The organism is Helicobacter sp. 219-2, assembly GCF_030053225.1.
Taxonomy (GTDB): domain Bacteria; phylum Campylobacterota; class Campylobacteria; order Campylobacterales; family Helicobacteraceae; genus Helicobacter; species Helicobacter pylori_C.
Genome location: NZ_JASGBS010000001.1, coordinates 1,151,107 through 1,266,449, shown reverse-complemented (window position 1 = coordinate 1,266,449; position 115,343 = coordinate 1,151,107). Strand labels below are relative to the sequence as shown.

At 39.1% G+C, this 115,343-nt stretch carries 108 protein-coding genes, 3 tRNA genes and 3 pseudogenes (2 of these 114 only partly in view); 71 read left to right on the top strand and 43 right to left on the bottom strand.

The genetic code is table 11. The annotated features are described in order from the left end of the window. The 8 genes from alpB to P6280_RS06125 all read right to left on the bottom strand — a co-directional run. Positions 1 to 1,270, bottom strand: partial view of a Hop family adhesin AlpB gene (gene alpB, locus P6280_RS06160; RefSeq protein ID WP_283237287.1) — the 5' portion only. Its footprint begins 326 nt before the window's first position; the window shows 1,270 of its 1,596 coding nt (coding positions 1-1,270); the start codon lies at positions 1,268 to 1,270; the stop codon falls past the left edge of the window. 21 nt (positions 1,271 to 1,291) lie between these two features. Next, positions 1,292 to 2,845 carry a Hop family adhesin AlpA gene (gene alpA / locus P6280_RS06155; RefSeq protein ID WP_283237286.1) on the bottom strand — a complete coding sequence of 518 codons (1,554 nt, stop codon included), beginning with the start codon at positions 2,843 to 2,845 and terminating at the stop codon, positions 1,292 to 1,294. Positions 2,846 to 3,392: 547 nt separating this feature from the next. Continuing rightward, positions 3,393 to 5,420, bottom strand: coding sequence for an ATP-dependent helicase (locus tag P6280_RS06150; protein WP_283237285.1), 2,028 nt, complete (start codon positions 5,418 to 5,420; stop codon positions 3,393 to 3,395). Next, the gene (locus tag P6280_RS06145) at positions 5,414 to 6,562 is read right to left on the bottom strand and encodes an Eco57I restriction-modification methylase domain-containing protein (RefSeq protein WP_283237284.1); all 1,149 of its coding nucleotides are present in this window, start codon (positions 6,560 to 6,562) and stop codon (positions 5,414 to 5,416) included. The genes P6280_RS06150 and P6280_RS06145 overlap by 7 nt, the downstream gene beginning before the upstream one ends. Continuing rightward, positions 6,550 to 7,173, bottom strand: a complete 624-nt coding sequence (locus P6280_RS06140) for a restriction endonuclease (protein WP_283237283.1) — start codon at positions 7,171 to 7,173, stop codon at positions 6,550 to 6,552. The genes P6280_RS06145 and P6280_RS06140 overlap by 13 nt, the downstream gene beginning before the upstream one ends. A gap of 52 nt (positions 7,174 to 7,225) precedes the next feature. Then, positions 7,226 to 9,043 (bottom strand): flagellar hook protein FlgE, encoded by a 1,818-nt coding sequence (locus P6280_RS06135; RefSeq protein ID WP_283237282.1) that lies wholly within the window; start codon positions 9,041 to 9,043, stop codon positions 7,226 to 7,228. After that, positions 9,040 to 10,044, bottom strand: coding sequence for a flagellar hook assembly protein FlgD (gene flgD, locus P6280_RS06130; protein WP_283237281.1), 1,005 nt, complete (start codon positions 10,042 to 10,044; stop codon positions 9,040 to 9,042). The genes P6280_RS06135 and flgD overlap by 4 nt, the downstream gene beginning before the upstream one ends. Positions 10,045 to 10,094: 50 nt before the next feature. Beyond that, entirely contained in the window at positions 10,095 to 11,660 is a 1,566-nt protein-coding gene (locus P6280_RS06125) for a flagellar hook-length control protein FliK (RefSeq protein ID WP_283237280.1), read from the bottom strand. 237 nt (positions 11,661 to 11,897) lie between these two features. On the opposite strand from P6280_RS06125, the gene pta reads away from it, so the two are divergent. The 6 genes from pta to hypD all read left to right on the top strand — a co-directional run bounded on the left by pta (position 11,898) and on the right by hypD (position 17,362). After that, positions 11,898 to 13,463: a phosphate acetyltransferase gene (gene pta, locus P6280_RS06120; protein ID WP_283237470.1), complete on the top strand. Its 1,566-nt coding sequence runs from the start codon at positions 11,898 to 11,900 to the stop codon at positions 13,461 to 13,463. Between the two features lie 17 nt (positions 13,464 to 13,480). Then, positions 13,481 to 14,686: an acetate kinase gene (locus tag P6280_RS06115; protein WP_283237279.1), complete on the top strand. Its 1,206-nt coding sequence runs from the start codon at positions 13,481 to 13,483 to the stop codon at positions 14,684 to 14,686. 10 nt (positions 14,687 to 14,696) lie between these two features. Beyond that, the gene (locus P6280_RS06110) at positions 14,697 to 14,996 is read left to right on the top strand and encodes a cupin domain-containing protein (RefSeq protein WP_100954728.1); all 300 of its coding nucleotides are present in this window, start codon (positions 14,697 to 14,699) and stop codon (positions 14,994 to 14,996) included. Positions 14,997 to 15,257: 261 nt separating this feature from the next. Next, positions 15,258 to 15,986, top strand: coding sequence for a hydrogenase nickel incorporation protein HypB (hypB, locus tag P6280_RS06105; protein WP_029649858.1), 729 nt, complete (start codon positions 15,258 to 15,260; stop codon positions 15,984 to 15,986). Next, positions 15,986 to 16,222, top strand: a complete 237-nt coding sequence (locus tag P6280_RS06100; protein WP_025366493.1) for a HypC/HybG/HupF family hydrogenase formation chaperone — start codon at positions 15,986 to 15,988, stop codon at positions 16,220 to 16,222. The genes hypB and P6280_RS06100 overlap by 1 nt, the downstream gene beginning before the upstream one ends. Before the next feature lie 27 nt (positions 16,223 to 16,249). Further along, on the top strand, positions 16,250 to 17,362 hold the full coding sequence (gene hypD, locus P6280_RS06095; protein ID WP_283237278.1) for a hydrogenase formation protein HypD: 1,113 nt from the start codon (positions 16,250 to 16,252) through the stop codon (positions 17,360 to 17,362). Here hypD and P6280_RS06090 read toward each other — a convergent pair. Beyond that, positions 17,313 to 17,930 (bottom strand): helicase DnaB modulator, encoded by a 618-nt coding sequence (locus P6280_RS06090; protein WP_283237277.1) that lies wholly within the window; start codon positions 17,928 to 17,930, stop codon positions 17,313 to 17,315. The genes hypD and P6280_RS06090 overlap by 50 nt on opposite strands. Between P6280_RS06090 and P6280_RS06085 the strand changes: the two genes are divergently transcribed. The 5 genes from P6280_RS06085 (at position 17,905) to P6280_RS06065 (ending at position 22,150) form a co-directional block, all read left to right on the top strand. Then, positions 17,905 to 17,979: transfer RNA gene (locus P6280_RS06085), tRNA-Gln, on the top strand. The two genes, P6280_RS06090 and P6280_RS06085, sit on opposite strands and share 26 nt — an antisense overlap. A 17-nt stretch (positions 17,980 to 17,996) precedes the next feature. Beyond that, positions 17,997 to 18,073 (top strand) — tRNA-Met (locus tag P6280_RS06080). A gap of 250 nt (positions 18,074 to 18,323) precedes the next feature. Next, positions 18,324 to 20,549 carry a Hop family adhesin BabA gene (gene babA / locus P6280_RS06075; protein WP_283237276.1) on the top strand — a complete coding sequence of 742 codons (2,226 nt, stop codon included), beginning with the start codon at positions 18,324 to 18,326 and terminating at the stop codon, positions 20,547 to 20,549. Positions 20,550 to 21,528: 979 nt separating this feature from the next. Then, complete coding sequence (locus P6280_RS06070; protein WP_283237275.1) at positions 21,529 to 21,903, top strand: type II toxin-antitoxin system HP0895 family antitoxin; 375 nt, start codon at positions 21,529 to 21,531, stop codon at positions 21,901 to 21,903. After that, the gene (locus P6280_RS06065; RefSeq protein ID WP_000916167.1) at positions 21,884 to 22,150 is read left to right on the top strand and encodes an HP0894 family type II toxin-antitoxin system mRNA interferase toxin; all 267 of its coding nucleotides are present in this window, start codon (positions 21,884 to 21,886) and stop codon (positions 22,148 to 22,150) included. The genes P6280_RS06070 and P6280_RS06065 overlap by 20 nt, the downstream gene beginning before the upstream one ends. Before the next feature lie 105 nt (positions 22,151 to 22,255). On the opposite strand, the gene P6280_RS06060 is transcribed toward P6280_RS06065, so the two are convergent. Further along, entirely contained in the window at positions 22,256 to 22,780 is a 525-nt protein-coding gene (locus P6280_RS06060; protein WP_050832822.1) for an acyl-CoA thioesterase, read from the bottom strand. 141 nt (positions 22,781 to 22,921) lie between these two features. On the opposite strand from P6280_RS06060, the gene P6280_RS06055 reads away from it, so the two are divergent. The 4 genes from P6280_RS06055 to P6280_RS06040 all read left to right on the top strand — a co-directional run bounded on the left by P6280_RS06055 (position 22,922) and on the right by P6280_RS06040 (position 26,705). Beyond that, a complete protein-coding gene (locus P6280_RS06055) occupies positions 22,922 to 23,764 on the top strand; it encodes an SDR family oxidoreductase (RefSeq protein ID WP_283237274.1) in 843 nt (280 codons plus the stop codon). Next, entirely contained in the window at positions 23,757 to 24,737 is a 981-nt protein-coding gene (locus P6280_RS06050; protein WP_283237273.1) for a FecCD family ABC transporter permease, read from the top strand. The genes P6280_RS06055 and P6280_RS06050 overlap by 8 nt, the downstream gene beginning before the upstream one ends. Continuing rightward, the gene (locus P6280_RS06045) at positions 24,737 to 25,504 is read left to right on the top strand and encodes an ABC transporter ATP-binding protein (RefSeq protein WP_096529152.1); all 768 of its coding nucleotides are present in this window, start codon (positions 24,737 to 24,739) and stop codon (positions 25,502 to 25,504) included. Before P6280_RS06050 ends, P6280_RS06045 begins: the two co-directional genes overlap by 1 nt. 172 nt (positions 25,505 to 25,676) lie before the next feature. Continuing rightward, complete coding sequence (locus P6280_RS06040) at positions 25,677 to 26,705, top strand: glycosyltransferase family 8 protein (protein ID WP_349306382.1); 1,029 nt, start codon at positions 25,677 to 25,679, stop codon at positions 26,703 to 26,705. A 161-nt stretch (positions 26,706 to 26,866) separates the two neighbouring features. On the opposite strand, the pseudogene P6280_RS06035 reads toward P6280_RS06040, so the two are convergent. The 3 genes and pseudogenes from P6280_RS06035 to murJ all read right to left on the bottom strand — a co-directional run bounded on the left by P6280_RS06035 (position 26,867) and on the right by murJ (position 33,821). Then, a pseudogene (locus P6280_RS06035) lies at positions 26,867 to 30,740 on the bottom strand (vacuolating cyotoxin family protein). A 222-nt stretch (positions 30,741 to 30,962) separates the two neighbouring features. Beyond that, positions 30,963 to 32,360: a cysteine--tRNA ligase gene (gene cysS, locus P6280_RS06030; RefSeq protein ID WP_283237272.1), complete on the bottom strand. Its 1,398-nt coding sequence runs from the start codon at positions 32,358 to 32,360 to the stop codon at positions 30,963 to 30,965. Further along, complete coding sequence (gene murJ / locus P6280_RS06025; protein WP_283237271.1) at positions 32,361 to 33,821, bottom strand: murein biosynthesis integral membrane protein MurJ; 1,461 nt, start codon at positions 33,819 to 33,821, stop codon at positions 32,361 to 32,363. It abuts the gene before it with no gap. A 92-nt stretch (positions 33,822 to 33,913) separates the two neighbouring features. Here murJ and P6280_RS06020 point away from each other — a divergent pair, with 92 nt between their 5' ends. From P6280_RS06020 to P6280_RS06005, 4 genes are read left to right on the top strand one after another with little or no spacing between them, the layout of a single operon-like run. Next, positions 33,914 to 35,758 (top strand): FapA family protein, encoded by a 1,845-nt coding sequence (locus tag P6280_RS06020; RefSeq protein ID WP_283237270.1) that lies wholly within the window; start codon positions 33,914 to 33,916, stop codon positions 35,756 to 35,758. 24 nt (positions 35,759 to 35,782) lie between these two features. Further along, positions 35,783 to 36,334, top strand: a complete 552-nt coding sequence (gene ruvA, locus P6280_RS06015) for a Holliday junction branch migration protein RuvA (RefSeq protein ID WP_283237269.1) — start codon at positions 35,783 to 35,785, stop codon at positions 36,332 to 36,334. 56 nt (positions 36,335 to 36,390) lie between these two features. Next, on the top strand, positions 36,391 to 36,633 hold the full coding sequence (locus P6280_RS06010) for a hypothetical protein (protein ID WP_283237268.1): 243 nt from the start codon (positions 36,391 to 36,393) through the stop codon (positions 36,631 to 36,633). 9 nt (positions 36,634 to 36,642) lie between these two features. Further along, complete coding sequence (locus tag P6280_RS06005; protein ID WP_283237267.1) at positions 36,643 to 38,994, top strand: DUF3519 domain-containing protein; 2,352 nt, start codon at positions 36,643 to 36,645, stop codon at positions 38,992 to 38,994. A 455-nt stretch (positions 38,995 to 39,449) separates the two neighbouring features. On the opposite strand, the gene P6280_RS06000 is transcribed toward P6280_RS06005, so the two are convergent. Continuing rightward, the gene (locus P6280_RS06000) at positions 39,450 to 40,175 is read right to left on the bottom strand and encodes an NYN domain-containing protein (RefSeq protein ID WP_000646759.1); all 726 of its coding nucleotides are present in this window, start codon (positions 40,173 to 40,175) and stop codon (positions 39,450 to 39,452) included. 129 nt (positions 40,176 to 40,304) lie between these two features. On the opposite strand from P6280_RS06000, the gene ruvC reads away from it, so the two are divergent. Beyond that, on the top strand, positions 40,305 to 40,778 hold the full coding sequence (gene ruvC, locus P6280_RS05995) for a crossover junction endodeoxyribonuclease RuvC (RefSeq protein ID WP_001221177.1): 474 nt from the start codon (positions 40,305 to 40,307) through the stop codon (positions 40,776 to 40,778). Here the strand turns inward: ruvC and P6280_RS05990 are convergent, their stop codons facing one another. Continuing rightward, positions 40,779 to 43,154 carry a TonB-dependent receptor gene (locus P6280_RS05990; protein ID WP_283237468.1) on the bottom strand — a complete coding sequence of 792 codons (2,376 nt, stop codon included), beginning with the start codon at positions 43,152 to 43,154 and terminating at the stop codon, positions 40,779 to 40,781. Between the two features lie 318 nt (positions 43,155 to 43,472). On the opposite strand from P6280_RS05990, the pseudogene P6280_RS05985 reads away from it, so the two are divergent. From P6280_RS05985 to P6280_RS05975, 3 genes and pseudogenes are all read left to right on the top strand, one after another. Continuing rightward, positions 43,473 to 44,989, top strand: a pseudogene (locus P6280_RS05985) (catalase). Between the two features lie 151 nt (positions 44,990 to 45,140). After that, complete coding sequence (locus P6280_RS05980) at positions 45,141 to 46,016, top strand: twin-arginine translocation signal domain-containing protein (protein WP_000828945.1); 876 nt, start codon at positions 45,141 to 45,143, stop codon at positions 46,014 to 46,016. A gap of 85 nt (positions 46,017 to 46,101) precedes the next feature. Next, positions 46,102 to 46,317, top strand: coding sequence for a hypothetical protein (locus tag P6280_RS05975; RefSeq protein ID WP_001206517.1), 216 nt, complete (start codon positions 46,102 to 46,104; stop codon positions 46,315 to 46,317). Positions 46,318 to 46,374: 57 nt separating this feature from the next. Here the strand turns inward: P6280_RS05975 and P6280_RS05970 are convergent, their stop codons facing one another. Further along, complete coding sequence (locus tag P6280_RS05970; protein WP_017283601.1) at positions 46,375 to 46,704, bottom strand: zinc ribbon domain-containing protein YjdM; 330 nt, start codon at positions 46,702 to 46,704, stop codon at positions 46,375 to 46,377. 289 nt (positions 46,705 to 46,993) lie between these two features. Between P6280_RS05970 and cdh the strand changes: the two genes are divergently transcribed. From cdh to gmhA, 15 genes are all read left to right on the top strand, one after another. After that, on the top strand, positions 46,994 to 47,728 hold the full coding sequence (cdh, locus tag P6280_RS05965) for a CDP-diacylglycerol diphosphatase (RefSeq protein WP_502868308.1): 735 nt from the start codon (positions 46,994 to 46,996) through the stop codon (positions 47,726 to 47,728). A gap of 212 nt (positions 47,729 to 47,940) precedes the next feature. After that, a complete protein-coding gene (gene flgE / locus P6280_RS05960; protein WP_000946422.1) occupies positions 47,941 to 50,097 on the top strand; it encodes a flagellar hook protein FlgE in 2,157 nt (718 codons plus the stop codon). Positions 50,098 to 50,155: 58 nt separating this feature from the next. Continuing rightward, positions 50,156 to 50,509: a hydrogenase/urease nickel incorporation protein HypA gene (hypA, locus tag P6280_RS05955; RefSeq protein ID WP_000545280.1), complete on the top strand. Its 354-nt coding sequence runs from the start codon at positions 50,156 to 50,158 to the stop codon at positions 50,507 to 50,509. A gap of 6 nt (positions 50,510 to 50,515) precedes the next feature. Beyond that, the gene (gene mua / locus P6280_RS05950; protein ID WP_283237266.1) at positions 50,516 to 50,977 is read left to right on the top strand and encodes a nickel-binding protein Mua; all 462 of its coding nucleotides are present in this window, start codon (positions 50,516 to 50,518) and stop codon (positions 50,975 to 50,977) included. Continuing rightward, positions 50,977 to 52,059 carry a lipid-A-disaccharide synthase gene (gene lpxB / locus P6280_RS05945; RefSeq protein WP_283237265.1) on the top strand — a complete coding sequence of 361 codons (1,083 nt, stop codon included), beginning with the start codon at positions 50,977 to 50,979 and terminating at the stop codon, positions 52,057 to 52,059. The genes mua and lpxB overlap by 1 nt, the downstream gene beginning before the upstream one ends. A gap of 40 nt (positions 52,060 to 52,099) precedes the next feature. Continuing rightward, positions 52,100 to 52,594, top strand: coding sequence for a transcription elongation factor GreA (greA, locus tag P6280_RS05940; protein ID WP_001031323.1), 495 nt, complete (start codon positions 52,100 to 52,102; stop codon positions 52,592 to 52,594). Beyond that, positions 52,584 to 53,021 carry a dUTP diphosphatase gene (gene dut / locus P6280_RS05935; RefSeq protein WP_000694155.1) on the top strand — a complete coding sequence of 146 codons (438 nt, stop codon included), beginning with the start codon at positions 52,584 to 52,586 and terminating at the stop codon, positions 53,019 to 53,021. Before greA ends, dut begins: the two co-directional genes overlap by 11 nt. Beyond that, positions 53,018 to 53,674 (top strand): hypothetical protein, encoded by a 657-nt coding sequence (locus P6280_RS05930; protein WP_180611643.1) that lies wholly within the window; start codon positions 53,018 to 53,020, stop codon positions 53,672 to 53,674. Before dut ends, P6280_RS05930 begins: the two co-directional genes overlap by 4 nt. 4 nt (positions 53,675 to 53,678) lie before the next feature. Then, positions 53,679 to 55,316, top strand: a complete 1,638-nt coding sequence (gene pgbB / locus P6280_RS05925; protein ID WP_283237264.1) for a plasminogen-binding protein PgbB — start codon at positions 53,679 to 53,681, stop codon at positions 55,314 to 55,316. A 4-nt stretch (positions 55,317 to 55,320) separates the two neighbouring features. Beyond that, positions 55,321 to 55,992, top strand: coding sequence for a type III pantothenate kinase (locus tag P6280_RS05920; RefSeq protein ID WP_126131266.1), 672 nt, complete (start codon positions 55,321 to 55,323; stop codon positions 55,990 to 55,992). Then, entirely contained in the window at positions 55,983 to 56,723 is a 741-nt protein-coding gene (locus P6280_RS05915) for a sulfite exporter TauE/SafE family protein (protein ID WP_283237263.1), read from the top strand. The genes P6280_RS05920 and P6280_RS05915 overlap by 10 nt, the downstream gene beginning before the upstream one ends. Further along, the gene (gene gmhB / locus P6280_RS05910) at positions 56,713 to 57,234 is read left to right on the top strand and encodes a D-glycero-beta-D-manno-heptose 1,7-bisphosphate 7-phosphatase (RefSeq protein ID WP_245044961.1); all 522 of its coding nucleotides are present in this window, start codon (positions 56,713 to 56,715) and stop codon (positions 57,232 to 57,234) included. The genes P6280_RS05915 and gmhB overlap by 11 nt, the downstream gene beginning before the upstream one ends. A gap of 8 nt (positions 57,235 to 57,242) precedes the next feature. After that, positions 57,243 to 58,235: an ADP-glyceromanno-heptose 6-epimerase gene (rfaD, locus tag P6280_RS05905; RefSeq protein ID WP_283237262.1), complete on the top strand. Its 993-nt coding sequence runs from the start codon at positions 57,243 to 57,245 to the stop codon at positions 58,233 to 58,235. Beyond that, a complete protein-coding gene (gene rfaE1, locus P6280_RS05900; RefSeq protein ID WP_283237261.1) occupies positions 58,232 to 59,617 on the top strand; it encodes a D-glycero-beta-D-manno-heptose-7-phosphate kinase in 1,386 nt (461 codons plus the stop codon). Before rfaD ends, rfaE1 begins: the two co-directional genes overlap by 4 nt. Further along, positions 59,610 to 60,188 carry a D-sedoheptulose 7-phosphate isomerase gene (gene gmhA / locus P6280_RS05895; protein WP_220848609.1) on the top strand — a complete coding sequence of 193 codons (579 nt, stop codon included), beginning with the start codon at positions 59,610 to 59,612 and terminating at the stop codon, positions 60,186 to 60,188. Before rfaE1 ends, gmhA begins: the two co-directional genes overlap by 8 nt. 163 nt (positions 60,189 to 60,351) lie before the next feature. Here gmhA and guaC read toward each other — a convergent pair whose 3' ends face one another. After that, positions 60,352 to 61,329, bottom strand: coding sequence for a GMP reductase (gene guaC, locus P6280_RS05890; protein WP_283237260.1), 978 nt, complete (start codon positions 61,327 to 61,329; stop codon positions 60,352 to 60,354). Between the two features lie 246 nt (positions 61,330 to 61,575). Between guaC and P6280_RS05885 the strand changes: the two genes are divergently transcribed. Then, positions 61,576 to 63,177 (top strand): ABC-F family ATP-binding cassette domain-containing protein, encoded by a 1,602-nt coding sequence (locus P6280_RS05885; protein WP_212790342.1) that lies wholly within the window; start codon positions 61,576 to 61,578, stop codon positions 63,175 to 63,177. After that, the gene (locus tag P6280_RS05880) at positions 63,174 to 64,106 is read left to right on the top strand and encodes a COG2958 family protein (protein ID WP_283237259.1); all 933 of its coding nucleotides are present in this window, start codon (positions 63,174 to 63,176) and stop codon (positions 64,104 to 64,106) included. The genes P6280_RS05885 and P6280_RS05880 overlap by 4 nt, the downstream gene beginning before the upstream one ends. A gap of 19 nt (positions 64,107 to 64,125) precedes the next feature. On the opposite strand, the gene P6280_RS05875 is transcribed toward P6280_RS05880, so the two are convergent. Beyond that, positions 64,126 to 64,812 (bottom strand): phosphatase PAP2 family protein, encoded by a 687-nt coding sequence (locus P6280_RS05875; protein WP_283237258.1) that lies wholly within the window; start codon positions 64,810 to 64,812, stop codon positions 64,126 to 64,128. A 162-nt stretch (positions 64,813 to 64,974) separates the two neighbouring features. Between P6280_RS05875 and P6280_RS05870 the strand changes: the two genes are divergently transcribed. From P6280_RS05870 to thiE, 6 genes are all read left to right on the top strand, one after another. Then, a complete protein-coding gene (locus P6280_RS05870) occupies positions 64,975 to 66,564 on the top strand; it encodes a type I restriction-modification system subunit M (RefSeq protein WP_283237257.1) in 1,590 nt (529 codons plus the stop codon). After that, a complete protein-coding gene (locus P6280_RS05865; protein ID WP_283237256.1) occupies positions 66,557 to 67,897 on the top strand; it encodes a restriction endonuclease subunit S in 1,341 nt (446 codons plus the stop codon). Before P6280_RS05870 ends, P6280_RS05865 begins: the two co-directional genes overlap by 8 nt. Before the next feature lie 71 nt (positions 67,898 to 67,968). After that, a complete protein-coding gene (locus P6280_RS05860; RefSeq protein ID WP_283237255.1) occupies positions 67,969 to 70,965 on the top strand; it encodes an HsdR family type I site-specific deoxyribonuclease in 2,997 nt (998 codons plus the stop codon). Between the two features lie 93 nt (positions 70,966 to 71,058). After that, positions 71,059 to 71,838 carry a hydroxyethylthiazole kinase gene (thiM, locus tag P6280_RS05855; protein WP_283237254.1) on the top strand — a complete coding sequence of 260 codons (780 nt, stop codon included), beginning with the start codon at positions 71,059 to 71,061 and terminating at the stop codon, positions 71,836 to 71,838. Beyond that, a complete protein-coding gene (gene thiD / locus P6280_RS05850; protein WP_283237253.1) occupies positions 71,835 to 72,644 on the top strand; it encodes a bifunctional hydroxymethylpyrimidine kinase/phosphomethylpyrimidine kinase in 810 nt (269 codons plus the stop codon). The genes thiM and thiD overlap by 4 nt, the downstream gene beginning before the upstream one ends. Continuing rightward, the gene (gene thiE / locus P6280_RS05845) at positions 72,637 to 73,296 is read left to right on the top strand and encodes a thiamine phosphate synthase (protein WP_283237252.1); all 660 of its coding nucleotides are present in this window, start codon (positions 72,637 to 72,639) and stop codon (positions 73,294 to 73,296) included. The genes thiD and thiE overlap by 8 nt, the downstream gene beginning before the upstream one ends. Positions 73,297 to 73,320: 24 nt before the next feature. Here thiE and P6280_RS05840 read toward each other — a convergent pair whose 3' ends face one another. The 9 genes from P6280_RS05840 to der all read right to left on the bottom strand — a co-directional run bounded on the left by P6280_RS05840 (position 73,321) and on the right by der (position 81,706). Beyond that, positions 73,321 to 74,058 carry a hypothetical protein gene (locus tag P6280_RS05840; protein WP_283237251.1) on the bottom strand — a complete coding sequence of 246 codons (738 nt, stop codon included), beginning with the start codon at positions 74,056 to 74,058 and terminating at the stop codon, positions 73,321 to 73,323. Continuing rightward, entirely contained in the window at positions 74,058 to 75,335 is a 1,278-nt protein-coding gene (gene coaBC, locus P6280_RS05835) for a bifunctional phosphopantothenoylcysteine decarboxylase/phosphopantothenate--cysteine ligase CoaBC (protein WP_283237250.1), read from the bottom strand. Before coaBC ends, P6280_RS05840 begins: the two co-directional genes overlap by 1 nt. Beyond that, positions 75,332 to 76,315 carry a UDP-N-acetylglucosamine 4,6-dehydratase (inverting) gene (pseB, locus tag P6280_RS05830; RefSeq protein WP_140597904.1) on the bottom strand — a complete coding sequence of 328 codons (984 nt, stop codon included), beginning with the start codon at positions 76,313 to 76,315 and terminating at the stop codon, positions 75,332 to 75,334. The genes coaBC and pseB overlap by 4 nt, the downstream gene beginning before the upstream one ends. A gap of 14 nt (positions 76,316 to 76,329) precedes the next feature. Continuing rightward, positions 76,330 to 78,093 (bottom strand): OmpP1/FadL family transporter, encoded by a 1,764-nt coding sequence (locus P6280_RS05825; protein ID WP_283237249.1) that lies wholly within the window; start codon positions 78,091 to 78,093, stop codon positions 76,330 to 76,332. Beyond that, positions 78,090 to 78,707 carry an HP0838 family lipoprotein gene (locus P6280_RS05820; RefSeq protein ID WP_001268719.1) on the bottom strand — a complete coding sequence of 206 codons (618 nt, stop codon included), beginning with the start codon at positions 78,705 to 78,707 and terminating at the stop codon, positions 78,090 to 78,092. The genes P6280_RS05825 and P6280_RS05820 overlap by 4 nt, the downstream gene beginning before the upstream one ends. Positions 78,708 to 78,726: 19 nt before the next feature. Further along, positions 78,727 to 79,332, bottom strand: a complete 606-nt coding sequence (locus P6280_RS05815) for an LPP20 family lipoprotein (protein ID WP_001236600.1) — start codon at positions 79,330 to 79,332, stop codon at positions 78,727 to 78,729. Between the two features lie 430 nt (positions 79,333 to 79,762). Further along, positions 79,763 to 79,839: transfer RNA gene (locus tag P6280_RS05810), tRNA-Arg, on the bottom strand. A gap of 57 nt (positions 79,840 to 79,896) precedes the next feature. Beyond that, positions 79,897 to 80,181, bottom strand: coding sequence for an HU family DNA-binding protein (locus P6280_RS05805; RefSeq protein WP_001029072.1), 285 nt, complete (start codon positions 80,179 to 80,181; stop codon positions 79,897 to 79,899). A 139-nt stretch (positions 80,182 to 80,320) separates the two neighbouring features. Beyond that, positions 80,321 to 81,706 (bottom strand): ribosome biogenesis GTPase Der, encoded by a 1,386-nt coding sequence (gene der, locus P6280_RS05800; protein WP_231215056.1) that lies wholly within the window; start codon positions 81,704 to 81,706, stop codon positions 80,321 to 80,323. 76 nt (positions 81,707 to 81,782) lie between these two features. Here der and P6280_RS05795 point away from each other — a divergent pair, with 76 nt between their 5' ends. From P6280_RS05795 to P6280_RS05765, 7 genes are all read left to right on the top strand, one after another. Continuing rightward, the gene (locus P6280_RS05795) at positions 81,783 to 82,661 is read left to right on the top strand and encodes a hypothetical protein (RefSeq protein ID WP_283237248.1); all 879 of its coding nucleotides are present in this window, start codon (positions 81,783 to 81,785) and stop codon (positions 82,659 to 82,661) included. Positions 82,662 to 82,750: 89 nt separating this feature from the next. Then, complete coding sequence (locus P6280_RS05790; RefSeq protein ID WP_283237247.1) at positions 82,751 to 83,539, top strand: spermidine synthase; 789 nt, start codon at positions 82,751 to 82,753, stop codon at positions 83,537 to 83,539. 1 nt (position 83,540) lies between these two features. After that, a complete protein-coding gene (gene coaE, locus P6280_RS05785; protein ID WP_283237246.1) occupies positions 83,541 to 84,131 on the top strand; it encodes a dephospho-CoA kinase in 591 nt (196 codons plus the stop codon). 58 nt (positions 84,132 to 84,189) lie between these two features. Further along, positions 84,190 to 85,551 carry an Asp-tRNA(Asn)/Glu-tRNA(Gln) amidotransferase subunit GatA gene (gatA, locus tag P6280_RS05780; RefSeq protein WP_283237245.1) on the top strand — a complete coding sequence of 454 codons (1,362 nt, stop codon included), beginning with the start codon at positions 84,190 to 84,192 and terminating at the stop codon, positions 85,549 to 85,551. 9 nt (positions 85,552 to 85,560) lie between these two features. Beyond that, entirely contained in the window at positions 85,561 to 87,006 is a 1,446-nt protein-coding gene (gene guaB, locus P6280_RS05775; RefSeq protein ID WP_180391522.1) for an IMP dehydrogenase, read from the top strand. 121 nt (positions 87,007 to 87,127) lie between these two features. Continuing rightward, entirely contained in the window at positions 87,128 to 87,808 is a 681-nt protein-coding gene (locus tag P6280_RS05770; protein WP_033582616.1) for a F0F1 ATP synthase subunit A, read from the top strand. Positions 87,809 to 88,126: 318 nt separating this feature from the next. Continuing rightward, positions 88,127 to 88,375 (top strand): RNA-binding protein, encoded by a 249-nt coding sequence (locus P6280_RS05765; RefSeq protein WP_000790557.1) that lies wholly within the window; start codon positions 88,127 to 88,129, stop codon positions 88,373 to 88,375. A gap of 206 nt (positions 88,376 to 88,581) precedes the next feature. Here the strand turns inward: P6280_RS05765 and P6280_RS05760 are convergent, their stop codons facing one another. The 7 genes from P6280_RS05760 to P6280_RS05730 all read right to left on the bottom strand — a co-directional run bounded on the left by P6280_RS05760 (position 88,582) and on the right by P6280_RS05730 (position 94,793). Beyond that, positions 88,582 to 89,403, bottom strand: coding sequence for a glycosyltransferase family 25 protein (locus P6280_RS05760; protein ID WP_283237244.1), 822 nt, complete (start codon positions 89,401 to 89,403; stop codon positions 88,582 to 88,584). Positions 89,404 to 89,575: 172 nt separating this feature from the next. After that, entirely contained in the window at positions 89,576 to 90,511 is a 936-nt protein-coding gene (gene trxB, locus P6280_RS05755) for a thioredoxin-disulfide reductase (RefSeq protein ID WP_283237243.1), read from the bottom strand. 5 nt (positions 90,512 to 90,516) lie between these two features. After that, positions 90,517 to 90,837 (bottom strand): thioredoxin, encoded by a 321-nt coding sequence (gene trxA / locus P6280_RS05750; RefSeq protein WP_000020200.1) that lies wholly within the window; start codon positions 90,835 to 90,837, stop codon positions 90,517 to 90,519. Positions 90,838 to 90,925: 88 nt separating this feature from the next. Next, on the bottom strand, positions 90,926 to 91,270 hold the full coding sequence (locus P6280_RS05745) for a YraN family protein (protein ID WP_283237242.1): 345 nt from the start codon (positions 91,268 to 91,270) through the stop codon (positions 90,926 to 90,928). Continuing rightward, positions 91,271 to 92,536, bottom strand: coding sequence for a homoserine dehydrogenase (locus P6280_RS05740; protein ID WP_220860403.1), 1,266 nt, complete (start codon positions 92,534 to 92,536; stop codon positions 91,271 to 91,273). A 10-nt stretch (positions 92,537 to 92,546) separates the two neighbouring features. After that, the gene (uvrC, locus tag P6280_RS05735) at positions 92,547 to 94,331 is read right to left on the bottom strand and encodes an excinuclease ABC subunit UvrC (RefSeq protein ID WP_283237241.1); all 1,785 of its coding nucleotides are present in this window, start codon (positions 94,329 to 94,331) and stop codon (positions 92,547 to 92,549) included. After that, the gene (locus P6280_RS05730; protein WP_000437188.1) at positions 94,332 to 94,793 is read right to left on the bottom strand and encodes a hypothetical protein; all 462 of its coding nucleotides are present in this window, start codon (positions 94,791 to 94,793) and stop codon (positions 94,332 to 94,334) included. Here P6280_RS05730 and P6280_RS05725 point away from each other — a divergent pair. Next, complete coding sequence (locus tag P6280_RS05725; RefSeq protein ID WP_000468796.1) at positions 94,785 to 94,964, top strand: hypothetical protein; 180 nt, start codon at positions 94,785 to 94,787, stop codon at positions 94,962 to 94,964. The two genes, P6280_RS05730 and P6280_RS05725, sit on opposite strands and share 9 nt — an antisense overlap. Positions 94,965 to 94,975: 11 nt before the next feature. On the opposite strand, the gene egtV is transcribed toward P6280_RS05725, so the two are convergent. The 7 genes from egtV to P6280_RS05690 form a co-directional block, all read right to left on the bottom strand. Continuing rightward, positions 94,976 to 95,617 (bottom strand): ergothioneine transport ATP-binding protein EgtV, encoded by a 642-nt coding sequence (gene egtV / locus P6280_RS05720; protein ID WP_283237240.1) that lies wholly within the window; start codon positions 95,615 to 95,617, stop codon positions 94,976 to 94,978. A 1-nt stretch (position 95,618) separates the two neighbouring features. Further along, positions 95,619 to 97,280: an ergothioneine transport permease/ergothioneine binding protein EgtU gene (gene egtU, locus P6280_RS05715; RefSeq protein ID WP_283237239.1), complete on the bottom strand. Its 1,662-nt coding sequence runs from the start codon at positions 97,278 to 97,280 to the stop codon at positions 95,619 to 95,621. A 68-nt stretch (positions 97,281 to 97,348) separates the two neighbouring features. Further along, positions 97,349 to 97,786, bottom strand: coding sequence for a hypothetical protein (locus P6280_RS05710; RefSeq protein ID WP_162980752.1), 438 nt, complete (start codon positions 97,784 to 97,786; stop codon positions 97,349 to 97,351). 5 nt (positions 97,787 to 97,791) lie between these two features. Continuing rightward, the gene (motB, locus tag P6280_RS05705) at positions 97,792 to 98,565 is read right to left on the bottom strand and encodes a flagellar motor protein MotB (protein ID WP_128050643.1); all 774 of its coding nucleotides are present in this window, start codon (positions 98,563 to 98,565) and stop codon (positions 97,792 to 97,794) included. A 2-nt stretch (positions 98,566 to 98,567) separates the two neighbouring features. Next, positions 98,568 to 99,341: a flagellar motor stator protein MotA gene (motA, locus tag P6280_RS05700; RefSeq protein ID WP_000366185.1), complete on the bottom strand. Its 774-nt coding sequence runs from the start codon at positions 99,339 to 99,341 to the stop codon at positions 98,568 to 98,570. 15 nt (positions 99,342 to 99,356) lie between these two features. Next, positions 99,357 to 100,124: a HesA/MoeB/ThiF family protein gene (locus P6280_RS05695; protein WP_283237238.1), complete on the bottom strand. Its 768-nt coding sequence runs from the start codon at positions 100,122 to 100,124 to the stop codon at positions 99,357 to 99,359. Next, positions 100,125 to 100,742 (bottom strand): MBL fold metallo-hydrolase, encoded by a 618-nt coding sequence (locus tag P6280_RS05690; protein WP_283237237.1) that lies wholly within the window; start codon positions 100,740 to 100,742, stop codon positions 100,125 to 100,127. It lies immediately after the preceding gene. Between the two features lie 132 nt (positions 100,743 to 100,874). Here P6280_RS05690 and P6280_RS05685 point away from each other — a divergent pair, with 132 nt between their 5' ends. The 6 genes from P6280_RS05685 (at position 100,875) to P6280_RS05660 (ending at position 106,726) form a co-directional block, all read left to right on the top strand. After that, the gene (locus P6280_RS05685; RefSeq protein WP_283237236.1) at positions 100,875 to 101,882 is read left to right on the top strand and encodes an SAM-dependent methyltransferase; all 1,008 of its coding nucleotides are present in this window, start codon (positions 100,875 to 100,877) and stop codon (positions 101,880 to 101,882) included. 443 nt (positions 101,883 to 102,325) lie between these two features. After that, on the top strand, positions 102,326 to 102,652 hold the full coding sequence (locus P6280_RS05680; RefSeq protein ID WP_180433001.1) for a dihydroneopterin aldolase: 327 nt from the start codon (positions 102,326 to 102,328) through the stop codon (positions 102,650 to 102,652). Beyond that, on the top strand, positions 102,631 to 103,233 hold the full coding sequence (gene rsmD / locus P6280_RS05675) for a 16S rRNA (guanine(966)-N(2))-methyltransferase RsmD (protein WP_283237235.1): 603 nt from the start codon (positions 102,631 to 102,633) through the stop codon (positions 103,231 to 103,233). The genes P6280_RS05680 and rsmD overlap by 22 nt, the downstream gene beginning before the upstream one ends. An 8-nt stretch (positions 103,234 to 103,241) precedes the next feature. Continuing rightward, positions 103,242 to 103,793, top strand: coding sequence for a flagellar basal body-associated protein FliL (gene fliL, locus P6280_RS05670; protein ID WP_000797032.1), 552 nt, complete (start codon positions 103,242 to 103,244; stop codon positions 103,791 to 103,793). A gap of 6 nt (positions 103,794 to 103,799) precedes the next feature. Continuing rightward, entirely contained in the window at positions 103,800 to 104,156 is a 357-nt protein-coding gene (gene acpS / locus P6280_RS05665) for a holo-ACP synthase (RefSeq protein WP_283237234.1), read from the top strand. 191 nt (positions 104,157 to 104,347) lie between these two features. After that, positions 104,348 to 106,726 carry a TonB-dependent receptor family protein gene (locus P6280_RS05660; RefSeq protein ID WP_283237233.1) on the top strand — a complete coding sequence of 793 codons (2,379 nt, stop codon included), beginning with the start codon at positions 104,348 to 104,350 and terminating at the stop codon, positions 106,724 to 106,726. Positions 106,727 to 106,736: 10 nt separating this feature from the next. Here the strand turns inward: P6280_RS05660 and P6280_RS05655 are convergent, their stop codons facing one another. Then, positions 106,737 to 107,351, bottom strand: a complete 615-nt coding sequence (locus P6280_RS05655) for a M48 family metallopeptidase (RefSeq protein WP_283237232.1) — start codon at positions 107,349 to 107,351, stop codon at positions 106,737 to 106,739. Between the two features lie 81 nt (positions 107,352 to 107,432). Here P6280_RS05655 and P6280_RS05650 point away from each other — a divergent pair, with 81 nt between their 5' ends. Beyond that, positions 107,433 to 108,275 (top strand): glycosyltransferase family 25 protein, encoded by an 843-nt coding sequence (locus P6280_RS05650; RefSeq protein ID WP_283237231.1) that lies wholly within the window; start codon positions 107,433 to 107,435, stop codon positions 108,273 to 108,275. Positions 108,276 to 108,407: 132 nt separating this feature from the next. Here the strand turns inward: P6280_RS05650 and P6280_RS05645 are convergent, their stop codons facing one another. Continuing rightward, on the bottom strand, positions 108,408 to 108,755 hold the full coding sequence (locus tag P6280_RS05645; protein WP_283237230.1) for a methyltransferase type 11: 348 nt from the start codon (positions 108,753 to 108,755) through the stop codon (positions 108,408 to 108,410). A gap of 219 nt (positions 108,756 to 108,974) precedes the next feature. On the opposite strand from P6280_RS05645, the gene P6280_RS05640 reads away from it, so the two are divergent. From P6280_RS05640 to tig, 10 genes and pseudogenes are all read left to right on the top strand, one after another. After that, positions 108,975 to 110,009 carry a bifunctional 3,4-dihydroxy-2-butanone 4-phosphate synthase/GTP cyclohydrolase II gene (locus tag P6280_RS05640; RefSeq protein WP_120881943.1) on the top strand — a complete coding sequence of 345 codons (1,035 nt, stop codon included), beginning with the start codon at positions 108,975 to 108,977 and terminating at the stop codon, positions 110,007 to 110,009. Between the two features lie 180 nt (positions 110,010 to 110,189). After that, positions 110,190 to 110,936 (top strand): DUF3943 domain-containing protein, encoded by a 747-nt coding sequence (locus P6280_RS05635; protein WP_283237229.1) that lies wholly within the window; start codon positions 110,190 to 110,192, stop codon positions 110,934 to 110,936. A 159-nt stretch (positions 110,937 to 111,095) separates the two neighbouring features. Further along, positions 111,096 to 111,674 carry a GTP cyclohydrolase II gene (ribA, locus tag P6280_RS05630; protein WP_000825060.1) on the top strand — a complete coding sequence of 193 codons (579 nt, stop codon included), beginning with the start codon at positions 111,096 to 111,098 and terminating at the stop codon, positions 111,672 to 111,674. Positions 111,675 to 111,747: 73 nt separating this feature from the next. Further along, positions 111,748 to 111,969, top strand: coding sequence for a MoaD/ThiS family protein (locus tag P6280_RS05625; RefSeq protein ID WP_000230595.1), 222 nt, complete (start codon positions 111,748 to 111,750; stop codon positions 111,967 to 111,969). Then, complete coding sequence (locus tag P6280_RS05620; RefSeq protein ID WP_015428890.1) at positions 111,970 to 112,407, top strand: molybdopterin synthase catalytic subunit; 438 nt, start codon at positions 111,970 to 111,972, stop codon at positions 112,405 to 112,407. It begins immediately after the preceding gene. Positions 112,408 to 112,419: 12 nt separating this feature from the next. After that, positions 112,420 to 112,950 (top strand): annotated as a pseudogene (mog, locus tag P6280_RS05615) (molybdopterin adenylyltransferase). A gap of 8 nt (positions 112,951 to 112,958) precedes the next feature. Beyond that, a complete protein-coding gene (gene moaC / locus P6280_RS05610) occupies positions 112,959 to 113,435 on the top strand; it encodes a cyclic pyranopterin monophosphate synthase MoaC (protein ID WP_096464660.1) in 477 nt (158 codons plus the stop codon). Positions 113,436 to 113,553: 118 nt separating this feature from the next. Further along, positions 113,554 to 114,336 carry a flagellar sheath lipoprotein HpaA gene (gene hpaA / locus P6280_RS05605; RefSeq protein WP_283237228.1) on the top strand — a complete coding sequence of 261 codons (783 nt, stop codon included), beginning with the start codon at positions 113,554 to 113,556 and terminating at the stop codon, positions 114,334 to 114,336. 25 nt (positions 114,337 to 114,361) lie between these two features. After that, on the top strand, positions 114,362 to 115,198 hold the full coding sequence (locus P6280_RS05600) for an outer membrane protein (protein WP_283237227.1): 837 nt from the start codon (positions 114,362 to 114,364) through the stop codon (positions 115,196 to 115,198). Between the two features lie 112 nt (positions 115,199 to 115,310). Beyond that, positions 115,311 to 115,343: the 5' end (the start) of a trigger factor gene (gene tig / locus P6280_RS05595; protein WP_283237226.1), read on the top strand. 1,323 nt of this gene lie beyond the right edge of the window; 33 of the gene's 1,356 nt are visible here — the first part of the coding sequence; its start codon is at positions 115,311 to 115,313; its stop codon lies beyond the right edge, outside the window.

Sequence of the window (115,343 nt, the reverse complement as noted above, 5' to 3'; positions counted from 1 at the left end):
ACACATTGTAAAGCACATCAGTCCCTACCCCATAAGTGAGCAAATTGACTTGATTGTAAGTAGGGCCATTACCCACGCCCGCACCGTTATAGCTGAAGAAGCCGTAGTAGCGTAAGCCCACATTCTTGTTTTCTCCAAAGAATTGCTTATAACCGATTTTAGTGATAAACCCGTTAAACGCATTCACTTGAGAGCTGTTACCGGCAGCGAAATTCCCAAGCCATGGGTTAGCTTTAAGCTCGTTATTCAAAGCGGTAACTTTAGCCAAAGTGTTCGTGGTGTTGTTTAATAGTTGGGTAGAGCGCGCTTGATCAATATTCCCGCCATAGCCCACTTGATAGCCTGTTGAATTGCTGATGTTAGCGTTGTTGGCCAGCGTTAAAGCGTTTTGAGAAGTATTGACGATATTTTGCACCAAGCTAGTAAATTCCTTAGCGCTCAAATCATTCCCGGCGTTAGCGGAGTTGAAAACATGCTGCGCTAAAGCGGCGTCCAAAAACGCACCGGCAGCCCCGCCATTACCGCTTGGCCCCATAGTGATTGAAGCTTGCCTTAGGACATAAGCGATTTGTTGAGCGGTAACACCATTTCCATAAGCTTGATTAGTGTTGTTTTGAAAAATCCCACCCGCTTGGTTATTGGCGTTTAAGAATGAGTTCATGTAAGTCAAATAAACGCTAGCGGTGTTAAGCTCGCTGAGCTGATTGGAGAGATTTTGGCTCGTGGTGTTGTTGTTGCCTTGAAAGATATTGTTTTTGAGATTTTGACTCAAAGTTTTGATAGAGCTAACCATTTCGTTATAAAGACTCAGGTTACCTTGGAAACAAGGAGAATTATTAGTAGAACCAGTGGTAGCAGCAGTAGTCGCACCAGCACTACCACTATTAGTAGCACCACATTGATGGATACTACTAGTGTTCAAAGTGGGATACAAATCAATCAAATTGCCTAATTGGTTCATAAAGAGGTTGCCTAAAGTCCCGGCGACATTGCCTCCTGTGCCTGCAATATTGATATTGGTGTTGTTTGTCGTGGTAGAGTTTAACAAGCCGGCTAATTCTTCGGCTTTGATTTTACCCGGGTTTTTCACTTGTTGGACTACCTGACCTAATTCATACCCAAAGGTCATAAAGCCCCCATCTTCTTCAGCGCCCACTTGATTGAAGCTCAAGCTTAACGCTAGGCTTAAAGGGGCTAAGAATCTTACTTTTTGAGATTGTGTCATTAAATTTTCCTTAATCATTTTGAATGGCTTTAAATTTTGTTTCATATTTGTCTCTTCCCCCCTTTCTTAGAATGAATACCCATAAGACCAATAAACGCTATAAGGACGGAAATACTTCACGGTAGTCCCTGCTGATTTGTAATAAGTGTTATAAATCGTAGGCACCACTACGCCAAATTCCACCGTGTGCTGGTTGTGGCGGTTGGATTTCCCGTCCAACTTACCGAAGTTCATCCGCATACCGAAGTCAAAGAGGAACTGGAAGTGCGTGTTATTGACTTTCCCATGCAATTTCACATTGGGATCATCTCTGAGCGTGGATTGGAAGGTCTCACCGGCTAATTGGATACCGCTAAAAAAGCCCATATCCACAGAGCGGTTTTGATAGGAGCGGCTAAAGATGTTATACAACACATCAGTCCCCACCCCATAAGTGTATAACCCTACATTATTTTGAGTGGATCTAAAGCCCACGCTCGCTCCGTTATAAGAAAAGAAACCATAATAGCGCAAACCGATATTCCTTTTCTTCCCGAAGAATTGCTTATAGCCCACTTTAGTGTAAAACCCGTTTAAAATATTCGTCGCGCGGCTGTTCCCGGCCCTGAATTGGGGCAAGTAAGGCATGCTTCTAACCTGATTGTTGAGCGCATTGATTTTATCCAAAGTTACTTGCGCGTTATAAAGAGCGTTAGAGAGCTGATTAGCACGCCCTTGCACAGCGTTAGCTTGGTTAGTTAGTTGGCCACTTGTAGCGCTATTAAATGCGCTCCCGCTAATAGGGTTTTTATTGAGTTCGTTATAAACCGATTGGGATTGATCAATAATGCCTTGCACCAAACCTGTAAAAACGGCTGAATTGAATTCCTTATTCCCAATGTTGGCGGCTACGGCAGAGTTGAAAGCTTCTAGGAGCAATTCATCTTGCTTGAGCAAGTTGGCTGCGTTATTGAGAATATTTTGTTGGTCTTGAAGGTATTGGATAGCTTGTTGGGAGTAAGCTTGACCATTTTGACCAGTCGCACCACTAGTTCCACTAGCTCCATTTTTGGCCTCTAAAGCCTTATTCATCGCATTAAAAAACACATTCGCCGCATTCAAGTAGGTGAGCTGTTGTTGCATGTTGGGGAAATTGGTGTTCGTGCCGTAGTTAGTCTGGCTGCCGATCGTGCTTAAAACCCTGTCAGAAAGGCTTGGGAGCCAGTAATAGCCCGCAGCGGTGCAAGCGCTTTGAGTGGTAAGAGAGCTGCCGCCAGCCGTCCCTGCAGCCGCGCAAGTCCCACTGCCTACCGCGCCCCCTAAAAGAGCGTTCGCAGACACATCGTTACCATTGAGTTTCTCTGGATACGCCCCTAAAAGCGAATAAAGGTATTGGGAGAAAGCGTTACTCAACGCCCCTGCGACATTGCCTCCGGTGTTGTTGTTTAAAATGTTGTTCGTTACATCAGCGTTAAGCTCTCTTGCGAGTTCATCTCTTTTAGTGCCGCCTGGGTTTTGGACATCTTGCATGACTTGTCCGAGCTGATAACCGACGGTGAAAAACCCTCCATCATCTTCGGCATAACTTATGCTAGCGCAAAGGGCTAGACTAAGAAACAGCGTTCTATTTTTCTTTATCATGATTTTCCTTATCAATGGGATGCTCCTTGATTGAGTTTAAATTTGGGATTTAAGTTACATCAGGGCTTATAATATGGTATTACCATACAAATTGTTAGATGTAATTGATAGTATTTTCACATAATGAAAATTAAACTAACCTTAAAAATCCCCTTAAAGACCCCTTATAAAGGAATAAAGTTACAATAATTGGAGTGCTTTTTACAAAAAAAAAAAAAAACGGGATTTCATGGGGGGATTAGCCTTAAATTTTTGGGGGTTTTAAAAACGCTTTTTGACATTTCTAAGTTTTTTAAACTATAATCACGCCAACGCAAATAGTCATTTCAAGTTATCTCTTTTGTTGTGAAAATTTGGAGCATGTTAGGGTTTGGGGTAATAGTGGGTGGTTACCCCGAAAGGAGATAACCAACTATGAAATTACTATTAGCAATCATAGTTTTAATGGTTGCCACAACGCCATTATACTAAAATTTTGGCTCTAGCGCAAGCTAGAGCTAAAGTCTATGGTTGCTAGCGTTTTAAACAAACAATACAAAAACCAATTTTATTTTAAATCAGGTTTCAAAAGCCCCGCTTCATACAAAAACACCGAGGGCTTATGCTCTTTGGGTTTGGCGTTTTCTCTCAATTCGTTTTTCGCATAAGAAAGCCATAAATTTTCCTTAGCCCTTGTGATAGCGACATAAAAAAGCCGCCGCTCTTCTTCAATGCCCCCACCGGTATTCATGAGCTTGTGGTTAGGGAAACGGCCCTCCATTAAATCTATAATATAAACATCTTTAAATTCTAATCCTTTAGAAGCATGCACGCTCAATAGATTCACGCCCTCGCCTTGCGTGGCTTCACTGGAGCCTATTAAAGTGCCGTTTAAAAAACGCCCTAAATTTTGGTAATTTTTCGCCAAAGAACTCAGCAAGTCCATTTTTTCATTGAAGCGTTTTTGCACTTGGAGTTTTTTAAATTCGTTATAAGAGCCGTCCTTATTTTTGGAACGCTCTTTTAAAAGGCGTGTTTTAAAGGTTTGAAAAAACGCACTTTCCAGGATGTGTTTGATTAAAGCGCTAGGGGAATGGGTGGGGGCTTTGGTATAAAGAATGAAAAAATCGCTAAGCATTTTAGCCCCATTGAGTGAGATTTTAGGGTGCATCAACACCGGGTGCGAATGAAACGCTTTATCTATCACGCTATTAAACCTTGAGCTGTTTTCTAGGGCAAAAATTTCTTCAAAAAGCCCCATAGAGGTGATTTCTTTTTTCTTCGTGTAAATTTTGGCTTCTTTATCAGGCTGGATTAAAGCCAATTTGAGATCGCCATTGCCTAAAAGCATTAAGGCCTCATGAATGTCTTTAGCGGTGTTAGAGCCAATATCGCTGATATGGCTTAAAACATGGATTGCTGCCATAATATCTTTAGGGTTAAAGATGAGCGCGCAAATGTCTAACGCTAACGCTACTTCTTTGGATTCAAAAAAGCTCGCGCTCCCTTTTCTTTTGCTTGGCACATTGTAAGATCTTAAAGCGGCTTCTAATTGATCCGCGCTCGCGTTATTCCTAAAAATCACTGCCACTTCTTTAAAATTCTTTCGCATGACAATGCGTTTAGCGATGTCTTGGCATTGCGCGATATTGTCGTTGTAATTTAAAAGCGCAGGCTTATTGAAATGCCCTGATTTCACCACTTCTAAATTTTTAGGGTAAATGCGCTTGTTGCGCTGTATCACTTGATTAGCGAGATCTAAAATCTCTTTAGAAGAGCGGTAGTTTTTGGTGAGCGTGAAAACCTGGGCGTTTTTGTATTTTTGAGTGAAATTAGAAATGATAGAAATATCCGCTCCATTAAAAGCGTAAATGCTCTGATCGTAATCACCCACGCAAAACAAACTGGGAGGGTTGATAGCGTCTAAAATGGATTCTTGTAAGGGGTTAGTGTCTTGAAATTCATCGCAAAGCACTTCTTTATAGGGGCTAGGTCTTTCTAGCATCGCTTGTTTAAATAACAGCAGTAAGTCGTTATAGTCAATATAATTATGCTTTTTTTTGGTGTTTTCAAATTCGTCTAAAATGTTTTCATAAAAGGCGGCGTATGGCGTGTGTTCAGGGTTTTTATTAGAAAGCCATGCGCTAAAATCTTCTTGTTTTAGAGCGTTGGTGTAAAGAGAATAGAGGGCGTAGAGGTGCTGCGAAGTGTAGGGCTTTTTATCGTCATCTATGGCGTTTTTGGTATCCACAATGCTTTCTAAAAGTTTTTTCAATTCTTTAGGTTGCTTTAGGCTTAAATTGGGGTAATGCTCTTTTAAATAGCGATACGCCACCGCATGGAAAGTGCCCGCTTCAATTTTGGAGCTTGATTTGGAATATTTAGCCACCCTTGCAATCATTTCATTACTCGCTTTATTAGTGAAAGTCAAAAGCAAGATTTCTTCAGGCTTGATGCCGTTATCAAGCAGGTATAAAATACGCCCCACAATCGTAGAAGTCTTTCCTGTGCCAGCGCTTGCAATCACTAAATTATGCCCTTTCAAAGCCTTGGCCGCTTTGAGTTGCTCAGGGTTTAATTGCAAAGTTTCTAACAAGTTTTATCCTCATTTAAAAAATCTTTAGGCAAAAGCGCGTTTTCTAAAGAGCGCTGCGAAAACAAAAAACGCCCATCGCACACAAAGCCTAATTCTTGCCAGTTGATAGCGTTGAGTTTATCGCAGAGGTTTTGTAAATCCAGGTTTTGGTTATAAGGGAATAGCACTAAAATAGAGCCGTCATAATTAGGGCATTGGTGGATAAAAAAGGGGTTTTTTTGGCGCGTTTTAGTGTTGACATAAATGCGTTTTTTAGGGGATATGTGATGCATTCTACCCCATTCAAACCAATTTGCTTCATTGAATTTTTTGATCTTTCTTTGCATCAAGCTATCTTTATGCTGGAGTAAATAATCATTGGGCTTATTGACAAAAACCATTTTTTCTAAAACATTGGTTCTTTTCGTGATTGAGGTGACAAATTCTAAATTCCCGTATTTTTCATTTTTAAAAATCTTATCGCACCCACTCACTGCCCCCACTTTAACCTTAAAAACCTCGCTTAATTTTTGCGTGTAAGATTGGTTGAGGAAATATAAAATGCCTTTTTTGCACAAAAATTGCAAACAATCGTTGGTGATTCTACTGAAATTGCCCTTACAAAAACGAAAAATCACGCAATTGGGCATGGCGTTTGGGAAAACCTTTTGATCGCCTAATTCAAAAAAATGCGTTATCGTGCCTTCTTTGTAAATCAATTCGTTTAATTTCACGCTGGAAGTGGATTTTAAAAAATCCCTTGGGGTGATGAAAATCAATTCACCTTTAGGCTTTAAATGCTTGATCGCTTTTTCTATGAAAAACAAGTATAGATTACTCCTTTCATCAAAAAGGCTGTAATTGAGTTTTTCTTTAGTGCTTGGTGCAATATCCTTGTGCTTGACATAGGGCGGGTTACCAATAATGGTGTCAAATTGATTTTCTAAAGGGTAGTCAAAAAAGTCCATGCAAAGGGCATTTTTAGGGCAGATTTTAGGATCGATTTCAATCCCTACAGCCTTTTTTAAGCGCTTTAAAAAACTCCCATCGCCCGCGCTTGGCTCTAAAACACTCCCATGATTTTGCTTTAGAGTGAGCATGAAATCCACTATATTTTTAGGGGTGAAAACCTGCCCTAAAGTTTTAATATCTAATTGATACAAAAAAACCCTCCAAAAAATTCCTTGAATGTTAAATAAACTCGTAACTTAACACTTTCAGCTAAAGCGCTTAAGATGGAGTTTTTGCTTCCATCAAAGTCTCTTTGAATGATTTCTCTGTTGTTATCCCACTTGCATTGAAAGGGCAAGTTATTGCCATTTGGCTGAAGAGTTTGAATGCCTTTTAAGGAATTGATAAAAATATCTTTAGGATCGTTTTTGTTGATAATCAAAAAATAATAGTCTCTATCGGTGTTTTTGCCTAAGTCTTTATGAAGTTTTTGAAAGTATTTTTCCCATGCAATTTCGTTATTGAAAGTCGGCAATAAGCCACACAACGCATCATAAATCCCTAATTTACAATTAAGATTGTCAGCGGTTTTTGTGGTGGTGGTTTTAATATTAACAGGATAAAAAATATCGTTTTCTTCAAAACTAAAATCCCACCACTCTCTAGCTTTTGGTAGTTGGATAGGAAAAGAATGTTTGATGGTGTTTAAAATTTCTTCTTCATTGACAGATGGATTTAAGCGTCCATCCTGTAAGGGTTGGGACAAATTATAAGGGTTTGTTTTTAAAAATTCTGCAATTTCATTAAGCTGTGTGGGTATCATTAAATATCCTTATTAGAAAGGGGTGTTTTACCACACTCCTTATTTTAGTCCTTTATTTTTTCAAGCTAATAGCTTCTTTAATCATGTCATCGCCCGCGCCAAAGGCTCTAGCGTTCATAGAATAGCCTCTTTGCATTAAAATGAGATTGGTTAGGGCGTTCCCGGCATTCACATTGCTCGTTTCTAAATACTTATGCCTGATTTTCCCAAACTTGAGCTTGCCCTCTTCGTCCCACCCTAAAATGGGGTTACCGCTTAGGGGTCTGTTTTCGCCATTAATGGTGCCTTCTTGCATTTCATAGAGGTTACCGCCGATTTTTCTCAAGCCTTGATCGTTAGTGAAAGCTAAAATACCGATTCGAGCGACCGGCTCTACCACCCCGTTACTAAAGGCTAGAGAAATCACGCCATTTTCTTCAATGCGCATGTCTCTAAAAATGCCCCTAGGCTTGCCGTCTTGACTCGCTTCTAGGAGTTTAGAGTCTTGGTAAGACAAATCGCTAGAATCATGGTTTTCGCTTTTATCTAAAGAATAGGTAAGCTTATTGCCTTTAAAATCCAAAATCATGGGGGCGGATTTCATCTTGTGCGTGGCTGAATCAAAACCGACAATTTCCCAAGTAGGATCATTGATAGGGGTTTTGTTTTTGGGATCTACGATGTAGCTTTTCACTTCCCAGGTTTGGTTTTTCCTTTTACTCGTGGGGCTTGATGTGGGATCGTTGGAATTGGTCATGTAATATTCGCTCTGGAGCAAGTATTTATCCCCGGCTTTATCATAAATATCCACTTCTGTGCTGTAATAAGGGATTTTAATCGCTACTGAATCCCTGCTAATGCCCTTTTTTAGTTCCATTTGGTTCGCATTCAAGCCCAATTTATCCGCAATGCCCCCGCTCAAGCTAAAGGTGATAGGCGTTTGGCTAGGATTAGCGATCTCTAATAAAAGGGGTGGGCTTTTGGCGTCTTTTTCGCTTTTGATGAGGTTTAAGTCTAGCCCGGTTTTTTCTTTAAAGAGTTTTTGCAAATCGCCTAAAGTTTTGAATTGGTTTTCGCCTTTTTCAGCGTCCCCATAAGTGAAAACCAAATCCTCTTTTTTGCCATCTTCTTTTTGGATACTGATGTTTAATTTACGATTGGTGATCGCATCTATTGGCTCGTTATCGTCATTCGCTAAAGCGTTAATATCCTGATTTAAAAAACGCTCTTTAATAATTTCGCCCTTGTCGTTTAAGAAAAAATCTTGCGCGCCTTTTAAATGGTCTTTAGGGTTTAGATTCACGCTAATACCCACTTTCGTGCTAAGCACGGGCTGGTAAGTCAAATCTTGGGGGATTTGTAAGGGCGAAAGGGTGTTGCCATGCAATTTTTCAATGTCTTCATCTCTAGCGGTGGAATTGAGCGTGCCGTCTTTGATTTTTTTCAAATCAATGCCATAGACATAATAGCCCTCAGGGGTTACTAAATAGCCATCAGCGTCCCTGGCGAAATTACCGGCACGCGTGAGGAAATTATCCTGTTTCTTGCTAAAGCCGTCTTTATTAATGGTCATTTCCCCATTTTTATTGGGCCCTATCACAAACCAGCCCTTGCCTTGATACGCCATGTGGAATTCCCCCTCGCTTGGCATGTATTCCCCGTCTTTATTAGAAAGGACATTGCCTGAGCCTGTAACGCCGTAATTTCGGTCATTAGCCACAACGGATTTGGCATTCAAAGCGTCTAAATGCGAAGAAAATAGGGTTTTAAACTCCGGATCATTGGAGCGATAGCCTAAAGTATTGACATTGGCGATATTGTTTGAAAGGCTGTCAATGCCAAACTGGTGGGTCTTAATCCCGCTGTAAGCGTTTAATAAGGTGTCGTTCATGCTGTCTCTTTAGGGGGGGTTTGAGGTTTTTGTTCAGAGAGCTTTTGATCAAGCGGTTTTTGATCAGAGAGCTTTTGTTCAAGGGGCTTTTGATCAGAGGGCTTTTGATCAAGCGACTTTTGTTCAGAGAGTTTTTGGGGTTTTTGATCAGAGAGCTTCTGATCAGAGAGTTTTTGATCAAGCGGTTTTTGATCCGGTTTATAAAACTCTATCGCGCTGTCTATGGGTAAGATCATTTCGCCCATTCTCAGCATGGGCTTGCCTTTATCAAAAATCACGCTTTCCACTTCGCCCCTACCGATGCGTGTTTGCAAATACTGCTTGCTTTGGGAGTCTAAATTGTATTCAGCCTTGATCTTATAATTGCCTTTAGGGACTTTTTCGCCCTTTTCGTTCAAGCCGTCCCATTCAAAATTGATATACCCCTTTTGCCCGTTATAATCTTTTAAGGAAATCGTTTTGACTAATTCATTGTTTTCATTCAGGATTTGAATCGCTGGCACTCCTTTAGAAGCGTCAATTTTTTCATCAAAAAAGAGCGAAAAAGAAAGCTTATTGTTGCCATCAAAATTCGCCCCGCTCACATCGGTTTCAGCGATTTTGCCTATCATGCTCACCGAATTGAGTGCGCTCACTTCCCTTAAAGCGTTATTAGCCTTTAGGCTATCGTCCATGCCTTTATTAAGGTTTTCCATGGTGTCTTTTAAAGTGCCTTGAAAGTCTTTTAAAGATTCGTTAGTTTCTTTATTGGATTTCATGGCACTGGCGACTTCTTGCATGGTTTTTTTGTTTTCTTCTTGCATTTCCACTTGCGTGAGCTGTGCGGTTTGGGTGATGATTTTATCCGTTTCCATAGGAGCGGTGGGGTCTTGATTTTTCAATTGCTCTAAAAAGAGTTTCATGAAAGCGTTTTTATCCAGCCCGTTAGCGATGGTGGGCTGCTCTTTTTTCCTTTCTTGCGCGGCTTTAGCTCCTGTAACTTCTGCTAAATCAATGGCCATGATCTCTTCCTTATTAAAGATGTCCTATTATAGAGCAAACTTGCTTAAAATCACGCATAAAGAGTGATTTGCATGCTCGTTTCTTTGTTTTCATTATCCGTATTCTCTTGGTAGCTTTTTAGGGCGTTTTCTTTTAAGGGGGTTGATTCCTGCTCTTTGAATGGCTCTCTTAGTTGCTCTTTGGGTTGCTCTTTAGAAGAATCTTGCGAAAAGCTCAAATCCACCCCTTCAAAGCCTAAAGCGTTCAGGCTGTTTTTGAGATCTTGTTGGTTGTCTAAAAAGGTTTGTAAGCTGTTGTTATGAGAAATCACGCTCACTTTAAGGTTTTTACCCACTTTTTGAATAGTTACTTCAACCTTGCCCAATTCCTTAGGGAATAAATCCATAGAGATCCGGCTCATGGGGGGTTTGTATTCTTGGATTTCTTGCTTTAATTGTTGGGTGAAATGCTTGATCGTTTCTTTAGGGGCAGCGCTTTTATTCTCGCTTGCCTTATCGCTAGATTGGGTGTTTTGCACGCTTTGAGCGCTGTTAGTGGATTCTTTAGTTTTTTCTTTATTCTCGCTCACTTCTTTAGCTTTTTCTTCTTTTTCTAGGGGCGTTGGAGCGTTATCATTAGGAGGGTTAGCTCCTATTAAAGGCATTAAAGGGGGCGTTTTAAGAGGGATTTTAGGGGCATTTTCTGGCGTTGCGCTTGGGGCTGTAGTTTGCGTTTTAGCGTGAATAGGGGTTTTTTCTGGCTTTTTTTTAGAAAGCGTTTTATCCCTTTTAATGGCGTTCATTTGTAAAGCTTCCCTTAAAGGGGGCGTTTTTTTTTCATTACTAGGGGGGGTTGTGCGCTCTTTATTGTGCGGTTCTTTTTTTTCTAAGGATTGCAAAACGCTAGAAAGGTTGGCGGTGTTTTTAGCGTCGTTCTTTGCAAGGGTGTGGTTAATACTCGTTTGCGTTGTTTTTAAAGCAAGCTGATCGCTTGCATTTAAGGGGGTTTCTTTTTTTTCTAACGGAGTGGTTGCTTGAATGTTGCTGGCGTTCAAGTCATGTTTTTGGCTGAGTGCATGGATGTCTTTAAGGGTTTTTGGCTCTTTAGCGTTATGAGTTGGGGCTGTGGGGTTTTTGATAGCGTTATTAGCGTGGTTAGTGGGGGTTGGTGGGTTTTTATTGGTTAAGCTTGTTTGATGAGCGTTAGAAATAACTCCATTAGGCTTTTTTTCATTCTTGTTTAAAGTTTCGTTAGGGGTTTTTGGGTTAGTTTCATGGTTTTTGTGAATCTCATGTTGAGCTTCATGCGAGGCGGTGGTTTTTTTGTGGCTGAGCAAATCTTTTAAGGTAGGGGCTTGTTGGTCTTTAGCAAGATTTTGAGCGTGTTGGGGGTGTGGGGTAGGGGTTTTTTCAAGCTCTTTAGCGTCCTCTTTAGCGTCTTTGGGCGAGGCTTTTAAAGCGTTAGGATTTTCTTTAGGGGCGGTTTTGTCTTTAGAGATCTTTTGGTTTAAGATCTTATTGAAATCCTTTGATGCGCTTTTAGGGGCGTTTTTGGTGTCTTTAACTTCGTTTTTCGCTCCGCTATTCAAAGCGTTTGCGTTGGCGTTGGTGTGAATGGGATTAATAGGAGATGGCATGATTATCCTTTAAAACAACTCTTTTATTTTACATGGTGTTACATGGTGGGAGTTAAGCAAAAAGAGTTCCTTAACTCTGTTTTTTAATCAGTTACCGCTTGACTAGCGTCAAGCTCTTTTATCATTGTGTGGTAAAAAATGCTAAAAGCATTTTACAAAATCTCGTTTAGGTTTAATTAAATTTTGCTACAATTAAATAAAAACGATAATTTACGGAGTTTTGGCATGCAAGGTTTCATGCGAAGTTTATGGATTTACCCAGAGGATACAGAAGCTTTGGGGGTTGCTTGTAAGAGCCTTTTAAAAGTGCTACAGCCGCGCTATCAAAAAATCGCATTGTTTTCGCCCATTCGCCCATATGATGGGGGGTGTGAGGGCTTTTTGGGGTGCGATGGCTTGAATCCTTTAGAATTTCATAGTGCCATAGACAAACAAAAGGCTTTAGAGCTTGTGAGCGCTGCTCAAGAAGAGTTACTATTTGAAACAATTCTCAAACGCTATGATGGATTACAAACCACGCATGACTTTGTCATTAATTTAGGGTATGCACCGAAGTTTTTCTTAAACGCTCTTTTAGATTTAAACACCACTTTAGCCAAGCATTTAAACGCTCCTATTGTGGCTGTCGCTCAAACGAGTTTAGAGCGTTTGAAAGCCATGCATTCTCACATTCTCAACAAAGAAGCCCCTTTCGCTGTGGGGTTATTGGCGGGCGAAATGCTTGAAAAACCCAATTTTTTAAGCGCGTCTCTTTGCAAGCAACGATGCGAATTAGAAGCGGATCTGATAGAAAGCGTGTTGCAAACAAAAAGCAAGATCACCACCCCCTTAGCCTTTCAAATGAGTTTGGAAAAAAAGGCTAAAAAACAGATCAAAAAAGTGGTTTTACCCGAGAGCGAAGATGAAAGGATTTTAAAAGCCGCGCATCGTTTGAACGCTATGGGTGCGGTAGGATTGATTTTACTAGGCGATAAAGAGGTTATTAATTCCCAAGCGAAAAATTTGAACTTGAATTTAGAAAATGTAGAAATCATTGATCCTAACACTTCTCATTATAGAGAAGAGTTCGCTAACAATTTGTATGAATTGCGAAAATCAAAGGGCTTGAGTGAGCAAGAAGCTAAGCAATTAGTGTTGGATAAGACTTATTTTGCGACCATGCTCGTGCATTCAGGCTATGCGCATGCCATGGTTTCTGGGGTGAATCACACCACGGCTGACACCATTAGACCCGCTTTACAAATCATTAAAACTAAGCCTGGCGTGAGTTTGGTTTCAAGCGTGTTTTTAATGTGTTTAGACACTCAAGTGCTAGTCTTTGGGGATTGCGCGATTATCCCTAACCCTAGCCCTAAAGAATTAGCTGAAATCGCTATCACTTCCGCACAAAGCGCTAAGCAATTCAATATCGTGCCTAAAGTGGCCCTACTCTCTTATGCGACAGGAAATTCCGCGCAAGGCGAAATGATAGACAAAATCAACGAAGCTAGAGAGATCGCTCAGCGTTTAGATCCACAATTAGAAATTGATGGCCCTTTACAATTTGACGCTTCCATTGATAAAAGCGTAGCGAAGAAAAAAATGCCTAACAGCCAAGTGGCTGGGCAAGCTAGCGTTTTTATTTTCCCAGATTTAAACGCTGGGAATATCGCTTATAAAGCGGTGCAACGAAGCGCTAAAGCCGTGGCGATAGGGCCCATCTTACAAGGTTTGAACAAGCCCATTAATGATTTGAGTAGGGGCGCTTTAGTGGAAGATATTATCAACACCGTTTTGATTAGTGCCCTTCAAGCGCAAGATTAATTCACTAGGAGAAATTGATGGAAATTTTAGTTTTGAATCTGGGCAGTTCGTCTATTAAATTTAAATTGTTTGACATGCAAGAAAACAAGCCCTTAGCGAGCGGTTTAGCCGAAAAAATCGGCGAAGAAATAGGGCAGTTGAAAATCAAATCGCATTTACACCATAACGATCAAGAGCTTAAAGAAAAGCTTGTGATTAAAGATCATGCGAGCGGGCTTTTAATGATTCGTGAGAGTTTAACGAAAATGGGAATCATCAAAGATTTTAATCAAATTGACGCTATAGGGCATCGTGTGGTTCAAGGGGGGGATAAATTCCATGCCCCAGTCTTAGTTAATGAAAAAGTCATGCAAGAAATTGGCAAGCTTTCTATTTTGGCCCCCTTACACAACCCGGCGAATTTAGCCGGTATTGAGTTTGTTCAAAAAGCGCACCCCCATATCCCTCAAATCGCTGTTTTTGACACCGCATTCCATGCCACTATGCCCAGTTACGCTTACATGTATGCGTTGCCTTATGAATTGTATGAAAAATATCAAATCCGCCGTTATGGTTTCCATGGGACTTCACACCATTATGTGGCTAAAGAAGCGGCGAAGTTTTTGAATACCGCTTATGAGGAATTTAACGCTATCAGTTTGCATTTAGGGAACGGCTCAAGCGCAGCAGCCATTCAAAAGGGTAAAAGCGTGGACACTTCTATGGGGCTAACCCCTTTAGAAGGCTTGATCATGGGCACAAGGTGTGGGGATATTGATCCTACCGTGGTGGAATATATCGCGCAATGCGCGAATAAAAGTTTAGAAGAAGTGATGAAAATTTTAAACCATGAAAGCGGCTTGAAAGGCATTTGTGGGGATAATGACGCCAGAAACATAGAAGCCAGAAAAGAAAAAGGCGATAAGCAGGCCAAGCTCGCTTTTGAAATGTGCGCTTATTGCATTAAAAAGCATGTTGGGGCTTACATGGTGGCTTTAGGGAGGGTAGATGCGATTATCTTTACAGGGGGATTAGGGGAAAACTACTCGGCTTTAAGAGAGAGCGTGTGCGAAGGCTTAGAAAATTTAGGGATCGCTTTGCACAAGCCCACCAACGACAATCCGGGCAACGGATTAGTGGATTTGAGTCAGCCTGATTCTAAAGTTAAGGTTTTACGAATCCCTACTGATGAAGAGCTAGAAATCGCTTTACAAGCGAAAGAAATAGCAAAAAAATTAAAATAAAGGTTGTTTGATGAAAATGGTTCATTTTTTAGAGGGCGTTCATTTTGAAAAGCTCCACATTGAAGCGTTGAGTGAAAATTCTTCCAATAAGGAAATGCGCATTTGCATGCCTAAAGGAGCGATCCTAGACAAACACAAGGCCCCGGGAGCTATCAGCGTGCAGGTTTTAGAGGGCAAAATCATTTTTGAAGCCGAAAATGAAAAAATAGAAATGCCTAAGGGAGCGTTAATCAGCCTAGAAGCCCAAGTTTTGCATCGTTTGGACGCTTTAGAAAATAGCGTTATAAGGCTATCTTTAAGTAAAAAATAAGGAAAATAAAATGATGAAATGATGAAATGATGAAAGTTGTTTTATGAATACTTGGTATTTGCTTTTAACCATAATTTTATTAATCATCATCTGGAGGATTATTAGGTTGGTTTTAAAAAATAAAGACGACAGCAACGAAAGGGATTAAATTAGGCGCATTTTTTGATTTAAAAAATAGCCAAGAAGATAAAAAAAGCCGCTAGATCATAGCCGTTTAATTAAGCGCGCTACGATACGAAAATTTTAAAAGAAAGGACAAGCATGAGCGAACAACGAAAAGAATCTTTACAAAATAACCCTAATTTGAGTAAAAAAGATGTCAAAATCGTGGAAAAGATTTTGAGCAAGAACGATATTAAAGCCACTGAAATGAAAGAGCGCTATTTAAAAGAAGGGCTGTATGTGTTGAATTTCATGAGTTCTCCAGGCAGCGGTAAAACCACGATGCTAGAAAATCTAGCGGATTTTAAAGACTTTAAGTTTTGCGTGGTAGAGGGCGATTTGCAAACCAACAGAGATGCGGACAGATTGCGTAAAAAAGGCGTGAGCGCGCATCAGATCACCACCGGCGAAGCGTGCCATTTGGAAGCGAGCATGATTGAAGGGGCGTTTGATTTGCTCAAAAGTGAGGGAGCGTTAGAAAAAAGCGATTTTTTAATCATTGAAAACGTGGGGAATTTGGTTTGCCCTTCAAGCTATAATCTAGGAGCGGCGATGAATATCGTTTTACTCTCCGTCCCAGAGGGCGATGATAAGGTGCTAAAATACCCCACGATGTTCATGTGCGCGGATGCGGTCATTATCAGTAAAGCGGATATGATTGAGGTGTTTAATTTCAGGGTTTCTCAAGTCAAAGAAGACATGCAAAAATTAAAGCCTGAAGCGCCTATTTTTTTAATGAGCTCTAAAGACCCTAAAAGTTTGGAAGATTTTAAAAATTTCCTTTTAGAAAAAAAGCGTGAAAATTACCAGTCCACGCATTCGTTTTAATGTGTTTAGCGATCCCCTCTAAAGTCATAGCCATTAACGATAATGTGGCGCTTTTGGAAACTTTAGGCGTTCAAAGAGAGGCGAGCTTGGATTTAATGGGCGAGTGTGTTAAAGTGGGCGATTATGTGTTGTTACACATCGGCTATGTGATGAGCAAGATTGATGAAAAAGAAGCCCTAGAATCCATTGAGCTTTATCAAGAAATGATCGCCAAAATGAACGAAACGCATGAATAATAAAACTAATAAAACGCATGAGCAATAATGAGCGTTAATCATCTCATCGCCCCTTTTAGAGACAAGCAAACCCTTTTAGCGCTCTCTAATGCAATCAAAAAACTCGCTTTCAAACTTGAAAAAAAATTAGTCATCATGGAAGTGTGCGGAGGGCATACGCATTCCATCATGAAATACGGGCTTTTAGATTTGATGCCTGATCGTTTAGAGTTTGTGCATGGGCCAGGGTGTCCGGTATGCGTGATGCCAAGAGCGCGCCTTGATGAAGCTTATGAACTCGCCGCAATGAAAGACAGCATCATCTTAAGCTTAGGGGATATGATGAAAGTCCCAGGGAGCTATGGGAGCTTGATACAAGCCAGAGAAAAGGGGCTAGATGCGCGCTTTTTGTATTCGCCCATGCAAGCTTTAGAAATCGCTAAAGAAAACCCGCATAAAAAAGTCATTTATATTGCGATCGGTTTTGAAACCACAACGCCCATGAGCGCTAGCGTTTTATTGAACGCCAAAAAAGAAAAAATCCACAATCTTTTTTTTCATATTAACCACCTTTTAGTGCCTCCCAGCGTGAGCGCGATTTTAAAAGATCCAGCATGCCAGATCAACGCTCTTTTAGCCCCTAGCCATGTGAGCGTGATCAGCGGCGCTTCAATCTACGCTCCTTTAGTGGATCGCTTTAAAATCCCCATTATCGTGAGCGGTTTTGAGCCGGTGGATATATTAGAAAGCGTGCTGATGCTTATCAAACAAGCCTTAAAAAAAGAAGCCAAGCTAGAAATCCAGTATAAAAGAGCGGTGAGCTATGAGGGGAATGTGAAAGCGCAAGAGTTAGTCAATGCATGCATGGAAGTGAGAGAAAATTTTGAATGGAGAGGTTTGGGGAATATCAAACACTCCGCCCTAAAACTCAAAGAAACATTCGCCTCTTATGACGCTGAAAAAGTCTTTAAAGAACACTTAAGCCACAAAACCTCTAAAGAAAACAAGGCATGCAAGTGCGGGGAAATTTTAAAAGGCATCGCTAAGCCCCTAGATTGCGCGCTATTTGCCAAAACTTGCACCCCACAAAACCCGATCGGCAGTTGCATGGTCAGCTCTGAGGGGGCGTGCGCGGCGTATTATCGTTACAAGCGTGTTTGAGCTTTAGAAATTGCTTTTTAGTGAAATCGCTCAAACCCTCGCAATTGACATTCACGCTTTTAGGGGGGTTTTCTTTTTTTACAACCGGTTTTTCATAAGCTCTTTTTTTCACGCTCGCCTGGATTGTTTTAAAATCAAAAGGGTGATTCAAGGCTTTTAGGGTTTTTTGCGTTTCTTTAAAACGGGCTTTCAGGTTGTTGGTGTAATGATCTTCTTCTATCTTAAAGGCTTTCAAATAGCTAGGGTGCGTGAAATAGATTTTTAGGATTTGATTTTCTATTTTAGCGTATCTAAACCCTTTTTTTAAATCCCCTAAAGCTTGAGAAACATAGCAATCAATCGCTCCTCTTCGCTTGAGCTGGAGTTTTAAATTTTTAAACGCAGAGGTTTGCGCGATTTTTTTAAAAAGCAAAAAGGTTTCTTTCTTTTTCAAATAGCGTTTGTAAATGAGAGGGTCAAATCCGTTTTCCATGATGAAATTATAGCGTTTTAGCTTGACTTTTTTAAAAAGCTTTTGTATAATGCTTCTTTTATTTTGTTGTTGGGGTGTCGCCAAGCGGTAAGGCACCAGGTTTTGGTCCTGGCATTCCGAGGTTCGAATCCTTGCACCCCAGCCATTATTAGCGTATTTTGGCGCGGAGTAGAGCAGTCCGGTAGCTCGTTGGGCTCATAACCCAAAGGTCAGTGGTTCAAATCCATTCTCCGCAACCAATCTTTTTTAAAAAATCCCCCTATCTTTTTAAACTATCTTTTTAAGAAAATGCTTTTTAACAAAATTCCAACACCCAACGAACAATACCAAACGAAACAAAACGCATTAAAATCAAAAAATGACAACATTTTTAAGAAAATGACAAAAAAAAAAAAAACGCTTTTATGCTATAATGCTTCAAATACATTCCAAATATCCAATGAATGTATGAAATCCCTAATATCCAATTCAATCTAAAAAGGAGAAAACATGAAAAAACACATCCTTTCATTTGCTTTAGGTTCGCTTTTAGTTTCCACTTTGAGCGCTGAAGACGACGGCTTTTACATGAGTGCGGGCTATCAAATCGGTGAAGCCTCTCAAGTGGTGAAAAACACCAAAGGCGTCCAACAGCTTTCAGACAATTATGAAAACTTGAGCAAGCTTTTAACCCGATACAGCACCCTAAACTCCCTCATCAAATTGTCCTCTGATCCGAGCGCGATCAATGCGGCGCGTGAAAATCTGGGCGCGAGCGCAAAAAACTTGATCGGCGATAAAGCCAACTCTCCGGCGTATCAAGCCGTGCTTTTAGCGATCAATGCGGCGGTGGGGTTTTGGAATGTCTTAGGCTATGCTACGCAATGCGGGGGTAATGCCAATGGTCAAAAAAGCACTTCTTCAACAACCATCTTCAACAACGAGCCAGGGTATCGATCCACTTCCATCACTTGTTCTTTGAACGGGTATGTGCCTGGATACTATGGCCCTATGAGTATTGAGAACATGAAAAAGCTTAACGAAGCCTATCAAATCCTCCAAACGGCTTTAAAGAAAGGCTTACCCGCACTCAAAGAAAACAACGGAACAGTGAATGTAACCTACACCTACACATGCTCAGGGGAAGGGAATGACAACTGCTCGCCAGAAACCACAGGTGTAAATAAACAAAATGGCAGAAGCAAGACTGAAACCCAAACCATAGATGGCAAACAAGTAACCACCACGATCAGTTCAAAAGTCGTTGATTCTCGTGCATCAGGTAATACATCAGGTGTTTCTTACACCGAAATCACTAACGTATTGAACGGGGTGCCTGATAGCGCTCAAGCGCTCTTGGCGCAAGCGAGCACGCTCATCAACACCATCAACACGGCATGCCCGTATTTTAGCGTAATCAATAAAAGTGGTGGTCCACAGATGGAACCGACTAAGGGGAAGTTGTGCGATTTTACAGCTGAAATCAGCGCGATCCAAAAGATGATCACAGACGCGCAAGAGCTTGTTAATCAAGCGAGCGCGATTAACAGCAACGAACAAACAGCTCAAGTGGGAGGCAGTAATGGCAAGCCTTTCAACCCTTTCACAGACGCTAGCTTCGCTCAAGGCATGCTCGCTAACGCTAGCGCGCAAGCTAAAATGCTCAGTTTGAGCGAACAAGTGGGGCAAACCCTTAACCCTGACAGGCTTAGCGGGAATTTTCACAATTTTGTTAAAAACTTTTTAGCCACATGCAACAACGCCTCAACAGCTGGCACTGGTGGCACACAAGGTTCAGCTCCTGGCACGGTTACCACTCAAACTTTCGCTTCCGGTTGCGCGTATGTGGAACAAACCATAACGAATCTAAACAACAGCATCTCTCATTTTGGCACTCAAGAACAGCAGATAGAGCAAGCAGAAAATATCGCTGACACTCTGGTGCATTTCAAATCCCGATACAGCGAATTGGGCAACACTTATAACAGCATCACCACCGCGCTTTCTAAAGTCCCTAACGCGCAAAGCTTGCAAAATGTGGTGAGCCAAAAGAATAACCCCTATAGCCCGCAAGGCATAGAAACCAATTACTACCTCAATCAAAATTCTTATAACCAAATCCAAACCATCAACCAAGAACTAGGGCGTAACCCCTTTAGGAAAGTGGGCATCGTGAGCTCTCAAACCAACAACGGCGCGATGAATGGGATCGGTATTCAAGTGGGTTACAAACAATTCTTTGGCCAAAAAAGAAGGTGGGGCGCTAGGTATTACGGCTTTTTTGATTACAACCATGCGTTCATCAAATCCAGCTTCTTCAACTCGGCTTCTGATGTATGGACTTATGGTTTTGGAGCGGACGCTCTCTATAACTTCATCAACGATAAAGCCACCAATTTCTTAGGCAAGAACAACAAGCTTTCTGTGGGGCTTTTTGGCGGGATTGCGTTAGCGGGCACTTCATGGCTCAATTCTGAGTATGTGAATTTAGCCACCGTGAATAATGTCTATAACGCTAAAATGAATGTGGCGAACTTCCAATTCTTATTCAATTTAGGTTTGAGGATGAATTTAGCCAGGGCTAAGAAAAAAGGCAGCGATCATGCGGCTCAGCATGGGATTGAGTTAGGCGTGAAAATCCCTACTATCAACACGAACTACTATTCCTTTATGGGGGCTGAACTCAAATACCGCAGGCTCTATAGCGTGTATTTGAATTATGTGTTTGCGTATTAAGCTTTTTATGAAACTCCCTTTTTAAGGGATTTCTTTAAAGCTTTTTTTTGAAGTCTCTTTTTTTTTGAAGCCTTTGTTTTTTAATGGGTTTCTTTTTTAAGGGGTTTCTTTTTTAAACCCTTTGTTCTTGAACTCTCTTTCTTTTTTGGGGGATTTTAATGAAAAATCCTTTTTCTTTTGAACCCTCTCTCTTAAATTCTCTCTTTTTAGGGGGTTTCTTGTTTTGAACCCTTTGTTTTAGGGAGCTTCTTATTGAGAGATTTCTTTTCTTAAACCCTCTTTTTTTTAAACCCTTTGTTTTTTGGGGTTTTTTTTGAACTCTCTTTATTTTGAACCCTTTGTTTTTAAATTCTTTGTTTTTAAATTCTTTGTTTTTAAATTCTTTGTTTTTAAATTCTTTGTTTTTAAATTCTTTGTTTTTAAATTCTTTGTTTTTAAATTCTTTGTTTTTAAATTCTTTGTTTTTAAATTCTTTGTTTTTTTTGGGGGGGGTTTAATGAAAAATCCTTTTTAGTATTTTTTATAACCAATGATAAAAGAGCTTGCCAAAAGCAAGCGATAATTTTAAAAATGAAAAAATCTTTTTTAGCGTTTTTGGTATTATTTAGTAGAAAACTTGATGCTACTTTAAACGATAGTTTTTAAAAAAGCGCTTTTTTTATAGGGGGATTTAGTGGGATAAAAAGGAGAGAATGGTTTCAAATACTTCCTATCTCTTTAAGAGAATAAAATAAAACTTTAAGAAAATGAGTTTTATTATAAAATCAAATCTAAAACGATTATTTTTCACTCACAAAACTTTTATTTTTTTAAACTTTTTTAAAATTTTTTACTAAAAGATCTTTTGATCTTTTCACTGATTTTTCATCTGTTTTTTAAATTTTTTCACAAAACAAAGTTTTTAATTTTCTAACCTTTTTAATCCCACTCTATCGCTTGCGCTATAATGAACTGATATTATATTTTAAAAGGAATAAGCATGCCAAACACCACCAACAAAGATTACACAAAATACAGCCAAAGACAGCTTTTTAATTTAATCCATCAATTAGAGCGAAAAATCAAAAAGATGCAAAATGATAGAGCTTCTTTTAAAGAAAAAATGGCTAAAGAATTGGAAAAAAGGGATCAAAACTTTAAGGATAAAATAGACGCATTAAATGAACTCTTGCAAAAAATCAGCCAAGCTTTTGATGATAAAAGAGATTGTTGTTTGGGGTATGAGATCCCAAACATTCAAACGCAACAAGCCATGAGAGATGCGCTTAACAAAGAAACCGATTTGATTGTTGAGGATTTTTCTAGTTATAGCGATGAAAGAAAAAGGGCGTTAGGTGTTGAAACTCAACCTTAAAAAATCTTTTCAAAAAGATTTTGATAAATTACTTTTGAATGGGTTTGATGATAGCGTTTTGAATGAAGTCATTCTAACCTTAAGAAAGAAAGAACCACTAGACCCACAATTTAAAGATCATGCTTTAAAAGGCAATTGGAAACCTTTTAGGGAATGCCACATCAAAGCTGATATTTTGCTTGTGTATTTAGTGAGAGGTGATGAGCTTATTTTAGTAAGGTTAGGCAGTCATAGCGAACTGTTTTAAAACACCCGCACAACTTAAACGCTTAAACTAACCGCTTACCAACTACCCCCCTTTTTAGGGGTAAAATTCAGGGTTAAAACACCGCCTACACGCTTTTTGCTTTTTTTAAATGCCCTCGTGTTTCCCGCTTTTTAAATACCCTCGTGTGCGCATTTCCTTACGCTTCAAAGCCCCTTCATAACGGCGGATTTCAACCTCTGTTTTAGGCTCGTATTTGGGCATGGGGGTGGGTTTGCCATTTTCCACAGCCACCATGGTGAAATAGCATGAATTAGTGTGCATGATTTCACGAGTTTTAATATCTTCGCTCAAAACCTTAATCCCCACTTCACACGAGGTGTTTCCTACATAATTGATGCTGGCTAAAAAAGTGAGCAAATTCCCTACAGGAATGGGGTATTTAAAAGTAACCCCATCCACGCTTAAAGTGACCGTTCCTTTTTTGCAATAACGAGCCGAGCACACATAAGCCACTTTATCCAATAAATTCAATAATTCCCCCCCATGCATGACATTGTTGAAATTAGCCGTAGTAGGCACGACCAGATAGCTCATCAATAATTTAGTGCAATCGGCTGTGTCTAGGGTAAAATCAAAATGATTGGAATGCGATGATTGTATTTGAGGCATTGTTTCTCCTTAATTAAAATTGGTGTTAAAAATGTCTTTTGTAAAAAACATTCCAAGAACTATATATTAGTAAAAATTAAGTAATATTAAGTGAATATTAGAGGAATTAATAAAAAATAATAAGAGAGTTGGCGTTAGATAATGGGCGAGAAAAAAGAAAGCCAAAAGGTGGCAATTATCACCGGGGCGAGTTCTGGGATTGGGTTGGAGTGTGCGTTAATGCTGTTAGATCAAGGGTATAAAGTCTATGCGCTCTCTAGGCATGCGACTTTGTGCTTAGCGTTAAACCATGCGTTATGCGAGAGTATTGATGTTGATGTGAGCGATTCTAACGCTTTAAAAGAAGTGTTTTTAAACATCAGCGCTAAAGAAGATCATTGCGATGTTTTGATCAATTCCGCCGGTTATGGGGTGTTTGGGAGCGTAGAAGACACGCCTATTGACGAGGTTAAAAAGCAATTTAGCGTGAATTTTTTCGCCCTTTGTGAAGTGGTGCAGTTTTGTTTGCCCCTATTAAAAAACAAGCTCAACTCTAAAATTTTTAACCTTTCTTCCATAGCGGGGCGTGTGAGCATGCTCTTTTTAGGCCATTACAGCGCAAGTAAGCATGCCTTAGAGGCTTATAGCGATGCCTTGCGTTTAGAGCTTAAACCCTTTAACGTTCAAGTGTGTTTAATTGAGCCAGGCCCAGTGAAAAGCAACTGGGAAAAAACCGCTTTTGAAAATGATGAGCGAAAAGATAGCCTTTATGCATTAGAGGTGAATGCGGCTAAAAGCTTTTATTCTGGCGTGTATCAAAAAGCCCTAAGCCCTAAAGCCGTGGCGCAAAAAATCGTTTTTCTTACCATGAGTCAAAAAATCAAGGCCCGCTATTTGATCGGCTTAAAAACCCAATTGTTGTTAGCGTTGTATAGAATCCTCCCGAGCAGTTGGTATGATTCTTTGTTCAGATTAATCGTTCTTAAAAGGAAGCGTGATGCTTAAAACCTATCATATTGCCTTAGCTTGCGTGATTTTAGCGGTGGTGGTGCTTTTGTTTGGAGGGGAGTCCTTGAGCTTTGAAGAGTGGAAAGAAGTGTGCCTTAACGTGAAAAACCACTTTTTGCACAATGAAGAACTGAGCTCTTTAAGTATTATTATTTTAGAAATACGACTACCACGAGTGATTTTAGCGCTCCTGGTGGGAGCGAGTTTGTCCGGGAGTGGGGTGGTGATGCAAACGATTTTTAGAAACCCCTTAGTGGATCCCTTTTTACTAGGGATTTCTAGCGGGGCGATGCTAGGCGTGGCGATGGCGATAGCGGTAGTGGAGTCTAACATTGCGATTTTAGCGTTCTTTGGGGCGATTTTAGCTAGCCTTGCTGTCTTAGCGATGAATAGGGTTTTAGGCAATTCCGTCCTTTCGTTGGTGCTTTCAGGGGTGGTGTTGAGCGCGTTTTTAAGCGCCTTAGCCGGAGCGATAAAATTCTTTGTGATCCCTCAAAAAGCGCAAGCGATTGTCGTGTGGCTTTTAGGGAGCTTGTCTTTGAGCAGTTATAAGGATTGCTTGATCGCTTTCATAGGGCTATCTTTAGGCTTTATCCCGCTTTTTTTGTTAAGGTGGCGCATCAATTTATTGAGCTTGAGCGATGCGCAAAGTTTGAGTTTGGGTATTAATCCGGTGTTGTTGCGATCGCTTTGTTTGGTGTGCGTGAGCGTTGCGAGCGCTTTAGAGGTGAGCGTGTCTGGCACGATTGGCTGGATTGGGTTAGTCATTCCGCATGTAGCGAGATTGTTTTTTGGGGCGAATTTACAAAAACTGCTTTTAAGCTCTTTGTTAATGGGAGCGTTTTTCTTGCTTTTAGCGGATGTGGTGGCTAAAACCATTACCCCCTATGATTTACCGGTAGGCATTGCCACAAGCGTTTTAGGAGCGCCTTTCTTCTTGTGGCTTTTATTCAGGACTAGGGGGGTGTGATGGTCTTAGAAGTTAAAAACCTGTCCTTTAAATATTCTCAAAAACTCATTTTGGATAAATTGAGTTTTAGCGTGCCAAAAAACAGCATCACCAGCATTCTAGCGCCTAATGGATCGGGTAAAACCACGCTTTTAAAATGCCTTTTAGGGCTTTTAAAGCCTTTAGAAGAAACCGAAATTAAAGCGTGTAACAAAGATATTTTACCCTTAAAGCCTTATGAAAAAGCCAAATTGATCGCTTATATCCCCCAAGTGGAATATTATGCGTTTAATTTCAGCGTGTTGGATTTTGTCTTAATGGGGAAAGCGACGCATTTGAATCTGTTCGCTACGCCTAAAGCCAAGCACATTAAAGAAGCGACTAGCGTTTTAGAGCGCTTGGATTTAGAGTCCTTAAAAGATCAAGGCATCAACGATTTGTCCGGTGGTCAAAGGCAAATGGTGCTTTTAGCCAGAAGTTTGTTGCAAAGAACGCCCTTATTGTTACTAGATGAGCCTACGAGCGCTTTAGATTTAAAAAACCAAGCCCTTTTTTTTGATGCGATTAAAGATGAGATGAAAAAACGAGAATTGAGCGTTTTAGTCAATATCCATGACCCGAATTTGGTTGCCAGGCACTCCACGCATGTGGTCATGCTCAAAGATAAAAAACTTTTTTTGCAAGCTTCCACGCAAATCGCTATGACTTCGCACAATTTAAGCACGCTCTATGACACGCCCCTAGAAGCGATCTGGCATGATAACAAGCTTGTCGTGTATGCGTTGTAGAGTTTGAAAATAGGGGATTTTGAGTTATAATGTTTCGTTTATTTTATTTTTAAGGAGTTTATGTGAAAAATAGCACATCTGTACCCCCCCCCCCCCCATTTCTCAGACTATCCCTATAGTAGTAGCCTTTGACAATAGTTATTGCATCCCTGCTGGTGTGAGCTTATACTCCATGCTTTCTTGCGCGAAGCAAGAAAGAGATGGGGTAAAACTTTTTTATCAAATCCATTGTTTAGTGGATAGTTTGAGTGCTGAAAATACAGAAAAATTAAAGCAAACTATAGCCCCCTTTAGCGCGTTTTCTAGCATTGAATTTTGTGATATTTCAAAGAATGACGATGCTTACCCTTTTAAATTGGTTTCTAAACTTTTCTTAAGACTCAATTCTTTTGCTCAAAAGCGTTTTTCTAAAATGATTTTATGCCGTTTATTGTTAGCGAGTATTTTTCCTCAATATGAAAAAATTATCATGTTTGATGTGGATACTTTGTTTGTGGGCGATATTAGCGAGAGTTTTTTTATCCCTATGGGTGGAGAGTATTTTGGAATGGTTAAAGAAGACCTTTCTCTCTTTAATCTGAATAGTTTGGATGCGTTTCTTAAGAATCGGACTATTGATTGTATTAAGTTTTTTGAACTTGATGAAGAGAATGTATTGCCTACTGAAGAGCTTATAACTCTCTATCGCAATCATTTTAATGTGGGATTTATGGTAGCTAATCTTAAACTTTGGAGAGATGATAATTTAGAAGAAAAGCTTTGTGAGTTTTTGGTTGCAAGAAATCATTCTTTGGTGTGTCCAGAGCAAGACACAATAAACATTGTATGTGTCAACAAGATTTTACCCATCTCTGATTCGTATAATTTTTCTCACCGACTCTTCTATAGAAAAAAGATTAATGAAAAATCTGATGTTTGCATGGTTCACTTTTTTAGCGGTGAAAAGCCTTGGAAAGATTCTTATTTCTATTTACCTTATGCTACAAAGTGGCGTGAAACACTTTTTAAAACCTCTTTTGCATTGGATTTTTTTGAAAATTACAAGAACCAATTTGAAAATTACAAGAACCAAGTAGAGAATCTTAGTAATAATAAGAGAGGTTTTTTTGAATTTTTAAACACTAGACTGAATAAAAAACTTCTTATACAATACTTTTTGTTTAAGATTTTTAAAAAGCTAGAGTCTTTTTGTTTGCGTTAGTGGAGTTTGTTTTAAAGGCTAATCCCTTAGGGGTTGGTTTGCTAATAACACTCAAGCATGACTTGTGTCAATATACCAACCATCCCAAAGAGATCTACACTTCTTAAATCCACCCCATGCCAAAGCATGGGTTGGTTTAATAGCGGTATTTAGATCAATATTTAGAAACTATACCTCATTCCTAAATTGGAAGCGAAATGGCCTATATTGGAAATCAAATTGTGCAAATAAACAAAGCCCAAATTCAAAAACACTTCTTTAGCCAATTTCAATTCCCCACCCATCATCACTCTAGCATGGGTATTTAAAGGATTGCGAGCAGCATTCACTTTAAAGGTGTTTAAAGACACCGCATTGCTAGAACCAAAATTAGCAAATTCTTGTAACACTCCAGCATTCATATAGAAGTATGAAGTGTCCCCATAATAATAACGCGCTTCCACATTAGCGCTAGCGTTGAATAAATGCTGACTGCTTGCACCATTTTTTAAAGCCACTTTATTGGTGCTGTTGCTTTCAAAGTTGGTTGAACCTAAATGGTTATAGCTCACGCCCACGCTTGGTTTTAACACTAAAGCGTTCCTAAAAAACGCGAAGTCATAACCATAGCTCGCTCTTGCTGCAGCGCCATAGGCTAAGTAATTGTAGCTTTGATTCAAATCTCTTAATAGAGCGCTTTTGAAATTCAAGCTTGATTGATCACTCCCTACAGCTCCTTGAGCTTCAAAATCAAATTCATGCCGGTTAGCAAAGATACGGCTATACACGCCAAAATTAGCGTTATTAGCCCCAGAGTTAAGAGAGTTCGCTTGATTATTAAAAGAGCTATAACCATAGCTTCCAAATCCGCCCACAATGGCTTCCACTTTCTCATTAAGGTAAGCATCTACGCCGGCGCTTGTGCCATATAATGAAGTGTTGCCTCCGCTATTTAGGCTCGCTCCTCCAATAGCGTTAGCCCAAACATTGGTGGGTTTTTCATATTTAGGGGCAAATTGATACAACACTTCTGCTGCGCTTTCTAAAGAAGCGAATCTTTGGTCTTTTAAAGCTTGCAAGCGTCTGGCAAACGAGTCAATATTGTTGGTGTGTCTCCTAGAGAGATTGACTAAACGAGAATTTAAAATCATCGCATTGCTCAAGCTCAAAGTTTGTAAACCGCTTGTCTTATGCTCCAAACTGGCTATGTTGTTTAAAGCGTCAGTGGCCGTATTCAATTGCTTGGTGATTTCATTAGCGCTTGTAGCATCAATCATTGTTCTGGCATAACCTGCATTATGGCTATCAATCAATAAGGTTTGTAAGAGATCCCTGCCTTGCGCACCTGAGTTAGCATAAAGCGTGTCAATATCCTTAGAGCGGTTAGCCAATTCAAATACGCTTTCAATGGTGCCAAAATCATGCTTATTGATAGCGACTAAATTAGGCGTGGCGCTAGTTTGAGCGAAAGGAGCGTTCTTTATGAGAGCGTAGCTAGCGAAACGCGCATTGTTAGTGGTGTTTGTGGGTAAGTTTGTGGTATTGCCACCATTCTCAGCAGGTGTAGCATTACCTAAATAACGCACAGAGATTTTAGAGCCATTAGCCGTTTTGCTGATACCTATATTTTTCCATGCCTTACCGATAAGATACTTGTAATTGTCAGGGTTATTCACCATGGCTTGATCGCCGATAGCCATCCCGCATGCTTTAATGTCATCGGTATTTCGCACCACACAAGTATCCATGCGGTTATTGTTGTTATAAAGGGCTAGGCGCTCGTTGAATTGTTCTATTAGATTAGCATTACTAATGCTGTTAGTGCCTAAAGAAGCATTTTCATAACCGATGATTTTCGCTTTCAATAAGACATGTTCTTTATTTTTAATGAGATCTTGAGCGCTGTTAATCTTAACAAGTGGTTTGTAAAATCCAGTTGCGCTATCTATATCATTATTAAAACTCATGACTGCTGCATTGCCTACACTTAAGGTTTCTATGTTCCCGCCTCGAACCAAATAATTGATAGTGCCTTGATTGTTGACAAAATTCCCCTGAATGGTTACATTTGAAAATTGGCTATAATCCATGACTGCATTGGGGCCTAGGGTTAGATTATTAAACATAAGTTTTGATGTGCCCCAAGGACTCCCTTGAGGTCCAAAAGCAAGTTTGTTGGTGATTTCAACATTTTTAATATTCCTAGCGTCAAAATAATTCCAAGGGGCGTAGTAAAAATCATTGATAACCAGTTTTTCACCGCCTTTAAACTTAACACCTCCAGAATAGATTGACCTAGTGCCAGTTTCTAAACGCACGGTGTTGATGCGCGATTGATTGCCTATATCTTCGCTAAAATTAGTGTATTCCCCCACACTTATCCCATTGGTTTTAACCAACAATTCATTAATGTTGAAGTTTTTAATGGCCACATTAGTGGAAGCTGTAATGAGCTTGTTGATATTGACCTTGTTTGTAACACCACTAAAATCTAAGGTGTTGAAACCACCATTACCAGTATCAATATCTTTAAAATTGACCGTATGAGCGCTCGCTTTTAAATTCACAAATCTTCCCAGACTGATATTGTTATTAAAAGCGATTGTGCCGTTTTTGGTATCCACACCAGCCTTAAACTCAAAATTCGCGCTTGATCCTGCCAAAGCATAACCGCCCACTTGATTATTCACCATTAAAGCCCCATCAACGGTGATATTCCCGGTTAGATTTTCCACTAAAAGAGAGCGCCCGCTCGCTTGATTGGACAGATTGACACCGCCTTTGCCGATATTCAAATTAGCCGCATTGGTGGTAAGAGAAGCTGTATACCCTCCCACTTTAATCGTGCCATCAGCGTTAGTGTTGATGCGGTTGATATTGACCACCGTGTCTTTGGCGCCAGCAAAAGGCCCATCAATGACTTGCGTGGGTTGAATTTCTGTTTTTTGTCCGCTATTGGGTGGGTTAATGACCTGAGTGTTACTATCTTGTTTGTCGTTTTTAGCGCTTTCATCTTTGTCGTTTTTAGCACCACTTTGAGAATTGGTATTATTAGGTTTATCCTTATAACCACCTTCTGGAGGGGCGATGATATTTAACCCCGCGCTTTGCCACAAATCCAGTGTGCCAATATAAGTCTTTTTACTGGCGATAATGCCTGCTTGAGCGGCGTTTCGATCGCCCACAGTGAGATGGTTAAAATTCACTTCCCCTGTCACTTTTGAAGTGTTTATCGTGCTGTATGAAGGGGCCAAATACGCTCCCACATATTGCAAACGGCCCATCCACACGTTACCCATTAATTTAACGCTGTTTGAAGCCAAATTAAGCGTGGCGCCATCATAAAGAGAAATTTCCGCGTTTTTATCGCTAGTGATCCCTTCTGAAGCTTGCAAAGTTAAAACCGTAGAGCTGGCTTTTCTGCCGGCTCCAGAACCCACACGATTATTGATTTCTAAAAAATTATCAATTAAGATATTTTTAGCGTTGAAATCCACTCTCGTGGTGCGATCAGCGCTATCTTTAAAGCTTGTGAAAGAATTGCCATTGAATTGACCCAAACGCAAAGTGGCTTTTTGCATATTGACATCTAAATCCCCACCGGTGTAGTTTCTTAGCCCTGAAAGCTTATAAGTCCCTACAGCATCTTTCATATCCACTTCAAGCTTGTTCCATTGCCCGCCTTTGACCCAATAATGCCTAGCGGCATTCCCCCAATCCCAACCTCCATCAATCTTACTGGATAAAAGGGATTTGTATAAGTCGTATTCCTTGTTAGGGAATTCATTAAAACCTCTTCCTGCTTGAATGCGCCACTTTATCGGGTTTATCCGGAGTTTTATTCGCTTCTTCGGCTTGTTTGAGCCCCCAACCAAGAAGCCCTGAGACCGTTCCTACAGCAGCGCCTGAAGCGATACCCCCAACAATGGCTGGAATGATCACGGTTGTAAAGAAGGCGGCATGACTTTGTTGCGGTGTGATGCTGACCAACGCTCCTACTAAAGCAAGAGAAACCAAAGGGCGATTGATTTTGCGGTGTGTTTGTTGTATTTCCATTTTCTTCCTTTCTTTTTGTGAAACGATTTTTGCACAAAGGGTGCGACTTTAGACTAGAAAATTTCTGTTGTATTTACGATTAAGGTTATAAATATATAGTATTTACAACCGATGTCCAATTTTATCAAGTATTAGGTAAATGAATATAAAATTTACAAGATTAAAAAGCAAAAATATTGAAATTTGTGGCTAGAATGTGTAAAAAGGTAAAATTGGAGGCGTTTAAAAAAACTTCTCCCAAATCGTGCCTTGTGGGGTGTCCATCAAAGCGATTTTGTGGTTTAAAAGCTCTTCTCTGATGCGATCGGCTTTTAAAAAATCTTTTTGTTCTTTGGCGCGTTTTCTTTCTTCTATCTTGTTTTCAATTTCTTGTTTTTCGCTCCCACTCACGCCTAATTGGAAATATTCTACAGGGTTTTTAAACCCGATGCCAAGCAGTTCTTCTATGAATTTCAAATTCGCTAAAATTTCGCCCTTTAAAGCTTTGTTTTTAGGGTTTTGATCCAGTTTTTCATTAGTGGAAGAAAGCATGCTTTCTAAAACGCTCAACGCTTTAGAAATGTTTAAATCATCTTGCATGCATTCTAAAATTTCTTTTTTAAAGTTTGGATTTATTCCTCCAAGAGTCCCTAAAACGCGCTGTTTTAAACGATAGATTTTATCCAAGCGTTTTTTACTCACCAGTAAGTCTTCTTCATTGAAATTCAAAACAGAGCGATAATGCACCCCCAGTAAGTAATTGCGCAAAATTTCGCCATCATAGTTTTTGAGAGCGTCTTTAATGAAAAAGCTATTCCCTAAACTTTTAGACATTTTTTCGTTATTGATATTCACAAAGCCATTATGCATCCAGTATTTGGCAAGCTCCACGCCAAAGGCGCAACGGGTTTGGCACGCTTCATTTTCATGGTGGGGGAATAACAAATCCGCTCCGCCTGCATGGATGTCAATTTGATAAGGGGTGTCAGTGAGCGCTAAAGTTTTAAAGATCATGCTAGAGCATTCTATATGCCAGCCAGGACGCCCTTTGCCTAAAGGGCTATCAAAGCCCACATCATTATCCCCCTTATAGCTTTTCCATAACACAAAATCCTGCTCAAGCCGTTTTTCTTGCACCAAACCAATACGGCTAAATTCAATGCTGCTATTATGCACGCTCAAAGAGCCGTAATCTTTATCCTTGCTCGTGTCTAAATAAATATCCCCATTAGAGATCTGATAAGCGATATTTTTTTCTAAAAGCGTTTCAATCATGCCCACCATAGCGTCTAAATACTCGCTCGCTTTAGGCTCTAGGCTGGGTTTTTTCACATTCAAAGCGTTTAAATCCCTCGTGTAAGATTCAATATAAATACTGCTTAATTCTTGAATGCTTTTGTTTTCTTTTAGGGCTTTGTTGATGATTTTATCGTCAATATCCGTGAAATTCCTTACTAGCACCACTTCATAGCCGCTCAATTCAAGCGTGCGCCTTAACAAATCAAAAGCAATCGCGCTCCTGGCATGCCCTAAATGAGCGTCATCATACACCGTAGGCCCGCACACATAAATATTCGCCTTTTTTTCAACTAAAGGCTCAAAAGGGACTTTTTGTTTTAATTTGGTGTCATAAATAAACATTTAAAAACCTTGAAAATAATAAAATAAATATAAATGTGTAACCCACGATTTGAACGCTAAGAGTAATAAGATTTCCACGCAAGCGAGAAAAAGAATTACAAGCCATAATTTTAAATTTTTAATTATACCCAAGAATGGTTGAAAGCCAAACGCTTTTATCGTTAAAACCAATAAAAATAACCCGCTCAAACTATTCGCTAAAGCCAAACCTAAAACCCCCAACAAAGGCATTAAACTCAAAGAAGCCACTAAACCTAAAAAAAGCGAAATTAAAGAGATTTTAGCCGCTTTTTTTTGCTCTAATTTCGCATAAAGCCATAAAGAAAAGAGTTTGGTTAGCCCAAAAGGGAGCAAGCCTAAAAGATAGAGCGAAAAGACTTGCGAAGTGATTAGGGTGTCTTTAGGGCTAAATTGCCCCCTTTCAAATAAAAGCTCTGTGATTTCTTTGCTTAACATTATTCCCCCAATGCTGCAAAGAAGCAAAACCCCCACCAAAAAAAACCACGCCTTTTGCAAGCGTTTTAAGATTAAATCCTGCTGATTGTTTTTAATAGCGATCGCAATGCTAGGGAAAAGGGCTGTGGATATGGCTATGGCAAATAAAGCTAAAGGGAGCTGGAAGACTCTATTAGCGTAATACAAATAAGACACGCTCCCGCTCGCTAGAAAAGAGGCTATCGTGGTGTCTAAAAAAGAAGCGATCTGAGCGCTAGAATTGCCTAAAACGCTGGGGAGGAATTGCTTGAAAAACGCTTTCAAATCCTTTTTAACTCTTTGAGAGCGGTATTTTTTTTTGAGCGCGTTTTTAGTCTTAAAGCTCAAAAATCCTTTCCATAATAAAGCCCATAAGCCTAATTTTACTAAAGGATAAAAGTGTAATAAAATTTGAGCCACGCCCCCTAAAAGCACGCCATAGCTCAAATAATACAACGCTTCTAAATGCGTTTTTTCTTTAGAAATGAAAAGGGCTAAAATCATGCATAAATTGAGTAAGCTTGCGCTATAAGCGCTGGCAAAAAAGCTGTGTTTGTATTGCAAAAGCGCGCCTAAAAAGGTGGTGATAAACACCAATAAAAGATACCAAAAATTGATCGCTACAATAGGGGCGCATAGTTTGATTTTTTCTTCATCAAAGCCGTAAGCTAGGAGTTTGGTTAGCCACAAGGGATTTAATGCCACCAATAAGCACCATATCAATAAAACGCTACAAAAAATAATCCCCACCAAACTCGCAAAGCTCCCTTTAATGGAACTTCGTATGAAGCTTGGTAAAAAGCTTTGAGAAAAAGAGCCTTCTGCAAAAATACGCCTGAATAAATTAGGCAATTTGAAAGCCACAAAGAAAATATCGCTATACACCCCAGCCCCTAGAATATTAGCCATCATCAAATCCCGTAAAAAGCCAAAAATCCTAGAGCATAAAATCCCTAAGCTATTGGTTAAAAATATTTTTTTTAGCATACTAGTTGTATTTATTACCTAATTTTCAGCGTTTTTTTGTTAGCATATTCCTTTTTTCAAATTCTTATATTATACCATTTAAGGATTAAAAAATGAGCTTGGAGCATTTTGCCCCTATAAAAGTTGAGCGGTGCAAAGACATTCAAAAAGAGTTAAAAAAAGCGGCCGCTGAAAATAAATTACAAATAGAAGATCTATGGTTTGAGATTTTAAAAACTTCTATTTTTATCAAAAACAGTGCTAAAGACGATTTTAGCGAGGCTTTTGGTGGGGAATTGCAACAATTAGAAGAAGATGAATACTATGAAAAAAAAGAGCTAACCCTTTATCAAACCCACGACATTAAAATCAAATCAAACGCTTATAAGCGCTTTTTTGAAGTAAAAGTGGATGAACATTTGAGTAAAATAGAAATCGTTTTAGACGAGTGTTTTATTGTCCTAGACACTGAAGAGCATTACCAAGAAATGTTTGCGTATATTAAAGAGTGTTTAGCCTTTCAAGGCGTGGTGTTTCGCCACCTTTCACAAATGTATGAAAATCTAAAAACAGAGTTAAGAAAATATAAAAAAGAAGCCCAAAACAAGCGTTTTATTTTATACGCTTCTTTAACCTTTATCCCTAATACAGAAGAACAATCCCATTTTTTATTAGAAGAAGAATACCTTCCAACGCACATTGTTCCCTTAAGCGATCAAGAAGAATCGTTGGTTAAAGAAAATGATTATATCGCTAAAGAAAATCAAAAAGTCGCTTGCGTGAATTACCCCAAACAAGGCAAAGACGGCCGTAACCTTAAAGGCCTTTATATTGAATTATCTAAAGTTGCCAATTCGCCCACCCCTATAGGGCATGACAAAAACGCTTTTGAAGAAAGAGAAGAAAATAACGCTTTAGTGTATTACTCCAAAGCCTTACAAGGGGTTAAAATGGAAAAAGGGCGTTTGATTTCTAATCAAAATTTTGTTTTTAAAAACGGGATCAAATCCATTGAAACGCCCAATCTTTTAGGGGGAGTGGAGAGCGGGTTGGTTTTAGAGATTCAAGCTAAAGATGAATTGAGCGATGCGATTGATTCTAACCTCATTTTAGAAGCGAGCGCGATTAACATTAAGGGCAATGTGGGCAAGAATGTGATCTTAGTGGCTAAAGAAATTACTATAGAAGGGCAAATCCACCCTGAAAGCTATGTCTATGCCAATAAAGCGCGTATCACTAACCATAAGGGCGTGTGCTACGCTAAAGAGTTTGAGTGCAAGTATTTAGAGCGCGCTAAGGTGTATGCCAATAGCGTTAAAGTGGAAGCGAGCGCGGGGAGCATGGTCTATGCGAAAGAAATCGCTTTAGAAAAGCTCAAAAGCGATAACAAGCTGTATTTTTCCAAGCAATGTTTGATTGATGAAGTGGATGGTAATGGCAACCGCTTTATTTTTTACGCTTTTGGGGGGCGAGAAAACCAAGAAGAATTGAAAGCCGCTAAACAAAAACTCAATGCATTAGGGTTAAAATCTAAAAAAATCATCGCTCAGCACCAGTTTTTAAACCATTTAGTCAAAAACCATCAAGCCATCATGGAAAAGCTTAAAAACGCCACCGAAGAAATCAAACGCTCTTTAATGCAACAAGAAAGCGTGAAAGACGCTTATAGCGAGTTTATGTTTGCTTTAAAGCGTTTGAAAATCTTAAAAGCCCAAATGCTAGAATTGCAAAAAATCAATAACGAATGTTACGCTAAACTCATTAGCATAGAAAACAGCTTCCAACATGCAAGCGTTATGACTAAAAACCCTTTCAAGCAAGAAAATATCGTGATCTACCATCGCAATTACCCTAAAGTGAGCAACTTGAGCGCTATGTTAAGCCATAATGAAAGCGTGAATGTGATCTATGAAGATCATAAAATCAAAAAAGTTCCTAAAAGCGCTATAAAAGGCTAGAGCGAGAAATAAAAAAGGGATAAAATGATAGTGGGTTTGATAGGGGTTGTGGAAAAAATTTCTGCTTTAGAAGTGCATATAGAAGTGCAAGGGGTTGTTTATGGGGTGCAAGTTTCTATGCGGACTTCTGCTTTGCTCCAAGCGGGCCAAAAAGCGCGTTTGAAAATCTTACAAGTCATTAAAGAAGATGCGCATCCTTTATACGGGTTTTTAGAAGAGAGCGAAAAAATCCTCTTTGAAAGGCTTTTAAAAATCAATGGGGTAGGGGGGCGTATCGCTTTAGCCATTCTTTCAAGCTTTTCGCCAAATGAATTTGAAAACATTATCGCTACTAAAGAAGTCAAAAGACTCCAGCAAGTCCCAGGCATAGGCAAAAAGCTCGCTGATAAGATCATGGTGGATTTGATTGGTTTTTTCATTCAAGATGAAACTAGCCCTGTGTGCAATGAAGTCTTTTTAGCCCTAGAGAGTTTGGGCTTTAAAAGCGCTGAAATCAATAAAGTTTTAAAAACCCTAAAACCCCATCTCAGCACCGAAGCAGCGATTAAAGAAGCCTTACAACAACTGCGCTCTTAAAAAAAGTTTTTAGTTTAGCGTTTATGTGTTAGAACGAAGCCACCGCAGGCGCAGCCTTGAAGTATCACATTAAACGAGCGCTTGAACGAAGCCACACCATAAGCGATTTTAGTAAGCAATTAGAATTAAGCGCTAAAAATTCTCAATTCACCAACAACACGCTTAAAATCATTGAAGAGCTTAATAACGGCGTTAAACAAGCGAGCGAAGAAATTAAAGAGAAAGCGACTAAATACGAAAAAGCCTTAAAAGAATTACAAAAGATTGATGAAAGCAAGCTCACTAAAGAACAGCAATAAGTTTTAAAGGTGTTTAAGGGCGAGTTAGATCAAACAGAAATCAAAGGGATAGACTTAAACGATCTTTACATTTTAGAGCAAGGATCAAGGAATGCAGGAGCTAGAAAAATACTAAGAAAGCAGAACGGAGAAGAGAACGGACTAACTAATGAAGAACTACTTAACATGAGCGAAGTTATCAAAAACGGAAGTGTGTTATTAGAGAGTTTTGAAAGGATTAAAAACGGATTTAGATACGCTTACGAATGGGATAACAACGGCGTAAAGCTTATGTTAGTAGTAGATGATTTAAACAATGGAAATAAGATTTTTGATTTTTATACAAGTCAAGAGGAATTACTAAAAACACAAGAAAACCCACTTAAAACAACAGAAAACCCGCTAAAAACGCAAAATTTAAGCCCATTAGAACAAGCTAACGCCGAAAAGCTTGCCAAGTTAGAAAGCGAGAAGCTAGAAAGCGAAAAAGAATTTACACGCTTAAAAGAGCAAGAGATAAAACGCAAAGAAGCTTTAAAAAAGAAATTAGAACACGAGCGAGGCAATGCAGGAAACATTGAAAGTCAGACTAAAATAGAAGTAGGAGAGGATATACCCACACACACACAAACGCAAATCCCTAAAAGCCGAGTTCGGTTGAATGAAAGAGAGATTTACGATCTAGATTATGCGATCGTGAAAGCAAAAGATTTAAAACCAAGCTTTACCACAGGCGGGACGCAAAAACGCACGGACATGAACGAAGAACAGATTAAAAGCATTGCTGAGAATTTTGATCCTAAAAAGATATTTGGGAGTGGAGGTTTTGAAGATTTACCGATCGTTTTACACGACGGCCAAGTGATCGCAGGGAACCACCGAGTCCAAGGCATGCTAAATTTCACGCCTAAAAGCCGTTTTGCTTACGAAAGAGCGATCAAGGAATATTATCACATAGATTTAAAGCCGGACGAGCTATTAGTGCGCTTGCCTTCTAAACGCTTAAACAACACCGAGATCAACAATTTAGCGGCTTCATCTAATCAAGGCCGCTTCAATAGCGAGAGCGATCATGCGATAGCGGTTTTAATCCACTACGAGCCTAAATTAAAAGAATTAGAAACCCAATTAAACGCTGATAGCATTTACTCATTAAAAAATATCGTTGCTAAAAATCTTAATTTTGATAAGGCTACTCATCCTAATGTAACCGATAGCAACCTAGCCCTTTTAATGTTTAACATGCCACGCACTAAAACGCAAGGGATAGAGTTATTAAACCGCTGGCAGAAAGAATTTACAAACGATATTAAAAGCTATGAAAAAGTGAAAAAAATGTTTGTAGATAATGCGGGCAGTTTTCACAATTTAATCCATGATATGAGTTTTCCTAATGTGAGCTTAAACGCTTATCTAAGCAATATTATGGATCGCAGTTTTGCGAATTTAAAGAATTATCAAAGCACAAGCGAAAGCCTGAAAGATTTGAGCGAAAAATTCTATAAAACGAGTTCGTTAGACATGTTTGAAAAGAGCGATCAAAGCGTGAGCGATATAAGCGAGATTTTAGGAGCAAGCGTAGCACGATTTGCGAGGTTTGATGATCCGAGCAAAGCGTTATTTGAAGCCTTAAGAAGCGATAACATTAAAAAAGGTTTGAAAGAATTCAAGATCGCAGATGTTACAAAAGACATGTTCGATCCTAATAGTAAGGAATTTAAAGACATTGATATTTACGATTTCACGCATTACCTTTTAATGGCCAATAGAGAGCCTAATGAAAATAACCCTACCTTAAAGCGCTTAATACAAGCCGTTAAGGACAGGCAAAAAGAAAACGAGAAAACGATTAAACCAAAACTTGAAACGCCTAGCGAATGGGGACATAATTATAGCGAGTTTAAAAATGATGGTTTAGGAGCGATCAACAAGCTTTTAGAAACTAAAAAAGGTTTTGTAGCGGGAGCGTTTCATAAGGAAGGTTTAGGGGATATTGATTTAGTTTGGGGAACGCCAAAGACTAAAGATAGCGACGGTTATGGATTAGCGCATATATTAGAGCGTAGAATATCTAACGAGATGAAGAAAGGCTTAAGTGAAGCAGAAGCTAAAGAATACGCCCTAAATATAGCTAAAACGATACCTGAAGCTATTGACAAAGGCGTTAAGGTTGATAATAACGGCAGAATAGCTATTGAATACGAAAATATAAGAGTAGGTTTAAAGGATAATCGGAAAGGAGAAAAATTACCTAATCATTGGGTCATAACAAGTTATGAAAAGTTAGAGGATAGTGAAAGTTTATATACATCTCCACTAATTACAAAGAGTGAGATTCTACCCTTAAACTCCAATGAACCTAATTCTAACACAAAAAAGTGAATATAAGGAATAACATTAGCAAAATCTCAGAATAGCAATTGACCATCAGTTATGAGCTGAGTGCTAGACATATTTGATAAAGCTAATGTATTTTGAAAGTATAAAACAAAAACTTCAATAAGTCAAGGAGTAAGAGAATATGAAAATAAAGCCTCACCCACCCAGTCAAAAAAACCGCTATGTTCACGCTTAAATTTGGAGAATCTCTGACAATAGAACACGATTGCAAAAATCTCATGGAGATTAAAGTCCAAACCAATAAGGGCAGTAAAACCCTTCATTTTAAACTCCCACAACCTAAGGAATGAGAATCGTTAATGGGTTGGTTCTTTGGTTAAAGCCTTTTTAAATCAATCGGGTTGGATTGACTCCTTGTTTTATTTCTTTAATCTTTAAAAAAAGAAATTGTGGTTACTCTGTTTGCATCGTTACCAGAACTTCGTTGGTTTTTTAGTTTAAGCCCAGTTGGTTTTAGTGAGATTTTCTCTGATTGAAAAAAGCTTGTCTTTGACTTCGTTACTACTCAATTTCCTCACTTTATCCGAATTGTATTTCAAATCCTGGCTAAGGAGAGACAATCGGTTAGACAAATCGGCAATATCCACCCGTAGCCCCTCATCTCTGGCTAATTTGAGCGCAGGGATTAAATCCGTATCTTTTGAAAAGATAAGAATCCTATCGGCTATTTTTTTAAAGGCTATTCTTTGAATGTCAAGACCCATGAGCATATCCACCTGCTTTTGTTCTAATAACGCCCTATAACTCCCATCAAACTCCACTCTTATTGCGTTTAACTTAGTCCTCCCTAACCTTAATTCCACTTGATCCAATGAAGCTAGATCGTGTTGGAAATTTTCCACATCGCTATAAATCTTCTCCCATTTGGTCGCTTCACTGCTTTGCAAGATCTCTTCAATGTCGTTGCTTGTGAAGATTTTCATTTCTGTTCCCGGATTTTTTTCATTTTGGAGGGTGTCATTCCTCTTATCCCATAACGCATGTTCAAAATCAAAGGGTGGGGTGGTATAAAAGTAAATACGACTGATCCTCTCATCATCTAGTAAAAAAGCCCTAATAGTAACGATCACATCTAAAGCGATATTATAATTAACGCATTTTGTTTGTTTAATATCGCGCCTGAAATTCTCCCAATCCACTAGTATGATTGTGTTTGCTTTCATTTATTGCTCCCTTATTTATATGCTAAATTTTTTAAAAGTTTTAATGCAATCTTGTATTTTGCACTAACAAGAAACATGGATATAATAATAGCGTTTTTTAAACCTTGCGATAAATAACAGGAATGGTTGATGCGTATTTTAGGGATAGATCCGGGCAGTAGGAAATGCGGGTATGCTATCATCTCTCACACTTCTAACAAGCTTTCTTTAATCACGGCCGGGTTCATTAACATCACCACGACACGCTTGCAAGAACAGATTTTAGATTTGATAGAAGCCTTAGATTGCTTATTGGATCGTTATGAAGTCAATGAAGTAGCGATTGAAGATATTTTCTTTGGGTATAACCCTAAAAGCGTGATCAAGCTCGCGCAATTCAGGGGGGCGTTGTCCTTAAAGATTTTAGAAAGGATCGGTAATTTTAGCGAATACACGCCCTTACAAGTCAAAAAAGCCCTAACCGGTAACGGGAAAGCCGCTAAAGAGCAAGTGGCCTTTATGGTCAAACGCTTGCTTAACATCGCAAGCGAAATCAAGCCTTTGGATATTAGCGATGCGATAGCCGTTGCTATCACGCATGCGCAACGATTGAAGCTCCATTAACTACCATTTGTAAGCCACTTCAAAGCGCGCGTTAAACCCGGGCTCTGCGATCGCTCTTTTAATAGCGTCAGTTCCTGGCATATCCGGGCTCATGACATAAGGGCTTGTTTGATCCACATAGAATTTGTTGAAAACATTATTAAACACGGCTGAAAGCAACAAACCTTTCCAATGGCTTTTGGTTTTAGGACTCCAATTGATATAAAAATTACTCACACCATAGCCCGGTTTATGCATATGCACTAACCCTAATTGGGATCCGCATTTGGCTAAATCGGTAGGGGTTTTGGGTTTTTCAGCCGTCCCGTAATCAGGCAAGTAAATATCAAACCCACAATAATCTAAACCGGTAACAAAACGGCTAAGCCAAGCAAGATTGATCCCTGTTTTGGGGATGGTGTAATCCAATTTAATGATAAAAACATTACCGGTGCTTGCGGCAAGCTCATAGCTGTCTGCCATTAAATACCCCCTAGTGGTGGGCCAAGTGCGCGAGATCCCTACATTCAAACTCACACCCTTGTATTTGAAAGTCCCGCCCACTTCATAGCCATAAATCCTAATCGCTTGACTCAAATTGGTTACAATCAAATTTTGCGCGTATTGTGAGATGAAATTATCCAAAGCTTGATAAAACGCCGCAGCCCTCCCGCTAAAATACTGGCCTGAATAATCAATATTAAATTCAGCGTTAGAGCCCACTTCAGGCTTGATATTTTTAGCGTATCGTAAATCGTTTTGGCGCATATACACGCCATCTCCTGGCATAACCCCCCTTGTAACTTGAGAATAAGTGATTTTTAAAGATAAAGGCTCAATGGGGCTGATCACAAGAGCCGCACTAGGGCTAAAGCCTTGAGTGTAGCGGTGGTTCCAGTCTTTATCATAAAGCGTGTATGCGTCCCACCTTACCCCGGCTCCAAAAGTGATGATTTTATGGGGCGAGTAATTCGCTTGCACATAGCCTCCATAAATATTCCCGTTCGCTTTCCCTCTTTGGCATAAAGTAGGGTCATTGGGGTTATTATCCACAAGAGAGCAAGCGATTTGTTTTTGTCCTTTATCATCAGTATAGACTTGATTAGGCCTGTATAATTCTGATTTAGGGATGCGAGCGTCAAAAACGCTTAAATTTTGGTAATTGAATCCGTATTCAAAAAGGCTGTCTGTGGCTTCATCAATCACATGCGCGACTTTAAGGTTTAAGCCGGTGTTGTTTAAAAACAAATTTCTAGGCTGTGAGCTTGGTTTATCCACATCTGAAAAGCTTGGGGTGCAATACCCGCCTTCAACGCATGGGTAATTTTCTTTTTCCCATGCACTCGCTTGAGAAGTGGGGAATCTAGCATAAACGCCATTAGGATCAAATAGGGGATCAAATTGAGCGTTTCTAATGCTTGTATAAAGGGTAAAATCCAATCGTGGGTCGCCAAAAGAATTTCCCGCTTCCCTTTTGTATTGTAAGGAAAGATTGTTGGCAGTATTGACGGAGTGATACATGTATCTTGTGAAACTATCCAACACATTAGGACACCCTTGGTCGCTATCTGGGCTAAAAGGGGCTTCACAAGGATAGGCTAACCCTATAGCGTTACTCCTTAAGGGGCGTGTAGCGTTATCTCGTGTCATGTTCCAGCTGAAAGTGAGCGTGTCTCTGTCGCTCAAATAGCCATTCATTTTAACTAAAGCGTTGTTTTGCTCGCTGGGAGTTCCTGGCTCTTTATCGGCTTGTGTGGGTTTGAAAAGGTTTTTCATCGCTGTAGCGCCGCTTCTATAATAGAAGATGTTTTGGTGCGTGTAATAAGCGATAATATCAAAATGCGCGCTTTGGTAAGCCGATCTGAAAGTTTCTCTGTCCCCAAAATTGGTATAAAAACTCACCGCCCCACTGGCTGCATAATTTTTCCCCCTAGGGATAAAATCAGCCGCTCCTTTAGTCTCCATTTTAATCACTCCTGCAATCGCTCCTGGCCCTGCGCTCGCATTCGCTGCACCTTTGGTAACTTCCACGCTTTTGAGCATGCCAGGGTCAATCACGGTGTTGCCTTGGTGGTGGTAGATATTGCCATTTTGTGCAGCCCCATCCACCGTAACCCTTAAAAGCCTGTCTTCAATGCCTCTCACATAGATTTTCTGCCCCATCACGCTCCCTCCGCCCACATTCACATCAGGGTTAGTCCTAAACAAGTCCTTGACTTCATTGCTTTGGCGTTGATCTAATTCTTTAGAAGTTACTTTAAACTCATTGTTGTAAGTGAAAATCCTTTTAGCTTGGGTGGTAACCTTGCCTAGAGTGTGATCCGCACTATAGCAAGTATCAGCGAGTAGGGGGAAACATAAAGCGTATCTAAGCTTTGGGTATGATCTTAAAAATATCAAACAACTCTCCTTAATCTAAAAATCAAAAAATAAAAATCAAAAAAAAAAAACAAAATCCGTCAATGCATTGAGATAGAATAGTATGATAATTATTATTAAAACTAGATTAAAAATAAAATTTTGTTTTTAATCTTTCTTATTTTCATTAATTGTTACAAATAGAAATACTTAAGGGGTTTTTTTATTCTTAAAAAAAGGATTTTTTAAAGAAATTGAATCTTGTTAGTCTTTATATAACAAATTATGTGATAATCACCACAAGTAATCGGCTTGGTGTCAGATTACGAAGATTTAAAATCGAATAAAGGAAAAAAGATGGTTAATAAAGATGTGAAACAAACCACTGCTTTTGGTGCTCCCGTTTGGGATGACAACAATGTGATTACGGCTGGTCCTAGAGGTCCTGTTTTATTACAAAGCACTTGGTTTTTGGAAAAATTAGCGGCGTTTGACAGAGAAAGAATCCCTGAAAGGGTGGTGCATGCTAAAGGAAGCGGAGCTTATGGCACTTTCACCGTGACTAAAGACATCACTAAATACACTAAGGCGAAAATTTTCTCTAAAGTGGGCAAAAAAACCGAATGCTTTTTCAGATTCTCTACTGTGGCTGGTGAAAGAGCAGTGCGGATGCAGTGAGAGACCCTAGAGGTTTTGCGATGAAGTATTACACTGAAGAAGGTAACTGGGATTTAGTAGGGAATAACACGCCTGTTTTCTTTATCCGTGATGCGATCAAATTCCCTGATTTCATCCACACTCAAAAACGAGATCCTCAAACCAATTTGCCTAACCCCGACATGGTATGGGATTTTTGGAGCAATGTTCCTGAAAGTTTGTATCAAGTAACATGGGTTATGAGCGATAGGGGTATTCCTAAATCTTTCCGCCACATGGATGGTTTTGGCAGCCACACTTTCAGCCTTATCAACGCAAAAGGCGAACGCTTTTGGGTGAAATTCCACTTTGAAACCATGCAAGGCGTTAAGCACTTGACTAATGAAGAAGCCGCAGAAATCAGAAAGCATGATCCTGATTCCAATCAAAGGGATTTATTCAATGCGATCGCTAGAGGGGATTTCCCAAAATGGAAATTAAGCATTCAAGTGATGCCAGAAGAAGATGCTAAGAAGTATCGATTCCATCCGTTTGATGTGACTAAAATTTGGTATCTCAAAGATTATCCATTGATGGAAGTGGGCATTGTAGAGTTGAATAAAAATCCTGAAAACTATTTCGCAGAAGTGGAACAAGCGGCATTCTCTCCGGCTAATGTCGTTCCTGGAATTGGCTATAGCCCTGATAGGATGTTACAAGGGCGCTTGTTCTCTTATGGGGACACACACCGCTACCGCTTAGGGGTTAATTATCCTCAGATACCGGTCAATAAACCAAGGTGCCCGTTCCACTCTTCTAGCAGAGATGGCTACATGCAAAACGGATACTATGGCTCTTTACAAAACTATACGCCTAGCTCATTGCCAGGTTATAAAGAAGATAAGAGCGCGAGAGATCCTAAGTTCAACTTAGCTCATATTGAGAAAGAGTTTGAAGTGTGGAATTGGGATTACAGAGCTGATGATAGCGATTACTACACCCAACCAGGTGATTACTACCGCTCATTGCCAGCTGATGAAAAAGAAAGGTTGCATGACACTATTGGAGAGTCTTTAGCTCATGTTACCCATAAGGAAATTGTGGATAAACAATTGGAGCATTTCAAGAAAGCTGATCCCAAATACGCTGAGGGAGTTAAAAAAGCTCTTGAAAAACACCAAAAAATGATGAAAGACATGCATGGAAAAGACATGCACCACACAAAAAAGAAAAAGTAACCCTTTTCTTTAAGCGTTCTTAATTTTTTAGGAACGCTTTGTCTTTCAAAATTTAGGTTTTTGGATACTTATCAATCCTTTAGGGTTGGTGGTGTGTCCTATTTTTTCATTCATTCAACGAATTTAAAAATTACAATAAAGAGTTATAGTTATGAAACGAAGGGATTTTATTAAAACGACTGCTTTAGGCGCTACAGGTGCTGTTTTAGGAGCACAGATTTTGCAAGCAGAAGAAAGCAAAGGGAGTGTTGCAAAATATAAAATAGAAGCTCAATACAGCATTGATTTTGATTCTGCAGAACACACTTCACTTTTCATTCCCATGCCGAGTGTTGTAGCGAGCAATGTGCATTTACAGGGCAATCATGCTAGCTATAAAAGCATGCTCAATTTTGGAGTGCCTTATTTGCAAGTGGATTTTTTAAAAAGCGCTCAAAAAAAGCAAGTCCATTTGTCTTATGAGATCGCTAGCTATCAATTGAACGAGCGTTTGTTTGAAACGAGCGATTTTGTAGCAATGGGGCGTTATGAAAGAGATGATGCGAGCGTGGCTAACATTGCCAACCAGCTCAAGGGAACAACCCCTAAAGAAAGCGTTCGTAATTTTTATGCGTTCATCAAGCATGAGATGCCTAAAAGACAGAAGGCTTTAGAGGGTAAAGAAAATTTGCCTAAACGCGAGAGTTTGCCTTGGTTTGCAACCATTTCCAAAGAGAGCATGTTTGTGTCCTTATGCCATGCGTGTGGGATTAAAAGCGCTGAAGTGCAAGGTTTGAAACTGGGTCAAAACAGCGTGGTGAAAAACGCTCCTAGAGTGGAAGTGTATTTGAAAGATTCATTTCTAGCGTTTGATTTTCAAAATAATCACAAGGAAGTTTTTATCCCGTTGAATCGTCATAAAGACATGCAGTTAGATTCTGCTTTATTGGCGACTTTTGGCGATGCTTTTGCCCTTGTAGATGGTAGGGATTTAGGCAATTACGAGAGCAAACTTTTTGAAAAAAGAGTGTCCTATACGATTGTCTAAAGGCATGAAATTTAGGAATATTCCTTGATAGTGAGCTTTCCTTTGTTAAGGAGAGTTTGCAAAAAGGGTTTAAAGGGTTGTCTTTATGCGAGAATTTTTTAAGAAACTTGGCACAGAATACGCTTCTAAGCTGTTTTTGATTTATTGGCTTAGGTGGATGTTGAGTGCGTTGGTGATGCTGCCTTTTATGGAGATTTTTTATTATTTCAATTTTCCGTTGTGGCTCAATCTTTTCTTGGGGCAAACCATTGGAGCGGTGATTTTTTTCAAGCTGGATAAGTTGATTTTTTCTAAAAAATGATTTTTACAAGCTTAAAAAGCCACTAAGCTTTTCTCACTCTTAAGTTTTTGTATTTTCCTAAGCTTTTTTGAGGAATTCAGATTTTAAAGACAGACTCTGCCCTTCTATTTTACAATCCACATTGTGATCGCCATTGACAAGCTTGATATTTTTGATTTTGGTGCCTTTTTTAAGCACTAAAGATGAACCTTTAACCTTTAAATCCTTAATGAGAATGACTGAGTCCCCATTTTGTAAAAGATTATTGTGGCAATCTTTAACGATCAATTCTTCATCATTAGCTTCATTTTCATTCCATTCATACAAACAGCTAGAGCAAACCAATTGCACGCCATCATGGTAGGTGTAGGCGTCGTTGCATTTAGGGCATGGGGGTAAATCTTGCATGGTAGTTGTCCTTATTGTGGTATTAGAATGATGATATTACCTAAATCAAGGTTATAAAACGCTTTATTGTGATAAGTATCAACCCAACAAGATCGCATGACGAAAAATTATCAATTTAAGTTTTTTCTGGTTAGTATTCAAAAACTCTTTTTAGAAATAGGTTACTAAATGTTACTAATAAGTTAAAATTCATTAAAATAATCATAATGATTAAAGCTTTTAACCACTATTGTAGAAAAATAACAAAAGGGTTTGTAAAAACTCTCATTAAAAACAAGGAGCAAAAAAGATGAAAAAAGCGGGCTTTCTTTTTTTAGTGATGATAACTATCGTTGTTATGGGTTTAAACGCTAAAGATCCGAATGTGTTGCGTAAGATTGTTTTTGAGAAATGTTTGCCTAATTATGAGAAAAATCAGAATCCTTCGCCATGCATAGAAGTCAAACCCGATGCCGGCTATGTGGTTTTAAAAGATATTAACGGCCCGTTGCAGTATTTGTTGATGCCAACAACTCACATTAGCGGTATTGAAAGCCCTTTGTTGCTTGACATTTTTACGCCTAACTTTTTTTATTTATCCTGGCAAGCGCGGGATTTTATGAGTAAAAAATACGGCAAACCCATTCCTGATAGCGCGATTTCTTTGACGATTAACTCTCATAAGGGGCGATCGCAAAACCATTTCCATATCCACATCTCTTGCATTAGCCTTGAAGCACGCAAACAGCTGGATAATAATCTAAAAAAAATCAACAGCCGTTGGTCGCCATTATCAGGCGGCTTGAGTGGGCATAAATATCTGGCGCGTCGGGTAACAGAAAGCGAGTTGGCGCAAAAAAGCCCCTTTATCATGCTTGCCAAAGAAGTTCCTAACGCGCATAAACGCATGGGAGACTATGGCTTGGCGGTGGTGCAACAAAGCGATAACTCCTTTGTCTTATTAGCGACACGATTTAACCCATTAACTTCCAATCGCGCTTCAGCCGAAGAGATTCAAGATCATGAATGCGCGATTTTGCGTTAAGGCAAGTTTTAAGGTAAATTGGATTCTTAAATTTGAGCGACAACCTTTAAGAAGCGTTATGGGGGTAGTGTTACAAAACCCCCTATTTGAATTTGACTGATCTTTTTACTAACAAAACTTAAAATCTGCAATCAATCATTCTAAAAAGCTATTTAGGAACAACTTTTGCTTTATTTTGCATAGATTGAATTTCTTTAAATTAAAGGATAACCATGCTTAGGTCTTTATGGTCTGGTGTCAATGGGATGCAAGCCCACCAAATCGCTTTGGATATTGAGAGTAATAATATTGCGAATGTGAATACCACTGGTTTTAAATATTCTAGGGCTTCTTTTGTGGATATGCTCTCTCAAGTCAAACTCATCGCTACCGCACCCTATAAAAACGGGTTAGCAGGGCAGAATGACTTTTCTGTGGGGCTTGGGGTAGGCGTGGATGCGACGACTAAAATCTTTTCACAAGGCAATATCCAAAACACAGATGTCAAAACCGATCTAGCGATTCAAGGCGATGGCTTTTTTATCATTAGCCCTGATAGGGGGATTACGCGCAATTTCACTAGAGATGGGGAGTTCCTTTTTGACTCGCAAGGGAGTTTGGTTACCACCGGCGGGCTTGTGGTGCAAGGGTGGGTGCGAAACGGGAGCGATACCGGCAATAAAGGGAGCGATACGGACGCTTTAAAAGTGGATAACACCGGCCCTTTAGAAAACATTAGAATTGATCCGGGGATGGTGATGCCAGCCAGAGCGAGTAACCGCATTTCTATGAGGGCGAATTTAAACGCTGGAAGGCATGCCGATCAAACAGCGGCGATATTTGCTTTGGATTCTTCAGCCAAAACCCCTTCAGATGGCATTAATCCGGTGTATGATTCAAGCACGAATCTAACTCAAGTCGCCGAAGACATGGGATCTTTATACAATGAAGATGGCGACGCTCTTTTATTGAATGAAAATCAAGGGATTTGGGTGAGCTATAAGAGCGCAAAAATGGTCAAAGACATCCTCCCTTCTGCAGAAAACAGCACGCTTGAATTGAATGGGGTTAAGATTTCTTTCACCAACGATTCAGCGGTGAGCAGGACTTCAAGCCTAGTAGCGGCCAAAAATGCGATCAACGCAGTCAAAAGCCAAACAGGCATTGAAGCTTATTTGGACGGCAAGCAATTGCGTTTGGAAAACACCAATGAATTAGACGGCGATGAAAAGCTTAAAAACATTGTGGTTACTCAAGCCGGAACCGGGGCGTTCGCTAACTTTTTAGATGGCGATAAAGATGTAACGGCTTTCAAATACAGCTACACGCATTCTATCAGCCCTAATGCGGATATTGGGCAGTTTAGGACCACTGAAGACTTGCGCGCCTTAATCCAGCATGACGCTAATATCGTTAAAGATCCTAGCTTGGCGGACAATTACCAGGACTCAGCCGCTTCTATAGGGGTTAGCGTCAATCAATACGGCATGTTTGAAATCAATAATAAAGACAATAAAAATGTCATTAAAGAAAATCTCAATATCTTTGTGAGCGGGTATTCTTCAGACAGCGTAACGAACAATGTTTTGTTTAAAAACGCGATGAAAGGGCTTAATACCGCTTCTTTGATTGAAGGGGGAGCGTCAGCGAGCAGTTCTAAATTCACCCACGCAACGCATGCCACTAGCATTGATGTGATAGACAGCTTAGGCACTAAACACGCCATGCGCATTGAATTTTATAGGAGTGGGGGAGCGGAATGGAATTTCAGGGTGATCGTGCCTGAGCCTGGGGAATTAGTAGGGGGGTCAGCGGCTAGGCCTAATGTGTTTGAAGGAGGCCGTTTGCGCTTCAATAACGATGGATCGCTTGCGGGCATGAACCCGCCTCTTTTGCAATTTGACCCTAAAAATGGCGCTGATGCCCCCCAACGCATCAATTTAGCCTTTGGTTCTTCAGGGAGCTTTGACGGGCTAACGAGCGTGGATAAGATTTCTGAGACTTATGCGATTGAGCAAAATGGCTATCAAGCGGGCGATTTGATGGATGTCCGCTTTGATTCAGATGGGGTGCTTTTAGGGGCGTTCAGTAATGGCAGGACTTTAGCACTCGCGCAAGTGGCTTTAGCGAATTTCGCTAACGATGCGGGCTTACAGGCTTTAGGCGGGAATGTCTTTTCTCAAACCGGAAACTCAGGGCAAGCCTTAATCGGTGCGGCTAATACGGGGCGTAGGGGTTCGATTTCAGGATCTAAACTAGAGTCTAGTAATGTGGATTTGAGCCGGAGTTTAACGAATTTGATTGTGGTTCAAAGGGGGTTTCAAGCGAACTCTAAAGCGGTAACCACATCCGATCAAATCCTTAATACTCTATTGAATCTTAAGCAATAAACTGAAAGATTACTCTATTACAATATAATAGGGGCTAATTTAAAGATTAAGGTTTAGTATGCATGAATACTCGGTCGTTTCTTCTTTAATCGCTCTTTGCGAAGAGCATGCGAAGAAAAATCAAGCCCATAAGATTGAAAGAGTCGTGGTCGGTATTGGTGAAAGAAGCGCTATGGATAAGAGCTTGTTTGTGAGTGCGTTTGAGACTTTTAGAGAAGAATCTTTGGTGTGTAAAGACGCTATTTTAGACATTGTGGATGAAAAGGTTGAATTAGAATGCAAGGATTGTTCGCATGTTTTTAAGCCTAACGCGCTAGATTATGGGGTGTGTGAGAAATGCCATAGCAAGAATGTTATTATCACTCAAGGCAATGAAATGCGTTTGTTGTCTTTAGAAATGTTAGCGGAATAAAAACCGATGCAAGAAGAATTGAACGCTTACCAGCAAGAAATTAAAGACACTAGAGAAGTTTTAAAAAAAATCCGTTTGGAATTGAAGCAAGTCCAAGAAATTTTGCGTAAGAAAAAGAGCGCTTTAAAAGGTCTGAAGCAAAAAATCTATCAAAAAAAATTAGAAAAAGAAAACTCCCGCTTAAACAAAGAAACACAAAATACAGAAGTGGATGTAATTTTCCCTAAAGCCCTTGAAGAAGTGGAGGTTTACACTAAGGACAATCAGGTTATAATGGCAAAACCAAGCAAGCGTGTGTTTGATGAAGGGCTTTATTTGCAATACCGCAGCGTTTTGCGCGAAAACAGGCTTTTAAAAAACCATCTCTCTAAAAAAGATTTTGAAAATTCGTTACTCAAAATTGAATTAAGGGATTTGCATAAAGAAATCAAGCTCTATCAAGTCCAAAACCTTTTGAAAGACAAATAATGCCCACGATTTTAGTGAGCGCTTTAGAAGCGAGCTCTAATGCGCATTTAGAGGAATTACGCCAAAATTTGCCTGAAGATTATCGTTTTATTGGGGTGTTTGAAAACAAAGATGCGCTCTATAGCCCTAGGGAATTTTCTATCATGGGTTTTAGAGATGTGATAGGTCGTTTAGGGTTTTTACTCAAAGCCCATAAAGAAATGGTCCAATTAGCCAAACAAGCGGATATGGTGCTTTTAATGGATTCTTCTTCTTTCAATATCCCCCTAGCCAAAAAAATCAAAAAACAAGATCCGCATAAAAAAATCATGTATTATATTTTACCGCAAGTTTGGGCATGGAAAAAATGGCGCGCTAAAAGTCTTGAAAAATACTGCGATTTTTTGGGAGCGATTTTGCCTTTTGAAGTGAGTTATTACCAAAAAAAAGCCCAATATGTAGGACACCCTTTATTAGATGAAATTAAATACTATAAAAAAGATATTAAGGGCGAAACTTTAGTGTTCATGCCAGGAAGCCGAAAAAGTGAAATCGCTAAAATATTCCCTTTATTTGTCAAAACGGCTCAAATTTTAGAACAAAACGAAGGGTTTAAAAGGCGTGTGTTGGTCGTGCCGAGTTTCTTTAAGGGGTTGGATTTGAAAGCCCTTTATGGGGAAGGCATTAAATTATTTGAAATTTCTTATGATGCGCATAAGAGTTTGTTTGAAGCGGAATTTGCGTTCATTTGCAGCGGCACAGCGACTTTAGAAGCCGCTCTGATTGGCACGCCTTTTGTGTTAGCGTATAGGGCTAAAACGATGGATTTTTTGATCGCTAGAATGTTTGTCAATTTGCATTATATAGGTTTAGCGAACATCTTTTATAACGCCTTAAATAATGAAACTCCAGGGCTTGGGGAGAGCCAATTACACCCGGAATTGATCCAGCATTTTTTGAGCGTAGAGAATTTGTTAAAAGCGTATGAAGAAATGGATAGAGAGCGCTATTTTAAAGAAAGTTTGAGATTAAGGGAATATTTAGCCAGTGGGAGCGCGAGAAAAATCGCTAATGAAATGGCTTTTTTGCTGAATTTAACTTAATTTTTACTATAATCTCTACTGAATAAGCTTAGGAGATTAAATGAACAAAGAACCTATGAGTATGCATGGATACAATAAAATTTGCGCGGAATTGAAGCAATTAAAAGAGGTGGAACGGCCTAATATTGTGAAAGAAATTGATATTGCTAGAGGGCATGGGGACTTGAAAGAAAACGCTGAATACCATGCCGCTAAAGAAAAACAACGCTTCATTGAAGCGAGGATCGTGGATTTAAGCGAAATTATCGCTAACGCTCAAGTGATTGATCCGAGCGCTTTAGCCCATAATAAAGTGAGTTTTGGCAGCACGATTAAAATCCTTAATTTAGACAACGATAAAGAGTTTTCTTATACGATAGTAGGGAGCGTGGAGAGCGATCCGGCTAAAGGGTTAATCTCTTTTGGTTCGCCAATCGCTAAGAGCTTGATAGGTAAGAGCAAGGGCGATTCGGTGAGTATTCAATTGCCTAATGGCGAGAGCGATTTTGAAATTTTAGACATTTATTATAAAGAGATTTGTTTTGATGAAAATTAAAATCCAAAAAATCCACCCAAACGCCCTTATCCCTAAATACCAAACCGAGGGTTCTTCAGGCTTTGATTTGCATGCCGTAGAAGAAGTAATGATCAAACCTCATAGCGTGGGGTTGGTGAAAATAGGGATTTGTTTGTCTTTAGAAGTGGGGTATGAATTGCAAGTGCGCACCCGTAGCGGTTTGGCTTTGAATCATCAGGTGATGGTGTTAAATTCTCCTGGCACGGTGGATAATGATTATAGGGGCGAAATTAAGGTCATTTTAGCGAATTTGAGCGATAAAGATTTTAAAGTTCAAGTAGGGGATAGGATCGCTCAAGGGGTGGTTCAAAAAACTTATAAAGCCGAATTTATAGAATGCGAGCAATTAGATGAAACTTCAAGGGGTAGCGGGGGCTTTGGCAGCACAGGAGTGAGTAAGGCATGAGCATTAAGGAAAATTTAGAGCAGGTTAAAAACGAATTTAAAAGCGATGAAAAGCTTTTAGAAGGAGCGTTTAGATTAGAAAAGTTTTTCAAACGCTACAAGTGGGTGTTGTTGTTTATCGTGGTGGCTTTTATTGCTTATTTAGGGGATACAAAATTACAAGATTATAAACATGAGCAAACCAGAGAGCGGATCACTCAAATTTATAATGAAGTGCTAGAGAGCCCTAATAATATAGCCTTGCAAAAAAGATTGAAAGAAGTCGCTCCAGAGTTGTATGACTTGTATCAGTTCGCTAGAGCGAGTGAGAGAAACGATGCAAACGAGTTTAAAAGGCTTTCACAATCTTCTAATGGAATCGTTAAGACATTTGCCAAATATTCTTACGCATCGCTCTCTAGAGATAAAAACTTGCTTGAAAAAAGCCCCATTCTTAAAGAAATGAGCGCTTTACAAGAAGTGAATTTGTTGTATGAAGAAAATTCTAAAGACGCAATCATAAAAGCACATCAAAGTTTATCAGCTATCCCTCTAAGTTCTTCACTCTATGCTATAATCTCTGTTTTAAAACATTATGGAATGTTAGAAGATATTCAACAAAACCCTTCCAAACCAACTAATCTAAAGAAAGAAACCATTCAAGGAACGCATTGATTTGATGAACAAACCATTTTTAATCTTACTCATAGCCCTAATTGTCTTTAGTGGCTGTAACATGAGAAAATACTTCAAACCCGCTAAACACCAAATTAAAGGCGAAGCGTATTTCCCTAACCATTTGCAAGAAAGCATCGTTTCGTCTAATCGTTATGGAGCCATTTTGAAAAATGGAGCGGTTATAGGCGATAAAGGTTTAACGCAGCTAAGAATCGGTAAGAATTTCAATTATGAAAGCAGTTTTTTAAATGAGAGTCAAGGGTTTTTCATCCTTGCGCAAGATTGTTTGAACAAGATTGATAAAAAAACAAGCAAAAGCAAGGTGGCTAAGACTGAAGAAACGGAATTGAAATTAAAGGGCGTTGAAGCAGAAGTCCAAGATAAAGTCTGCCATCAAGTGGAATTGATTAGCAATAACCCTAACGCCAGCCAGAAATCCATCATTATTCCTTTGGAAACTTTTGCCTTGAGTGCGAGCGTTAAAGGGAATCTTTTGGCGGTGGTGTTAGCGGACAATTCAGCGAATTTATACGACATCACTTCTCAAAAATTGCTTTTTAGTGAGAAAGGTTCCCCAAGCACCACGATCAATTCTTTAATGGCGATGCCTATTTTTATGGATACGGTCGTGGTATTCCCCATGCTAGATGGGCGTTTGTTAGTCGTGGATTATGTGCATGGAAACCCTACGCCTATTAGAAACATTGTTATCAGCAGCGATAAGTTTTTTAACAATATCACTTACCTTATCGTAGATGGCAACAACATGATCGCTTCTACAGGCAAAAGAATACTCTCAGTAGTGAGCGGTCAAGAGTTCAACTATGATGGGGATATTGTGGATTTGCTTTATGATAAGGGGACTTTATACGTGCTCACGCTAGATGGGCAGATCTTACAAATGGATAAGAGTTTGAGAGAATTAAACAGCGTGAAACTGCCCTTTGCTTCGCTCAATACCATTGTATTAAACCATAATAAATTGTATTCTTTAGAAAAACGAGGGTATGTGATAGAGGTGGATTTGAATGATTTTAATTCGTATAATGTCTATAAAACGCCAACTATAGGCAGTTTTAAGTTTTTTTCATCCAATCGTTTGGATAAAGGGGTGTTTTATGATAAAAATCGGGTGTATTATGATCGCTACTATTTAGATTATAATAATTTTAAACCCAAGCTTTATCCCGTTGTGGAAAAACCTGCATCTAAAAAATCTCAAAAAGGCGAAAAAGGGAACGCTCCTATTTATTTGCAAGAAAGGCATAAGGTCAAAGAAAACAAACAGCCTTTAGAAGAAAACAAAGTTAAGCCAAGAAATAGTGGGTTTGAAGAAGATGAAGTTAAAGCCAACCAACGCGGTATGGAGCCTATTAACAATCAAAATAACGCTATCCAACAAGGCGTAAAAGAAAATCAAGAAAACAAAAACGCTCCTGTTTCAAAAGAGGGTAACGCTTTTAAAGAAGCGCCAAAACTCAGCCCTAAAGAAGAAAAACGCCGCTTGAAAGAAGAAAAGAAAAAAGCTAAAGCCGAACAAAGAGCGAGAGAATTTGAACAAAGAGCGAGAGAGCAACAAGAAAGAGATGAAAAAGAGCTTGAAGAAAGAAAAAAAGCTTTAGAAATGAATAAGAAGTAAGCCTATGCCAGCTAGGCAATCTTTTACGGATTTGAAAAACCTGGTTTTATGCGATATAGGCAATACGCGTATCCATTTCGCGCAAAACTATCAGCTCTTTTCAAGCGCTAAAGAAGATTTAAAGCGTTTGGGTATTCAAAAGGAAATTTTTTACATTAGCGTGAATGAAGAAAATGAAAAAGCCCTTTTGAATTGTTACCCTAACGCTAAAAATATTGCAGGATTTTTTCATTTAGAAACCGACTATATAGGGCTTGGGATAGACCGGCAAATGGCGTGTCTAGCGGTAAATAATGGCGTGATCGTGGATGCGGGGAGCGCGATTACGATTGATTTAATCCAAGAGGGCAAGCATTTAGGAGGGTGTATTTTACCTGGTTTAGCCCAATATATCCATGCGTATCAAAAAAGCGCTAAAATCTTAGAGCAACCTTTCAAAGCATTAGATTCTTTAGAAGTTTTGCCTAAAAACACTAGGGACGCTGTGAATTACGGCATGATTTTAAGCGTCATCTCTTGTATCCAACATTTAGCCAAAAATCAAAAAATCTATCTTTGTGGGGGCGATGCGAAGTATTTGAGTGCGTTTTTACCCCATTCTGTTTGCAAGGAGCGCTTGGTTTTTGACGGGATGGAAATCGCTCTTAAAAAAGCAGGGGTATTAGAATGCAAATGATGCACAATTTGAGTTTTTTGGGCATGTTTTTAGCCGCTTTGAGCATGTCTTTAGGGCATTGTGTGGGCATGTGTGGGGGGATTGTGAGCGCATTTAGTCAAATAAAATTTTCTAAAGTTACAAGCTTTTCTTACCAGCTCGCTTGCCATGCCCTTTATAATTTAGGGAGAATCAGCACCTACATGCTTTTAGGGGCTATAGCAGCAGGTTTAGGGCATAGTCTTAGCGTGAGCATGGGTTTTAGGGGTGTTTTATTCATCAGCATGGGGATTATTTTGATTGGTTTAGCGCTCTTGGGGGCAAGAATGGAAAAATTAAGCTTTCAAATCCCTTTCATCTCTTTTTTGATGAAAAAAACCTTGCAATCTCAAAACATTCTAGGGCTGTATTTTTTGGGCGTGTTGAATGGGTTTTTACCTTGCATGATGGTGTATTCGTTTTTAGCGAGCGTGATTCTTAGTCATAGCGCGTTTATGGGAGCGATGCTAGGCCTTTCTTTTGGGCTTGGCACTAGCGTGCCGTTGTTTTTAATGGGGGTTTTTTTAAGCAAAATTTCCATTTCTTACAGGAAATTTTTCAATCTTTTGTCTAAAGGTTTAATGGGGGTTTTTGGGCTTTATATTCTTTATATGGGGATCATGCTCATTAACCACCAAAACCCCCATGCGATGCATCATCAAAACAGCACCACTCAGCATGATCATAAAGGAGCGCATTCGCATGAACACTAACAAAGCCCTTTTTTTGGACAGAGACGGCATTATCAATATTGATAAAGGCTATGTGAGTCAAAAAGAAGATTTTGAGTTTCAAAAAGGGATTTTTGAATTACTAAACCATGCGAAATCTTTAGGTTACAAACTGCTTTTAATCACCAACCAATCCGGGATCAACCGGGGCTATTACACCCTTAAAGATTTTGAAAATCTCACCGAATACCTTCAAGAAAGCTTGCTTAAAGAATTAGGTTTTAATTTGGATGGCATCTATTTTTGCAGGCACGCCCCAGAAGAAAATTGCGCTTGCAGAAAGCCAAAGCCCTCTTTGATTTTGCAAGCCGCTAAAGAGCATCAAATTTGCTTGGAGCAATCTTTTATGATAGGCGATAAAGAGAGCGACATGTTAGCCGGCTTGAACGCTAAAGTTAAAAACAACCTTTTATTGGCCACAAATTTTTTAAAAACTCCTCATTCTTGGATACAATGCAAAGATCTTAAAGAGATGATCCATTGGATTAAATAAGGATAATAATGCGTTATATTGATGATGAATTAGAAAATCAAACGATTTTAATCACCGGTGGGGCTGGCTTTGTGGGCAGTAATCTGGCCTTTTATTTTCAAGAGAACCACCCTAAAGCTAAAGTGGTAATTTTGGATAAGTTTCGCAGTAACACGCTCTTCAATAATAACCGCCCCAGTTCCTTAGGGCATTTTAAGAATTTAATCGGTTTTAAGGGTGAGGTGGTTGTAGCTGATATTAACAACCCCTTAGATTTAAGGCGTTTAGAAAAATTGCATTTTGATTATTTGTTCCACCAAGCCGCTGTCTCTGATACGACCATGCTGGATCAAGAATTAGTGATGAAAACCAATTATCAGGCTTTTTTAAACCTTTTAGAAATCGCTCGCTCAAAAAAAGCTAAAGTGATTTACGCTTCTTCGGCGGGCGTTTATGGCAACACCAAAGCCCCCAATGTGGTAGGCAAAAACGAAAGCCCTGAAAATGTTTATGGCTTTTCCAAGCTTTGCATGGATGAATTTGTCCTCTCCCATTCAAATGACAATATTCAAGTGGGCTTAAGGTATTTTAATGTTTATGGGCCTAGGGAATTTTATAAAGAAAAAACCGCTTCTATGGTTTTGCAACTCGCCTTAGGTGCAATGGCGTTTAAGGAAGTCAAGCTTTTTGAATTTGGCGAGCAATTAAGGGATTTTGTCTATATTGAAGATGTGATCCAAGCGAATGTGAAAGCGATGAAGGCTCAAAAAAGCGGGGTTTATAATGTGGGTTATTCCCAAGCCAGAAGTTATAATGAAATAGTTAGCATTTTAAAAGAGCATTTAGGGGATTTTAAAGTAACTTATATCAAAAACCCTTATGCTTTCTTCCAAAATCACACCCAAGCGCATATTGAACCCACTATTTTGGATTTGGATTACACCCCTTTATACGATTTAGAAAGCGGCATTAAAGATTATTTGCCCCATATCCATGCGATTTTTAAAGAACAGCGCGCATGAAACAAATCTTAGTCGTGGGCGATTTGATCGCTGATTATTACTTGTGGGGGAGGAGCGAACGCCTTTCGCCTGAAGCCCCTGTGCCTGTTTTAGAAGTCCAAAGGGAGAGCAAGAATTTAGGCGGAGCGGCTAATGTGGCGAACAATCTTACTTCTTTAAAAGCTAAAGTTTTTTTATGTGGGGTTGTGGGCGATGATTTAGAGGGCGAGCATTTTATTAACGCTCTTAAAGCCAAGAATATTGACACTTCAGGCATTTTAACAGATAAAACCCGTTGCACCACGCTCAAAACGCGCATCATCGCGCAAAACCAGCAAATCGTGCGCGTGGATAAGGAAATCAAAGACCCCTTAAACGCTGATTTAAGAAAAAAACTTTTAGATTTTTTCACAGAAAAGATCCAAGAAATAGATGGCGTTATCCTTTCAGATTACAATAAGGGCGTGTTGGATTTTGAACTCACTCAAAAAATGATCGCTCTAGCTAACAAACACCACAAGCTCATTTTATGCGACCCTAAAGGGAAGGATTATAGCAAGTATGCTCATGCGAGTTTGATCACGCCTAATCGCATTGAGTTAGAGCAAGCGCTCCATTTGAAGTTAGACAGCCATGCGAATTTATCAAAAGCGCTCCAAATCTTAAAAGAAACTTATCGTATCGCCATGCCTTTAGTAACTTTGAGCGAACAAGGCATCGCTTTTTTAGAAAAAGGCGAGTTGGTCAATTGCCCCACTATCGCTAAAGAGGTTTATGATGTAACCGGGGCAGGCGATACGGTGATAGCGTCTTTAACGCTCTCTTTGTTGGAAGAAAAGAGTTTGAAAGAAGCTTGCGAGTTTGCCAATGCGGCTGCGGCTGTGGTGGTGGGTAAAATGGGGAGCGCGTTAGCGAGTTTAGAAGAAATCGCTTTGATTTTAAACCAAACGCACCCTAAAATCCTCCCTTTAGAAAAGCTGTTAGAAACTTTAGATCAGCAAAAAATCGTTTTCACCAATGGCTGTTTTGACATCCTCCATAAAGGGCATGCGAGTTATTTGCAAAAGGCTAAAGCTTTAGGGGACATTCTCATTGTGGGGTTAAATAGCGACGCTTCCGTTAAAAGGCTTAAGGGGGATAAACGCCCCATAGTGGGCGAAAAAGACAGAGCGTTTCTTTTAGCGAGTCTGTCTTGCGTGGATTATGTCGTGGTGTTTGAAGAAGACACGCCAATCAAATTGATTCAAGCCCTAAAGCCTGATATTTTAGTCAAGGGAGCGAACTATCTCAATAAAGAAGTCATAGGGAGCGAGTTTGCTAAAGAAACCCGTTTGATGGAATTTGAAGAAGGTTATTCCACAAGCGCTATCATAGAAAAAATTAAAAGGACATGCAATGATTGATGGTTTGATTAAAAAAGAATTTTTAGCCCATAAGGAAGCGTTAGAAAAAAGTTTAGAGAGTTTGCAAGAAGCGTTAAAGCAAAGCGTTCATCTTTTGATAGAAACTTTAGAAAATCAAGGGAAAATCCTTATTTGTGGTAACGGGGGGAGCGCTAGCGATGCGCAGCATTTTGCCGCTGAATTGACCGGGCGCTATAAATTGGAAAGGAAAGGCTTGAGTGCGATAAGTTTAAGCACGGATACATCAGCTCTTACCGCCATTGCGAACGATTATGGTTATGAAGAAGTGTTTGCCAGACAAGTAGAAGCGTTGGGGGTAAAAAACGATGTTTTGATAGGGATTTCTACAAGCGGTAATTCCAAAAATGTCCTAAAAGCTTATGAAAAAGCCAAAGATTTAGGGATAAAGACCCTTAGCTTAGTGGGGCGTGATGGGGGGAAAATGAAGCCTTTAAGCGATATGGCTTTGATTGTCCCTAGCGATGATACCCCACGAATCCAAGAAATGCACATTCTTATGATCCATATTTTATGCGATTGCATTGAAAGGCATTTCGCTAATAAAAATTAAATTCAAAGGCTATGCGCTTGAATTTAACAAGAAAATAATCCCACAAGATGCAATGAATAAAGAAAGGATTAAAAACAACGAAAATTTAAGCACAAAGTAAACCGCTTGAAAAACAAATTGAAGACCATTTTTTTGTCTTTTGCTTTCGTTTCATCAATCTTTTTTAGATTGCGTCTCCATTGAAAATTGAATTTTTCACAATGACATAATCAACTTTTCGAATCGCTTCAAGATCTCTCCCACCTGCATAGGAGATTGAAGATTGCAGATCTTGATGCATTTCCATCAGCGTATCTTTTAATGATCCTTTATGCTGGATCCAAATTTTCTTGCCTTCAACATTTTTCTTTTCACCTTTTTGGAACTCTGAAGCTGAACCGAAATATTCTTTATATGCGATACCATTTTCTATTTTTGTTTCTCCAGATGATTCTTCATGCCCTGCAAAAAGCGAGCCAATCATTACCATTGTCGCGCCAAAGCGTATTGATTTTGCAATATCGCCATGCGTGCGAATACCACCATCTGCAATAATCGGTTTTCTTGCTGCTTTAGAGCACCATCTAAGAGCTGCTAGTTGCCAACCACCCGTACCAAAGCCTGTTTTGATTTTAGTGATACACACTTTCCCAGGTCCAATGCCAACTTTTGTAGCGTCAGCACCGGCATTCTCTAATTCACGGACTGCTTCTGGTGTGCCAACATTCCCAGCAATCACAAAAGTTTCTGGCAAATGCGTTTTGATGTGTTGGATCATTTCAATGACAGAGTTTGAATGGCCATGCGCAATATCGATCGTGATATAATCTGGTGCTAATTTTTGTTTGGCCAACTCTTCTATAAAAAGATATTCTTCCTTTTTCACCCCAACACTGATGGAGCTGATCCATTGGCGTTTTTTCATTTTTTTGACAAACGGGATTCTTGCTGCTCCATCAAAACGGTGCATGATGTAGAAATAGCCATTTTCCGCTAGGAATTCTGCGATCGAGTCGTTGATGATTGTTTGCATGTTTGCTGGGACTACGGGCATTTTAAATGTGTGTTTGCCTAAGGTAACGGTCGCATCGCACTCTGAACGGCTATTCACAATGCATTTATTAGGGATGAGTTGGATGTCTTCGTAATCAAATATTTTCAATGACACGATCCTTTTGATGTTCATATAGAGTAAAACACGAACATTGTTTGATTTTAAGCCTTATTTTTAAGCACCTTTTATAATCTATCTTAATTTGAATAAAAAATCAAGAGAAAATTAAATAAACTTGGATAAGATTGGGGCGTCAAAGACCTTACAGATAACCATAATAAGCAAGGGATACAATATTGTAAAGAAAACGCTACAATAAACTTTCTCTAATCACAAAAATAAGGAAATCATAAGATGCTACAAACCATCAACTTAACGCAACGCTATGCGACTAAAAAATTGTTTGAGAATGTGAATATCAAGCTGGATAAAAACAAACGCTACGGGCTGATTGGGGCTAATGGCGCAGGAAAATCCACTTTTTTAAAGATTTTGAGCAAGAGCATTGATTGTAGCAGTGGGGAAGTCATCATCACAAGCGGGATGCGAATGGGGGTTTTAGGGCAGGATCAATACGCTTTTGAAGATTTGAGCCTTAAAGATGCGGTTTTGATAGGCAATAAGCGTTTGTATGACGCTATCAAAGAAAAAGAGCGCTTATACATTGAAGGCGATTTGAGCGATGATAAAGTGAATGCCAGGCTAGGGGAGTTAGAAACCATTTGCGTAGAAGAAGATCCCATGTATGAATGCGAAGTGGTGATTGAAAAAATCCTAGAAGATTTAGGCATTCCTAGCTCTAAGCACAATGATTTGATGAAAACCTTGCCAAGTAGCGATAAATTTAAAATCCTTCTCGCTCAAGTTTTATTCCCTAAACCGGATATTTTGCTTTTAGATGAGCCGACCAACAACCTGGATTTAAACGCCATTGAATGGCTAGAAAACAACCTCAAACGCCATGAAGGCACGATGGTAGTCATCAGCCATGACAGGCATTTTTTAAATGCGGTATGCACGCATATTTTAGATTTGGATTTTCACAGCGTGCGCGAATTTAGCGGGAATTATGACGATTGGTATATTGCTTCTACTCTGATTGCTAAACAACAAGAGGCCGAACGCAATAAAAAACTCAAAGAAAAAGAAGAGCTAGAAAAATTTATCGCTCGTTTCAGCGCTAACGCTTCTAAAGCCAAGCAAGCCACTAGCCGCCAAAAACAACTGGATAAATTAGACATTCAAAGCTTAGCGGTATCTAGCAGGAGGGATCCTAGCATTATTTTTAAACCCAAACGCACCATTGGTAATGAAGCTTTAGAGTGCGAAAACATCTCTAAAAGTTATGATGGGCAAATCGTTTTAAATCAAGTGAGCTTGAAAGTGATGCCTAAAGATAAAATCGCCCTCATAGGGCCAAACGGCGTGGGTAAATCCACGCTTTGTAAAATTTTAGTAGAAGAATTAAAGCCGGATACGGGCGTGGTGAAATGGGGAGCGACCGTTTCAAAAGGCTATTTCCCTCAAAATGTGAGCGAAGAAATCAGCGGGGAAGAAACCTTGTATCAATGGCTTTTTAATTTCAATAAAAAGATTGAAAGCGCAGAGGTGAGAAACGCTTTAGGGAGGATGCTTTTTAATGGCGAAGAGCAAGAAAAATGCGTGAACGCTTTAAGCGGGGGCGAAAAACACCGAATGGTTTTATCCAAACTCATGCTAGAGGGGGGGAATTTCTTAGTCTTAGATGAGCCAACCAACCACCTGGATTTAGAAGCCATTATCGCGCTAGGTGAAGCGCTCTTTAAATTTGATGGGGCGCTGATTTGCGTAAGCCATGACAGAGAGCTCATTGATGCTTACGCTAATCGGATCATTGAATTAGTCCCAAGCCCTAAAGGCGCTTCAATCATTGATTTTAAAGGCAGTTATGAAGAGTATTTAGCGAGCAAAAAATGAAACCACGAGATATTAAAATCATTCAAAGCGTTTTAGAAATTATCAAAGAGCCTATTAAGGTTACTGAGATTTATCATAAAGCTAAAGAGCTTTTTGAAAAAGGCGAGATTGAAAGCATGTTTGATTATGGGGGAAACACTCCCGATCAGAGCGTTAGCGCTGCTATTTATACAGCCTTAAACAAGGGCGAGGATCTGCCTTTTTTGAAAGCGCAAGAAAAACCAATTCTAATCGCTTTAAAAAGCATGGCTAAAGAGCCGGTTTTAAACGCTCAAAAACCAAGCATTCCAGGCGTTAAGATCGCGCATGAAAGAGGTTTGCACCCCTTTTTAACTTACATGGCTTTTGATAATGAAAATTTGAAATGCTACACGAAAACCATTTTTCATGAAGGAAGCTCAAAATCGCCAAAAGGCATGGACAGGTGGCTTTATCCGGACATGGTGGGGGTTAGGTTTTTGCACGCTGAATTGTCTAATGAAAATTTAATCGCTTTTTCTAAGAAATTTGACACTTTACCCGTTAAACTGGTGAGCTTTGAATTGAAAAAAGAAATCAGCGTGAATAATTGCAGGGAGTGTTATTTTCAAGCGATTTCTAACAGCTCGTGGGCTAATGAGGGGTATTTAGTGGGCCATCATATTGCTACGCATGATCCCAAACTCATGGATTTATTGAAGCGTTTGCATGCGAGTTTTGGGATTGGCGTGATTGATTTGAGGACTGATGAGGACAAAAGCGCTATTTTATTGAACGCTAAATACAAAGAAAAGATTGATTACACCGTGGCTTTAGAGCTTAGCGAAAAAAATGAAGAATTCAGCGGTTTTTTAAAGAGCGTTGTGGATTATGACCCAAAGAATCAAAACCGCTATAAAGATGAATTTGATGAGATCAAAAAGAAAGAAGAGTTATACCCTAACTCATAACTTTCTTTTAAAAAACGCTTTAAGCGGTTTTGTAGGGGCGTTTCAAAAACCCCAAATAAAGCGCTAAAGAACAGCATGACCAAGCAATCCCTAATAAAAATCCTCCTAAAACATCGCTAGGGTAATGCACCCCTAAATAAACCCTGTCATACGCCATTAAAAAAATCCAAAAAAGTAAAACCACAGCAATAATCGTTTTAATGCGATTACTGGCGTTAGAATAGCATAACAACAACGCTAAAGAGCCGTAAAAAAGCGCTGAAGCTAAAGCATGCCCGCTAGGGAAACTAAAGCCATGTGCAAAAACCAATTCGCCATTGGTTATAGGCCGTGGGCGCGCCACTAAAAGCTTAAGGGATTTTAAGGTGAATTCACCTAATAAGATGCTAAAGAAAAACCACACCCCTAAAGCGATGCGTTTTTGAAACCCAAACCACAAGCCAATGAGTAAGGCTATAGGAGTGGTGAGCTTGCTTTGCGCAAACCATGTGCTAAAAAACACGAAAGAAAGCCACGCACTCCCTTGAATGGGGGCAGGGTTGCGGATCAAGTCTATAAAAAATAAATCCAATTGTTGCACCCACTCTTTTTGAAAAGCCACCCCGCTTATCACGATGCCAAACAAAATAAAAAAGACCACCCCCACAATCCCAAGCGTTTTAGCCGCTTTTTTTTCTCTTACACTTATTGTTCTGTCAAATACCATCAAACCCCTTTTAAAATGATTTTCAAAGAGGCAATTATAGCTTATTTTCCGCACAAAACGCATGGGAAATACAGGGAATAAAAAATAATATTCTTTGATATAATGAAACCTTTAAGTGGTGCGCTAAAAACGCCAACTAACACAAAAAAGGGGCTTATTATCATGGAAAACAAAAACACTCAAGCAAATAAATCTTCTTCACTAGAGCGCAACGAATTGCACAACACCATTTGGAAAGTGGCTAACGAATTGAGAGGCTCAGTGGATGGCTGGGATTTTAAGCAGTATGTTTTAGGCATTCTTTTTTACCGCTACATTTCAGAGAACATGGCTCATTACATCAATAAAGAAGAGCGAAAGCGCGATCCGAGTTTTGATTACGCTTTATTAAGCGATGAAGAAGCCGGAGGCGCAAAAGAAGGCCTGATTGAAGAAAAAGGCTTTTTCATTCCGCCAAGCGCTTTATTTTGTAATGTGCTAAAAAACGCGCCCCATAACGAAGATCTCAATGTAACCTTACAAAATATTTTTAACGAAATAGAAAAATCTAGCCTTGGGTTTAAATCAGAAGAAAATGTCAAAGGCTTGTTTGCGGATTTAGATGTCAATAGCAATAAATTAGGGAGCTCTCATAAAAAAAGGGTTGCAAAACTGACTAAAATCCTTGAAGCCATAGGGGACATGCAATTAGGCGATTACCAAAAAAGCGGGATTGATGTTTTTGGCGACGCTTATGAATATTTAATGACCATGTATGCGAGCAATGCCGGCAAAAGCGGAGGGGAATTTTTCACCCCCCAAGAAGTGAGCGAACTGCTCGCTAAAATCGCCCTGCACAACCAAGAGAGCGTCAATAAAGTTTATGATCCATGCTGTGGGAGCGGAAGCTTACTCTTACAATTTTCTAAAGTGTTGGGCGATAAAAATGTTTCAAAAGGGTATTTTGGGCAAGAAATCAACCTGACCACTTACAACCTTTGCCGCATCAATATGTTTTTGCATGACATCAATTACTCTAAATTCCATATAGCGCATGGGGACACGCTTTTAGACCCAAAACATGAAGACGATGAGCCTTTTGACGCGATCGTTTCCAACCCTCCTTATTCCACTAAATGGGAGGGCGATAAAAGCCCTATTTTAATCAACGATGAGCGCTTTAGCAAAGCCGGTGTGCTAGCGCCCAAAAACGCCGCCGATCTCGCTTTCACCATGCACATGCTTTCTTATTTATCCAATAGCGGCACGGCTGCGATCGTGGAATTCCCGGGGGTGCTTTATAGAGGGAATGCTGAAGCAAAAATCAGAGAATATTTAGTCAAAGAAAATTTCATTGACTGCGTGATCGCTTTACCAGACAACCTCTTTTTTGGAACGAGTATCGCTACTTGTATTTTAGTGCTTAAGAAAAACAAACAAGACGACACCACGCTTTTTATTGATGCGAGTAAGGAATTTGTCAAAGAAGGCAAGAAAAACAAGCTCAAAGCGCACAACCGAGAAAAGATTTTAAAAACTTATACGGAAAGGAAAGCAATCAAGCATTTTTGCGCCCTAGTGAGTATGGAGCGAATCAAAGAAAACGATTACAACCTTTCCGTGAATCGCTATGTGGAGCAAGAAGACACTAAAGAGATTATTGACATTAAGGCGCTCAATGCTGAGATTTCTCAAATCGTAGAAAAACAAAGCGCTTTAAGGAACAGCCTTGAATCTATCATCAAAGAGTTAGAAGAAGGGCAAAATGCATAAAATAGAGCGCTTACTCCAAACTTTAGCGCCTAAGGGGGTGGAGTTTAGGAAATTGGGGGAGGTGTGTGAAAGCACAAATAAAAAAACACTCAAAATAAGCGAAGTGAGCGAAGTAAAAAATAAGGGAATGTATCCAGTGATAAATTCAGGGAGGGATTTGTATGGTTATTACCATGATTTTAACAATGATGGAGAAAATATAACTATTGCATCTAGGGGAGAATATGCAGGATTTATAAACTACTTCAATGAAAAATTTTTTGCAGGGGGTCTATGTTATCCCTATAAAGTTAAAGATACTAACGAGCTTTTAACAAAATTTTTATACTTTTATCTCAAAACTAATGAAATCCAAATTATGGAGAACCTTGTTTCTCGTGGCAGTATCCCCGCACTCAATAAAGCAGATATTGAAACTTTAACAATCCCCATCCCACCCCTAGAAGTCCAACAAGAGATCGTTAAGATTTTGGACGCTTTCACAGAATTAAACACAGAATTAAACACAGAATTAAACACAGAATTAAAAGCGCGAAAAAAGCAATATGAGTATTACCAAAACATGCTTTTAGACTTTAAGGACGCCAATCAAAGCCACAAAGACGCAAAAATGAGCGCAAAAACCTACCCTAAACGCTTACAAACCTTACTCCAAACTTTAGCGCCTAAGGGGGTGGAGTTTAGGAAATTGGGGGATATTGGGGAATTTTATAGTGGACTTGTTGGAAAAAGTAAAAAATCTTTCTCTCAAGGGAATAAATTTTATGTTCCTTATGTCAATGTTTTTAATAATCCACAATTAGATCTAAATGCTTTAGAAAGCGTTCAAATAGGGGATAAAGAAAAACAAAATACAATTCAATTGGGCGATGTGCTTTTTACTGGTTCATCTGAAAATTTAGAGGATTGTGCGATGTCTTGCGTAGTTACTCAAAAGATTGAAAAAGATATTTATCTTAATAGTTTTTGTTTTGGTTTTAGATTTTTTGATGAGAATTTATTTAATCCATCGTTTCTGAAACATTTTTTAAGAGACTACAATTTTAGGAAAAATATTTCAAAAGTTGCTAATGGTGTAACACGCTTCAATGTTTCAAAGCAATTACTTTCTCAAATAACAATCCCCATCCCACCCCTAACAATCCCCATCCCACCCCTAGAAATCCAACAAGAGATCGTTAAGATTTTGGATCAATTTTCAACTCTAACCACCGATTTATTAGCCGGTATCCCAGCTGAAATAAAAGCCCGAAAAAAGCAATACGAATACTACCGAGAAAAACTACTGACCTTCAAACCCCTAACCCCCCATAAAGAAGTTAAAAAATACTAAAAGCGTTTTTACAACCAATAATAAAAGAGCTTGCGTAAAAAGAATTTGAAATATTTTTTAAAAGGAATAACATGAGTTATGAGATTATCGCAGAAAGCAATGAAAGCACTGTGATGGCTGAGTATCATAGCGATAATGAAAAAAAGAGCGCTTATGAGAGCGAAGCAGAGCTAGAAAGGGCGTTTATTAAGCTTTTACAAAAACAAGGCTATGAATTTAAAAAAATCCACAAAGAACAAGAATTAAAAGACAATTTAAAAGAGCAGTTAGAAAAGCTTAACGATTATCATTTCACGCCTAAAGAATGGGACACTCTTTATTCTCAATTCATCGCTAATAAAAACGATGACTATAAGGCTAAAACGAGAAAAATCCAAGAAGATCCGATTTTTAACCTAACCCTTGAGAACGGGAAAATCAAAAACATTAAAATCATTGATAAGAAAAATATCCATAAAAACGCCTTGCAAGTGATCCACCAATACAGCACTAAAGGGGGGAAGTATGAGAACCGCTATAATGTGAGTGTCCTTGTGAATGGCTTGCCTTTAGTGCATGTGGAATTGAAAAGAAGAGGCGTAGCGATTAGAGAGGCGTTCAATCAAATCAAGCGCTATCAAAGGGATAGTTTTAGCGCTGAAGACGGGCTTTTTGAGTTTGTACAGATTTTTGTTATCAGTAACGGCACGAGCTCTAAATACTATTCAAACACCACAAGAATAGCCCAGCTGGAAAAAAACCATAAAGCTGATACTTTTGAATTCACGAATTATTGGGCGGATAGCAAGAATAACAATATTGAAGATTTAATGGATTTTGCCCGGTCGTTTTTTGCAAAACACAGCCTTTTGAATGTTTTAACGCGCTATTGCGTTTTCACAAGCGATGAGGTTTTATTGGTGATGCGGCCTTATCAAATCGTAGCAGCCGAAAGGATTTTAGAAAAAATCAAGGTCGCGCAAAATAGTAAAACGAAAAATCAAAGCAAAGGCTATATCTGGCACACGACAGGGAGCGGTAAAACCTTAACGAGCTTTAAAAGTGCGGCGTTGGCTAAAGAATTAGAGAGCGTTTCAAAAGTTTTGTTTGTGGTGGATAGGAAGGATTTAGACTATCAAACCATGAAAGAATACGATAAATTCCAAAAAGATTGCGCTAATTCCAACACAAGCACCAAGATTTTAAAAGAACAGCTTGAAGATTCTAACGCTAAAATCATTATCACCACGATCCAAAAATTAGACAAATTCGTTAAATCCCACCTTAAAGGGCATGCGATTTTTAATGAAGAAGTGGTGATGATTTTTGATGAATGCCATAGGAGTCAGTTAGGCTCCATGCATCAAGCCATCACTAAAGCGTTTAAAAAATACCACCTTTTTGGATTCACAGGCACGCCCATTTTTGCACAAAATTGCGACAAAAACAACCCTTTAGGCACGACAGAGCAGAAATTTGGGAATTGCCTCCACCAATACACCATTATTGATGCGATCAGGGATAAAAATGTTTTGCCTTTTAGAGTGGAATACCACAATACCATTAAAGCTAAAGAGGGCATTATAGACAATAAGGTTAGAGCGGTTGATGAAAAAAACGCCCTTTTGGACACTAGGAGGATCAAAGAAATCGCTAAATGCATTTTAGAGCGTTTCAATCAAGCCACTAAAAATAAAAAATTCAATTCCATTCTGGCATGCTCTAGTATAGAAGCGCTGAAAAAATACTATATGGCTTTTAAAGAAGAAAAACACGACCTTAAAATCGCTACCATTTTTAGCTATAGCGCTAATGAAGAACTTGACATGTTAGAAGATGAAAACAATGAAAGCGCTAACGGATTAGATAAAAGCTCAAGGGATTTTTTAGAGGGCGCGATTGCGGATTATAATGGGATGTTTAAAACTTCTTTTGACACTTCGGATCAAAAATTCCAAAGCTATTATAAGGATCTTTCTCAAAAAGTGAAAGATCGTGAAATCGATCTTTTAATGGTGGTTAATATGTTTTTGACCGGGTTTGACGCTACAAGGCTCAACACCCTTTGGGTGGATAAAAATTTGAAATACCATGGGCTAATTCAGGCTTTTTCACGCGCAAACCGCATTTTAGATAGCGTTAAAACGCATGGGAATATCGTGTGTTTTAGGGATTTAGAGCAGGATTTAAATGACGCTCTCATGCTTTTTGGCAACAAGGACGCTCAATCTATTGCGCTGTTAAGAAAATATGAAGATTATTTGAAAGGCTACACGGATAATAATAAGGAATACGAGGGCTATGAGGGTTTGATTGAAAGGCTTTTAAGAGAATTTCCCTTAAAAGAGCCGATTATTTCAGAAAGCCAGAAAAAGGATTTCATTAAGCTTTTTGGCAAGATTTTGAAATTAGAAAATATTTTAAACAGCTTTGAAAATTTTAAAAAAGACGATTACATCAACCCCAGGGATTTTCAAGACTATCAAAGCAAATACCTTGATTTTTACGATGAAATGAGGCCAGAAAAAGGGAGGGATAAAGAAGAGATTAACGACGATTTGATTTTTGAAATTGAACTCATTAAGCAAGTGGAAGTCAATATTGACTATATTTTGAATTTGATTGAAGAGTTCGCTAAAGAGCAGGGGGTAGAAATTCAAGGCGTTAAAACCAAAATAGAGCCGATCATCAACTCCAGCATAGAGTTAAGGAATAAAAAAGATTTGATCATGGATTTCATTGACAAATACAACAAAGACCAAGAAGTCCATGCGTATTTTCAAGATTACATCCACCAAAAAAGAGAAGAGGAATTCCAAAAACTCATAGAAGAAAACCGCTTGAATGAAGAAAAAGCCTATTTATTCATGCAGCATGCCTTTAAAGGGGGCGAAATCAGCTTCAGCGGGACGGAATTCCCTAAAATCATTAAAGAAAAACCCTCCAGGTTTGACAAAAATTCGCGCTATCAAGAGGTGAAAGAAAAAGTCGCTGCAAGCCTTTCTCGTTTTTTCCACCGCTTTTGTGATCTCACCAGTTCTATATTTAAGAAAAATGGGGTTAAAAAAGATGAGATTAATGAAAAATAGTTCATTTTTGAACGCTCTCACATTACAACTCAAAGACAGCGCCGCTTAATGGATTTTTTTTGTAAAATAAAAGAAAGTTTGAGGAGGTTTATAATGTTAAAAGAGTTACGCCAAAAACGCCCCTTAGTGCATAATATCACCAATTATGTGGTGGCGCAATTCGTGGCTAATGGTTTGTTAGCCTTAGGGGCATCGCCTTTAATGAGTGATGCCATTGCTGAAATGCAAGATTTGGCAAAAATTTCTGACGCGCTCGCTATCAATATTGGCACTCTCAATGAACGCACCATTTTATGCGCTAAAGAGGCGATCAAACATTACAAGGCTTTGAATAAACCCATTGTGTTAGATCCTGTGGGGTGCTCAGCGAGCGCTTTACGCCATGACACCAGTTTAGAGCTTTTAGAAAGCGAAGGGATTAGCGTTCTTAGGGGTAATGCTGCAGAATTAGGCTCTTTAGTGGGCATTTCATGCGGAAGTAAGGGGCTAGACTCTCATCATGCCAGCATGCCTATAGAAATAGTCAAACTAGCGGCTCAAAAATATTCTGTGATAGCGGTAATGACGGGTAAAACAGATTATGTGAGCGATGGGAAAAAAGTTTTTAGTATTACTGGGGGGAGTGAGTATTTAGCGCTCATTACTGGGGCTGGGTGTTTGCATACAGCAGCGTGCGCGAGCTTTTTAAGTTTGAAAAAAGACCCCTTAGATTCTATGGTGCAACTTTGTGCGCTTTATAAACAAGCCGCTTTTAATGCACAAAAAAAGGTGTTAGAAAATAACGGCTCTAATGGTTCGTTCTTGTTTTATTTTTTAGACGCTTTGAGTTTGCCCATAAAGTTAGAAAATAGCCTTATTAAGGAAGAGTTGTGAAAATTTACCCGCAAGTTTTAAGCATTGCCGGTAGCGATAGCGGTGGGGGCGCTGGGATACAGGCCGATTTGAAAGCGTTCCAAACTTTGGGCGTCTTTGGGACAAGCGTGATCACTTGCATCACCGCGCAAAACACACAGGGCGTGCATGGGGTTTATCCGTTGAGCGTTGAGAGCGTGAGGGCGCAAATCTTAGCCATTAGAGATGATTTTTCTATCAAAGCGTTCAAAATGGGAGCGTTATGCAACGCTCAAATCATTGAATGCGTGGCAGACACTTTAAAAACATGCGATTTTGGGTGGTGCGTTTTAGATCCGGTGATGGTGGCAAAGAATGGGGCTTTGCTTTTAGAAGAAGAAGCGATTTTAAGCTTAAAAAAACGCCTTTTACCTACAACCGATTTACTAACCCCTAACCTCCCTGAAGTTTTTGCGCTCACAGGCGTTCAAGTGCGAGATAACAAAAGCGCTTCAAAAGCGATGGGTATTTTAAGGGATTTAGGCGTTAAAAACGCTGTGATTAAAGGGGGGCATACAGAGCATTTTCAAGGGGAATTTAGCAACGATTGGGTGTTTTTAGAAGATATTGAATTTATCCTAAACGCCAAGCGCTTTAACACGAAAAACACGCATGGCACGGGTTGTGTTCTGTCTAGCTTGATTGTGGGCTTACTCGCTCAAGGGTTGGATTTAAAAAACGCTATCACAAAGGCTAAAGAGCTTTTAACTACCATCATTCAAAACCCCTTAAACATTGGGCATGGGCATGGGCCTTTGAATTTATGGAGTGTTAAAAAGCTTGTTTGATGCGAATTGTTTGAAACTCATGTTTGTGGCTGGCTCGCAAGATTTCTACCACATAAAGGGCGGCAAAAACGATAGGATAAACGCGCTTTTAGACGCTTTAGAATTAGCTTTAGAATCTAAAATCACAGCGTTTCAATTCCGCCAAAAAGGCGATTTAGCCCTACAAGATCCTATTGAGATCAAACAATTAGCCCTAAAGTGTCAAAAATTATGCCAAAAATACGGCACGCCTTTTATTGTCAATGATGAGGTAAAACTCGCGCTAGAATTAAAGGCTGATGGCGTGCATGTGGGGCAAGAAGACATGGCTATAGAAGAGGTAATGGCTTTATGCAAAAAACGCCTTTTTATAGGTTTGAGCGTCAATACTTTAGAGCAAGCCCTAAAAGCGCGCCATTTAGACGCTATAGCCTATTTTGGGGTAGGCCCTATTTTTCCCACACAATCTAAAAAAGACAAGCAAGTTGTAGGCGTAGAGCTTTTAAAAAAAATAAAAGATAGCGGGGTAAAAAAACCCCTTGTAGCGATTGGGGGAATCACGACGCATAACGCTTCAAAATTGCGCGAATATGGGGGTATCGCAGTCATTAGCGCGATTGCGCAAGCCAAAGATAAAGCCTTAGCGGTTGGAAAACTTTTAAAAAATGCGTGAGGGATTCTAAAATCCCAAATTTTTCTACCCCAGCGTGTCCAATAAACGCTCTTCAAAGGCAAAAAGCATGGGGGTTTTTTCGCACACAATTTCCACGCAAGAGAAGCCTAAAAGGGTGTTTTGAGCCTCTTTTAAAATTTCTTTAGTCCTTTGGAGGGTGGTTTTTAAAAAAAGCTGTTTTTCTTGTTCCTTTAAATAAATAACGCCACCAATTTCGCCCAAATTAGGATACAGAGCGTAAAAATCAACGCTTTGTTTTTTGGCTTTCACTTGCAAAAAGGCTTTTTTGCGTTCGTTTTCAACTACAAAGCTTAACACCCGCGATTGCAAGCTTAAAAGCATGTTGGCCGTATTCAAAAACTCTTGCGGATTTTTAGCATGGATTAATTTTTCACTCAAAAGTTCTTTATATTCTTTTAAGGGGGTATTGTCTTTAGCGCTCAATATTTCTTTGATTTTTTTCATTTCAAGGGCGCTCAAATCGTCCAATGCGTCTAAAATTTTTGGGGCAGGCACTAAATTTTTAAGCACAATATCGCCCAGTTGGTTTCTTTGCATGGTTGCAAAATAAGGCTGATTGATTTTTAATTCCTGTTCGCTTTTGGTGGGGATAATCCTATTACCCACTTGCAAAAGGAAAAGATCTTTATCTTGTTTTTCTAAAACCTTTAAAAGAATGGGTAAGGTAGCGTTAAAATGGTGCGCAGCGTTTTTGGAATGAAGAGCGTTAAGTTGGTTTATGGCGTTTAGGGCTTCTAGCATTAAAGGGCGTTGTCTTTGATAAAATCAAGGATTTTAAAGCCCGCTTCTAATTTATTCATAGAAGGGATTTTTTGGGTTTTATGATGGCTAAAGAGCCACAATTCATTCTCTAATGAGCCAAAAGGGCGTGAATCTTTAATGAGATTCAAAGCGACCATGGAGCAATCCTTGCCGTTATCTTGAGAAGGTTTTAAAAGATTTTGAGCGTTTTTGATGGCGTTTTGTTGATCGTCTTCGGCTTTAAAACCGATTTTAACGAATTGATTAGGATTGACAGAAGCCAGTAAATCCTTATTTTGAACGCATTCAACGTTTAGGGTTTCGCCGATTTCGCTTTTTTTAAGCTTATAGTTAAAAGAAGTTTTAGGCACATAATCGCTAATGGCGGCTAAATTGAAGAGTAGGGGTTTTAAGGCATGTTTTTGCAAATTGTTAGCGGCGTTATTTAAGGCGTTTTCATAAGAAGCGGTGTCGCTAACAGAAACGCTTGCGATTTCTTTAGGCAAAGGGGTAGGGAAGCTTGATGCAATCAAAGTCACTTTGGCTCCCTTAAAATATAACGCTAAAGCCAAAGCGCTCGCTTGAATCCCGCTAGAAAGATTGCTAATAACTCTAACGCTGTCAATCTTTTCCACGCTCGCCCCGCCCATGATTATGACTTCTCTGTTTTCAAAATAAGCGTCTTTTAAAAGCGTTTGAGCGGCTTTAAAAAGGATTTCTAAAGGCTCAGCCATCGCTCCATCGCCTTTAGTATCGCATGCTAAAAGGCCGTTTTGCGTGTCTAAAATAATATGGTTGAAATCTTTCAAGCGTTTCAAATGGCTTTGAATGATAGGGGAATTGAGCATGTTAGTGTTCATGCTAGGGGCTAGGATTTTAGGGGAAACGCAAGCTAAAAAAGTCGCGCTTATGATATTATCCGCCAAAGCGTGAGCGATTTTAGACAGGCTGTTAGCGCTTAAGGGGGCAAAGATGAGTAAATCAGCATTAGCAGCGCATGCGATGTGGTTATGGTGCAATGCGTTTTGGTGGTTGTAATACCATTTTTCATTATGATCATGCAAGACTTTGTGATGGCTCAAGGCTTCAAAGCTTAAGGGCGTAACAAATTTTTTCGCGCCCTTACTCATCACCACTTGAACACTAGCCCCGCTTTTAAACAACAAACGCACTAATTCTAGGGATTTATACGCCGCAATAGATCCGCTCACGAGCAATAAAATGTGCTTGTTTTCTAATAATCTTAAGGGGTAAAATAAATCTTCTAAAAAATTCATAGCAATTTTAATAAATCATCAGGCTCTAGCCATTGGCTGTTAGTATGGCTGCTGTATTCAAAATCAGGGGCGACTTTGTGGCCTTTTTCGTGGAGTTTGGTGAGCGTGTAATCTTTAGGCGTTTGGAAGCTTATAGTGGGCTGAATGATAAAAAAGTCTTCAAATTCTAGGGCTAAATGGCTTTCATCTTTAGGGATCATCACTTCATGGAGTTTTTCGCCTGGGCGAATGCCGATGATTTTAGTAGGGGTATTGGGGGCTAGGGCTTTAGCGAGATCAGTCATTTTCATGCTAGGGATTTTAGGCACAAAAATTTCACCCCCATGCATTCTTTTCAAGCTTTTAAGCACAAAAGAAACCCCCTCATCTAAAGTGATCCAAAATCGTGTCATGCGGATATCGGTAATGGGGATTTCACTCGCTTTGTTTTGGACTAGTTTTTTAAAAAACGGCACCACGCTCCCACGACTCCCCACCACATTACCATAACGCACCACGCTAAATTGCGTTTGAGAAGAGCCTTTAAAGTTATTCGCGCTCACAAAGAGCTTGTCGCTGCACAATTTGGTTGCGCCGTAGAGGTTAATGGGGTTAGCGGCCTTATCGGTGCTTAGAGCGATGACCTGGCTCACTTCATTTTTTAGGCATGCGTTAATCACATTGCTCGCTCCCATGATATTGGTTTTAATGCATTCTAGGGGGTTGTATTCAGCGATGGGCACATGCTTGAGCGCGGCCGCATGGATACAAATATCCACGCCCTCTAAAGCGTAATTCAAGCGTTCTAAATCCCTCACATCGCCGATAAAAAAACGCATCCTAGGATCATTAAATTCCATTGCCATTTCGCTTTGCTTTAATTCATCTCGGCTATAAACAATGATCTTTTTAGCGTTGGTGGTGTCTAAAACTTTACGCGCAAAGCGTTTACCAAAACTCCCAGTGCCGCCGGTGATTAAAATCGTTTGATTATCTAGCATGTTTTTTCTTTTTCTTACCAGCGATAGCCTAAAGAGGCGCTAAAGATTCTCAATTGCCCAATGGTTGGGGATTGATACAAACTAGAGCGGTTGCTTTTAAAAGTGAAACTCCCCGCTACGCCTAAATCAAAGCCTCTAAAATTGTATTTAGTCCCAAGAGCCACGGTATAGCCATTAGAGTCCGGAATGCCTATCGCATCTTGGGGGCTTGGGGCTTGATCGTAATTGAAAGCGCCCATTAAACGCAAGCTTTTGCCCATGTAAGTTACCCCTAATCTAAAAGTGTTGGTGTCCCTCCAGCCAGCCCCCATGTTCATCACGCTTTTAAAATTCGCTAAACCTACCATTTTTTTAAGCGTCTCAGAGTCTAGTGAAGCCACCGTTCCGCTCAAGCCCTTGTAAGTGGCGTTCGCAAAATCAGGGGTTACTAAAAATTTATTCCCTTGACTCCAAAAAGTGCGCTCAAACACCCCCTCTATTCTTAAATGGTCTTTAAAAAATTGGTGGGCGTAGGCTAGGCTTAGGGTTTGGGGGAGTGAAACATTGATATTCAAGCTGCCTTTAGTCAAAACGCTCCCTAAAGAAGGGCCAAGCTCTGTGATAGCCACCAGATCGCCTTTCATATTGAATGTAACTGAAGAATTATACACCACAGAAAACATGCCATGATCAAAGATGCGCAAACTCGAACCCACTCTATAGCCCCCCGATACGCCTTGCCCGTTAGATTTTTGCACGACTTGAGTCGTGCCATAAAGATTCGCGCTCGCTTTCACTAAACCGCTATAACCCATGATTTTTTTCAAGCCGTTATAAAACTCTTGACAGCTTTGATCGCTCATATCCCCACCGGCTTTTTGGCAATTAAGCGCGGGTTGGTAGCCAATATTGCCTAATAAAGTCATCATGTTGCTTGGCACTTGATCGGCAAAAACATTGTTGGGTAAATTTAAAATTTGCTCTGCGCTCAAAACCGAAGTGCCCTCTAAAGGCACATAAACGGTGTTATTAAAGCTTCCAGTCGCATAAAGCCCCCTTAAGCCCACGCCCACGGAAAAGCGCTTATTAACAGTATAGCTCATGCTAGGGGCAAGCTCTACCATCATAATGAAAACATCATGCAAAAATTCCCCCCCTTTACCATTCCATTTCATGCCCAACCCACTAGGAGCGGTAAAACTCCCCCCAAAAGTGAAGCCGTTATGCGTGCGCGTTTTATAAAAGAATTTGGGTAAAACAAAATTAGTCGTTCCTGTCCAGCCATTCACGATTTGAGTGTCAGGCGATGAAGCGAGGGTTACGACTTTTTGATTGGTTAGATTCATAAGCCCTTGAACACGATTGAAAGCTTGTTGCAAGCCATTGGTAGCGGCCGTATTGCCAAGCGCTTTAAGGATATTGCCAAGCCCTATAGTGTTGATGATGCCTAAAATATTTTGTTGGCTTTTATCAATTTCTAAACTCGTAACCGAATACAAGCCTTGATTAGTCGTAGGGACTTTAAAGCTAAAGGCTGGGATATTGATCACGGTAGTGGTCATTTCAAATTCGCTTCTGTTTTCGCCCCAATCGTTAGTAAAGCCCATATTCGCCGGGTTGTAAAAGGAAGCATCAGCCCCCCTAGCCCCAGCGACATACGCCGAGCCTAAAGCCGTGCCATTTAGGCTTTGCTCTTGGATTTTAAAACCATTGGCATAAGAAAGCAAGGGCAGGCTCAGAGCGATTAAATGGCGTTTTTTGAGCTTTTTAAAATAATAGAGTGGGGAAAAGTTTTTCATTGAAGCTCGCTGTCAGCGTTTTCATTATCTTCTAAATCTTGCAAAGAAGGCTCATAGGGTTCAATCCTAATAGCAATTTTTTGCGTCAAATTCTGGAAAGAAATCAGGCCATTTTTTCTTTCATAAAGGATAATTTCCCCGCTTTTTTGAAACCTTTGGATCACGTATTCAGGGGTTAAGTGGCGTTTCCCTAAGCCCTTAAAAATATCCCTCCCTAAAACAATATCATCAAACAAATCCCCATAGCTCACTTTACCAAACAAATCCCTTGCAGCAATCCATTTAGCCGAACATTTTTGGCTAAAACAAATGTTTCTTTTAGTCATATAAATATCGCCCACTCTTTGGCTGAGCTTGTAAAGGGTTACTTCAATATTATGGTCTTTATCGGTTTTAATCGTGCCGTAATCATAAAAGCGAAAAACCGGCGTGTTAATATAAATAAGCCTGAATTGGCGCAAGGCATTCAAAGTCTCTTCTCTTTTTTTATTGGCTTCTTCTTGTCTGATTTGCTCCCTAGTTTTGGGGGTTTGCTTAGAAAAAGGGTGCTTGGAGCAAGAGACAAAAAAAAGCGTCATGAAAAATAATAAAAAAGCGCTTCTAAAATACCGCATGATTATAGAGTAAGAGGGTTTATCCTCTCGCTCCGCTCAAAATACGATACCAAATCCTGCCGTCTAATTTAAGCTCCATGCTGACTTGACACAAGCCGTCTTTATAGATGGTTTCAGTGATTTCAGCGTTACGAATGAGGGCATTGACTCTAGTTTTAATCACGGAATTTTGTAAAACCATGTCTTTGACGGTGTCTTGAGCGTTCACTCTAATACCATACATTTTTTCACCCAATTGGCGGTAGCCATCAACAATAGCCGCTCGTTTGGCCAAAGCTAGGGCTTGAGAGGGCGAAATGGTGGATTCTGGAGCCACACCCATGCCCACCGCGTTCAATTCAATGACATTATTAGGCGTGAGAATGGGGGTGTTAGGGATAGCGTTAGTGGGATTAGAGCTAATGATGGGCTGATCGTTATTCTCAAGGCGAGGGCTTGGGAGAGGCTGAATGCTCTTTCTGGGGGTGAAATTGGTTGGGGGATAAATGGGGGCTTGCAAGCCGTTAGCTGAAGGGGGGATTAGCTGCGCATTGGTGTTACGCTTTTTAAAAAGACTGCAACCACTTATCAAAAGAGAGGCAACAAGCAATGAATTAATACCAAAAAAGGCAGTGTGCAAACGCATGGGCATTTTCCTTAAAATGAGTTTATCAAGTCTATTATATCATTTTTGAAGGGATTTGTCATGCGGATATTCTCACTAATCTTATAAGGCTAGTGGGTTTTAATTTAAAGTCTAGGGGATTATGATTTATTTTTTTAAAAAAGGGATTTTAATGGCTTGATTTTATCGTTTTAAGGTTTTATTTGATGATAAAATTCATTTTTTAAGTTTGATTTTTAAATTCATTTTCTTAAGGGGGTAGGGGGTATTTTGAAAAATTCCCCTACAACCCACAACTAAAAACCCCCTAAAAAGCACTTTTTTAAGAGGTTATGGCTTGCTTTTTTCAAGATCTTTTTAATTGTAAAAAATGCTTTGAATATTTTTTAAATAGGATAAGAAATAAAATAAAATTTTTTTTAAATTCCTATGATAGTAAAAATAATGCGAGTGGTGTCCTTGGCGGGATTCGAACCCACGACCTTACGATTAGGAATCATACGCTCTATCCAGCTGAGCTACAAGGACATAAGAAAGCAAGAAACTTACAACCTGTTAATAAGCCCCTTGCTGAGTGGATCAGATTTACTTGCCTTCTTCAACTTTTTGTTTAAGGATTTTGCCGGGTTTGAATTTAGGCACTCGTTTGTCTTCAGTTTTATAAGTTTTATCGCTTCCTGGCACTTTACCTTCTTTGCCTTTTTGCTCTGCGGTCTCAAATTTGCCAAAACCAACCAACTCCACGCTTTCACCCTTGCTTAAAGCCGTTTCTACCGCTAGAATAAAGGCACTGATCGCTTCTTCGGCTTCTCTTTTGCTGTTGTATTTACCCGCTTCTTTAACCAAATCAATAAATTCCGCTTTGTTCATGTGGATAACCCCTTTTCTAATAGATGCCAAAACCAAGCGATTGTTCGCTTAGCTTGACGATTGAGCGGTAATTATAATCAAATCCTAAAGATAAATCAAGCAAAAACGCTTTTTTAAGGGGGTTTAACGCATAAAAAATTTAATTTTGTTGGGCGCTTTTTTTATCTTTAGCGTTAAGGATTAAAGGCGTGCCTAAAAAATTAAATTCTTTCCTTAAGGTGTTGATCAAATAGCGTTTGTAACTGAAATGCAAGGCTTTAGGGCGATTCATTATAAGAGAGATTTGAGGGGGTTTGGTGGCAAATTGCGTAGCGTAATACACTTTCACTAATTTCCCTCCATCGCTTGGTAAGGGGTGTTTTTGGGTGGCTTGATTGATCACGCTATTGAGCAAGCTCGTGGGAATGCGTTTGGAAAAACACTCATAGACTTCTATGATTTTATGCTTGATTTCATCTATATGGCGCGCTTTTAAGCAACTGGTTGTGATAACAGGGGCGTATTCTAAAAAGCGGAATTTCCTTTTTAAAGTCGCCATGATCTCTTCATAAGGGGCGTAGCGGATGTCCCATTTGTTTAAAATAAGAATGATGCCTAAAGAGTGTTTGTCCGCTAAGGAGCTGATCTTTTCGTCTAATTCCACAAAAGGAGCGCTCACGTCTAAAACTAAAAGCGCGATGTGGGATTTCTCTAAGGCTTTTTGCGTGCGTTCTAGCGCGTATTTTTCAATGCCTAAAATTTTACCCCTGTGCCTGATGCCAGCGGTATCCACAAAGCAAATTTTTTGATCGCCTATGAGAATGGTTTCATCTATGGGGTCAATGGTAGTGCCAGCCACGCTAGAAACAAGGCTTCTTTCTTTTTTCGTGAGCGCGTTTAAGAGCGAGCTTTTGCCCACATTCACCCTCCCAATGATGCCTACTTGAATGATCTCTTCTTCTTTAGTTTCTTCTTTTGGTGCGTTATTTTCTAGGCTTTCTAAAATATCCGCATCCAAATCCTGCTCTATGATTTGATTTAAATTTAGTGCACTCAATATCGCATCAATTAAGGCGCTAATACCTCTGTTGTGCGAAACGGAAATGTTAAAACTCTTTGGCATGCCAAAAGAAGAAAACGCATAAGCTCGCTCTTTTTCTTTGTCGTTATCAATTTTATTGATCACTAAAAAGCAGTTAGGGTTGGTTTTAAAAACCTCTCTAAAAAGCTTAAGATCTTCATCGCTAGGGATAGACTTGCCATCCACAACATATAAAATCAAATCGCTCATTTGAGCGGCTTTTAAATTAAGGGCTTTGATTTCTTTAGACAAAAGAGCGTCTTTGGCCATGCCCCCTGTATCTAGCAATTCCACTTCATGGCCATTCAATGCGATTTTTCGTTTGTTAATGTCTCGTGTAGTGCCTGCAAAATCTGAAGTGATAGCGATCCTTTCTCTAGCTAAGCGGTTAAATAACGAGCTTTTCCCCACATTAGGCTGGCCTAAAATCGCAATGGTTTTTAAAGTTTTATGGCTTGTATTCATTTTACTTGTAGTTTCACTTTAATCAAAATTAGATTACAATATTATAGTTATTTAAAGCTTAAATAAGGGTCTAGCGTTGTTTTTAGTCAAAAAAATAGGCGTGGTAGTAGTGGTTTTAATAGGCTTTTTAGCTTGCTCGCAAGAGAGGTTTATCCAGTTGCAAAAAAAAGCCCAAGAGCAAGAAAATGACGGCTCTAAACGCCCTAGCTATGTGGATTCGGATTATGAAGTCTTTAGCGAAACGATTTTTTTAAAAAACATGGTGCATCAGCCTACAGAAGAAAGAGACGCTTTTGTCCAACTGACTAAAGATGGAGACGATTCTTTTAACCCCGAAACTTCTGTGATTTTATTGGATGAGCCAAGCGATAACGATACAAAAAACCCGCCCTTAAACCAAAATGAGTCTAATACTAACACTGCCAATAACGATACAAAAAACCCGTTCCTTTACAAACCAAAAAGAAAAACAAAAGATCCAAAGCTTATTGAATATTCCCAACAAAATTTCTACCCCCTAAAGGATGGGGATATTGTTATGAGTAAAGAAGGGGATCAATGGCTGATAAAAATCAAATCCAAATCCTTGAAGCGTTTTTTAAAAGATCAAAACAATAAAGATCGCCAGATCCAAACTTTCACTTTTAATGACACTAAAACGCAAATCGTGCAATTTAAGGGCAAAATTTCTTCGTATGTTTATACCACCAATAACAGCGATTTGAGTTTAAGGCCTTTTTATGAATCCTTTCTCTTAGAAAAAAAGAGCGATGATCTTTATACGATAGGGGATAAGGCTTTAGATGCCATTGAGATTCACAAGTGTCAAATGGTGTTAAAAAAGCATTCAACCGATAAATTAGACAGCCAGCATAAAGCCATCAGTATTGATTTGGATTTTAAAAAAGAGCGTTTTAAGAGCGATACGGAACTTTTTTTAGAATGCCAAAGCTAGGCTTTTGTTACAATAATTTAGATTTTTTGGGTAGCATGTTAGCATTTCAAAGGCATGGATATTGTTAAAAAGTAAGCTAAGGAGTGTTTATGTGGATCACCCAAGAAATCACGCCGTATTTGCGTAAAGAATATACCATAGAAGCGAAATTATTAGATGTTAGAAGCGAGCATAATATCTTAGAGATTTTTAAATCTAAGGATTTTGGCGAAATTGCGATGCTTAATTGCCAGTTGCTGTTTAAGAATTTTTTGCACATTGAAAGCGAGTTGCTCGCTCATATGGGGGGTTGCACCAAGAAAGAGCTTAAAGAGGTTTTGATTGTGGATGGGTTTGATTTGGAATTAGCCCACCAGCTTTTTAAATACGACACGCATATAGATTTTGTGCAAGCGGATGAAAAGATTTTAGACAGCTTCATTAGTTTTTTCCCCCATTTCCATGAAGTGAAAAACAACAAGAATTTCACGCACGCTAAACAACTCTTAGATTTAGACATTAAGAAATACGATTTGATTCTTTGCTTGCAAGAGCCGGATATTCATCAAATGGATGGTTTAAAAAGAATGCTTAAAGAAGATGGGGTGTTTATTTCTGTAGCCAAACACCCATTATTAGAGCATGTGAGCATGCAAAACGCCCTTAAAAACATGGGCGAGTTTTTTTCTGTTGCCATGCCTTTTGTAGCGCCTTTAAGGATTTTGAGCAATAAGGGTTATATTTACGCTTCTTTTAAAACCCACCCCTTAAAAGATTTAATGGTATCAAAAATAGAAGCGCTAAAAAGCGTGAGATACTATAACGAAGACATTCATAGGGCTGCATTCGCTTTGCCTAAAAATTTACAAGAAGTCTTTAAAGACAATATCAAATCTTAAAATGGTTTTAAAAAACGCTATCGCTCTAACAGGGGGGATAGGCACCGGTAAAAGCACCACCATTAAAATATTAGAATCGCAAGGTTATCAAATTTTAGATGCGGATAAGATCGCCCACCAATTATTGCAAGAGCACCGGTTTGAAATCGTCCAACATTTTGGATCAGATATTTTAGAAAAGGGTATTTTAAACAGAAAAAAACTTGGCGCGATTGTGTTTCAAAACGCTAATGAGTTAAAATGGCTAGAGGATTTTTTACACCCCTTAATCCGTGAATGCATGCTTCAAAAAGCCTATGAATTAGAGAAGAATCATCAAGCGTATTTTTTAGACATCCCTTTATTTTTTGAAGTGGGGGGTAAAAAATGCTATCCTGTGAGTAAAGTGGTTTTAATCTATGCGCCTAGGGCCTTACAAATTGAGCGCCTTTTAGAGCGAGACAAACTCAAAGAAGCTGAAATCTTGCAGCGCTTGGCTTGTCAAATGGATATAGAGCAAAAACGCGCCATGAGCGATTATATTATAGACAACAGCTCCAGTTTAAAAGATTTAAATAAGCAAGTTGAACGCTTTTTAAAAACGCTCTTATAAGCTCGTTTTACATCTAAGCATGTTAAACTACCATTAAATTTTTTGTAAGGCTAAAAACATGATCACTTTAAAACAAGCCCTTTCTTTATCCCAAGATGAATTAGAAACCCTTAAAAACGAAATTGACGCTAAGGTTAGAGCTTCAGATTTGAACGCTTATATTAAAGCCCCTAGCCTTAATGGCGCTAGCGCTAAGGGGGTGCCAATCCTTATTAAAGACAATATCAGCGTTAAGGGGTGGGAAGTTACTTGCTCCAGTAAGATTTTAGAAGGCTATATCGCTCCTTATCATGCGAGCGTGATTGAAAACTTGCACCAAAACAGCATGGCAGGGTTTGGGCTTTCTAACATGGACGAGTTTGCGATGGGAAGCACCACAGAGTCTAGTTGCTATGGGATCACTAAAAACCCACGAGATAAAAACAGAGTGCCTGGAGGGAGTAGCGGAGGAAGCGCAGCAGCGGTGGCTGGTGGCTTAGCGGTGGCGGCTTTAGGGAGCGATACGGGCGGGTCTATCAGGCAGCCGGCGAGCTATTGCGGGTGCGTGGGGTTAAAACCCACTTATGGGAGGGTGAGCCGTTATGGTTTGATTGCGTATTGTTCTAGCTTTGATCAAATCGGGCCTATCACGCAAAATGTGGAAGACGCTTCTATTTTATTTGACGCCATTAGCGGGCATGATAGCAAGGACTCCACGAGCGCGAATCTCAAACCCACGCAAACCTTTAAAAATCTTAATAGAGAAAAACGCTTTAAAATCGCTATCTTAAGAGATCACATTAAAGATGCAAGCAATGAAGTGCAACTCGCTTATGAAAACACCCTTAAAGCCTTGAAAGAAATGGGGCATGAGATTGTGGAAAAAAAGATGTTGGATTCGCATTATCAAATCTCTATCTATTACATTATCAGCATGGCTGAAGCGAGTTCGAATCTGGCCAGATTTGATGGGGTTCGTTATGGGAGAAGGGCTCAAAATATTAAAGATTTGAAAGAATTGTATCTCAAAAGCCGCGCTGAAGGTTTTGGCGATGAGGTGAAACGGCGCATCATGTTAGGGAATTTTGTCTTAAGCAGCGGGTATTATGACGCTTATTATTTGAAAGCCCAGCAAATGCGTTTGATGATTAAAGAGCAATACAACAAGATTTTTGAAAAAGTGGATTTGATTTTCACCCCTGTAGCTCCCACGAGCGCCCACTTATTCAATCACCATGCGAGCCCTTTAGAAATGTATTTGAGCGATATTTACACGATTGGGGCGAATTTGAGCGGTTTGCCGGCTCTTTCTTTACCGGTCGCTAAAGATCCTTTAGGCTTGCCTATAGGGATGCAATTCATTGCTAAGGCTTTTGATGAGCAAAGCCTTTTAGATGTTTCTTACGCTTTAGAGCAAGAATTAGATTTAAAATTAGATTAAGGATAGAAAATGAGAATTTTACAAAGGGCTTTGACTTTTGAAGACGTGTTGATGGTGCCTAGAAAATCCAGCGTTTTACCTAAAGATGTGAGCTTAAAGTCTCGCCTGACCAAAAACATTAGTTTGAATATCCCCTTTATTAGTGCAGCTATGGATACGGTTACAGAGCATAAAACCGCTATCGCTATGGCGCGCCTTGGGGGTATTGGCATCGTGCATAAAAACATGGATATTCAAACGCAAGTTAAAGAAATCACTAAGGTTAAAAAAAGCGAAAGCGGGGTGATTAATGATCCTATTTTTATCCATGCGCACAGGACTCTAGCGGACGCTAAAGTCATAACGGATAATTACAAGATTTCAGGCGTGCCTGTGGTAGATGATAAGGGATTGTTGATTGGGATTTTAACCAACAGAGATGTGCGCTTTGAAACCGATTTGAGTAAAAAAGTGGGCGATGTGATGACTAAAATGCCTTTAGTTACCGCTCATGTGGGCATCAGTTTGGAAGAGGCTAGGGACTTGATGCACAAGCATAAGATTGAAAAATTGCCCATTGTGGATAAGGATAATGTTTTAAAAGGCTTGATTACGATCAAGGACATTCAAAAACGCATTGAATACCCTGATGCCAATAAAGATGATTTTGGGAGGTTGAGAGTGGGGGCGGCTATTGGAGTGGGGCAGTTGGATAGGGCTGAAATGTTAGTTAAAGCGGGGGTGGATGCGTTGGTGTTAGACAGCGCGCATGGGCATTCAGCCAATATTTTACACACTTTAGAAGAGATTAAAAAAAGCTTGGTAGTGGATGTGATTGTGGGGAATGTGGTTACTAAAGAAGCCACAAGCGATTTGATTAACGCGGGAGCGGACGCTATTAAAGTGGGTATTGGGCCAGGAAGCATTTGCACCACTAGGATTGTGGCTGGGGTGGGAATGCCCCAAGTGAGTGCGATTGATAATTGCGTAGAAGTGGCGTCTAAATTTGATATTCCTGTGATTGCAGATGGAGGGATCCGCTATTCAGGCGATGTGGCTAAGGCTCTGGCTTTGGGGGCATCAAGCGTGATGATAGGCTCTTTACTCGCTGGCACAGAAGAATCACCGGGGGATTTTATGATCTACCAAGGGAGGCAATATAAAAGCTATAGGGGCATGGGGAGCATTGGGGCTATGACAAAAGGGAGTTCTGATCGGTATTTTCAAGAGGGCGTAGCGAGTGAAAAATTAGTCCCAGAAGGTATTGAAGGGCGTGTGCCTTATCGTGGTAAGGTTTCGGATATGATTTTCCAATTAGTGGGGGGCGTGCGCTCTTCTATGGGGTATCAGGGGGCGAAAAATATTTTGGAATTGTATCAAAACGCTGAATTTGTAGAAATCACTAGCGCGGGGTTAAAAGAAAGCCATGTGCATGGCGTGGATATTACTAAAGAAGCCCCTAATTATTATGGGTGAATTTTAAAAGAAAACAAGACAAATCGTTAAAAAACTCGTTGAAAGGCTTAATTTAATGAGTTTTTAAAACTTAATTGCTACAATTAAGGAAATTTTCAATAAGGCTTAGAGAAACTTTTTCATGGAACACAGAGTATTTACTATTGCTAATTTTTTTAGCTCCAATCATGATTTTATCACCGGGTTTTTTGTTGTTTTGACAGCGGTTTTGATGTTTTTAATCTCGCTTGGCGCGTCGCGCAAAATGCAGATGGTGCCTATGGGTTTGCAGAATGTGTATGAGAGCGTCATTAGCGCGATTTTGAGCGTGGCTAAGGATATTATAGGCGAAGAATTAGCCCGCAAATACTTCCCACTAGCAGGCACGATCGCTTTGTATGTCTTTTTTTCTAACATGATAGGCATCATTCCTGGTTTTGAATCCCCTACGGCTAGCTGGAGCTTTACGCTGGTTTTAGCGCTGATTGTGTTTTTTTACTACCATTTTGAAGGCATTAGAGTGCAGGGCTTTTTTAAGTATTTCGCTCATTTTGCAGGCCCTGTGAAATGGCTCGCTCCTTTCATGTTCCCTATTGAGATCATCTCGCATTTTTCTAGGATCGTGTCTTTATCGTTTCGTTTGTTTGGGAATATCAAGGGCGATGACATGTTCTTGCTCATCATGCTTTTATTAGTGCCTTGGGCTGTTCCTGTAGCGCCCTTTATGGTCTTGTTTTTTATGGGGATTTTACAAGCTTTTGTTTTTATGATCCTCACTTATGTGTATTTGGCAGGGGCTGTTTTAACCGATGAAGGGCATTAAGCAAAACATTCTTGTTTGGCTTTAATATTGTTTTTTAAAACTTTGTTTTATGGTAAAGCTTTTGAAAGGCTAGGGGGGTGATTTTGAAACCATGCTCTCTCATCCTTTGCACTTTTTAAAATTACCGCTTGCTCGTGTAAGTTCTATTTTATTATCAATACCCAATTTTAATAGCTTTTATAATTTTTTAAGCAATCATTAGATAAAATCTACCATACTTCTCTTTTGGATGTGTTTGGGTTTTAGAAGTGTTACTTTTTTATAACTTTTTCATATTCTTATGGGTGTGTTGTCATTTTTTTACCGGAGAATTTTATCTTGAAAAACATTTATGTAGGGAATTTGGTTTATAGCGCTACCAGTGAGCAAGTCAAGGAGCTTTTCAGTCAATTTGGCAAAGTTTTTAATGTCAAGCTGATTTATGACAGAGAAACGAAGAAACCTAAAGGTTTTGGCTTTGTGGAAATGCAAGAAGAGGGCGTTAGTGAAGCGATCGCTAAATTAGACAATACGGATTTTATGGGCAGAACGATTAGGGTAACCGAAGCTAATCCTAAAAAGTCTTAATAGTATTAGAAAATTAGAAAATAATTTTCTAATACGCTTCATTCTCTTAATGTGTCTTAATTGTGCATAGAAGCTAAAAGGGGTTAAACCCTTTTAAAATCCATTTAAAATTTTAATCCATTTTTTTAAAAAGGCGATTAAGTTTTGTTCTAATCAAATAGGGACAACTAACGCTTTAAAACGCTCTTTAGTATTTTTATTATTGGCTATACAAACTGCCAGTATTTCAAATATTTAAAATGGAGTTTTCTCATTAAGGCGATTTTAGGGCTATAGAGTTCTTCTTTTCGTGCTATTGTAGAGATTTGCTCATCATCAGCGATCACAAAAGGTTGTAACACCAGATTTTTCACGCCATGGATAAAAGTAGCGTCCATTATCGTATCCACAGGAACAACCCATTTTCGGCTGCATTTTTTAAAAACTTTGGCAATCTTGGGCGTGATCACATAGCCTTGCGTCCCCACCCCATGACTATAAGCTTTAATGATACCCACACGCTCTTGTATCTCGTGGTTTTTGTGGCTCAATGGCTCACTTTTTACATTGGCATCATACAACAAATGCATCAAACGCGCATAGCCCAATTCTTGAATGTGTTTTTCTAAAAAGTCCAATCCCTCTTTAAAATCCTCTTTCAAGGTTATATCGTCTTCTAAAATACAAATGGGCTCATTTAACTCTATGCATTTTTCCCACAAGGAATAATGGCTCGCATAGCATCCAAGCTCCCCCAAGCTCATAAACTTCGCATAGTATTTTAAAGCGTAATAAAATTTAGAAACCCTACTGATTAGGTTGGTTGTAATCCCCATGTCTTTGATGTTTTGCGTGATGAAATAAGGGTGTAAATGTTTTTTAACTAAGGGGTGCAACTCGCTTTCAAAAGTTTTAGAATAAATCGCATCAAAAATTTGCGCCTTGTGGTGGGTGGCATTGATATTATGGAGTAAAGTTGTGGTGTCTCTAAAAACTAAACCAAATTGATCGCACACTTTTTGATTCAAAGAAATGATGAAAACACGCAAAGCTTAAACTCCCATAATTTTTAATAGAGTATAGAGTATATCATTTTTAGGCTCTGTTTTACAATAAAACTTTGCGAATAAAATCGCATCACGGCTACAAAAAAGCTTTAAAAATCCAATGAATGTTTGAAGCGAGAACTCATAACCCTAAATCTAGGGCTATAAGCTTGATTTAATGGTGTTCTAAATAAGAAATCACGCTTAAGGCTGCCGTAGCGCCATCGCTTGCAGCACAAACCACTTGCTTAGGGGCAAGAATGCGAATATCTCCTGCGGCAAACAAGCCTTGAACATTCGTTTTCATGGAAAAATCCACGACAATAGAGCCGAACTCATCGCATTTGCATAGCATGGAGCCGTCTTCTTGTTTCAACACGGCGTTATTCACATCATAACCTACAAAAATAAAAAACCCCGGCACGATTAATTCTCTTGTTTCATTAGTGGCTGTGTTTTTAATGCTTAAAGAAGACACGCCAGAAGCATCGCCCTTGATTTCTTCTACCACATAAGGGGTTAAAAACTCAATCTTATCATTGTTTTTGGCATGTTCTAGAGTGATAGGTGCACACCTAAAACCATCTCTTCTGTGGATGAGATAGACTTTTTTGCAGATGTTGGCCAGATAAATCGCCTCTTCTACGGCGGTATCGCCTCCACCAAGCACCGCTACTTCTTTATTTTTGTAAAAGAAGCCATCGCATGTCGCACAAGTGCTAACGCCTTTACCCCAATATTCTGACTCGCCCTTGATGCCTGTGCGTTTAGGGCTACCACCGGTAGCGATAATCACGCTCTTAGCTTCAAAAGTATTGCCATCTTCTGTCAAAATAACAAAATGAGAGTCTTTTTTAGAAACCCTTTGAATAGCACTCATTTCATGCTTTAAGCCAAAGCGAAAACATTGCTCTTGCCATGGTTGCATGAAATCCAACCCGCTCACCACTTCCTTAACGCCCGGATAGTTTTCAATCTCACTACTGCCAGTGATTTGCCCCCCAGGCATTCCTTTTTCAAATAAAACGGTGTTTTTAACACCGCCTCTAGTGGCATAAAGCCCCGCACTCAAACCTGCAGGACCACCTCCAATAATCGCGCAATCTATCATGGCTACTAGCCTAGAAGTTTGTTCAATTGCTCTTTTAAAGCAACTTTAGTTTGCACGCCCACCAACTGATGGACGACTTCGCCATCTTTTACAAATAAAAGCGTAGGAATGCTTCTAATACCAAATTTCGCGCTCAATTCTTCTTGCTCATCGGTATTGACTTTACAGATCTTAGCCTTACCTTCATATTCGCTGGCTAATTCATCAATCACAGGGGATAGCATCTTACAAGGCCCACACCATGGCGCCCAAAAATCCACCAACGCAACCCCTTTTTTAATGGTGCTTTCAAAATTTTCTTCAGTTAATTCAATATAGTGACTCATTGGTTACTCCTAAATATATGATTTTGATTAACGAGAATTATATTAGCTTAAGAATGTTAATGAAAACGCACTGATTTTGGATAAAAATCTAAAAAGTGATATTTTCTAAAAGCTCAAATTTACCATTTTTCACAATAAGAGCGTCAATGCAAAAATCGCTATTGGGATCTTTTTGGGACAAATAACAGCGGATCGTTTTAATCACCTTTTTTAATTTACTCGGCGTGATCGCATAAATGGGATCAAAATTTTCCCCGCTTTTGACTTCAATGAAATGCAAAACCCCTTTTTTAAAAGCGATAATATCAATTTCGCCAAATTTTGAAAAAAAGTTCCTTTCCACCATTTCAAAACCCAGCGTTTTTAAAAATTTGCAGGCCTCTTCTTCAGCCTTTAAACCTTTTTCCTTATGCTTGTTATTCAAAAAGCGCATTCAATGTTCCAAACGGATCATTTTAGGGGTGTCTAGCACGCTTTTTAGATTTTCAAGCTCTTTAAGGGCGTTTAACATAGATTTTTCGTTGGTGGTATGCGTGGAAAATAAGATTTTAGCCTTGTTGGAATGCGGGATTTCTTTTTGTAAAACATTGTTGAGCGAAATGTCATTTTGGGCTAAAATCGCACTAATTTGAGAAAAAACCCCTTTTTCATCGCTCACTAACAAACGCGCATAATAAGCGCATTGGATTTCTTCTTTGGGTTTTAGGGGGAGTTTTTGAGGAGTTTCAAAGCCTAGCATTAGAGAGCTTTTTTTCCTTGCGATTTCTATAATATCGCTAATGACCGCGCTTGCGGTAGGCTCTCCCCCAGCCCCAGCCCCATAATACAAAGTCTCGCCCACCTTATCCCCTATAACGCTTATAGCGTTCATCACCCCATCCACTTTAGAGAGCATGCATTCATTTTTAATCATGCTTGGATGCACCCTTAATTCAATGCAATCTTGGTGTTTTTTAGCGATGCCTAAAAGTTTAATGCTATAACCAAACTCTTTAGCAAACTCCATGTCGTCTGGCTCTATTTTTTCAATGCCTTCAATTAAAATTTCTTCTAATTTCGCATCAATGCCATAGGCTAAAGACGCTAAAATCAATAATTTGTGTGCCGCATCAATGCCTTTAATGTCAAATTCAGGGTTTAATTCCGCATAGCCTAAATGTTGGGCGTCTTTCAAAGCGTCCTTAAAGCTCGCTTGATTTTTAAACATCTGGCTTAAAATGTAATTGCTGGTGCCGTTTAAAATCCCTTTAAAAGAAAGGATGTGATTAGCGCTCAAGCCATCTTTTAAAGCCTTGATAATAGGGATACCCCCACACACGCTCGCTTCAAAGCCTATGGGAGTGTTTTTAGCGATTTGTTCTAATTCATAGCGGTGATACGCTAACATGGCTTTATTGGCTGTAACGAAGGCTTTTTGTTTGGCTAAAGTTTTTTTAGCTAAAAGATAAGGCACTTCCACCCCACCCATAAGCTCCACGATAATATCAATCTCTTCATCTTCTATCAGGCTTTCTAAATCATTACTGATTTCAAAAGGATAGCCTTTGCGCTTTTTCACATCTCGCACCACCGCTTTTTTAATCATGATTTCCACGCCGGCTCTGTCTTTAATGATTTCTTGATTTTCTTGTAAGATTTTAGCGACCGCGCTCCCCACACACCCTAAACCCACAAGCCCTATATTCAATCTTTTTTTCATGTTTTTTCCTTTAAATTCGTTTTTTTAAAACGGCGTTTTTTTCCTGCTCGCTCGCTTTTTCTATCGCTTCAAAACTCCCAAAATAATCCAACAATTTTTTCACGCTGGCTTCTCCTATACCCTTTTCTTTTAAAAGAGCGATTTGTTTCATGTTTTTAAGTTTAGTGGATCTATGGAAGTTTATCGCATACCGGTGGCTTTCATCGCGCAATTTTTGCACCCACTGCAAGCGCTTGTCGCTAGGGAGCAATTTAAAAGTATCGTTAGCGGTGTGGATAATGTCTTTAGCACCCCCTTTAGAGCGATAAGCTTTAGAATCCCTTTTTTCTTTAGAAATAGCGATCACTTCTACAAAACTCCCGCTGCTTTTTAAAATTTCTAAAGCGATGTTTAATTGCGCCCTCCCTCCATCGATCACCCACAAATTAGGCGGTGGCTCTTTGGCAAAATCTAAAGCCCTTCTGGTGAGCAATTCGCTCATTTGAGTGTATTCGTTAGAGCCTTTTAAATGGTAGCGCCGATAGGAGTTTTTTTGAAATTCATGATTTTCATACACGACCATTCCCCCCACGCATTGGCTGTTGGCATGGTGGCTTACATCAAAGATTTCCACCCTATAAGGCATGCACTCTAATTGAAAGAGCGATCGCGCTTCTTCTAAAATCAGATCTTCATTAGAGATTTTTTCTTGGCTAAAAATCTCTTGAGCGTTTTTCATAGCGATTTCTATTAAAGCGAGCTTATCGCCTTTTTTAGGAATGCTAAGAGCGATTTTTTTAGAGTATTGATGAGAGATAAAATCTTGCAATTCTTTAAGCGTTTCATTAGAGCAAGCGTTCAGTAAGATTTGTTCAGGCATCAAAGGCAAATGCGATTGGTAATGATTGATAATGGCTTGTTTCATCGCTTCATCAGTGTCAAACCCATTGAGAGAGTGGATTTTTTCAAACGCTGAAGAAATGATTTTACCCCCACGCATAAACATCTTCACTAACACCGCCTTATTGCTCCCACTATAAAAAGCAAAAATATCCAAATCGTAGAGTTTGGCTAAATCCATGCAAGTGAAAGGGGCGATTTTTTGGATTTTTGCAATCCTGTCCCTATAAATGAGGGCTTCTTCAAAACGCAAGTTATTAGAAAGACGCTCCATTTTTAATTCAAGCTCTTTGATGAGTTTGTCTTTATTTTCAATCATTTCTAAACATTCTTTAGCGATTTTCAAATATTCTTCTTTGGTGATTTTATTCTCGCATGGGGCTTTACAACGCTCTATTTGATAAAACATGCATGCCTTTTTATCTTTGATGCAATTTTTCTTTTGAACCAACGGGAGCAATTCATACAAGCTGTCTAAAATATCTTTAGCCCCGCTCGTAAAAGGGCCAAAATATTTAACGCCAGGCTGTTTTAAAATTTTTCGTGTGATTAAAGGGATAGGGAAATCAGTGGAAAAATCCATGTAAATATAAGGGTAAGTTTTATCATCTCTTAAAAGAATGTTGTATTTGGGTTTGAGCTGCTTGATTAAAGAGTTTTCTAAAATCAAAGCGTCTTGTTCGTTTTCTACTAAAATGGTTTCTAAAAAAGCGATCTGTTTGACCATCATTTGGATTCGTAAGCTTGCGCGATGGTTAGGCGTGATTTCATTATTGTGGATAGAAAAATAGCTTTTGATGCGTTTTTTTAAATTTTTCGCCTTACCGATATAGAGTAATTGGCGGTTTTTGTCAAAATATTGATACACGCCACTGCTATGAGAAAGGTTTTTTAAACTGGACAATAAATCAACCATTCATTCCTCAAAAAAACTTCGTTGGTAGTGGATTAAAGCACGCGCTTTTTCAAAACATTCATGCAAACGAGCGTCTTTAATGGGGTTATGGAACAACCCTAAAGCGCTAGGGCGATAAAAACGGGCTTGTTTTTTAATGGGGGCATAAAAATTGGCTTTTTCTAAGGAATCTTTAGGCACATAGCCTAAAATTTCTAACCCATTCAACCCGTCAAACCCATAAGCATGCCCTTGCGTGTTTAAAAAATGGCTGATTTCTTTAGCGAATCGCTGGTTAAATTCTTTAGACGCCCAAAGATCTTTAAACGCAAAAAGCAATTTAGAGTCTTTTATGAAGATAAAAAGCAAATTTTCTTGTAAACTTAAAGGCATAAAAACCTTAAGCTTTTTGAGTTTCAAAAGAGTTTCAAGCTTTTTATAAGACTTTTTTTGAATGAGTAAGGAGAAAATATTTTGTTCCATAAACTGATCTTAACATGCTTTTTAACGCTTGTAGCCATAACGATTCAAGCTTGCGGCTATAAAGCCCCTCCATTCAATGGAAAACCCGCTAAAAAAACTTCAAACAGCTCTAATTCTTCTATGCAAACGCCCACCAATAACACCACGCCAGAATTTTTAAATCAGCCTTAAAATCATTGCTCTTATTTAAGGGCTTTGATTTCTAGGGTTTTTGTGGCCAACTTTTGAGCCTCGCTTTCATCATGCGTTACCATAATGAAAGTAGCGTGAGAATTTTGGTGTATTTCTTTGATGAGATCTTGCAAATTCTTACGATTAAAACTATCTAAAGCGCTAAAAGGCTCGTCTAATAAAATGAGTTCTGGCTTGTGGATAATCCCCCTAATAATGCCCACTCTTTGGGCTTGCCCTCCACTCAATTCGTTAGGGAATTTATCCATAAGGCTCTCATTTAACCCCATTTTTAACGCTAAGGCTTTGGCTTCTTTTTGAGCGGCTTGTTTGTCCATGCCTTGTAAATTAAGGCAAAAAGTCATGTTTTGCATGGCGTTTAAATGAGGGAATAAGGAATTGCCTTGAGCGATATAGCCTATTTTTTGGCGTAAAGAAGCGTTGTTTGAAAGGGTCTCATTAAAGATTTTAATACTCCCCAGACTGGGTTTTAAAAGCCCTAAAATCAAGCCTAAAAGCGTGCTTTTACCGCTCCCGCTCTCCCCTAAAACGCATAAAAAATCCCCCTCTTGAATGCTTAAATTAAAGTCCTTAAAAACAGCGCGATTGTGGTAGTTAAAAGACACATTCTCTATGGTAACGATTTCTTTCATGCTATAACCCTAATCTCTCTAAAAAATCTTTAGCGACTATTTGGGGGCTTTTTTTCAACACTTCCACCTGATAGTTTAAATCTTGCATCACCTCATCGCTAAATTTTGAATCCAATTTTTCTAATATTTTTAACGCTTCCGGATACTTTTTTACAATTTCTTTTCTCATAACAATACCGGCCTGATAATTGGGGAAAAACCCTTTATCGTCCTTAAGCACCTTTAAATCCAGCTCTTTAATTTGAGCGTCTGTAGTGAAGACATCTAAAGCGTTGATTTTATGGGATTCAAAACTTTTATAGCGCAAATTAATATCCATTTCATGCAAACTTCTAAAATGGAAGCGGTAGGCTTTCACTAATCCCTTAAAAGCGTCCTCTCTTTCAAAAAAGTCAAACTCCGCTCCAAAATCAAAATTTGGGCTATGAAAGGCTAAATCGCTGAAAGTTTCAATAGCGTATTTTTGAGCGTCTTCTTTAGAAATCGCTAAGGAATAGGTGTTATTAAAGCCCAAAAGCCCCACCCATAAAAGATTGAATTCCTTCTCATAACGCTTTTTAATCGTTTCAAAATCCACTTTTTGAGTCAAAGGGTTTTTGAGCGTATTCACCCAAGCGGTGCCGGTGTATTCCACATACAAATCAAAATCGCCCCTAATCAATGCCGGATGGATATTCATCGTCCCCCCACCAATGCCAAACGCTCGCTTGATAGGAATATGGTGTTTTTCTAACAAAAGGCTTAAAATCTCGCCCAAAATATACTGCTCGCTGCTAGGTTTTGTAGCCACGACTAAGGGCTTTTCTTCTATGGCGTTTCTAGGAATGAGCCATAAGGCACTCGCTAGCAATAAAAAAAGGAACACCGCTAAATTAAGATAAACTTTTCTTTTTTGTTTCTTGGTGGCGTTTTGAGAAAATAGGCGTTGCAAGGCGTTTTCATGCTGAAAGACGCTCACAAATTTATCCGCTAAAACACTAAAAAGAGCGATGATCAAACTGCCCGCCACTAAAAGCGGGGTGTTTTGCGTGTTTAGCCCTCTAAAGATCGCCTGCCCTAAGCCCCCAGCCCCAATGAGTGCTCCGATCCCAGCCATCGCCACTAACATCACCACCGCAATCCTTAAGCCCACTAAAATTTGGGGGATAGCGAGCAAGAATCGCACCCTAAAAAACAACTCTTTGGGGTTACACCCTAGCCCAATAGCGGCCTTAATGACTTCTTCTCGCACCTCTTTTAAAGCGTTATAAGTGCTATGGACAATGGGCAATAAGCCGTATAAGACCAACACTAAAAGCGCGTTTTTTAACCCCACCCCAATCACAGGAATGAATAAAGCGAATAACGCCAGCGATGGGATGGTGTAAAGGAAATTCACTATAGGGAGCAAGAACGCTCTAGCCTTTGAGTTATAAAACACAAAAACCCCAATCAAAACCCCAAACACCAGCACGAGAAAACCAGAAAGTGCAACGATGATGAAATGTTGCGCAATCAAATCTATAAAATAAATGAAGCGATCATGAAATTCTTTTATCAAATATTTTACCACGCTTATTTTTAATACTATGGCAACTAAATGCTGCGTAGCCATATCCATAGAATGGAGCAACCATTCATACAATTCTTTGATCAATTGTTTAAAAACGCCCATGCCTAGCATTATAACCAAACTTATTTGAATAAAGGGGTTTTAAAATGCTGAAGGCATTCTTTAATATTGGTTGCAGGTTAAAACTGAAAGGTTCGTTTGCCTAAATTCGTGCTCACTTCTATCCATAGCGGTTGGTTTTCGCATAAAATCTCATAGGCTACGCTTTGGTTTCTCACTAAAGAAACGCTTTTAGGCGTGGGGTAGAGCGAGCAAGAACGCCCTTGGTTGATGTCAATTTTTAAGATAACCACGCTTTCCACGACAGCGCTCACTTTTAAATAATACGACTCCCTAGCCCCTTGCCATTCTAAATAGGGCGTTTCTTGGGGGACAATCTCTAAAGCCACTAAAGGGCTTTGAGCCAGTTTTAAACGCGTTTTTTGCTCCTGTTCTTTGAGTTCTTGTTCTCTGTTAATCCCCTTATTAATCAAATCAAAAAGGTTTGAAGAAGCGTCCTTTTCTCTAGCGATAAGGCTCGCCAACAACAAAAAGATTGACAAAAAAATTCGTTTCATGCGATTCATTCTTGCTGTTTGTGGGGATTGAATTCTTCATCTAAAATAGAATGGATCTTACTCAAATCGTTCGCATCGGTTGAAAAAAAGATTTCCACACGATTGTTTTTCATTCTGTTTTCTAAGGAGTCATTAGGCGCGATAGGGTTTGTAGAGCCGTAAGAAGAAAAAGACAATTGGTTAGGATTTACGCCGTATTGTATAAGGACTTTCATCACCCTATAAGCGCGATTGGCGGCTAATTCATAATGGCTTTTAAAACGGGTTTTAGCTAAAGGCGTATCATCTGTAAAACCTCTCACATTAATATGCACCCTTTTAGGGAGTTTTTGAATGATTTTAGCGATCCGTTCAATATAAAGCATCATGTCTTGATTGATAGTATCTGAAGTAGCATTTTCAAACAACAAATTAGAGGGGAGTTTCAAAATAGAGCCTTGATCAATTTGCTCTAAAACACTGCCTTCACCTTTGCGAGCGATAGTGGCTTTTGTTTCGGTATTTTGCGAAGCCGGTTTGGAGCTTTCGCTCGCCATTTGCTCTTCTTCTTTCCCTGAATCAGGGGGGATCACTACAACCGGCTGCATCGCCTCTGGCTTGGGAGCGTAATTAAAGATCTTAATAAATTCGGTTTTTAAGGCCTCCACTTTGGATTTATTGACCGCTGAAATGGCATAAAGAGCGATAAAAAGCGCAAGCAACAACGACAAAAAGTCCGCATAAGGAACCGCCCATTTTTCGCCGGCGGGGCATTCGGTGGGTTTGTTTTTCTTAGCCATTTTTAACCCTCAAATTGAGATTTTTTAGGCTCACCGGGAGCGATGTAGTTTAAGAGTTTGTTTTCCAAATCCCTTGGGTTTTCCCCGTTAGCGATGCCTAAAATCCCCTCTAAAAGAACGGTTTTTTCTTTAATAATATCTTTAGACTTGGCCTTGAGCTTATGCCCAAAAGGGCCAAAAATCGCATAAGAACACATAATCCCTGTAACAGTAGCTGTAAATGCCCCAGCAATCCCTGCTGCCATTTCAGCCGGGTTGTCCAGTTTTTGCAAGGCTAGCATAAGCCCCATAACCGCCCCCACTAACCCCATAGTCGGAGCGGTCTCACCGGCCGTTTCCCAATAATGAGCGGCGCCGTGATAATACTCTTCCATTTCTTCAATGCTGATTTCTAAGCTTTCCTTAACGGATTTGAGATCCTTGCCGTCTATGATCATAGACAAGCCATTACGGGTGAAATCGTCTTCAATTTGCGCCACTCGCCCCTCCAAACTCAACACCCCATCTTTTCTGGCTAAAGTGGCTAATTCCACTAAATTTTTAATGGTTTCGTTTAAATTGATTTTAGGGTTTAAAAAAACAATTTTTATCTCTTTGTAAGCGGCTTTCACGTAACGAGCATGCGTGCCTGTCATGGCAGCAAAAAGCGAAGTAGGCACGATGATGATGACTGAACTCAAATGGATAATGTGCAACGGGTTGCCATCTTCTAAAATATCGCCCAGCGAAATAGAAGCGACCGCCAATACCAAGCCTAGTATGGTTGATAAATCCAAAACTTACCCCTTAATCTAAATTTCATAATCTTGTAAATGCGTGATTTTATGCGTGCCACAAACCCTACATTCAGGGTTTTTGGGTGCTTGAATTTTTTTAAAATCCATCGTTTTAATATCGGCTATAAGTAAAGTATTTATAAGTAAAGTTTCAAACCCTAAAAAATATTTAAGGCATTCGCTCGCTTGGATACACCCTAAAACTCCGGGTAAGACTCCAAAAAGCCCTGAAATAGGATTTAATCCCTTTTTAGGGGGCTTATCAAAAACACACACTAAGCATGCACTATTGGGTAAAACGCTCATGCTTTGCCCCCTGTATTTTAAAACCCCGGCATGCGAATAGGGTTTTTGGGCTAACACGCAAGCGTCATTAATCAAAAATTTAGCGTTGAAATTGTCTGTAGCGTCTATGATAAAATCATAAGGCTCTATGAGAGAAAGAGCGTTATGAGCCTTAAAGCGTTCTTCAAAAATCTCTATTCCAATACCAGCATTGAGTTGTTTTAAGCGTGCTTTCGCGCTAGAGGCTTTAGATTGGTTTAAAAAATCCTGTGAATGGATAATTTGGCGTTGCAAATTACTCATATCTACCACATCAAAATCTACAATAGCGATTTTTCCTATCCCAGCGGCACACAAATACATCAAAACCGCTGATCCAAGACCCCCAGCCCCAACGACTAAAACGCTAGATTTTAAAAGCTTCAATTGGCTTTCTTCGCCCACATCTTCTAGCATGATATGGTGCAAATAACGCTCTTTTTCTAGCCGGCTCAACAATTAAGCCATCCTTGAAACCCAAATTTTAGAATGCTCTCTTTCGGCAAAAAAACTTGTCTTATCCCCATGCCCTGGATAAATCTCTATATCTTTAGGGAAATCTAAATTTTGAAACCTTAACAGGGACTCTTTCATGTCTTTTTCACTAGAATAAGGGAAATCATAACGGCCAATGCTGCGATAAAAAATAAAATCCCCGCTAAAAATCACCCCTTCTATTTCTATGATAGAGCAGCCGGGCGTGTGCCCGGGAAAATGCCAGTATTTAATGGTGGTGTTTTCTATCTTTAAAGTGGTGCAACCCTTATTGCAAGGCACGCTGAAATTGGGGCTAAAAACCGGCATGCCTAAATGGAAAATATCATTTTCTAGCATGAACACATCGTCTTTGGGGGCGTAAATGGGGGTGTTTTTAAGGAGTTTTGACAATTGAGCGCTATCCCATACATGATCATAATGCCCATGCGTGATTAAAATCGCCTTAGGGTTTTTGGCGTTTTCTAACACCCATTCGCTGCTAGAAAATCCGGGATCAATAATAAAATCTATCCCACTAGAAAGCTTCACAATATAAGCGTTTTCTTCAACCGCTCCGCATTCTCGCCTTAAAATTTCCAAACTCTAAACTCCCTTCACACTTAGCTTAAAAAGTCATTATGATTGAATATCATAGCGCAAAAATAAGGCGATTTTGACTAGAATAGCTCTTATATTATTGTTGGTTGAGATGAGTTTAATGAAAGGAAAATCGTGCGTTCGTTTGGGAATTACATGCAAGAGTGGCTTTATGGCGAAAAGGGGTATTACAAAAAAGCACTAATCGGTCAAAAAGGGGATTTTTACACTTCGGTGTCTTTGAGTAAGTTTTTTGGGGGCGCTGTTGCGTTTTATATCATCAAGCTTTTAGAAGAAGAAAAATTATTTTTGCCTTTAAAAATTGTAGAAATTGGCGCCCATCATGGGCATTTTTTGAGCGATATAGCGAATTTTTTAAACGCTTTGAGCGTGGGCGTAATGGAAAAATGCGAGTTTGTCAGCTGTGAGCCTTTAAAGGAATTGCAAAAACTCCAACGAACTATTTTTAAACAAGCCACGCAATTGGATTTGAATAGTTGCAATTTAGAAGAGCTTGATTTTAAAGAAAAAAGCGCGTTTGTTATCTCTAATGAATTGTTTGACGCATTCGCTTGCGAGATCATTAAAGATAACAAAATGCTTTTTATTACCCATGATCATAAGGGTGTTTGGGGTGGTATTGATGGACCCACTAAAGAACTTCTTAAAAATTTGGATTTAAAACAAGGGTGCGCACCGTTGTTTTTAGAGGCTTTTATTAAGGATTTGTTAGAAAAATTGGATGAGGCTTCTTCTTGGGTGTTTTTGAGCTTTGATTATGGCGATGAGATAGAGAGAAAAGACATGCATTTAAGGGCTTTTAAAAACCACCAAGCGCTGGATTTTAAAGATATTTTAAACAATCTGGCTTCTTTGTATCAGCAAAGCGATTTGACCTATGATGTCAATTTTTCTTTGGTGCGCTTTTTGTTTGAAAAACACCAGGCGCAATTTTCATTCTTCAAATCGCAGGCTAGTGCTTTATTGGATATGGGGCTTATGGAATTATTAGAAACATTTTCAAAGAGCGTGAGTTATGAAAGGTATTTGAAAGAAGCGGCTAAAATCAAGCCCCTAATTAGCCCTGGGGGTTTGGGGGAGCGTTTCAAAGCGTTAGAGTTGGTGAAAAAAAATAAAATGTAAAGCATTTTTACAATCTAAATAATAAAGAGTTTGCGTATTTTTAAAGGGGGGATTGGTATATTGGATTTTATAATATTAAATACTAAGTATTTACTATTAAACACTACGCTTTTAGGATCAGTTTGTGTGAAAAGTTGAAAGAGACTGACTCGCTTTCTTAATTAAAGGTAAGAGCGTCAGGACATTTTAATGAAAAAGTTTATTAAAATGCTAAGTTCATAGTAAAGAAGGAAGGAATATAAAACGCCTTTTGCTCTTACCTTCACCGAGCATTATACAAAAAAAAAAAAAAAACGATGTTATTTGATCTTTATTTTTAACATTCTTTTTAACTTTTTTACAAAATGAAACAATTTTTGAATTTATTTAGTATTGGCGCTTAAAAGAAAAAATTGCTATAATTTGAAACAATTTAAATCTATTGATGGGATAAAAGGGGTTTTTTGAAAATTTTTCTTTCTTGCAAGTCTTTGTTGATCCAAAGGAGTTTGGAATTTTATTTGAGCGGTTGTCTTTCTCCTATGGAAGTTTGCGACTTTGTTTTAAGCGATGATGAAAAGCTAGAAACCAATAAGCCCCTATGCTTTATAGAAGAGCGCTTAAGAAAGCCTTTCACTAAACAGAGCGTGAAAGAAGATATAAGAAATTTTTATCACGCTTTAAAGACGAGCGAAAAACCTTGCGAAGAAATCCCATTTTCTAAAGAGCAAAAAATCCAGCAATTACTAGAAGAATACACCCAAAAATTATGCCAGATCATCAGCCAGTAAAAAAATTTAAGATTATTGGGGGGGCTTGTAAGGGATTGGGCTTGAATTTGCCCAAAATTTCTAGCACGCGCCCCACAAAAGCGATAGTAAGAGAGTCATTTTTTAACACCTTGCAAGCAGAAATTAAGGGAGCGCATTTTATAGAAGTGTTTTCAGGCAGCGCTTCTATGGGTTTAGAGGCTTTGAGTAGGGGGGCTAAAAGCGCGGTGTTTTTTGAACAAAATAAAAGCGCTTATGCCACGCTTTTAGAAAATATTTCCCTTTTTAAAAACCGCCTGAAAAAGGAAATTGAAATTCAAACCTTTTTAGATGACGCTTTCAAGCTTTTGCCCACTCTGTGTTTAAAAAATGGCGTTTTAAATATCCTTTATTTTGATCCTCCTTTTGAAACAAGCGGGTTTTTAGGGATTTATGAAAAGTGTTTTCAAGCTTTAGAAATGTTATTGAAACGCTTCAATCCAAAAAATCTTTTAGTGGTTTTTGAGCATGAAAGCGCGCATGAAATGCCTAAAAGTCTTGTAACTTTAGCTATAATCAAACAGAAAAAATTTGGAAAAACCACTTTAACTTATTTTCAATAGGAATAGGCATGGCAGAAGAACAAGAAAATACCGCGCAACAACCTCAAAAAAAAAGCAAAGCCCTTTTATTTGTCATCATTGGAAGCGTGTTAGTGATGCTTTTATTGGTAGGGGTGATTATCATGCTGCTTATGGGGAATAAGGAAGAATCTAAAGAAAACGCTTCTAAAAACACCCAAGAAGTTCAAGCTAATCCTATGGCAAACAAAAATCAAGAGGCCAAAGAAGGTTCTAATATCCAGCAATATTTGGTGCTTGGGCCTTTGTATGCGATTGATGCGCCTTTTGCGGTGAATCTGGTCTCTCAAAATGGCAGACGCTACCTTAAGGCTTCTATTTCGTTAGAATTGAGTAATGAAAAGCTCTTAAATGAAGTCAAGGTTAAGGACACAGCGATTAAAGACACGATTATAGAAATTCTGTCGTCTAAAAGCGTGGAAGAAGTGGTTACCAATAAAGGCAAAAACAAGCTTAAAGATGAAATTAAGAGCCATTTGAATTCGTTTTTGATTGATGGTTTTATTAAAAATGTCTTTTTCACTGATTTTATCATCCAATAATTTTAAATGATTGGCATAGATATTGTTTCTATTGCCAGGATAGAAAAGTGCGTGAAACGCTTTAAAATGAAGTTTTTAGAGCGTTTTTTATCGCCAAGTGAGATTGTTTTATGTAAGGATAAATCTAGCAGTATCGCTGGGTTTTTCGCGCTTAAAGAGGCTTGCTCTAAGGCCCTTCAGGTAGGCATTGGCAAGGAATTGAGTTTTTTGGATATAAAAATCTCTAAAAGCCCTAAAAACGCCCCCTTAATCACTCTTTCTAAAGAAAAAATGGATTATTTCAACATCCAAAGCTTGAACGCAAGCATCAGCCATGACGCTGGTTTTGCGATAGCGGTCGTAATGGTTTCTTTGTCAAATTGATAAATAACGCATTCTAAAACTAATATTCTGTTTTAAAAAGCGCTTAGTGGCTATTTAAAAAAACGCAAAAAACCTTTTTCAAATTGTTTGGATAACAAAATAAATAAAATCAAACTTCAAAATTTAAGATAAATTTAAGATAATTTTAATAATATCCTTTAGTTTAATTTTGATTAATTAAAGGCTATTGTATGAGCGATTGTTTTAGGATAAAATCCCCTTCCTTTTTAGCATTGGGTGCTTTGACTTTTCTCTCTTTTAATTCTTTTGTGGGCGCCAGAGAACAGCATCACACTTTACAAAAAGTGACAACCACCGAGCAACAATTCAGCTCAAGCGCGCCGCTTTCATGGCAAAGCGAAGAAGTGCGTGATTCCACAAGCTCTCGCACGGTGATTTCCAACAGACAACTCAAAAAAACGGGTAATTTGAATATTGAAAACGCCTTGCAGAATGTGCCAGGAATTCAAATCAGAGACGCTACAGGCACAGGCGTGTTGCCTAAAATTTCGGTGCGCGGTTTTGGTGGAGGCGGTAACGGGCATAGCAACACTAACATGATTTTAGTCAATGGTATCCCTGTTTATGGCGGTCCGTATTCTAATATTGAACTGGCGATTTTCCCTGTTACTTTTCAGTCAGTGGATAGGATTGATGTGATTAAGGGGGGCACGAGCGTGCAATACGGCCCCAACACTTTTGGAGGCGTGGTGAATATCATCACTAAAGAAATCCCTAAAGAGTGGGAAAATCAAGCGGCTGAAAGAATCACTTTTTGGGGGCGATCATCTACGGGGGGGTTTGTAGATCCTAAAGAAAAAGGCAAGCCTTTAGCCCAAACTTTAGGCAATCAGATGCTGTTTAACACTTATGTGAGAACGGCTGGAATGCTAGGCAAACATATAGGTATTAGCGCGCAAGCCAACTGGATCAACGGGCAAGGTTTCAGGCAAAACAGCCCTACAGGGGTGCAAAACTACTTGCTTGATGCGATTTATAAAATCAATCCAAGCAACACTTTTAAAGCTTATTACCAGTATTATAAATATAATTCTTACCATCCAGGCACTTTGAGCGCGCAAGATTATGCCTATAACCGCTTCATTAATGAACGCCCTGACAATCAAGATGGAGGGCGAGCCAAACGATTTGGGATCGTGTATCAAAACTATTTTGGCGATCCAGATAGTGGGGTTGGAGGGGATTTTAAATTCACTTATTTCACGCATGACATGAGTAGGGATTTTGGGTTTTCTAACCAATACCAAAGCGTGTATATGAGCAGTCAAAATAAGATTTTACCCTTTAAAGGAAAGGGGGAAATTAGTGCAAAAAACCCTAATTGCGGTCTGTATTCTTATAGCGACACGAATAGCCCTTGTTGGCAATTTTTTGACAACTTGCGCCGCTTCGTGGTGAATGCCTTTGAGCCAAAACTCAATCTTATCGTCAATACCGGTAAAGTCAAACAAACTTTTAATATGGGAATGCGGTTTTTAACTGAAGATTTATACCGCCGATCCACCACTAGGAAAAACCCTAGCGTGCCTAATAATGGGAGTGGGTTTGATGCAGGAACTTCACTCAATAATTTCAACAATTATACCGCTGTGTATGCCAGCGATGAGATCAATTTCAATAACGGAATGCTAACGATCACGCCGGGCTTGAGATACACTTTTTTAAATTACGAAAAAAAAGACGCTCCTCCTTTTAAAGAAGGCCAAACAGGAAAAACCATCAAAGATCGTTATAACCAATGGAATCCAGCGGTGAATATCGGCTATAAACCCATTAAAGAATTATTGTTTTATTTCAATTATCAAAGGAGCTACATCCCGCCCCAATTCAGCAATATTGGTAATTTTGTAGGCACAAGCACGGATTATTTTCAAATCTTTAATGTCATGGAAGGCGGATCAAGATATTATTTTAACAATCAAGTGAGTTTTAATGCGAATTATTTTGTGATTTTTGCGAATCACTATTTTACCGGGCGCTATGGGGATAATCAAGAGCCGGTCAATGCGAGGTCGCAAGGCGTGGAGTTGGAATTGTATTACACGCCTATTAGGGGGCTTAATTTCCATGCGGCTTACACTTTCATAGACGCTAATATCACAAGCCACACGATGGTTACTAACCCTGCTAATCCTAAAGGGCCTAAAAAAGATATTTTTGGCAAAAAGCTCCCTTTTGTCAGCCCGCACCAGTTTATTTTAGACGCGAGCTACACTTACGCTAAAACCACGATCGGGTTGAGCTCTTTCTTTTATAGCCGCGCCTATACAGATGTATTAAACACCGTGCCTTTCACTCAATACGCGCCCACGATTAAAAATGGGGCTATCACTACCAAAACAGCGGGCATGACGCCGTACTATTGGGTGTGGAATTTGCAAATTTCTAGCGTTTTGTGGGAACGCAAAAAGCAAAGCGTTAATGCAAGCTTGCAAATCAATAACATTTTTAACATGAAATATTGGTTTAGCGGGATAGGCACTAGCCCTAACGGGAAAGAAGCTGCGCCTCCTAGGAGCATCACAGCGTATGTGAGCTATCATTTTTAAGGTTTAATCTTTATGGTTGTAGTTGCTTGAGCAGTTGGGTATAAAAAACAACCCTTTGCTTTAAATGCTCTCTTAGAGTGCGGTAATTAGGGCAAAAGATTTCCACGCAACGCCAGAAATTTTTAGAATGGTTTTTGTGGATCGTGTGGGCGAGTTCATGGACGATGACATAATCAATCGCTTCTTTTTTGGTACAAACCAATAATAATGCAAAACTCAAGCGGTTATGATAAGAGCAACTCCCCAAAACTTTAGCGTTGTTTCTAACGCTAAAATGGGTGTATGAGGTTTGCATTTTTTGAGCGCTTAAAGGGAGTTGCTGCTCCAAATAAGTTTTTAAGATTTTTTTAAGCTCTGTTAGGGTGTAATCGTTAGCGTTTTTTTCCTCATCAAACACGAGGATTTTGTTTTGATAGGTTTGCGAGTGTAAAAGGGAGTATTTTTCTTGCATGGCTGAAAGGGTTTTTTGTAGCCAAGCTTCTTGTTCTTTTAAAAAAGCGCTCGCTCTAGCTTGAGAGCAAGAAACAGGCATTTTTAGAATCACTTCTAAAGAGGGCGTGATATTCAAGCTCAGGGTTTTGATTTTTTTACTTTTTTGAATGGTAATAGGAATATCATCTAACATGATGCGTATTTTACTAAAATTTGCGCTAGAATGTAAGTCTGTTTAATATTGATTTTATTTGTATTAAGAATTAAGGCTAACATGCGTGTTTTTATTATTCATTTAAGCCCAAAAACCTGTCAAAATTTTTCTTTAAAAGAAACTCATATAACCCCCCTTTTAGAGAGCCTTAAACTTCAAGGGATCTCTTATGAAATTTTTGATGCGATCTATTCTAAAATCTCTCCCACCCAATTACACCCCTTGATTTTAGAGCATTTGCACCCTTCTTTTATGGTTGAAGATTTATGGGCTTTTTGTAAAAATGAAAAACACCTCCCTTGCGCGTTAAAAAATTTCTTTTACGCGCTCAAGCATTGCGGGAAGAGGATGGGGTTTGGGGAGCTTGGGTGCTATGCGAGCCATTATTCATTGTGGCAAAAATGCATAGAGCTCAATGAAGCAATCTGTATTTTAGAAGATGATATTATTATAAAAGAGCGTTTTAAAGAGAGCCTGGAGTTTTGTTGCCAGCACATCAACGAATTAGGCTATATCCGTTTGATGCATTTAGAAGAAAATGTGGCTAAACAAAAGACTTTTGTTAAGGGGGTTTCTCAAATCTTAAATTTTAAAGATGGCATTGGCACTCAAGGGTATGTTTTAGCCCCAAAAGCCGCACAAAAATTGTTGAAATACAGCGCGAAAGAATGGGTGATGCCCATAGATTGCGTGATGGATAGGCATTATTGGCATGGGGTCAAAAACTATGTGTTAGAAGAATTTGCGATCGCTTGCGATGGAATGAACACTCAAAACTCCAACACAGAAAAACAAAGACCTAAAAAATTACCTTTAAACATTAGGATTGGCCGTTCTTTGCATAAAAGCGCGGTTAAAATTTTGGATAAAGTTTTTAGGTATAGCTCAAAAATTAATCATTAGAAAGACTAAGCATTAGGCTTTGCAAACATTACAATTGAAGTTTTTCACCGAGAGCTTAAAAGCCCTCTTAAAATTTATTTTTTAGTTTCTTTAGGGATAACGCCTAATTTTTTCAATCGGGGCAGGTCTTTTTCAAAATCTTGAAGCGCGTTTTTTATTCAAATAAATCCCTTTTGCGCTGATAGGAGAAACCAAGCGATTCAAGTAATAGGCGTATTGGTTTTCTTCAATAATGGCTTGGTTGAATCGATCGCTAGAGTGTTTGGCTTGCTCTATAGCGCTTTTTTCTTGAGCCACCTGCAAACTGCCTTGCGTTTTTAAATTTACAATCACATCTACAAGCTCATTAAAAGCCGCCTTTCTTTTGTGGTGTGCGCTTAAAATATCTTGAATTTCTTTCGCGCTCACTATAGAATGATCTTTAAGTGCTTCAAAAATAGGCTCATAGACATGCTGGTGCATTGTGAAAGTTTTACCCATAAGCTTAAGCACATATCTAAAAGATTGATTCCATCTAAATAGTGTTTAGTATAAGTGGAATCCATTGTGAGAGAAAATAAAAAAAATTGTATCTAAAAATTTTAAAGGCTTTAGCGATTTGTATCTAAATAAGGCAATAAAGTAATAATCGTTATTAAACATGCTATATTTGTTGTCTTTATAACACTTAATATTATTGAATAAAACTAGGGAGTTAGAATGATTTTAAAACGAGTTACTGAAGCTTTAGAAGCGTATAAAAATGGCGAAATGCTTATTGTTATGGATGATGAAGACAGAGAAAATGAGGGGGATTTGGTTTTAGCTGGGATTTTTTCCACCCCTGAGAAAATCAATTTCATGGCCACGCATGCTAGGGGGTTGATTTGTGTGTCTTTGACCAAAGATTTAGCGAATAAATTTGAATTGCCCCCTATGGTTAGCGTGAATGATTCTAACCATGAGACCGCTTTCACGGTTTCCATTGACGCTAAAGAAGCCAAAACCGGGATTTCTGCTTTTGAAAGGCATTTAACGATTGAATTATTGTGTAAAGACACCACCAAGCCTAGCGATTTTGTGCGCCCGGGGCATATTTTCCCTTTAATCGCCAAAGATGGAGGCGTGTTAGCGCGCACGGGCCATACTGAAGCGAGCGTGGATTTATGCAAATTAGCTGGATTAAAGCCCGTGAGCGTGATTTGTGAAATCATGAAAGAAGACGGCTCTATGGCGAGGAGAGGGGATAAATTTTTGAGTGATTTTGCCCTAAAGCACAACCTAAAAACCCTCTATGTTTCTGATTTGATTAGCTATCGTTTAGAAAATGAAAGTTTGCTGAAAATGTTTTGTCAAGAAGAAAGGGAATTTTTAAAACACCAAACGCAATGCTACACTTTTTTAGACCACCAGCAAAAAAACCATTACGCTTTTAAGTTTAAGGGCACAAAAACCAATGATTTAGCCCCTTTAGTGCGTTTCCACCCTATCAAAGAGGATTTTGATTTTTTAACGACTGGCGCGTTTGAAGTGTTTTTTAAGGCTTTAGAATATTTAAAGCGCGAAGGGGGTTATTTGATCTTTATGAACACGCATTCTAAAGAAAACAATATCGTTAAAGATTTTGGGATTGGGGCGTTAGTGTTAAAAAATTTGGGAATAAAGGATTTCAGGCTTTTAAGCTCTTCTGAAGACAGGCAGTATAAGGCTTTGAGCGGGTTTGGGCTTAAGCTTGTAGAAACGATTAGCCTTTAAAGGCTTGTTGAGTTTCATTGAATGTGTTGTAATGTTTTTAAGGTATAATAAGCTCTTTTTAAGTCAAGCAATAAAGTTTGCAACCTAATGAAAGTAATAATAGAGTTTATGCTGATTTCATTAAAAACATTCCTAAAAATATTATTGAAAATATTCCTAAAAACATTCCAAAAGATTTGGATGGTTTTGGTTATTATTTGGGGGTTAGGCTGTAGTTTTTTAAACGCTAACAGCATTCAATTAGAAGAAACGCTCAGGCGAAATCCTAAAAATCTTATTTGGCAACACTTTAAAAAGAGATTTAAAAAGAGCAACACGATCCCTTATGCCCCAAATAGCCGTTGGAAATATTTAGGCACGAGTGTTGGGATTTTAGGCGTGTCTTTGGTGATAGGGATTGTGGGGTTGTATCTCATGCCAGAGAGCGTAACGAATTGGGATAGAGAAAAGTTTGGGATCAAAAGCTGGTTTGAAAATGTCCGCATGGGGCCAAAACTGGACAATGATAGTTTTATTTTCAATGAAATTTTGCACCCTTATTTTGGGGCTATGTATTATATGCAACCGCGCATGGCTGGGTTTAGCTGGATGGCATCAGCGTTTTTTTCTTTTATCACTTCTACACTTTTTTGGGAATATGGCTTGGAAGCGTTTGTGGAAGTGCCTAGCTGGCAGGATTTAGTGATCACCCCTTTATTAGGCTCCATTTTAGGGGAAGGGTTTTACCAGCTCACGCGCTATATCCAACGCAACCAAGGCAAGCTTTTTGGCTCTTTATTTTTAGGGCGTTTGGTTATCGCCCTTATGGATCCTATCGGTTTTATCATTAGAGATTTAGGGCTTGGGGAAGCTTTAGGGATTTATAATAAACATGAAATCCGTTCTAATTTAAGCCCCAATGGCTTGAATTTGACTTACAAATTTTAAAGGAGACCCCACATCAAGCGATTTCAAAAACATTTTCATCGGTGCGGTTTTTAAAAGATAGGGTTGTTCGTTCAATAACTTTTTAAGAAAATTATAAAGAGTTTTGATAGAATACCTTTTTTTAAAAGACGCGTTTTAAAACTAATTTTAGGAGTATCCTTGAAACGATTAGAAGTTTCTAACCAAGCCAAATTACCCACTCAATTTGGGGAGTTTTATATCCAATGTTTTAGAGAAAAGGGTTCTAATGGTTCTAAAGATCATTTAGTCATTTTCACCCCTAATTTTTCTCAAAACCCCTTAGTGCGTTTGCATTCAGAATGCTTGACCGGCGACGCTCTAGGCTCTCAAAAATGCGATTGTGGGGGGGCGTTGCAAATGGCGTTAGAAAGGATTTCTAAAGAAGGGGGGCTAGTGATTTATTTGCGCCAAGAAGGGCGTGGGATAGGGCTATTTAATAAGGTCAATGCCTACGCTTTGCAAGATAAGGGTTATGATACCATTCAAGCCAATGAAATGATAGGGTTTAAAGACGATGAAAGGGATTATAGTGTTGCGGGTGAAATTTTAGAATACTACCATATTAAAAAAATGCGCTTACTCACAAATAACCCTAAAAAAATCGCCGCTTTAGAAAAATACGCTGAGGTAACAAGAGAGAGCTTGATCGTGTGCGCTAATGAGCACAATCAAGGGTATTTGGAAGTCAAAAAGCTCAAAATGGGGCATTTATTGTGAAAATTATGAGTGCTTTAAAGAGATTTTAAAAGATTAAAATCATGCTTTTAAAGATTTAATATAAGGGTAAATGATGGTAGAAGTGCGATTTTTTGGACCCATAAAAGAAGAAAATTTTTTCATCAAAGCGAGTGATTTAAAGGAATTAAGAGCGATTTTGCAAGAAAAAGAGGGCTTAAAAGAGTGGTTGGGCGTTTGCGCGATAGCCCTTAATGATCGTTTAATAGACAATTTAAACACGCCTTTAAAAGAGGGCGATGTAATAAGCTTATTGCCGCCGGTTTGTGGGGGCTAGGTGTTAAAAATCATTCAAGGGGCATTAGACACTGACAAGCTTTTAAAAGCCTACCAAGAGGAAGCTTGTGCGAAAAACTTTGGAGCGTTTTGCGTGTTTGTTGGGATTGTGAGAGGGGAGGATAACATTCAAGGCTTGAGTTTTGATATTTATGAAGCGCTATTAAAGACTTGGTTTGAAAAATGGCACCATAAAGCCAAAGATTTGGGCGTGGTGTTAAAAATGGTGCACAGCTTGGGCGATGTTTTGATAGGACAAAGCTCATTTTTATGCGTTTTAATGGGAAAGAACAGAAAAAATGCCTTAGAACTATACCAAGATTTTATTGAAGATTTTAAGCATAACGCTCCTATTTGGAAATACGATTTAATCCACAATAAACGCATCTACGCTAAAGAAAGAAGCCACCTTTTAAAAGGGAGTGGGCTTTTAGCTTAAAAAGGAGTTCAAATGCAAACGATTCATATAGGCGTTTTGAGCGCGAGCGATAGAGCGTCAAAAGGGATTTATGAAGATTTAAGCGGTAAGGCGATCCAAGAAGTGTTGAGCGAATATCTGCTCAATCCTTTAGAATTTCATTATGAAATTGTCGCTGATGAAAGGGATTTAATTGAAAAATCGCTGATTAAAATGTGCGATGAATACCAATGCGATCTAGTCGTTACCACAGGAGGCACAGGCCCTGCTTTAAGAGATATAACCCCAGAAGCCACAGAAAAAGTGTGCCAAAAATGTTTCCTGGTTTTGGAGAGCTTATGCGAATGACTAGTTTAAAATATGTGCCCACAGCGATTCTATCGCGCCAGAGCGCTGGTATTAGGAATAAGAGTTTGATTATCAATCTCCCTGGTAAGCCAAAAAGCATTAGAGAATGCTTAGAAGCGGTTTTTCCAGCGATTCCTTATTGCGTGGATTTGATTTTAGGAAATTATATGCAAGTGAATGAAAAAAAACATTCAAGCGTTTCGCCCCAAACAATAAGGTAAAAAATGCCGCTCACTCATTTGAATGAAGAAAATCAGCCTAAAATGGTAGATATAGGGGATAAGCAAACCACTGAAAGAATCGCTTTAGCAAGCGGTCGCATCAGCATGAATAAAGAGGCTTATGATGCTATTGTTAATCATTGCGTCAAAAAGGGTCCGGTGTTACAGACTGCCATTATTGCTGGGATTATGGGGGCTAAAAAGACAAGCGAGCTCATTCCCATGTGCCATTCAATCATGCTCAATGGGGTGGATATTGATATTTTAGAAGAAAAAGAAACTCATAGTTTTAAACTCTATGCGAGAGTCAAAACTCAAGCTAAAACGGGCGTAGAAATGGAAGCGCTAATGAGCGTGAGCATAGGGCTTTTAACCATTTATGACATGGTGAAAGCCATTGATAAGAGCATGACCATTAGCGGTGTGATGTTGGAGCATAAAAGTGGAGGCAAAAGTGGGGATTATAACGCTAAAAAATAGAAAAAGACTGATAATCTAAAGATGTTAGGGTAAAATAACATTTTGACAACAAAAGCGTGTTGGTTGCTTCGGGTTTGTTGTTATAGAAGTCTAAAATATTACAATCAAGGATAGAACGATGAAAGCAAATAATCATTTTAAAGATTTTGCATGGAAAAAATGCCTTTTAGGCGCGAGCGTGGTGGCTTTGTTAGTGGGATGCAGTCCGCATATTATTGAAACCAATGAAGTCGCTTTGAAATTGAATTACCATCCAGCTAGCGAGAAAGTTCAAGCGTTAGATGAAAAGATTTTACTTTTAAAGCCAGCTTTTCAATACAGCGATAATATTGCTAAAGAGTATGAAAACAAATTCAAGAATCAAACCGCGCTCAAGGTTGAACAGATTTTGCAAAATCAGGGCTATAAGGTTATTAATGTAGATAGCAGCGATAAAGACGATCTTTCTTTTGTGCAAAAAAAAGAAGGGTATTTGGCCGTCGCTATGAGTGGCGAAATTGTTTTACGCCCCGATCCTAAAAGAACCACACAGAAAAAATCAGAACCCGGGTTATTATTCTCCACTGGTTTGGATAAAATGGAAGGGGTTTTAATCCCAGCTGGGTTTATCAAGGTTATTATACTAGAGCCTATGAGTGGGGAATCTTTAGATTCTTTTACGATGGATTTGAGCGAGTTGGACATCCAAGAAAAATTCTTAAAAACCACCCATTCAAGCCATAGCGGGGGGTTAGTTAGCACTATGGTTAAGGGAACGGATAATTCTAATGATGCGATCAAGAGCGCTTTGAACAAGATTTTTGCAAATATCATGCAAGAAATAGACAAAAAACTCACTCAAAAGAATTTAGAATCTTATCAAAAAGACGCCAAGGAATTGAAAAACAAGAGAAACCGATAAAAACAAATAACGCACAAGAGAACGCTTGAACAAACTGCTTAAAAAGGGGTTTTTAGCGTTCTTTTTGAGCGTGTATTTAAGATCTGATGATCTGGTTACTTACACCATCATCAAAGAAGAAGATCTAGGATACCAGCGGTTTTTAGCAAAGAAGTGTTTAAGGAGCAAGACCCATTCTCCATGTTTTGCTGAGCCTAAAAAGCCCAAGAAAAAACTTTTTAACACAGACAAAAGTTCCCATTATTATGGCACAAGCGTGGTGCAAATGTCATGGCTACAGAGTAGGGAAAAATTTGAAAACCATTCAAAATACCGAGACATTCCTTTTGCTGAAGTCAGTTTGATTTATGGCTATAAACAATTTTTTCCTAAAAAAGAGCGCTATGGTTTCCGTTTTTATATTTCTTTGGATTATGCCTATGGTTTTTTTCTTAAAAATAAAGGCGTATTGGGCGATAGTTTGAGGGAGAGTTCGCAAATCCCTAAAAGCTATAGGGAAAAATTGCAAAGAAAAGAGACTTTTATCAACGCTATTTTTTATGGCGTGGGAGCTGACTTTTTATACAAACGCGCTTTTGGAACGCTGATTTTAGGGATGAATCTCGTGGGAGAAACCTGGTTTTATGAAACAAAGATTTTTAAAAAGTGGGCTAAAGATCCTTCAAGCGTTTATCACCCTTACATGTTTCAAGTGATGCTGAATGTGGGGTATCGTTACCGCTTTTCAAGGTATAAGAATTGGGCGATAGAATTTGGTGCGCGCATCCCCTTTTTAACCAATGATTATTTTAAAACCCCTTTATACACCCTTCATTTCAGGCGCAATATTTCTGTCTATCTCACTTCAACTTATGACTTTTAGTTTTTTAAATTTTTGAAAACTAGAATTAAAACCGCTTTTTATAAACCAGAATTAAAACAAATTAAGCTATAATGATGCAAAAATTTAATTTTTTAACCATTTAAGGAAAAAAATGAATCTTGAAGTGAAAAAGATTGACACCGCT

What these genes read in the sequence shown, in the direction of transcription:
- P6280_RS05740 (WP_220860403.1), bottom strand. Translation starts at nt 92,536, where the DNA reads ATGAAAAAAAGATTGAATATAGGGCTTGTGGGTTTAGGGTGTGTGGGG.
- dut (WP_000694155.1), top strand. Translation starts at nt 52,584, where the DNA reads ATGAAAATTAAAATCCAAAAAATCCACCCAAACGCCCTTATCCCTAAA.
- moaC (WP_096464660.1), top strand. Translation starts at nt 112,959, where the DNA reads ATGCCGCTCACTCATTTGAATGAAGAAAATCAGCCTAAAATGGTAGAT.
- pseB (WP_140597904.1), bottom strand. Translation starts at nt 76,315, where the DNA reads ATGCTAGATAATCAAACGATTTTAATCACCGGCGGCACTGGGAGTTTT.
- cdh (WP_502868308.1), top strand. Translation starts at nt 46,994, where the DNA reads ATGAAAAAAGCGGGCTTTCTTTTTTTAGTGATGATAACTATCGTTGTT.
- P6280_RS06125 (WP_283237280.1), bottom strand. Translation starts at nt 11,660, where the DNA reads ATGCCATCTCCTATTAATCCCATTCACACCAACGCCAACGCAAACGCT.
- guaB (WP_180391522.1), top strand. Translation starts at nt 85,561, where the DNA reads ATGAGAATTTTACAAAGGGCTTTGACTTTTGAAGACGTGTTGATGGTG.
- P6280_RS05885 (WP_212790342.1), top strand. Translation starts at nt 61,576, where the DNA reads ATGCTACAAACCATCAACTTAACGCAACGCTATGCGACTAAAAAATTG.
- P6280_RS06135 (WP_283237282.1), bottom strand. Translation starts at nt 9,043, where the DNA reads ATGAACGACACCTTATTAAACGCTTACAGCGGGATTAAGACCCACCAG.
- coaBC (WP_283237250.1), bottom strand. Translation starts at nt 75,335, where the DNA reads ATGAATTTTTTAGAAGATTTATTTTACCCCTTAAGATTATTAGAAAAC.
- der (WP_231215056.1), bottom strand. Translation starts at nt 81,706, where the DNA reads ATGAATACAAGCCATAAAACTTTAAAAACCATTGCGATTTTAGGCCAG.
- P6280_RS05825 (WP_283237249.1), bottom strand. Translation starts at nt 78,093, where the DNA reads ATGAAAAACTTTTCCCCACTCTATTATTTTAAAAAGCTCAAAAAACGC.
- P6280_RS05915 (WP_283237263.1), top strand. Translation starts at nt 55,983, where the DNA reads ATGCAAATGATGCACAATTTGAGTTTTTTGGGCATGTTTTTAGCCGCT.
- P6280_RS06060 (WP_050832822.1), bottom strand. Translation starts at nt 22,780, where the DNA reads ATGCCTCAAATACAATCATCGCATTCCAATCATTTTGATTTTACCCTA.
- trxB (WP_283237243.1), bottom strand. Translation starts at nt 90,511, where the DNA reads ATGATAGATTGCGCGATTATTGGAGGTGGTCCTGCAGGTTTGAGTGCG.
- rfaD (WP_283237262.1), top strand. Translation starts at nt 57,243, where the DNA reads ATGCGTTATATTGATGATGAATTAGAAAATCAAACGATTTTAATCACC.
- lpxB (WP_283237265.1), top strand. Translation starts at nt 50,977, where the DNA reads ATGCCCACGATTTTAGTGAGCGCTTTAGAAGCGAGCTCTAATGCGCAT.
- hypD (WP_283237278.1), top strand. Translation starts at nt 16,250, where the DNA reads ATGAGCGTTAATCATCTCATCGCCCCTTTTAGAGACAAGCAAACCCTT.
- hpaA (WP_283237228.1), top strand. Translation starts at nt 113,554, where the DNA reads ATGAAAGCAAATAATCATTTTAAAGATTTTGCATGGAAAAAATGCCTT.
- P6280_RS05650 (WP_283237231.1), top strand. Translation starts at nt 107,433, where the DNA reads ATGCGTGTTTTTATTATTCATTTAAGCCCAAAAACCTGTCAAAATTTT.
- P6280_RS06020 (WP_283237270.1), top strand. Translation starts at nt 33,914, where the DNA reads ATGAGCTTGGAGCATTTTGCCCCTATAAAAGTTGAGCGGTGCAAAGAC.
- P6280_RS05870 (WP_283237257.1), top strand. Translation starts at nt 64,975, where the DNA reads ATGGAAAACAAAAACACTCAAGCAAATAAATCTTCTTCACTAGAGCGC.
- P6280_RS06055 (WP_283237274.1), top strand. Translation starts at nt 22,922, where the DNA reads ATGGGCGAGAAAAAAGAAAGCCAAAAGGTGGCAATTATCACCGGGGCG.
- uvrC (WP_283237241.1), bottom strand. Translation starts at nt 94,331, where the DNA reads ATGGTTGATTTATTGTCCAGTTTAAAAAACCTTTCTCATAGCAGTGGC.
- murJ (WP_283237271.1), bottom strand. Translation starts at nt 33,821, where the DNA reads ATGCTAAAAAAAATATTTTTAACCAATAGCTTAGGGATTTTATGCTCT.
- pgbB (WP_283237264.1), top strand. Translation starts at nt 53,679, where the DNA reads ATGAACAAACCATTTTTAATCTTACTCATAGCCCTAATTGTCTTTAGT.
- pta (WP_283237470.1), top strand. Translation starts at nt 11,898, where the DNA reads ATGCGAAGTTTATGGATTTACCCAGAGGATACAGAAGCTTTGGGGGTT.
- P6280_RS05805 (WP_001029072.1), bottom strand. Translation starts at nt 80,181, where the DNA reads ATGAACAAAGCGGAATTTATTGATTTGGTTAAAGAAGCGGGTAAATAC.
- rsmD (WP_283237235.1), top strand. Translation starts at nt 102,631, where the DNA reads ATGCCAGATCATCAGCCAGTAAAAAAATTTAAGATTATTGGGGGGGCT.
- ruvA (WP_283237269.1), top strand. Translation starts at nt 35,783, where the DNA reads ATGATAGTGGGTTTGATAGGGGTTGTGGAAAAAATTTCTGCTTTAGAA.
- thiM (WP_283237254.1), top strand. Translation starts at nt 71,059, where the DNA reads ATGTTAAAAGAGTTACGCCAAAAACGCCCCTTAGTGCATAATATCACC.
- greA (WP_001031323.1), top strand. Translation starts at nt 52,100, where the DNA reads ATGAACAAAGAACCTATGAGTATGCATGGATACAATAAAATTTGCGCG.
- coaE (WP_283237246.1), top strand. Translation starts at nt 83,541, where the DNA reads ATGGTTTTAAAAAACGCTATCGCTCTAACAGGGGGGATAGGCACCGGT.
- cysS (WP_283237272.1), bottom strand. Translation starts at nt 32,360, where the DNA reads ATGTTTATTTATGACACCAAATTAAAACAAAAAGTCCCTTTTGAGCCT.
- P6280_RS05920 (WP_126131266.1), top strand. Translation starts at nt 55,321, where the DNA reads ATGCCAGCTAGGCAATCTTTTACGGATTTGAAAAACCTGGTTTTATGC.
- gatA (WP_283237245.1), top strand. Translation starts at nt 84,190, where the DNA reads ATGATCACTTTAAAACAAGCCCTTTCTTTATCCCAAGATGAATTAGAA.
- P6280_RS06045 (WP_096529152.1), top strand. Translation starts at nt 24,737, where the DNA reads ATGGTCTTAGAAGTTAAAAACCTGTCCTTTAAATATTCTCAAAAACTC.
- P6280_RS05980 (WP_000828945.1), top strand. Translation starts at nt 45,141, where the DNA reads ATGAAACGAAGGGATTTTATTAAAACGACTGCTTTAGGCGCTACAGGT.
- P6280_RS06000 (WP_000646759.1), bottom strand. Translation starts at nt 40,175, where the DNA reads ATGAAAGCAAACACAATCATACTAGTGGATTGGGAGAATTTCAGGCGC.
- P6280_RS05970 (WP_017283601.1), bottom strand. Translation starts at nt 46,704, where the DNA reads ATGCAAGATTTACCCCCATGCCCTAAATGCAACGACGCCTACACCTAC.
- P6280_RS05660 (WP_283237233.1), top strand. Translation starts at nt 104,348, where the DNA reads ATGAGCGATTGTTTTAGGATAAAATCCCCTTCCTTTTTAGCATTGGGT.
- P6280_RS05790 (WP_283237247.1), top strand. Translation starts at nt 82,751, where the DNA reads ATGTGGATCACCCAAGAAATCACGCCGTATTTGCGTAAAGAATATACC.
- P6280_RS06110 (WP_100954728.1), top strand. Translation starts at nt 14,697, where the DNA reads ATGAAAATGGTTCATTTTTTAGAGGGCGTTCATTTTGAAAAGCTCCAC.
- P6280_RS06100 (WP_025366493.1), top strand. Translation starts at nt 15,986, where the DNA reads ATGTGTTTAGCGATCCCCTCTAAAGTCATAGCCATTAACGATAATGTG.
- egtU (WP_283237239.1), bottom strand. Translation starts at nt 97,280, where the DNA reads ATGCTAGGCATGGGCGTTTTTAAACAATTGATCAAAGAATTGTATGAA.
- acpS (WP_283237234.1), top strand. Translation starts at nt 103,800, where the DNA reads ATGATTGGCATAGATATTGTTTCTATTGCCAGGATAGAAAAGTGCGTG.
- P6280_RS05645 (WP_283237230.1), bottom strand. Translation starts at nt 108,755, where the DNA reads ATGGGTAAAACTTTCACAATGCACCAGCATGTCTATGAGCCTATTTTT.
- rfaE1 (WP_283237261.1), top strand. Translation starts at nt 58,232, where the DNA reads ATGAAACAAATCTTAGTCGTGGGCGATTTGATCGCTGATTATTACTTG.
- alpA (WP_283237286.1), bottom strand. Translation starts at nt 2,845, where the DNA reads ATGATAAAGAAAAATAGAACGCTGTTTCTTAGTCTAGCCCTTTGCGCT.
- P6280_RS05655 (WP_283237232.1), bottom strand. Translation starts at nt 107,351, where the DNA reads ATGTTAGATGATATTCCTATTACCATTCAAAAAAGTAAAAAAATCAAA.
- ruvC (WP_001221177.1), top strand. Translation starts at nt 40,305, where the DNA reads ATGCGTATTTTAGGGATAGATCCGGGCAGTAGGAAATGCGGGTATGCT.
- P6280_RS06040 (WP_349306382.1), top strand. Translation starts at nt 25,677, where the DNA reads ATGCTTTCTTGCGCGAAGCAAGAAAGAGATGGGGTAAAACTTTTTTAT.
- P6280_RS05865 (WP_283237256.1), top strand. Translation starts at nt 66,557, where the DNA reads ATGCATAAAATAGAGCGCTTACTCCAAACTTTAGCGCCTAAGGGGGTG.
- P6280_RS05640 (WP_120881943.1), top strand. Translation starts at nt 108,975, where the DNA reads ATGATTTTAAAACGAGTTACTGAAGCTTTAGAAGCGTATAAAAATGGC.
- fliL (WP_000797032.1), top strand. Translation starts at nt 103,242, where the DNA reads ATGGCAGAAGAACAAGAAAATACCGCGCAACAACCTCAAAAAAAAAGC.
- P6280_RS05930 (WP_180611643.1), top strand. Translation starts at nt 53,018, where the DNA reads ATGAGCATTAAGGAAAATTTAGAGCAGGTTAAAAACGAATTTAAAAGC.
- trxA (WP_000020200.1), bottom strand. Translation starts at nt 90,837, where the DNA reads ATGAGTCACTATATTGAATTAACTGAAGAAAATTTTGAAAGCACCATT.
- P6280_RS05815 (WP_001236600.1), bottom strand. Translation starts at nt 79,332, where the DNA reads ATGCGTTTGCACACTGCCTTTTTTGGTATTAATTCATTGCTTGTTGCC.
- P6280_RS05745 (WP_283237242.1), bottom strand. Translation starts at nt 91,270, where the DNA reads ATGCGCTTTTTGAATAACAAGCATAAGGAAAAAGGTTTAAAGGCTGAA.
- P6280_RS05860 (WP_283237255.1), top strand. Translation starts at nt 67,969, where the DNA reads ATGAGTTATGAGATTATCGCAGAAAGCAATGAAAGCACTGTGATGGCT.
- motB (WP_128050643.1), bottom strand. Translation starts at nt 98,565, where the DNA reads ATGGCTAAGAAAAACAAACCCACCGAATGCCCCGCCGGCGAAAAATGG.
- P6280_RS05975 (WP_001206517.1), top strand. Translation starts at nt 46,102, where the DNA reads ATGCGAGAATTTTTTAAGAAACTTGGCACAGAATACGCTTCTAAGCTG.
- mua (WP_283237266.1), top strand. Translation starts at nt 50,516, where the DNA reads ATGCAAGAAGAATTGAACGCTTACCAGCAAGAAATTAAAGACACTAGA.
- gmhA (WP_220848609.1), top strand. Translation starts at nt 59,610, where the DNA reads ATGATTGATGGTTTGATTAAAAAAGAATTTTTAGCCCATAAGGAAGCG.
- P6280_RS06115 (WP_283237279.1), top strand. Translation starts at nt 13,481, where the DNA reads ATGGAAATTTTAGTTTTGAATCTGGGCAGTTCGTCTATTAAATTTAAA.
- flgE (WP_000946422.1), top strand. Translation starts at nt 47,941, where the DNA reads ATGCTTAGGTCTTTATGGTCTGGTGTCAATGGGATGCAAGCCCACCAA.
- P6280_RS06140 (WP_283237283.1), bottom strand. Translation starts at nt 7,173, where the DNA reads ATGATACCCACACAGCTTAATGAAATTGCAGAATTTTTAAAAACAAAC.
- babA (WP_283237276.1), top strand. Translation starts at nt 18,324, where the DNA reads ATGAAAAAACACATCCTTTCATTTGCTTTAGGTTCGCTTTTAGTTTCC.
- flgD (WP_283237281.1), bottom strand. Translation starts at nt 10,044, where the DNA reads ATGGCCATTGATTTAGCAGAAGTTACAGGAGCTAAAGCCGCGCAAGAA.
- P6280_RS05710 (WP_162980752.1), bottom strand. Translation starts at nt 97,786, where the DNA reads ATGAAACGAATTTTTTTGTCAATCTTTTTGTTGTTGGCGAGCCTTATC.
- P6280_RS06070 (WP_283237275.1), top strand. Translation starts at nt 21,529, where the DNA reads ATGCCAAACACCACCAACAAAGATTACACAAAATACAGCCAAAGACAG.
- P6280_RS05880 (WP_283237259.1), top strand. Translation starts at nt 63,174, where the DNA reads ATGAAACCACGAGATATTAAAATCATTCAAAGCGTTTTAGAAATTATC.
- P6280_RS05730 (WP_000437188.1), bottom strand. Translation starts at nt 94,793, where the DNA reads ATGGAACAAAATATTTTCTCCTTACTCATTCAAAAAAAGTCTTATAAA.
- P6280_RS06050 (WP_283237273.1), top strand. Translation starts at nt 23,757, where the DNA reads ATGCTTAAAACCTATCATATTGCCTTAGCTTGCGTGATTTTAGCGGTG.
- P6280_RS05625 (WP_000230595.1), top strand. Translation starts at nt 111,748, where the DNA reads ATGGTAGAAGTGCGATTTTTTGGACCCATAAAAGAAGAAAATTTTTTC.
- hypB (WP_029649858.1), top strand. Translation starts at nt 15,258, where the DNA reads ATGAGCGAACAACGAAAAGAATCTTTACAAAATAACCCTAATTTGAGT.
- P6280_RS05820 (WP_001268719.1), bottom strand. Translation starts at nt 78,707, where the DNA reads ATGCGGTATTTTAGAAGCGCTTTTTTATTATTTTTCATGACGCTTTTT.
- P6280_RS05770 (WP_033582616.1), top strand. Translation starts at nt 87,128, where the DNA reads ATGGAACACAGAGTATTTACTATTGCTAATTTTTTTAGCTCCAATCAT.
- P6280_RS05840 (WP_283237251.1), bottom strand. Translation starts at nt 74,058, where the DNA reads ATGCTAGAAGCCCTAAACGCCATAAACCAACTTAACGCTCTTCATTCC.
- hypA (WP_000545280.1), top strand. Translation starts at nt 50,156, where the DNA reads ATGCATGAATACTCGGTCGTTTCTTCTTTAATCGCTCTTTGCGAAGAG.
- P6280_RS05875 (WP_283237258.1), bottom strand. Translation starts at nt 64,812, where the DNA reads ATGGTATTTGACAGAACAATAAGTGTAAGAGAAAAAAAAGCGGCTAAA.
- P6280_RS05635 (WP_283237229.1), top strand. Translation starts at nt 110,190, where the DNA reads ATGGTTTTGGTTATTATTTGGGGGTTAGGCTGTAGTTTTTTAAACGCT.
- gmhB (WP_245044961.1), top strand. Translation starts at nt 56,713, where the DNA reads ATGAACACTAACAAAGCCCTTTTTTTGGACAGAGACGGCATTATCAAT.
- egtV (WP_283237240.1), bottom strand. Translation starts at nt 95,617, where the DNA reads ATGAAAGAAATCGTTACCATAGAGAATGTGTCTTTTAACTACCACAAT.